This window comes from Niallia sp. FSL W8-1348, assembly GCF_038006745.1.
GTDB classification, from domain to species: Bacteria; Bacillota; Bacilli; order Bacillales; family Cytobacillaceae; genus Niallia; species Niallia alba.
In genome coordinates, this window is the sequence record NZ_JBBOVV010000001.1 from 2,861,543 (window position 1) to 2,976,885 (window position 115,343).

General features: G+C 34.9%; 108 protein-coding genes and 6 pseudogenes (2 of these 114 running past the window's edge). 71 read left to right on the forward strand and 43 right to left on the reverse strand.

The features are described from left to right. Window positions 1-684, forward strand: partial view of a carbohydrate ABC transporter permease gene (locus NST60_RS13655; RefSeq protein WP_205835847.1) — the 3' portion only. It extends 141 nt beyond the left edge of the window; only the last 684 of its 825 coding nucleotides appear in the window; its start codon lies off the left edge, out of view; its stop codon occupies window positions 682-684. Between the two features lie 445 nt (window positions 685-1,129). Here the strand turns inward: NST60_RS13655 and NST60_RS13660 are convergent, their stop codons facing one another. The 3 genes from NST60_RS13660 to NST60_RS13670 all read right to left on the reverse strand — a co-directional run bounded on the left by NST60_RS13660 (window position 1,130) and on the right by NST60_RS13670 (window position 2,841). Beyond that, window positions 1,130-1,714, reverse strand: coding sequence for a hypothetical protein (locus NST60_RS13660; protein ID WP_016203329.1), 585 nt, complete (start codon window positions 1,712-1,714; stop codon window positions 1,130-1,132). Window positions 1,715-1,826: 112 nt separating this feature from the next. Continuing rightward, entirely contained in the window at window positions 1,827-1,994 is a 168-nt protein-coding gene (locus tag NST60_RS13665) for a hypothetical protein (protein WP_169189352.1), read from the reverse strand. Between the two features lie 49 nt (window positions 1,995-2,043). Continuing rightward, the gene (locus tag NST60_RS13670) at window positions 2,044-2,841 is read right to left on the reverse strand and encodes a PAS domain-containing protein (protein WP_101729802.1); all 798 of its coding nucleotides are present in this window, start codon (window positions 2,839-2,841) and stop codon (window positions 2,044-2,046) included. Between the two features lie 144 nt (window positions 2,842-2,985). Between NST60_RS13670 and NST60_RS13675 the strand changes: the two genes are divergently transcribed. Next, the gene (locus NST60_RS13675) at window positions 2,986-3,894 is read left to right on the forward strand and encodes a glycoside hydrolase domain-containing protein (RefSeq protein WP_341098997.1); all 909 of its coding nucleotides are present in this window, start codon (window positions 2,986-2,988) and stop codon (window positions 3,892-3,894) included. Between the two features lie 78 nt (window positions 3,895-3,972). Beyond that, window positions 3,973-4,965, forward strand: coding sequence for a Gfo/Idh/MocA family protein (locus NST60_RS13680; RefSeq protein ID WP_341098999.1), 993 nt, complete (start codon window positions 3,973-3,975; stop codon window positions 4,963-4,965). An 870-nt stretch (window positions 4,966-5,835) separates the two neighbouring features. Here NST60_RS13680 and NST60_RS13685 read toward each other — a convergent pair. The 4 genes from NST60_RS13685 to NST60_RS13700 form a co-directional block, all read right to left on the reverse strand. Continuing rightward, window positions 5,836-7,728 (reverse strand): DHA2 family efflux MFS transporter permease subunit, encoded by a 1,893-nt coding sequence (locus NST60_RS13685; RefSeq protein WP_341099001.1) that lies wholly within the window; start codon window positions 7,726-7,728, stop codon window positions 5,836-5,838. Between the two features lie 9 nt (window positions 7,729-7,737). Further along, window positions 7,738-8,388: an HlyD family secretion protein gene (locus NST60_RS13690; protein WP_169189348.1), complete on the reverse strand. Its 651-nt coding sequence runs from the start codon at window positions 8,386-8,388 to the stop codon at window positions 7,738-7,740. Then, window positions 8,385-8,837, reverse strand: coding sequence for a MarR family winged helix-turn-helix transcriptional regulator (locus tag NST60_RS13695; protein WP_212118092.1), 453 nt, complete (start codon window positions 8,835-8,837; stop codon window positions 8,385-8,387). The genes NST60_RS13690 and NST60_RS13695 overlap by 4 nt, the downstream gene beginning before the upstream one ends. A gap of 172 nt (window positions 8,838-9,009) precedes the next feature. Then, a complete protein-coding gene (locus NST60_RS13700) occupies window positions 9,010-9,603 on the reverse strand; it encodes an HD-GYP domain-containing protein (RefSeq protein ID WP_341099002.1) in 594 nt (197 codons plus the stop codon). A gap of 603 nt (window positions 9,604-10,206) precedes the next feature. On the opposite strand from NST60_RS13700, the gene NST60_RS13705 reads away from it, so the two are divergent. The 8 genes from NST60_RS13705 to NST60_RS13740 all read left to right on the forward strand — a co-directional run bounded on the left by NST60_RS13705 (window position 10,207) and on the right by NST60_RS13740 (window position 16,112). Continuing rightward, the gene (locus NST60_RS13705) at window positions 10,207-10,773 is read left to right on the forward strand and encodes a CBO0543 family protein (protein ID WP_341099003.1); all 567 of its coding nucleotides are present in this window, start codon (window positions 10,207-10,209) and stop codon (window positions 10,771-10,773) included. Between the two features lie 57 nt (window positions 10,774-10,830). Further along, on the forward strand, window positions 10,831-11,046 hold the full coding sequence (locus NST60_RS13710; protein WP_224427924.1) for a hypothetical protein: 216 nt from the start codon (window positions 10,831-10,833) through the stop codon (window positions 11,044-11,046). Beyond that, window positions 10,985-11,293, forward strand: coding sequence for a CBO0543 family protein (locus NST60_RS13715; RefSeq protein WP_341099005.1), 309 nt, complete (start codon window positions 10,985-10,987; stop codon window positions 11,291-11,293). Before NST60_RS13710 ends, NST60_RS13715 begins: the two co-directional genes overlap by 62 nt. A 53-nt stretch (window positions 11,294-11,346) precedes the next feature. Then, window positions 11,347-11,667, forward strand: coding sequence for a YnfA family protein (locus NST60_RS13720; RefSeq protein ID WP_169189345.1), 321 nt, complete (start codon window positions 11,347-11,349; stop codon window positions 11,665-11,667). A gap of 259 nt (window positions 11,668-11,926) precedes the next feature. Then, window positions 11,927-12,142, forward strand: a complete 216-nt coding sequence (locus NST60_RS13725; RefSeq protein WP_016203316.1) for a heavy-metal-associated domain-containing protein — start codon at window positions 11,927-11,929, stop codon at window positions 12,140-12,142. Between the two features lie 11 nt (window positions 12,143-12,153). Next, window positions 12,154-14,049, forward strand: coding sequence for a heavy metal translocating P-type ATPase (locus NST60_RS13730; protein ID WP_169189344.1), 1,896 nt, complete (start codon window positions 12,154-12,156; stop codon window positions 14,047-14,049). Between the two features lie 43 nt (window positions 14,050-14,092). Next, on the forward strand, window positions 14,093-14,824 hold the full coding sequence (locus NST60_RS13735; RefSeq protein WP_224427921.1) for a Crp/Fnr family transcriptional regulator: 732 nt from the start codon (window positions 14,093-14,095) through the stop codon (window positions 14,822-14,824). A gap of 124 nt (window positions 14,825-14,948) precedes the next feature. Then, window positions 14,949-16,112, forward strand: coding sequence for a diguanylate cyclase (locus NST60_RS13740; RefSeq protein ID WP_341099009.1), 1,164 nt, complete (start codon window positions 14,949-14,951; stop codon window positions 16,110-16,112). 126 nt (window positions 16,113-16,238) lie between these two features. Here NST60_RS13740 and NST60_RS13745 read toward each other — a convergent pair whose 3' ends face one another. Continuing rightward, window positions 16,239-16,529 carry an AbrB/MazE/SpoVT family DNA-binding domain-containing protein gene (locus NST60_RS13745; RefSeq protein ID WP_016203311.1) on the reverse strand — a complete coding sequence of 97 codons (291 nt, stop codon included), beginning with the start codon at window positions 16,527-16,529 and terminating at the stop codon, window positions 16,239-16,241. A 191-nt stretch (window positions 16,530-16,720) separates the two neighbouring features. Between NST60_RS13745 and NST60_RS13750 the strand changes: the two genes are divergently transcribed. Together NST60_RS13750 and NST60_RS13755 are read left to right on the forward strand one after the other, a co-directional pair. Further along, window positions 16,721-17,563: an aldo/keto reductase gene (locus NST60_RS13750; protein ID WP_224427919.1), complete on the forward strand. Its 843-nt coding sequence runs from the start codon at window positions 16,721-16,723 to the stop codon at window positions 17,561-17,563. A gap of 345 nt (window positions 17,564-17,908) precedes the next feature. Then, entirely contained in the window at window positions 17,909-18,859 is a 951-nt protein-coding gene (locus NST60_RS13755) for a nuclease-related domain-containing protein (RefSeq protein WP_341099010.1), read from the forward strand. Between the two features lie 342 nt (window positions 18,860-19,201). Here the strand turns inward: NST60_RS13755 and NST60_RS13760 are convergent, their stop codons facing one another. After that, a complete protein-coding gene (locus tag NST60_RS13760) occupies window positions 19,202-20,272 on the reverse strand; it encodes a hypothetical protein (RefSeq protein ID WP_341099011.1) in 1,071 nt (356 codons plus the stop codon). A 216-nt stretch (window positions 20,273-20,488) separates the two neighbouring features. On the opposite strand from NST60_RS13760, the gene NST60_RS13765 reads away from it, so the two are divergent. The 4 genes from NST60_RS13765 (at window position 20,489) to NST60_RS13780 (ending at window position 25,525) form a co-directional block, all read left to right on the forward strand. Then, complete coding sequence (locus NST60_RS13765; RefSeq protein ID WP_341099012.1) at window positions 20,489-21,046, forward strand: thioredoxin family protein; 558 nt, start codon at window positions 20,489-20,491, stop codon at window positions 21,044-21,046. 283 nt (window positions 21,047-21,329) lie between these two features. Continuing rightward, window positions 21,330-23,087, forward strand: a complete 1,758-nt coding sequence (locus tag NST60_RS13770; RefSeq protein WP_169189340.1) for an ABC transporter ATP-binding protein — start codon at window positions 21,330-21,332, stop codon at window positions 23,085-23,087. Beyond that, window positions 23,080-24,930, forward strand: a complete 1,851-nt coding sequence (locus tag NST60_RS13775; RefSeq protein WP_407939844.1) for an ABC transporter ATP-binding protein — start codon at window positions 23,080-23,082, stop codon at window positions 24,928-24,930. The genes NST60_RS13770 and NST60_RS13775 overlap by 8 nt, the downstream gene beginning before the upstream one ends. A gap of 94 nt (window positions 24,931-25,024) precedes the next feature. Beyond that, window positions 25,025-25,525, forward strand: a complete 501-nt coding sequence (locus NST60_RS13780; protein ID WP_016203305.1) for a MarR family winged helix-turn-helix transcriptional regulator — start codon at window positions 25,025-25,027, stop codon at window positions 25,523-25,525. A gap of 496 nt (window positions 25,526-26,021) precedes the next feature. Here NST60_RS13780 and NST60_RS13785 read toward each other — a convergent pair whose 3' ends face one another. Next, window positions 26,022-26,399 carry a retropepsin-like aspartic protease gene (locus tag NST60_RS13785; RefSeq protein WP_212120821.1) on the reverse strand — a complete coding sequence of 126 codons (378 nt, stop codon included), beginning with the start codon at window positions 26,397-26,399 and terminating at the stop codon, window positions 26,022-26,024. Then, the gene (locus tag NST60_RS13790; protein WP_016203303.1) at window positions 26,396-26,644 is read right to left on the reverse strand and encodes a hypothetical protein; all 249 of its coding nucleotides are present in this window, start codon (window positions 26,642-26,644) and stop codon (window positions 26,396-26,398) included. The genes NST60_RS13785 and NST60_RS13790 overlap by 4 nt, the downstream gene beginning before the upstream one ends. A gap of 373 nt (window positions 26,645-27,017) precedes the next feature. Here NST60_RS13790 and NST60_RS13795 point away from each other — a divergent pair, with 373 nt between their 5' ends. Continuing rightward, window positions 27,018-27,206: a hypothetical protein gene (locus NST60_RS13795; RefSeq protein WP_101729787.1), complete on the forward strand. Its 189-nt coding sequence runs from the start codon at window positions 27,018-27,020 to the stop codon at window positions 27,204-27,206. A gap of 406 nt (window positions 27,207-27,612) precedes the next feature. On the opposite strand, the gene NST60_RS13800 is transcribed toward NST60_RS13795, so the two are convergent. From NST60_RS13800 to NST60_RS13825, 6 genes are all read right to left on the reverse strand, one after another. Next, window positions 27,613-28,440 carry a MerR family transcriptional regulator gene (locus tag NST60_RS13800; RefSeq protein WP_341099016.1) on the reverse strand — a complete coding sequence of 276 codons (828 nt, stop codon included), beginning with the start codon at window positions 28,438-28,440 and terminating at the stop codon, window positions 27,613-27,615. A gap of 20 nt (window positions 28,441-28,460) precedes the next feature. Next, on the reverse strand, window positions 28,461-29,624 hold the full coding sequence (locus NST60_RS13805) for an MFS transporter (protein WP_016203300.1): 1,164 nt from the start codon (window positions 29,622-29,624) through the stop codon (window positions 28,461-28,463). Between the two features lie 124 nt (window positions 29,625-29,748). Further along, complete coding sequence (locus tag NST60_RS13810; protein WP_016203299.1) at window positions 29,749-30,012, reverse strand: CBO0543 family protein; 264 nt, start codon at window positions 30,010-30,012, stop codon at window positions 29,749-29,751. Between the two features lie 33 nt (window positions 30,013-30,045). Beyond that, on the reverse strand, window positions 30,046-30,201 hold the full coding sequence (locus NST60_RS13815; RefSeq protein WP_236681243.1) for a hypothetical protein: 156 nt from the start codon (window positions 30,199-30,201) through the stop codon (window positions 30,046-30,048). Window positions 30,202-30,301: 100 nt separating this feature from the next. Further along, the gene (locus tag NST60_RS13820) at window positions 30,302-30,775 is read right to left on the reverse strand and encodes a hypothetical protein (protein WP_341099019.1); all 474 of its coding nucleotides are present in this window, start codon (window positions 30,773-30,775) and stop codon (window positions 30,302-30,304) included. A gap of 38 nt (window positions 30,776-30,813) precedes the next feature. Next, window positions 30,814-31,260, reverse strand: a complete 447-nt coding sequence (locus NST60_RS13825) for a hypothetical protein (protein WP_341099020.1) — start codon at window positions 31,258-31,260, stop codon at window positions 30,814-30,816. A gap of 163 nt (window positions 31,261-31,423) precedes the next feature. On the opposite strand from NST60_RS13825, the gene NST60_RS13830 reads away from it, so the two are divergent. Then, window positions 31,424-31,582 carry a hypothetical protein gene (locus tag NST60_RS13830; protein WP_341099024.1) on the forward strand — a complete coding sequence of 53 codons (159 nt, stop codon included), beginning with the start codon at window positions 31,424-31,426 and terminating at the stop codon, window positions 31,580-31,582. A gap of 206 nt (window positions 31,583-31,788) precedes the next feature. Here NST60_RS13830 and NST60_RS13835 read toward each other — a convergent pair whose 3' ends face one another. Together NST60_RS13835 and NST60_RS13840 are read right to left on the reverse strand one after the other, a co-directional pair. Next, entirely contained in the window at window positions 31,789-32,904 is a 1,116-nt protein-coding gene (locus NST60_RS13835; RefSeq protein ID WP_341099025.1) for a mechanosensitive ion channel family protein, read from the reverse strand. Between the two features lie 503 nt (window positions 32,905-33,407). Continuing rightward, complete coding sequence (locus NST60_RS13840) at window positions 33,408-34,199, reverse strand: hypothetical protein (RefSeq protein ID WP_169189335.1); 792 nt, start codon at window positions 34,197-34,199, stop codon at window positions 33,408-33,410. A 224-nt stretch (window positions 34,200-34,423) separates the two neighbouring features. On the opposite strand from NST60_RS13840, the gene NST60_RS13845 reads away from it, so the two are divergent. From NST60_RS13845 to NST60_RS13910, 14 genes are all read left to right on the forward strand, one after another. Next, a complete protein-coding gene (locus tag NST60_RS13845; protein WP_341099026.1) occupies window positions 34,424-35,170 on the forward strand; it encodes a YveK family protein in 747 nt (248 codons plus the stop codon). Then, a complete protein-coding gene (locus NST60_RS13850) occupies window positions 35,157-35,864 on the forward strand; it encodes a CpsD/CapB family tyrosine-protein kinase (protein ID WP_341099027.1) in 708 nt (235 codons plus the stop codon). The genes NST60_RS13845 and NST60_RS13850 overlap by 14 nt, the downstream gene beginning before the upstream one ends. Window positions 35,865-35,986: 122 nt before the next feature. Beyond that, a complete protein-coding gene (locus tag NST60_RS13855) occupies window positions 35,987-36,751 on the forward strand; it encodes a tyrosine-protein phosphatase (protein WP_341099029.1) in 765 nt (254 codons plus the stop codon). Between the two features lie 131 nt (window positions 36,752-36,882). Next, on the forward strand, window positions 36,883-37,557 hold the full coding sequence (locus tag NST60_RS13860) for a sugar transferase (RefSeq protein WP_341099031.1): 675 nt from the start codon (window positions 36,883-36,885) through the stop codon (window positions 37,555-37,557). A gap of 12 nt (window positions 37,558-37,569) precedes the next feature. After that, entirely contained in the window at window positions 37,570-38,511 is a 942-nt protein-coding gene (gene fcl, locus NST60_RS13865; protein ID WP_341099032.1) for a GDP-L-fucose synthase, read from the forward strand. A 20-nt stretch (window positions 38,512-38,531) separates the two neighbouring features. Further along, window positions 38,532-39,611 (forward strand): GDP-mannose 4,6-dehydratase, encoded by a 1,080-nt coding sequence (gmd, locus tag NST60_RS13870; RefSeq protein WP_341099034.1) that lies wholly within the window; start codon window positions 38,532-38,534, stop codon window positions 39,609-39,611. Window positions 39,612-40,231: 620 nt separating this feature from the next. Beyond that, entirely contained in the window at window positions 40,232-40,969 is a 738-nt protein-coding gene (locus tag NST60_RS13875; RefSeq protein WP_341099037.1) for a hypothetical protein, read from the forward strand. A 96-nt stretch (window positions 40,970-41,065) separates the two neighbouring features. After that, entirely contained in the window at window positions 41,066-42,337 is a 1,272-nt protein-coding gene (locus NST60_RS13880; RefSeq protein ID WP_341099039.1) for a lipopolysaccharide biosynthesis protein, read from the forward strand. After that, entirely contained in the window at window positions 42,334-43,527 is a 1,194-nt protein-coding gene (locus NST60_RS13885) for a polysaccharide pyruvyl transferase family protein (protein WP_341099041.1), read from the forward strand. The genes NST60_RS13880 and NST60_RS13885 overlap by 4 nt, the downstream gene beginning before the upstream one ends. 187 nt (window positions 43,528-43,714) lie before the next feature. Next, window positions 43,715-45,079, forward strand: a complete 1,365-nt coding sequence (locus tag NST60_RS13890) for a glycosyl hydrolase family 28-related protein (protein WP_341099856.1) — start codon at window positions 43,715-43,717, stop codon at window positions 45,077-45,079. Window positions 45,080-45,155: 76 nt separating this feature from the next. Then, complete coding sequence (locus NST60_RS13895; protein ID WP_341099044.1) at window positions 45,156-46,232, forward strand: glycosyltransferase family 4 protein; 1,077 nt, start codon at window positions 45,156-45,158, stop codon at window positions 46,230-46,232. Further along, window positions 46,222-46,797, forward strand: a complete 576-nt coding sequence (locus NST60_RS13900; RefSeq protein WP_341099046.1) for a WcaF family extracellular polysaccharide biosynthesis acetyltransferase — start codon at window positions 46,222-46,224, stop codon at window positions 46,795-46,797. The genes NST60_RS13895 and NST60_RS13900 overlap by 11 nt, the downstream gene beginning before the upstream one ends. A 15-nt stretch (window positions 46,798-46,812) precedes the next feature. After that, the gene (locus NST60_RS13905) at window positions 46,813-48,069 is read left to right on the forward strand and encodes a WcaI family glycosyltransferase (protein WP_341099047.1); all 1,257 of its coding nucleotides are present in this window, start codon (window positions 46,813-46,815) and stop codon (window positions 48,067-48,069) included. Window positions 48,070-48,073: 4 nt separating this feature from the next. Beyond that, the gene (locus NST60_RS13910) at window positions 48,074-49,462 is read left to right on the forward strand and encodes a sugar phosphate nucleotidyltransferase (RefSeq protein WP_341099048.1); all 1,389 of its coding nucleotides are present in this window, start codon (window positions 48,074-48,076) and stop codon (window positions 49,460-49,462) included. Between the two features lie 931 nt (window positions 49,463-50,393). Here NST60_RS13910 and NST60_RS13915 read toward each other — a convergent pair. Both NST60_RS13915 and NST60_RS13920 read right to left on the reverse strand, forming a co-directional pair. Beyond that, window positions 50,394-50,663 (reverse strand): helix-turn-helix domain-containing protein, encoded by a 270-nt coding sequence (locus NST60_RS13915; RefSeq protein WP_341099050.1) that lies wholly within the window; start codon window positions 50,661-50,663, stop codon window positions 50,394-50,396. Between the two features lie 150 nt (window positions 50,664-50,813). Continuing rightward, a complete protein-coding gene (locus tag NST60_RS13920; protein WP_016203276.1) occupies window positions 50,814-51,272 on the reverse strand; it encodes a competence protein ComK in 459 nt (152 codons plus the stop codon). Window positions 51,273-52,353: 1,081 nt separating this feature from the next. Between NST60_RS13920 and istA (NST60_RS13925) the strand changes: the two genes are divergently transcribed. Together istA (NST60_RS13925) and istB (NST60_RS13930) are read left to right on the forward strand one after the other, a co-directional pair. Then, window positions 52,354-53,853, forward strand: a complete 1,500-nt coding sequence (istA, locus tag NST60_RS13925) for an IS21 family transposase (RefSeq protein WP_012961019.1) — start codon at window positions 52,354-52,356, stop codon at window positions 53,851-53,853. Then, the gene (gene istB / locus NST60_RS13930; RefSeq protein ID WP_003320558.1) at window positions 53,850-54,569 is read left to right on the forward strand and encodes an IS21-like element helper ATPase IstB; all 720 of its coding nucleotides are present in this window, start codon (window positions 53,850-53,852) and stop codon (window positions 54,567-54,569) included. The genes istA (NST60_RS13925) and istB (NST60_RS13930) overlap by 4 nt, the downstream gene beginning before the upstream one ends. Before the next feature lie 49 nt (window positions 54,570-54,618). On the opposite strand, the gene NST60_RS13935 is transcribed toward istB (NST60_RS13930), so the two are convergent. After that, entirely contained in the window at window positions 54,619-54,963 is a 345-nt protein-coding gene (locus tag NST60_RS13935; protein WP_341099051.1) for a hypothetical protein, read from the reverse strand. Between the two features lie 258 nt (window positions 54,964-55,221). Here NST60_RS13935 and NST60_RS13940 point away from each other — a divergent pair, with 258 nt between their 5' ends. Together NST60_RS13940 and NST60_RS13945 are read left to right on the forward strand one after the other, a co-directional pair. After that, window positions 55,222-55,572, forward strand: a complete 351-nt coding sequence (locus NST60_RS13940; protein WP_341099857.1) for a DUF3139 domain-containing protein — start codon at window positions 55,222-55,224, stop codon at window positions 55,570-55,572. A gap of 527 nt (window positions 55,573-56,099) precedes the next feature. Next, a complete protein-coding gene (locus tag NST60_RS13945; RefSeq protein WP_341099052.1) occupies window positions 56,100-56,459 on the forward strand; it encodes a magnesium chelatase domain-containing protein in 360 nt (119 codons plus the stop codon). A gap of 121 nt (window positions 56,460-56,580) precedes the next feature. On the opposite strand, the gene NST60_RS13950 is transcribed toward NST60_RS13945, so the two are convergent. From NST60_RS13950 to NST60_RS13960, 3 genes are all read right to left on the reverse strand, one after another. After that, window positions 56,581-57,738 carry a peptidoglycan recognition protein family protein gene (locus tag NST60_RS13950; protein WP_341099053.1) on the reverse strand — a complete coding sequence of 386 codons (1,158 nt, stop codon included), beginning with the start codon at window positions 57,736-57,738 and terminating at the stop codon, window positions 56,581-56,583. A 376-nt stretch (window positions 57,739-58,114) separates the two neighbouring features. Next, the gene (locus NST60_RS13955; RefSeq protein WP_341099054.1) at window positions 58,115-59,230 is read right to left on the reverse strand and encodes an IS4 family transposase; all 1,116 of its coding nucleotides are present in this window, start codon (window positions 59,228-59,230) and stop codon (window positions 58,115-58,117) included. 179 nt (window positions 59,231-59,409) lie between these two features. Then, a complete protein-coding gene (locus tag NST60_RS13960; RefSeq protein ID WP_341099055.1) occupies window positions 59,410-60,489 on the reverse strand; it encodes a glycosyl hydrolase family 28-related protein in 1,080 nt (359 codons plus the stop codon). A 116-nt stretch (window positions 60,490-60,605) separates the two neighbouring features. Between NST60_RS13960 and NST60_RS13965 the strand changes: the two genes are divergently transcribed. After that, entirely contained in the window at window positions 60,606-61,871 is a 1,266-nt protein-coding gene (locus NST60_RS13965) for a hypothetical protein (RefSeq protein ID WP_341099057.1), read from the forward strand. Window positions 61,872-61,913: 42 nt separating this feature from the next. Here NST60_RS13965 and NST60_RS13970 read toward each other — a convergent pair whose 3' ends face one another. Together NST60_RS13970 and NST60_RS13975 are read right to left on the reverse strand one after the other, a co-directional pair. Further along, window positions 61,914-62,138, reverse strand: coding sequence for a hypothetical protein (locus tag NST60_RS13970; RefSeq protein WP_341099059.1), 225 nt, complete (start codon window positions 62,136-62,138; stop codon window positions 61,914-61,916). Window positions 62,139-63,069: 931 nt separating this feature from the next. Further along, window positions 63,070-63,651, reverse strand: coding sequence for a hypothetical protein (locus NST60_RS13975; RefSeq protein WP_341099061.1), 582 nt, complete (start codon window positions 63,649-63,651; stop codon window positions 63,070-63,072). Between the two features lie 176 nt (window positions 63,652-63,827). Between NST60_RS13975 and NST60_RS13980 the strand changes: the two genes are divergently transcribed. The 3 genes from NST60_RS13980 (at window position 63,828) to NST60_RS13990 (ending at window position 65,811) form a co-directional block, all read left to right on the forward strand. Beyond that, the gene (locus NST60_RS13980; protein WP_341099859.1) at window positions 63,828-64,943 is read left to right on the forward strand and encodes an IS4 family transposase; all 1,116 of its coding nucleotides are present in this window, start codon (window positions 63,828-63,830) and stop codon (window positions 64,941-64,943) included. A gap of 234 nt (window positions 64,944-65,177) precedes the next feature. Beyond that, on the forward strand, window positions 65,178-65,528 hold the full coding sequence (locus NST60_RS13985) for a DUF3139 domain-containing protein (RefSeq protein ID WP_328021174.1): 351 nt from the start codon (window positions 65,178-65,180) through the stop codon (window positions 65,526-65,528). 157 nt (window positions 65,529-65,685) lie between these two features. Beyond that, window positions 65,686-65,811: a hypothetical protein gene (locus NST60_RS13990; protein ID WP_328021090.1), complete on the forward strand. Its 126-nt coding sequence runs from the start codon at window positions 65,686-65,688 to the stop codon at window positions 65,809-65,811. A gap of 754 nt (window positions 65,812-66,565) precedes the next feature. Here NST60_RS13990 and NST60_RS13995 read toward each other — a convergent pair. The 4 genes from NST60_RS13995 to NST60_RS26805 all read right to left on the reverse strand — a co-directional run bounded on the left by NST60_RS13995 (window position 66,566) and on the right by NST60_RS26805 (window position 69,272). Continuing rightward, a complete protein-coding gene (locus NST60_RS13995) occupies window positions 66,566-66,892 on the reverse strand; it encodes a hypothetical protein (protein WP_169189520.1) in 327 nt (108 codons plus the stop codon). A 199-nt stretch (window positions 66,893-67,091) separates the two neighbouring features. Beyond that, complete coding sequence (locus NST60_RS14000; protein WP_016205485.1) at window positions 67,092-67,949, reverse strand: IS3 family transposase; 858 nt, start codon at window positions 67,947-67,949, stop codon at window positions 67,092-67,094. Beyond that, the gene (locus NST60_RS14005; protein WP_016205486.1) at window positions 67,949-68,257 is read right to left on the reverse strand and encodes a helix-turn-helix domain-containing protein; all 309 of its coding nucleotides are present in this window, start codon (window positions 68,255-68,257) and stop codon (window positions 67,949-67,951) included. Before NST60_RS14005 ends, NST60_RS14000 begins: the two co-directional genes overlap by 1 nt. Before the next feature lie 745 nt (window positions 68,258-69,002). Then, entirely contained in the window at window positions 69,003-69,272 is a 270-nt protein-coding gene (locus tag NST60_RS26805; protein WP_445304398.1) for a helix-turn-helix domain-containing protein, read from the reverse strand. A 152-nt stretch (window positions 69,273-69,424) separates the two neighbouring features. Here NST60_RS26805 and NST60_RS14010 point away from each other — a divergent pair, with 152 nt between their 5' ends. The 7 genes and pseudogenes from NST60_RS14010 to NST60_RS14040 all read left to right on the forward strand — a co-directional run bounded on the left by NST60_RS14010 (window position 69,425) and on the right by NST60_RS14040 (window position 73,893). After that, on the forward strand, window positions 69,425-69,571 hold the full coding sequence (locus tag NST60_RS14010) for a hypothetical protein (RefSeq protein ID WP_235252859.1): 147 nt from the start codon (window positions 69,425-69,427) through the stop codon (window positions 69,569-69,571). Between the two features lie 447 nt (window positions 69,572-70,018). Then, a pseudogene (istA, locus tag NST60_RS14015) lies at window positions 70,019-70,822 on the forward strand (IS21 family transposase); the annotation flags it as partial. 138 nt (window positions 70,823-70,960) lie between these two features. Continuing rightward, on the forward strand, window positions 70,961-72,199 hold the full coding sequence (istA, locus tag NST60_RS14020; protein WP_341099065.1) for an IS21 family transposase: 1,239 nt from the start codon (window positions 70,961-70,963) through the stop codon (window positions 72,197-72,199). Then, a complete protein-coding gene (locus NST60_RS14025) occupies window positions 72,169-72,522 on the forward strand; it encodes a hypothetical protein (RefSeq protein WP_341099066.1) in 354 nt (117 codons plus the stop codon). Before istA (NST60_RS14020) ends, NST60_RS14025 begins: the two co-directional genes overlap by 31 nt. Before the next feature lie 2 nt (window positions 72,523-72,524). Continuing rightward, on the forward strand, window positions 72,525-73,289 hold the full coding sequence (gene istB, locus NST60_RS14030) for an IS21-like element helper ATPase IstB (protein WP_025909801.1): 765 nt from the start codon (window positions 72,525-72,527) through the stop codon (window positions 73,287-73,289). 36 nt (window positions 73,290-73,325) lie between these two features. Continuing rightward, a pseudogene (locus tag NST60_RS14035) lies at window positions 73,326-73,589 on the forward strand (IS21 family transposase); the annotation flags it as partial. A 157-nt stretch (window positions 73,590-73,746) separates the two neighbouring features. Beyond that, a complete protein-coding gene (locus tag NST60_RS14040; protein WP_235252859.1) occupies window positions 73,747-73,893 on the forward strand; it encodes a hypothetical protein in 147 nt (48 codons plus the stop codon). Between the two features lie 105 nt (window positions 73,894-73,998). Here the strand turns inward: NST60_RS14040 and NST60_RS14045 are convergent. From NST60_RS14045 to NST60_RS14055, 3 genes and pseudogenes are all read right to left on the reverse strand, one after another. Next, window positions 73,999-74,169: pseudogene (locus NST60_RS14045) on the reverse strand (ATP-binding protein); the annotation flags it as partial. A gap of 361 nt (window positions 74,170-74,530) precedes the next feature. After that, window positions 74,531-74,800, reverse strand: a complete 270-nt coding sequence (locus NST60_RS14050) for a helix-turn-helix domain-containing protein (RefSeq protein WP_040343434.1) — start codon at window positions 74,798-74,800, stop codon at window positions 74,531-74,533. A gap of 150 nt (window positions 74,801-74,950) precedes the next feature. Then, window positions 74,951-75,409, reverse strand: a complete 459-nt coding sequence (locus NST60_RS14055) for a competence protein ComK (protein WP_016203276.1) — start codon at window positions 75,407-75,409, stop codon at window positions 74,951-74,953. 886 nt (window positions 75,410-76,295) lie between these two features. Here NST60_RS14055 and NST60_RS14060 point away from each other — a divergent pair. The 8 genes from NST60_RS14060 (at window position 76,296) to NST60_RS14095 (ending at window position 91,171) form a co-directional block, all read left to right on the forward strand. Further along, on the forward strand, window positions 76,296-77,192 hold the full coding sequence (locus tag NST60_RS14060; protein ID WP_169189325.1) for an HNH endonuclease: 897 nt from the start codon (window positions 76,296-76,298) through the stop codon (window positions 77,190-77,192). Between the two features lie 349 nt (window positions 77,193-77,541). Continuing rightward, complete coding sequence (grpE, locus tag NST60_RS14065) at window positions 77,542-78,447, forward strand: nucleotide exchange factor GrpE (protein ID WP_328021081.1); 906 nt, start codon at window positions 77,542-77,544, stop codon at window positions 78,445-78,447. Window positions 78,448-78,505: 58 nt separating this feature from the next. Then, complete coding sequence (locus NST60_RS14070) at window positions 78,506-80,167, forward strand: Hsp70 family protein (RefSeq protein ID WP_328021079.1); 1,662 nt, start codon at window positions 78,506-78,508, stop codon at window positions 80,165-80,167. 10 nt (window positions 80,168-80,177) lie between these two features. Then, the gene (locus tag NST60_RS14075; protein ID WP_341099069.1) at window positions 80,178-82,244 is read left to right on the forward strand and encodes an Hsp70 family protein; all 2,067 of its coding nucleotides are present in this window, start codon (window positions 80,178-80,180) and stop codon (window positions 82,242-82,244) included. Between the two features lie 10 nt (window positions 82,245-82,254). Next, a complete protein-coding gene (locus tag NST60_RS14080) occupies window positions 82,255-85,272 on the forward strand; it encodes a zinc ribbon domain-containing protein (protein WP_341099071.1) in 3,018 nt (1,005 codons plus the stop codon). 14 nt (window positions 85,273-85,286) lie between these two features. Next, window positions 85,287-86,504, forward strand: coding sequence for a TRAFAC clade GTPase domain-containing protein (locus NST60_RS14085; protein ID WP_328021074.1), 1,218 nt, complete (start codon window positions 85,287-85,289; stop codon window positions 86,502-86,504). Window positions 86,505-86,507: 3 nt separating this feature from the next. Then, a complete protein-coding gene (locus NST60_RS14090; protein ID WP_341099073.1) occupies window positions 86,508-89,027 on the forward strand; it encodes a GAP1-N2 domain-containing protein in 2,520 nt (839 codons plus the stop codon). A 92-nt stretch (window positions 89,028-89,119) separates the two neighbouring features. Further along, window positions 89,120-91,171 carry a TRAFAC clade GTPase domain-containing protein gene (locus NST60_RS14095; RefSeq protein ID WP_341099075.1) on the forward strand — a complete coding sequence of 684 codons (2,052 nt, stop codon included), beginning with the start codon at window positions 89,120-89,122 and terminating at the stop codon, window positions 91,169-91,171. A 486-nt stretch (window positions 91,172-91,657) separates the two neighbouring features. Here NST60_RS14095 and NST60_RS14100 read toward each other — a convergent pair whose 3' ends face one another. From NST60_RS14100 to NST60_RS14110, 3 genes are all read right to left on the reverse strand, one after another. Continuing rightward, window positions 91,658-92,416 carry a hypothetical protein gene (locus tag NST60_RS14100; protein WP_341099077.1) on the reverse strand — a complete coding sequence of 253 codons (759 nt, stop codon included), beginning with the start codon at window positions 92,414-92,416 and terminating at the stop codon, window positions 91,658-91,660. A gap of 889 nt (window positions 92,417-93,305) precedes the next feature. Next, window positions 93,306-94,313, reverse strand: coding sequence for an ADP-ribosylglycohydrolase family protein (locus NST60_RS14105; RefSeq protein ID WP_341099078.1), 1,008 nt, complete (start codon window positions 94,311-94,313; stop codon window positions 93,306-93,308). Continuing rightward, on the reverse strand, window positions 94,310-96,202 hold the full coding sequence (locus NST60_RS14110) for a beta-glucoside-specific PTS transporter subunit IIABC (RefSeq protein WP_341099862.1): 1,893 nt from the start codon (window positions 96,200-96,202) through the stop codon (window positions 94,310-94,312). Before NST60_RS14110 ends, NST60_RS14105 begins: the two co-directional genes overlap by 4 nt. A gap of 80 nt (window positions 96,203-96,282) precedes the next feature. Here NST60_RS14110 and NST60_RS26810 point away from each other — a divergent pair, with 80 nt between their 5' ends. Together NST60_RS26810 and NST60_RS14115 are read left to right on the forward strand one after the other, a co-directional pair. Then, entirely contained in the window at window positions 96,283-96,594 is a 312-nt protein-coding gene (locus NST60_RS26810; RefSeq protein WP_016205489.1) for a transposase, read from the forward strand. A gap of 11 nt (window positions 96,595-96,605) precedes the next feature. Then, on the forward strand, window positions 96,606-97,505 hold the full coding sequence (locus tag NST60_RS14115) for an IS3 family transposase (protein ID WP_040344397.1): 900 nt from the start codon (window positions 96,606-96,608) through the stop codon (window positions 97,503-97,505). Window positions 97,506-97,609: 104 nt separating this feature from the next. Here NST60_RS14115 and NST60_RS14120 read toward each other — a convergent pair whose 3' ends face one another. The 3 genes and pseudogenes from NST60_RS14120 to NST60_RS14130 form a co-directional block, all read right to left on the reverse strand. Further along, complete coding sequence (locus NST60_RS14120) at window positions 97,610-97,801, reverse strand: hypothetical protein (protein WP_341099080.1); 192 nt, start codon at window positions 97,799-97,801, stop codon at window positions 97,610-97,612. Window positions 97,802-97,903: 102 nt separating this feature from the next. Then, complete coding sequence (gene licT, locus NST60_RS14125) at window positions 97,904-98,734, reverse strand: BglG family transcription antiterminator LicT (RefSeq protein ID WP_328021094.1); 831 nt, start codon at window positions 98,732-98,734, stop codon at window positions 97,904-97,906. A gap of 672 nt (window positions 98,735-99,406) precedes the next feature. Continuing rightward, window positions 99,407-99,853 (reverse strand): annotated as a pseudogene (locus NST60_RS14130) (IS66 family transposase); the annotation flags it as partial. 133 nt (window positions 99,854-99,986) lie between these two features. On the opposite strand from NST60_RS14130, the pseudogene NST60_RS14135 reads away from it, so the two are divergent. The 7 genes and pseudogenes from NST60_RS14135 to NST60_RS14165 all read left to right on the forward strand — a co-directional run. Continuing rightward, window positions 99,987-100,200, forward strand: a pseudogene (locus tag NST60_RS14135) (transposase); the annotation flags it as partial. Window positions 100,201-100,425: 225 nt separating this feature from the next. Beyond that, complete coding sequence (locus NST60_RS14140) at window positions 100,426-101,160, forward strand: sensor histidine kinase (protein WP_169189318.1); 735 nt, start codon at window positions 100,426-100,428, stop codon at window positions 101,158-101,160. Further along, a complete protein-coding gene (locus NST60_RS14145) occupies window positions 101,157-101,861 on the forward strand; it encodes a response regulator transcription factor (RefSeq protein ID WP_341099081.1) in 705 nt (234 codons plus the stop codon). The genes NST60_RS14140 and NST60_RS14145 overlap by 4 nt, the downstream gene beginning before the upstream one ends. Next, window positions 101,854-103,107, forward strand: coding sequence for a hypothetical protein (locus tag NST60_RS14150; protein WP_169189316.1), 1,254 nt, complete (start codon window positions 101,854-101,856; stop codon window positions 103,105-103,107). Before NST60_RS14145 ends, NST60_RS14150 begins: the two co-directional genes overlap by 8 nt. Window positions 103,108-103,211: 104 nt before the next feature. Next, complete coding sequence (locus tag NST60_RS14155; protein WP_341099082.1) at window positions 103,212-104,129, forward strand: acetamidase/formamidase family protein; 918 nt, start codon at window positions 103,212-103,214, stop codon at window positions 104,127-104,129. Window positions 104,130-104,132: 3 nt separating this feature from the next. Next, window positions 104,133-105,509 (forward strand): APC family permease, encoded by a 1,377-nt coding sequence (locus NST60_RS14160; protein ID WP_169189314.1) that lies wholly within the window; start codon window positions 104,133-104,135, stop codon window positions 105,507-105,509. A gap of 190 nt (window positions 105,510-105,699) precedes the next feature. After that, a protein-coding gene (locus tag NST60_RS14165; RefSeq protein ID WP_212118362.1) for an IS1182 family transposase occupies window positions 105,700-107,053 on the forward strand; the annotation gives its coding sequence in 2 pieces (ribosomal slippage) (window positions 105,700-106,356 and window positions 106,358-107,053; 1,353 coding nt in all). Between the two features lie 172 nt (window positions 107,054-107,225). On the opposite strand, the gene NST60_RS14170 is transcribed toward NST60_RS14165, so the two are convergent. Continuing rightward, the gene (locus NST60_RS14170; protein ID WP_169189312.1) at window positions 107,226-107,870 is read right to left on the reverse strand and encodes a DUF6944 family repetitive protein; all 645 of its coding nucleotides are present in this window, start codon (window positions 107,868-107,870) and stop codon (window positions 107,226-107,228) included. Window positions 107,871-108,466: 596 nt separating this feature from the next. On the opposite strand from NST60_RS14170, the gene NST60_RS14175 reads away from it, so the two are divergent. Continuing rightward, window positions 108,467-110,002 carry a YifB family Mg chelatase-like AAA ATPase gene (locus NST60_RS14175; protein WP_341099084.1) on the forward strand — a complete coding sequence of 512 codons (1,536 nt, stop codon included), beginning with the start codon at window positions 108,467-108,469 and terminating at the stop codon, window positions 110,000-110,002. Further along, window positions 110,002-110,160 (forward strand): annotated as a pseudogene (locus NST60_RS14180) (transposase); the annotation flags it as partial. The gene NST60_RS14175 and the pseudogene NST60_RS14180, both read left to right, overlap by 1 nt. 118 nt (window positions 110,161-110,278) lie before the next feature. On the opposite strand, the gene NST60_RS14185 reads toward NST60_RS14180, so the two are convergent. Then, window positions 110,279-111,616: an ISLre2 family transposase gene (locus NST60_RS14185; RefSeq protein ID WP_169188335.1), complete on the reverse strand. Its 1,338-nt coding sequence runs from the start codon at window positions 111,614-111,616 to the stop codon at window positions 110,279-110,281. Window positions 111,617-111,768: 152 nt separating this feature from the next. On the opposite strand from NST60_RS14185, the gene NST60_RS14190 reads away from it, so the two are divergent. Then, window positions 111,769-112,197 (forward strand): transposase, encoded by a 429-nt coding sequence (locus NST60_RS14190; RefSeq protein ID WP_445304410.1) that lies wholly within the window; start codon window positions 111,769-111,771, stop codon window positions 112,195-112,197. Between the two features lie 580 nt (window positions 112,198-112,777). Here the strand turns inward: NST60_RS14190 and mntA are convergent. Continuing rightward, entirely contained in the window at window positions 112,778-113,188 is a 411-nt protein-coding gene (gene mntA / locus NST60_RS14195; protein WP_016205397.1) for a type VII toxin-antitoxin system MntA family adenylyltransferase antitoxin, read from the reverse strand. A gap of 327 nt (window positions 113,189-113,515) precedes the next feature. Between mntA and NST60_RS14200 the strand changes: the two genes are divergently transcribed. From NST60_RS14200 to NST60_RS14210, 3 genes are all read left to right on the forward strand, one after another. Next, window positions 113,516-114,604 carry a glycosyltransferase gene (locus NST60_RS14200; protein WP_341099087.1) on the forward strand — a complete coding sequence of 363 codons (1,089 nt, stop codon included), beginning with the start codon at window positions 113,516-113,518 and terminating at the stop codon, window positions 114,602-114,604. Between the two features lie 92 nt (window positions 114,605-114,696). Continuing rightward, window positions 114,697-115,158, forward strand: a complete 462-nt coding sequence (locus NST60_RS14205) for a helix-turn-helix domain-containing protein (protein ID WP_016205455.1) — start codon at window positions 114,697-114,699, stop codon at window positions 115,156-115,158. Between the two features lie 77 nt (window positions 115,159-115,235). Next, window positions 115,236-115,343, forward strand: a protein-coding gene (locus NST60_RS14210; RefSeq protein ID WP_341099089.1) for an IS3 family transposase (it continues 1,061 nt past the right edge of the window). Within the gene, window positions 115,236-115,343 belong to an annotated coding region that runs on past the window's edge; the region does not span the whole gene.

Here is a 115,343-nt window from a genome sequence, read left to right on the forward strand (position 1 = left end):
GAATTGCCGAAGAATTTTACTTTCAGCAATTACGTAACCGCATTTATCGATGGGCAAATGCTTACTGGTTTTAAAAATACGATTCTTATCTTTATCGCATCGATTATTGGAAAACTCCTTTTAGGAACAATGATAGCTTATGTTCTTGATCGCTTTAATTTCAAAATGAAGAAGGTTATTCTAGCACTATTCCTTCTTGCAACACTCATACCGGGTATTACAACACAGGTGGCAACTTTCCAAATCATTAATGGAATGGGTTTATTCAATACCATTTGGTCTGTGATTGTGCTTAACTTAGGAACAGATGTAATTGCCGTTTATATCTTCCTACAATATTTGAAAAACATTCCTGTTTCGCTAGACGAAGCAGCAATTTTGGAAGGAGCATCATATTTTACCATCTATCGTAAAATCATTCTTCCATTATTAAAAGCACCGATGATCACCATCCTAATCATCAGTGGCGTAGGAATTTACAACGATTTCTATAACCCGTTTCTTTATATGCCGTCACCAGACTTGAAGGTTATTTCAACTGCACTATTTGCCTTCAAAGGTCCATACGGCACAGATTGGCCAGTTATCCTAGCAGGTGTCATCATCGTTATCCTGCCAATTTTAATCGTGTTCCTGACATTACAGAAACACATTTATAATGGAGTATCTGGTTCGGTCAAATAAAACTAATTTTAAGAGTGCTGCTCCGTATTATTTATAAAAACAAGAAAATAGTTAATAAAAAAGAGGCTGGGACATAAGTATTCCAGCCAAGGATAATTCCGAACAATTATACGAAGATGCTAATGAATGTTCCGTATAATTGTTCGGGCTTTTATTTGTTTTTCAAAGGATGTTTCCATGAAGTTTGGTGCGATTCCCCGCAGCCGGAATACACTTCGCTTTCCATGGGGCTCGCGCTGAGCCGCTTCGGCCTGTGGCCTGCAGGGTCTCAGACTGTCTCGCTAATCCCATAGGAGTCTTCGTGTATTCCGGCTGCTCTGTTTTTCCAACTAATTATATTTCCTCTTGTAAAAAGTATGCGAAAGCAGCCGCTATTTACTAGCTATATTAGAAATTGTTCGTCTTTACAGAGTATCTATTTAGTTATGTCCCATCCTCTTTTGGTTTATTTCACCTTAGGCACAATATATTTTGTCAAAAAAATCGTCAGTGGCGGAGCAAAGAAGATGAATACTAGCAAATTAATACGAACGAGAAAACTAATTGCAATTAATGTTGCGAGAATGATAATGCTATTAAAGAAACGACGAATACATGTGTCAAATGCAAGGGCATAAATCCATTTTTTCTCCCCATTGCCCCTCGGAGGATCAGCAAGAAAATAGATGCAGTAAATATAATAAATCCATGCAAAAAAAGTGAAGAAAACAAGTGGGAATTGAAAAAAGCCAAGTACTGGGCTCACCACAATTAAAGAATAGTAAACCGAAATCAGACTAATAATGGTAAGAAAAAAGACAATAAAGGAAAGCGATTTATTATCTTTATGTTTCTGGTAAGCCTCCTCGAAGGCAATACGAATGCTATATTCTACCTCGTTATGAATGCTCTCCATGCTATGAATCAGACCAATGCCAGCAGGAACTAAGCCATACACTAGACCGCCACGAAAAAGATATATCCAAAAATAAAACCCAGCAGTCGTATACTGAGCGACTGTGTTGATGAAAAGTATAATCTTATTATTCAATATGTTCACCCTTTTTCATGTCTATATGATAGTTATACATGTAAACGGAAACATAATCAATAGAGATTTAGCGGAGAAAGGCGAAAGGATTTTATCCCTGTTCCCCATAGATTTAAAAATGAAAGGTATTCTTTTTCAACCGATTAACAATATATTTAGCTTGAACAATCATAAATAGAAAAAACAACGGGATAGCTATCCAAACAAGCTTGCGATGCCACTGCAAATTACGGTGCAAGAGAAAGGTAGAGAATAAATTCGTCAGCAGAAAATTAGTCATAAAAAATCACCCTTTTTTTCTTAGTGTGAGAAGAAAGGGTGATTATTATTCAAGCATCAGTAGCTGAAATAGCTTCAAGCGCATCCCGACATGTTGGGTAAACACGCATATTTAACTTCTTTCCATATGTATATTCAATCGTATCAATTGCCATGTTGACTTGCATACCGGTAATAATTAGTTCTGTGCCCATGAGCGCAAGGATATCTTTAATCCGGATAATTCCTTGTTGAACAGTTTCATCATATTTAAGCAGTCCTTGTAAATCGATTATAAAATAGTTTTCTTTTGTTCTAGCGGCATATTCCGCAATATTGGTGACCATCTGGCTAAAACGTTCTTCGGTTAAATTGCCGATAAGGGGAAGAACAGAGGCATTTTTTTGCACAGAAATAATTGGTGTCGATAAGTTATTAATTTCATCTATGTATTCCTTAATAAGCTGCTCGGATTCCTTTTGAACGGTAATATCTTTTTGAATGCCGACAAAGAATAACTTCTTTTCCTCACCAATATAGATAGGATAGAGCGACAGTTCATTCCAGAACATTTCTCCATTTTTTCGATAATTCTTTAATGTAACCACAATGGATTCTTTCTTCGCAATCGCATTTCGAAGGTGTTGAAGCTGGGGCTGATCTTTGGCTCCTTGTTGTAAAAAACGACAGTTCTTTCCTAAAATATCAACCGCTTGATAGTTGGTTAGTGTTTCAAAGCCTTTATTGACATAAATAATAGGATTATCTTCTAAGCTAGGGTCTGTAATGACAATCCCTGCACCGACACGGTCGATAGCTTCTTTGATAAATGTATCTCGGAAAATCTGTGAATAATCATATTGTCTCACTTTAGTCGCCCCTTTCTTCTTCCAGTATAACAGTTTCAAGGATTGGCGACATGGATGAGCAGGTAACATTTCTGTTACAAGCCAAAATTCAGCTGACCTTTTATTAGCTTTTTTTCTATATAAAAAGAAAAAGGAGTGATAAAGATGACACTAGGATTTGATTGTGCTACCAAATTAACAGAGAAAATGGCAAAGGATTTAAAAGGAGCAGGATTCCGCTATGCGGCACGATATTTAGGAGACAGCTGGAAGTCATTTGACAAGAAAGAGGCAGAGATTATCCAAAAGACAGGAATAAAACTAATTAGTATTTTTCAAAAAAGCGCTAATAAACTTTCTTATTTTACGGAAAAGCAGGGAATAGTGGATGGAAAGGATGCAGAAAAGTGGGCGAAGGCAGTCGGGCAACCTGAGGGAACGGCCATCTATTTTGCCGTTGATTATGATGTGGCAGGGAAGCAAATGCAGCTAATTCAAGCTTATTTTTCAGCAATAAAAAAACAGTTAAGGTCATATAAAGTAGGGATATATGGTTCCTATGCAGTGATGTACGCATTGCGGGATTATGCTGATTATTTTTGGCAAACTTATGCGTGGTCGCGCGGAGAAATCGCTCCCTTCATTCATATGTATCAACATGAAAATAATATTATCATAGAAGGCGTTAATATCGACCGAAATCGAATTATGCAAGAGCCTGGATATTGGGGAACAGAAGTGGTACAGACGAGTAAGTATACGGTACGACAAGAAACTGATGCATTCCTGACAGCGGCAGATGCCAAATCTGGTCAAAATAAAAGAGGAACCGTCAAACCAGGAACATATACGATTTTTAATACCTCACAAGGGATGATAAATGTTACAACGGTAGCAGGAAAGCCCGGATCTTGGATTAACCCACAAGAAGAAACGATCCATATTGTCTCAAGTGGCGAAACATTAACGAAAATCGCCAAAACATATGGTACCACTATTTCAGCAATCCAAGCAAAGAATCCACAGATAAAGAATATTAATCTTATTTATACTGGGCAAGTAATAAAAATTTGAATTGACTAGACATATTTATAAAAAATAAAGGGTTTTAAAAATAGAATAGCGAATAAGAAAGGGAGGTGAAAAATAAAAATGAAATTGATAGAAAATGAAGTTCGTTGGGGAATTATTGGCTGTGGAGATGTAACAGAGGTTAAGAGTGGACCAGGCTTTCAATTAGCAGAAAATTCAAAGCTAGTCGCAGTCATGCGAAGAAATGGAGAATTGGCAAAGGATTATGCCGAGCGTCATAATGTTCCAAAATGGTATGACAATGCGGAAGCCTTGATCAACGATCCAGAAGTAGACGCGGTTTACGTCGCTACTCCACCAGCTTTTCATAAAGAATACACAATCCTTGCCGCAAAAGCAGGCAAACCAGTGTATGTAGAAAAACCGATGGCAAGAAATTATCAAGAATGCCTAGAGATGATTGAAGCATGTAAACAAGCAGATGTCCCTTTATTTGTCGCTTATTATCGACGAGCACTTCCTCGTTTTCTTAAAATAAAAGAAATTATTGATAGTGGTGTATTAGGGGATATTCGATTTGTGCGAACGATTCAATATCAACCTGCCTTAAAGGACGATCAAGCATGGAGAGTGCAACCAGAACTTGCAGGCGGTGGTCTTTTCCTTGATCTAGCAAGCCATACATTGGATATCCTAGATTTTCTACTAGGTCCAATTAAAGAAGCGAAAGGATTCGCAACCAATCAAAATGGCAGCTATCAAGCAGAAGATATAGTGACCGGCAGTTATCTATTTGAGTCAGGTATTCACGGAACAGGCACATGGTGTTTCAGTGCCCATGACCACATCGATGAAAATGAAATCACTGGAAGCAAAGGCAAATTAACCTTCGCAACCTTTGGCAATGGTCCCATTACATTAACAACACCAGAGACAACGGAAGAGTGGGTAATCGAAAATCCCCGTCACATTCAGCAACATTTGATTCAGTTAATGGTGGATGAGTTAACTGGAAAAGGTACTAGTCCAAGCACTGGAATTAGTGGGGCAAGAACAAACTGGGTAATGGATCAGTTGATTAAGGGATATTATGGAGGAGAAGCATCTCGTTAGGAGGTGCTTCTTTTTTGTTTTGGGAGAGGAAGTTTGTTTAGTGCAGGAGAGCTATTTTATCTTAAAAGTTTTTTTAAATTCAGCTATGCCAATAAACAGCATCCAAATGCTCAATGGAATAAATACAATCACAAAAACTATCTCTGTAATCATATCTACACTAACTAAAATTAAAAGAAAGATGGTCACTATAGTTGCGTAATAGAATCTATTAATTTTCATCACCTTTTCTTAAGGAAATAGTTTACATTAAATATACAATATTATATAAAATGTGAAAATGGGATAAAGTATGAAATAGTTTAAGGGGAATCCGCGTTGAAAAAGGTGATCATTAGAGATGAAAGCCACTTTTAAGGTAATCCCGGAAGAAAGTGGCGTTCATCAAGGGAATGAAAGCCACTTTTAAGGCAATCCCGGAAGAAAGTGGGGTTCATCAAGAAAATGAAAACCAGATTCAAGGTAATCCCCGAAAAAGTGGTGTTCATTAAAGAAATGAAAGCCACTTTTAAGGTAATCCCGGAAGAAAGTGGCGTTCATCAAGGGAATGAAAGCCAGATTTAAGGTAACCTTCGAGGAAAGTCGCGTTCATCAAGGGAATGAAAGCCAGATTTAAGGCAACCCTCGAAAAAAGTGGCGTTCATAAAAGAAATGAACCCCACTTTTAAGCTAACCTCCGAAAAAAGTGGGGTTCATCAAGAAAATGAAAACCAGATTCAAGGCAATCCTTGAAAAAAGTGGCGTTCATAAAAGAAATGAACCCCACTTTTAAGGCAACCCTAAGTAAAAATGACCTTCATAAAATCTCAGTCCCCATACCTACGCCAAAAAATCCCGAAGCATCACGCAATGTCTCGGGATTTTTCAAATTTAATTCTCTTTCGAACCTGTATTAGCTCTTCGGATAAAGAACGATAGAACCAATGCAACACTAGCAATAATCGTTGCCACAATAAAGGCGTCGTTAATGCCGCTAATCGTAGATGCTTGTGCTGCTTTTCCATAGATAGTGGAAATAGCTAAGGTTTGGCCAGCTCCTGTTGGTAATCCAGTAAGGCCTGCTAAACCTTGACCCAGCTGTGCAAACTTCTCTGCGATATAGGGATTTGCTGAAGAGATAATATTGTTATAGTTATCTAAATGAAAGGCTGTGCGATTTGTCATGACTGTAATTAAAAAGGCGGTACCGATACTTCCTGCTACAGTTCTTGCTGTATTGGAGACAGCAGTACCGTGGCTTGTTAAGCTTAATGGAAGTTGATTCATTCCTTCTGTCATAACGGTCATCATAATAAAGGACATCCCGAACATCCGGAAAATATAGAGCATCATTAAATGGGAATAGGATGTTTGCATCGTTAATTGTGTGAATCCCCATGTAGTGAGCACCGTAATAATTAAACCGATAATTGCAAGCGGTCTGGCGCCAAAGCGGTCAAAGAGTTTTCCAGCAATCGGCGACATAATCCCCATGATAATCGCACCTGGTAACATTAATAATCCAGAATCTAGTGCTGTGAATCCGCGGATGTTTTGCAAGTAAATTGGTAAAAGCAGCATTGCTGCAAACATTGCCATATTTACAATCATGCTTATTAATGTTGTTAAAGTAAAGATACTATATTTGAATACACGCAAGTCGACCATAGGAGCATCGGTTGTAAGTTCTCTCCAGACGAACAGGCATAAGAAGATAACACCAATTATTAGAGAAAGAACGACAACTTTGCTGTCCCAGCCGTTATTCCCAGCTTCACTAAATCCGTAAAGCAAGGAGCCTAGACCGACTGTACAAGTAATAAAGCCGATTGTATCAAAGACTGGATTCGAAACTTTTGTTACATCTTTCATCCATGCAATTGCGATAATTAAATCGAGAATACCAATTGGAATTACAAGCTCGAATAACACTCTCCAAGAATAGTGACCAATTAACCAGCCTGATAACGTTGGACCGATGGCAGGGGCGAAAATCATTACAACACCCATGATCCCCATTGCTGTTCCGCGTTTTTCTGGCGGGAAAATAATTAAAAAGACGGTCATTAAAAGTGGCATTAATAAACCTGCACCTGCTGCTTGGATGATGCGTCCGATTAATAGCATCGAAAATCCAACAGAGGTAGCACAAACAACAGAACCAATCGTAAAAGCGGAAATCGCCGCAATAAGTAATTTCCTTGTGCCTAGTTTATTAATCAAAAATGGGGTGATTGGAATAAACACGCCATTTGTCAGCATATATCCAGTGGCTAGCCATTGGACCGTGCTTGTTGATACATTTAAATCATTCATAATATGTGGAATTGCCACATTTAATAAAGTCTGGTTAAGAATCGCAACAAACGCACCTAGCATTAAGGCGACAATTACTTTGCTGCGGTTTATTTCTTCGGTAGTTTCTAATGGTTTATAAGGAGCTTTTGTCTTGGATTCTTTAGCTTCAGCTAGGTGATCCTCTTCGTCCGCTATTGCTTTATTAGATTCCATAGCTTCGGCTACGCCATCTTCTATGTCAGGCTTCGCTTTATCAGCTTCCTCATTCATAGCCTCCGCGTGTTCTCCCATATCAACTTCCTTAGACGGTTTTACCGGTTCCACCATATCCGCTTTTTCAAGGGATGACGGAATGTCGTTTTCCCTCTTAGCATCTTCTTTTACGCTGTCTGGTTTAGCTACTGTCTTCTTTTTTCGTAAAAAAAGATTGATGATTAGTAGGAGAAGTAGGCTTCCTATAATATAGCTTGTGATGTAAGTGGTCATATCCATCACCTACTTATGAATTCTTACGGAAACGTTCATACCTGGGATTAGTTTTAGACCGCCGTAGTTATCAATAGAGATTGTTACGGGAATAACTTGTGTTTCTTTTGTATAGTTTCCTGAGCTGTTGTTGCTTGGCAGAAGGGAGAAGGTGCCTGCTGTTGCAAGTCCTAGACTGTCTATTTTCCCTGTTAATACGGTATCTGGGTAAGCATCGATATATAAATCTACTTCTTGGCCGACTTTTACTTTGTTGATGTCTGTTTCATCGACATTTGCAGTAACCCAAAGATTGTCTAAATCATAGCTTTTGGCAAGGGAAGTTCCTGCTGCGATAAAGGTATTTGGGACAGCGCTTGATTGCACAATCGTGCTGTTGTCAGGAACTGTAATAGGCATATCGGTTGTACCTGTTTCTGTTACAACTTCTACAGTACCAATCTTTTGATTTTTGTTAAAAGCGGTACCTGTTTCGCCTTTCCATTCTGTTAATTTTCCAGTTGCTGGTGAAGCGATGCTGATTTGTTGTCCCGCGATTTGGGCATTATCTGTTTTAATATAGGATACGGATTGATCGTAGAAGTAATAGCCGGCGAATCCTCCGCCAACTAAAACGATTAAAAGGATAATATTTAATAAGATCATGCGTTTATTATTCATTGTTGTTCCTCCTCGGTTTCCATTAAAATGGCTAATATTTTCCCATTTAGTTCTAGGATTTTGTTTATTTCTTCTTCTGGAAGCTGCATAACTTCTCTCACTTTGTTAGCTAGAATGGACGTGCCTGCGAAATATTGTTGCATGACTTGCTGTCCTTCTTCCGTTAGTTGGATATTGACAGATCGACGATTTTCTTCAGGAATGGTTCGTTCGATTAATTCGCGTTGGGATAGTCGATCGATAATACCGCTAACGGTGCTTTTAGTTAAAGATAATTTTGTAGCTAATTCTCCTATGCCGATGTTGGGCTGGAAATAAATCCTGTACAGTGTTTTAAGTTGTACTGCTGTTAGATCTAATTTTTTCGCATCAAGTTGAACTAAGTGGTTGTAGGCTTTGTTAATGCGAGCATAAGAGCGGATTAATTCATTGTTTAACGACCCGTTCATCTGAATAATTCTCCCTTCTATATGGTTTTTATAAAAACTGTTCGTATACGAACTATTGGATTGTCGCATATTTTTTGCTGGAAGTCAACGGTTTTAATAAGGAGAAGAAATGGATTATTGTTGGTAGTATTTCGAGGAGGATTACGGCTAGAAATACTACCATTGTCTGCTTTTACAATCCCTCCTTTTCTTTATGAAACTCCTCTGCAAATAAAGCTAGAAAAGCATCAACTACTAGTGGGTCAAATTGTTTTCCTTTATTGTCTTTAATTTCTTCAAGGATAGTTTCTAATTGGAGTTCTTTTCGATAGACTCGTTTGGAAGACATTGCGTCGAAACTATCTGCTACTGCCACAATGCGGGCGACTAATGGAATTTCTTCGCCTTTTAAACCTTTTGGATAGCCTTTTCCATCAAAGCGCTCGTGATGGTATAACACAATATCTAATATGCCACTGTTTTTATAATGTCTAACATGTTTAATGATTTCAAATCCCTTTGTCGTATGTGTTTTGATTAATTTATATTCCTGTTCTGTTAATTTTCCAGGCTTAGTCAAAATATGCTCTGGTATACCTATTTTCCCAATATCGTGAAGCAGTCCGCCGATATGAATGACCTCACATAAATAATGGGGTAAATTCATTTTTTCGGCGATCTTCATTGCGTATTTTGCCACATTTTTCGAATGGTGCATGGTATAGGAATCTCTAGAGTCGAGTGCGTTAGAAAGTACTTTTGTTAAAGCTAAATTATCTTCAAGCACCCTTTGGACTCGAGACATAAAAGCTACAGAAATGAACGTAATGAGAAGGTAGGTAAATAAATAGATAATAAAGGTACTGAAAGATGCGGATGGTTCGGGGAGAAAGAAGAATCTACAAGTAACCACCAAAAAAGTTAACAGGAAAATCACCCAAATAGGGCTACTGTAAAAGCCTATCCCCAAAAAAATAGTGCATAAAATGTATAAAACAAAATAGTTATCTTGATTTTCAAGAATAAAACGATTCAAAACGATACTAACAAATAAGAGAATAAAGAAATAATAACGGAAATAAGCAAAATTATTCCAAAATCGCCGATGCATAAAGACCCCCCATTACTACAATCGTAAGAAACTTCTTTTATCCCACTTCTTAACGGACAGTAAGACTTCCACCTCAAGCTTATGAAAATAGGTGGGAGATTAACTGTCCGTTAAGGTCACTAACCAGCAGTGGGGATGAAGCGGAAGCCCCACTACTGGAAGTTTCACTTTATTGAAAGCATTCCCTAATATTCCTATTTAATAAGCCAGAGGAAAGAGAAATATTTTCTAAATAAACGTTCATACTAACAATAAATGAATAATCTCTGGGGTGATCAGATGAATGAGCAACAGCGTTCTATGTTTGATAGATTAGTTTCCATTCAAGAGAAGTATACAAAAGAAGCACAAACGTATTGGAGTATGTATTCCAATTTGGATACATGGCAGTTTTGGGTGGCAGTACTGATGTTAGTTGTTCCACTGGTCGTCTTGTATTTTACGATTGACCGCAAACGTATTTTTATTATTGGATTCTTTGGATTTGCCGTGCATATGTTATTTTCCTATGTAGATGCAATAGGTATTCGCTTCGGTTTATGGGGATACCCATATCAGTTGCTACCGTTTTTGCCGAGCTTCTCACTGGATGGGTCCATTATTCCGGTAGCCATTATGCTAGTCTATCAGTGGACATTGAAGCATGGTAAAAACTTTTATCTTTATGCAACCATTTTAGCGGTCATCTTTGGCTTTGGTTTCAAACCGTTGTTAACAAGTCTCGGGTTATTTGAACCATATAAATGGGTTAATTATTTCTATATCTTTTTGATTTATTGGTTTCTATATGTTGGCGGATATTTAGTGACAAAATTATTTACTAAGTGGCAGGAAGGATACGAGTAATTTATCTATTTTGGGCAAGGATAAGAATGGACAATTAGTATAGATTGGAGTTATTAGATGCTCGTTCTTATCCTTATTGTAATCTTATTTAATGGGATTGCTTTTTTTATTCCTAAACGTTTGACGCCTATTGAAATGTTGACAACTACATTATTTGCAATGTTCCTTCAACTAATAACAGATACCTATCTTGATTTGAAATATGATTTATATGGATATTTTAGAAGATTGGGAGAGTTTCATTTATATTTTGGGAATTTATCCGACGATTAATGTCATTTTTTTGAATTATTTTCCGTATAAAGAAGGAATGAAAACAAAGATAATCTATGTCTTCATCTGGGGAGTCATTGCGATGGTGTATGAAACCATCTTTATATGGAGTGGTACTTTTTATTTGAATGGCTGGAAGCAAATTTATTCAGTTTTCACCTACCCTGTTCTTTATGTGATGCTAATGCTCTTTCATCAATTTTCGGTAAAGATGATAGAAAAAAGCACAAGAGATAGATGCAAATAGTCAGCCTAATATTGGTATAATGAATGAAAGACTAGATATTAGGGTGGTTCGTGATGACAATTCTTATTTTTATATTAGCTGGTTTAGCTGAAATTGGTGGAGGCTATCTCATCTGGCAATGGCTGCGAGAGGGAAAGTCTTATTATTGGGGGATTTTTGGAGGAATATTGCTCGTATCATATGGGATTATTGCGACCTTTCAATCGTTTATGTCATTTGGAAGAGTGTATGCTGCTTATGGCGGCATTTTTATCGTTCTGTCTGTTTTGTGGGGATGGGGAATAGATCGAAAAACACCAGATATTTATGACTGGATAGGTGCAGGGGTTTGTTTAGTGGGGGTAATGATTATGGTCTTCGCACCTCGTCACTAGATGATAGGAGAGCTATTTTTAGAAGTTTATTTTTGTATATCCACAGTTGAATCCTCATTCGCTAATGGGGGAATTTATAGGAGAGTTCGTATAAGTAATTCTCCTACTTTCATTGATAAATCCTCAGCGATTATTATTTCCTCTTTTAATAATGGGCAACAGCTTTTAGAAAAAGTTTTTTATAAAACTTGATGTATATCAAGTAAAAAAAACTCCTTTCTCTTTACAATAAAGGTGTAAAAAGAAGGAGGAAAAGAAAATGTCTAAAGCTGTTTTTCAATTAGAGCCACTTACATGTCCATCTTGTATTAAAAAATTGGAAGGGATTCTCCATAAAACAAGTGGAGTTGTTTCAGCAAAAGTATTATTTAGCTCCAGTAAAGTAAAAGTTGAATATGATTCCCATATTTTAGAGACTCAACAAATAAAAAATATCCTATGTAAAATAGGTTATTCTGTCTTAGCTGTAAAGTAGGTGGATAGAAGATGAACAAACATAAGAATCATTACATGATAATTTCAGGGACACTAATTTTAGTTGGGATGATAACGGGAATGCTGGGGAAGGAGACGGGAAAAGGTTACTTTCTAATAGTGGCTGCTGTCATTGCTAGTATACCAATTGCAAGGAAAGCTTTCCTTGCATTACGAATGAAGGCATTTAGTATTGAATTATTAGTAACCATTGCTGTCATTGCAGCCCTTTTTATAGGGGAATATGTAGAAGCATCTATTGTTGCTTTTCTGTTTCTATTTGGCGCTTTTCTGGAAGTTCGTACATTGGAAAAAACGCGATCAAGTCTAAAGTATTTAATAAATATGACCCCACAAAAGGCAACGGTAATAAGGGATAAAAGGCAAGTGGAAGTATCAGTAGAAGAAGTGATAAAAGGGGACCGAGTTATATTACGCTCTGGTGGGCAAGTTCCTGTGGATGGAAAAGTGATCACTGGAAAGGCATTGCTAAATGAAGCGGCAATTACCGGAGAGAGTATTCCTGTAACGAAAAAAACTGGAGATACCTTATATAGCGGTACGATGGTAGATAGCGGTTATCTGGAGATGCTTGCAGAAAAGGTTGGTGATGATACTACCTTTGCCAAAATTATTGAATTAGTAGAAGAAGCGCAAGAATCGAAAACAAAAACGGAGAAGTTTTTAGATAGATTTGCACAATTATATACACCGGGAGTGGTTTTGCTAGCAATTATCGTTTATGCCATTACAAGAAATCTTCATTTAGCCATTACTTTGTTAGTGATTGCCTGTCCTGGGGCATTGGTTATCGGAGCTCCTGTATCAAATGTGGCGGGAATTGGCAATGGAGCAAGAAATGGCGTTCTCGTCAAAGGTGGGGAAGTAATGGAAATACTTTCAAAAGTGGATATATTAGTGTTTGATAAAACGGGAACATTGACAAAAGGGAAGCCGGAAGTAACTGACATAAAAACCTTTGGAGAGATAAGCGAGAATGAAATTTTACGTTTGGCTGCAGAAGCAGAAAGCGGTTCTGAACATCATTTAGGAAAAGCGATAGTAAAAGAAGCATTCACAAGAAGATTAGTATGGAACCAAGTACCTAATACGATAGAGATTATAAAAGGAAAAGGAATTAGTGCTAAAGTAGAAGGTTTTACGGTCGTCATTGGCAATCGTTCGATGATGCTTGAATCTAGCATTGAAATGACAACAGGTGTTATCCAATATGCAGTAGCACGTGAAAACCTTGGAAATACTGCTATCTTTGTGGCTGTGAATGGAGGAATAAAGGCAGTAATTTCTGTTGCTGACCAAATAAGAGAAGATGCGGTTACTTCTTTACAAGAATTAAGAGCAGATGGGATTCGCAAAGTAGTCATGTTAACGGGTGATAATCAAGCAACAGCCAAAATAGTGGCAACTCAGCTTGGAATAGAAGAGTATCATGCGGAATTATTACCAGAAGATAAAGTAGAAATGATAAAAGCATTACAAAGGAAAGGACATATGGTAGCCATGGCTGGCGACGGTATTAACGATGCACCTGCTATTGGAACGGCAAATATCGGAGTGGCAATGGGAGAGGGAGGAACCGATGTTGCCATGGAAACGGCTGATATCGTATTAATGGCTGATCGATTGTCCCAACTATCCCATGCATATGCTTTATCAAAAGCAACGATTCGCAATATGAAAGCAAACACGTATTTTGCAGTTGGGGTAGCGTTTATTTTATTAATGGGTGTCCTGCTCGATTATGTTCATTTGGCTTCGGGGATGTTTATTCATGAAGCAAGTGTGCTAATTGTTATTTTACATGCGATGAGATTAGTGCGCTTTAATAAGACAAATAGAAAGGTCCCAATAGTAAGTAGCAAGGAAAGTCATGCTAAACATGCTTAAATTACTTGGTGAAATGGTAGAATAGGAGGAGGAGGGGTGCGGCATGCCGAGCAAGCAGCAATCTTGTGATCATACTTTTAAATGCAATCATTCAACAGAATCTATTCATTCTTGTGTATCATCGGTGCCTATTTTCAATCATTTAGAAAAAGAACAAATGGCAGAAATTATGGATATGGTGCAATCACTAATCTATAAAAAAGGAGAAATCCTTTATCATGCTGGTGATCCATCCGACTCTTTATCTATTGTCAATAAAGGAAAAATAAAAATTTACCGTTTATCAGAGTCTGGGAAAGAACAGCTTATTCGTATTTTGCATCCTGGTGACTTTACAGGCGAGTTAGCGTTATTTACAGAGACAATCCATGAAGCATACGCAGAAGCAATGCTGGAGACACATGTCTGTATCATCAAGCGTGCGGATTTACACACATTATTATTACGATATCCAACAATTTCTTTCAAAATTTTGGCAGAATTTGCTGCCCGTTTAGAACAATCAGAAAAGCAAACAACCAATCTCGCAACAGAAAAAGTGGAAAAACGAATCGCTCTTTATTTGATAGAGTGTTTAGGCGAAGGAAAAGATCTAAAGCAACCGCAAGAAATCAAGCTACCAATGACAAAAAAAGATTTAGCCTCCTATTTAGGAACCACACCTGAAACAATCAGCCGTAAATTATCCGATTTTGAAGAACAAGGATATATTGAACAAAAACCACAAAACAAAATGAAAATTTGGGGACATGCCCTTGCCGAATTAACTCGGTAAATGGCGTGTCCTTCTGTTTTCTAAAAAAACAGTTCTCCCCACGGAAAGCGAAGTTATGCAGGCTACGGGTAAATAGCCACAAACTTTACGAAAACAACCTTTTCTTAACATGAAATCGCAAGAGATGAGACAAAATACAGTTATTAACAATCCATTTTTTCAGCAAGAATTACAACAAGAAAATAGGGTGATGAAAATTAAATTAATGCTTAAGGCCTTTTTAGATAATATAACATTAATAATTACATTTATGTTTTTGGTACTGCAGCTAAAAGAATACCTTGTATTGCGTTATAAAAATATTCTCAAGTATATGTGGGCTTTACCCATTGTTGTTAGTCTACTAAGTATAGGTGTAATGTGGGAGCCACTGATATATGGGGAAGTACGCTTAGATTTACGAGGTGTTCCTATTTTCTATATTTCTTATTTATTGGGCTGGAAATATGGATTAATTTCCACTTTCTTACCAGCTCTATATCGTTATCATCTAGGTGGAACAAGTGTTTTACAAGGAATTTTCCAGGCCATCATCCTTCCATTTGCAATAGGAGCTTTTTTTCAGAATAGGAAATGCTATAATCCGCCATATTCCATTCTAAATATTAGGCATATGTTAAGAGCATTTAACTGTTATCAGGTTATAAGATTTTTCCTTATTCTTCAGACGACCAATGTATCGTTTATTACAGTCATTTGTCTGATATTATTTGAGATAGCTGCTGTTCTTTGCATTTTTTTTATGCAAAATGATGTAAGCAGAAAGCTATTATTTCGGAAAGAACTAGAATATCATTCAAGGCATGATAGCATGACCAACTTATATAATCTGCGTTTTTTTCGAACAAATGTTGAAAAATTAATGGGAAGTAATGTACCTGTTGTCATCGCCATGATGGATGTAGATTATTTTAAAAAATATAACGATACCCATGGTCATCCAGCAGGTGATGCAGTTCTGCGCACCATTGCCCAGCTATTAAATGACTCTATGAGAAAAGAAGATGTTTTTGCCCGATATGGTGGAGAGGAATTTATTATTTGTTTTACAAACATAACGAATATGCAAACAGCTGTAAACATTGCTGAGCGATTTCGCAAAAATGTGGAAGATTATCGATTTTTTGGAGAAGAAACCCAGCCAGATGGAAAAGTAACCGTTTCTGTTGGATTAGGGGGTCTATCTGATGGGAAATTATTAGATGAGTTAATTAAAGAAGCAGATCAAATGCTATATAAAGCAAAGAAAACAGGCAGAAATGTTGTAGAATGGAACAGTTCCTCTTAGGGTGGGGGACTACCATTCGTAATGGGGGAAATGGGCGTTGGTTGTCTATTTTCAAAAAGAAAAGACAATCCCATCTATCGAGTGAAAAATGATGGAATTGTCCTATAATAAATATTCGTATATCGTTTACTTGTGAGAATCATTTGCAAAGACCGACTCCAATTCTTTCATTAATAATTCTGCGCCTTCCTTGCTTAACACAAGCTTTCCGTTACCAAAACTGATGTTATCGGGTGAGACTTCCCCAGTAATCGCACATTCTTCAAACGCTTTATACTTCTGAAAGACGATTTTTTCCCCTTCGACAAAAATTTCCAAAGGATCCTTAATTTCAATTCCTAATGTTCTTCGCAATTCTCTTGGAATAACAATACGTCCTAATTCATCTACTTTTCGAACAATTCCTGTGCTTTTCATACTTTTTCCCTCCCCATACATTTTTTTAATATATATCCTATATTTTAACATACCGATTACGGAATGAAAGAAAAATATTTTGAAATAAAGGTAAATAGATGGAGCAAATCACTAGAATTTGTTACTAGATATCCTCTATACTTTGTAGATGAGGAAATCTTTTCCTAATTTAGAGAAGGAGGAAATCATTCATGTCTACAACGATTCCACAAATCACACTTAATGATGGTCTTGTTATTCCTGCAATTGGCCTTGGTACCTATAATTTACGAGGAGCGTCTGGCGTTCAGGCAATAACCTCAGCGATTGATACGGGCTATCGTTTACTAGATTCTGCTTTCAATTACGAAAACGAAGGAGCACTTGGAGAAGCTGTTCGCCGCAGCACAGTAAGCAGGGAACAGTTATTCATTACTTCCAAACTTCCAGGTCGACATCACCAGTACGACAAAGCACTCTACACCATCCAAGAATCACTTTACCGCACAAAGTTAGATTATTACGACTTATTTCTTATTCACTGGCCAAACCCCAAAACAGATTTATACGTAGAAGCATGGCAAGCATTAATTGACGCAAAAAAATGGGGTCTCATCCGCTCTATTGGCGTATGCAATTTCCTACCAGAGCATCTCGAACGCTTGAAAAAAGAAACTGGCGTACTGCCAAGTATTAACCAAGTAGAACTACACCCATTTTTTTCACAAAAAGAACAACTAGCCTACGACAAAGAAAACGGCATCGTAACCGAATCATGGAGCCCACTCGGCCGAGCAAACAATGTATTAGAAAACGAAACCATTCAACAAATAGCAGAAGCACACGGAAAATCAATATCCCAAGTCATCCTCAGATGGCACACCCAACTAGGAGCATTGCCAATTCCAAAATCAAGCTCCCCACAACGCCAACGAGAAAACATAGAAATATTCGATTTTACACTGACCGAAGAAGAAATGAACAAAATTTCTAGTCTCACTCGTGCAGATGGCCGGATTGCCGATCAAGATCCAGCTGTTTATGAGGAATTTTGAGTTAGATTGACTTAAGGAGTGGGGAATTGGGCGGTAGTTGGGGATATTCGCGGGAAAATGGTTATGTATTAGGGCGGAGTTTGGTGGGAATTAGCTAGAGCATGGGGGAAATCAGCCAAAGTATGGATATATCAGCCAAACTAGAGAGGAAATCAGCCAAAGTATGGATATATCAGCCAAACTAGGGAGGAAATCAGCCAAAGCATGGTTATATCAGCCAAACTAGGGAGGAAATCAGCCAAACTACAGATATATCAGCCAAACCCAATTCCTTCCCCCACAAAAAGGAATTCCAAGCAATAAAATAGAATAACTGAAATAGAAAAAGAGAAAGGAAGTGGTAATTTGTTTTTAAACGAAGTTTGCAAGAGTGATAGATTAAAATCTACAGAAATACTCATTAAAAGGTTAAAAGAAACGCATAAACTAAGACCGAATGTAATGAAAGACTTAAGGAAACTGCTTACTGGTTATAATGGCGAGAAAGAAATGAAGTATCAACAATTTTTACCAGAAAAGGATTGCCTCATTATCCATAATCTTCGCCTTTACGATGGAAAAAACCATTTTCAGATCGACTACCTCATCCTCACCCAACGATTCGCTCTTATTGTCGAATGCAAAAACTATTACGGAGAAGTGGAAATCGACTCCAACTTTAATCAAATGATTCGAACAGGAGATGAAAAGGTAGAAGGTTTTTCTAATCCAATTTCCCAAGCAAAAAGACACCAGCGTCAATTACTAACATACTTCAAACAACATAATCTCCCACCACTCCCCATCGAATTCATCGTAATTTTCAGCAATCCATCCACTATTATAAAAGGAGATCCATCCATTAAAGACGTAGTCATTCACAGCCACAGTTTTTCAGAAAAATGGGATAAGCTCGTCGCGAAATATAGAAGGGCTTCCATTGTTGATATCAAGTTGCTTCGCAAAGCAGCAAAAAACCTCTTGAAAAATAACACTCCAGAAACCGTTGATTTATTAAAAAAATACGGAGTTCAACCAAGCGACCTCATCACAGGTGTACAATGCCCATCTTGCGAAAAATTTGCAATGATACGCCAAAAACGCAAATGGTTCTGTCCTCACTGCAACACATATGACAAAGATGCGCATCACCAAACTGTGACCGATTACCTTTTATTAATAAAAGCCACTATTACAAATAAGGAATTCCGCAAATTTGCCAACGTTTCTTCACGTGAGACAGCTGCAAAGATGCTAGTAAGAATGAATTTGCCAAGTAAAGGAGAAAACAAAGGGAGAAAGTATCATAAACCGTAAGTAATTAAATAAATATTCGAATGGATGATGAGTAGAGAATGAAACTGTGCTCATTATCCACCGAATATTGACCGAAATGGAGGAGGAATCAGCCAAAGTAGAAATATATCAGCCAACCCCGGGCCGAAATCAGCCAAAGTAGAAATATATCAGCCAACCCCGGGCCGAAATCAGCCAAAGTAGAAATATATCAGCCAATCCCGAGCCGAAATCAGCCAAAGCAGGAATATATCAGCCAACCCCGGGCCAAAATCAGCCAAAGTAGAAATATATCAGCCAATCCCGAGTCAAAATCAGCCAACCCACAATTATATCAGCCAACCACCACCCAAAAATTCCACCTTACAACTTCTCCCCCAACAAAACCGCCATCAACCGCTTCTCCAACACAATATCAGTCGCATTTGGATTACTTTTCTCCAGCTTAGCCCCTTCTTCACAAAGTGCGGCTGCTTTATCCTGGTCTCCGTTCACATACAATTCATAAGCAGCGGCAATTCGTTTGTTGCTCATTTGCTTAATGGCTAAAAATCGTTTAATTTCTTTGTTCTGATAAATGGAACGAATTTCTTCCATATCGCCTTCTAGGACAGTCAATAAAAATAATCGCTCTTTTGCCACTTCTACTCGGAAAAGGGAGATAAGCGCGTCTTTTCTTGCCCACAGCATATCATTAATTCTTTTTGCCTCTTCAAAATCTAAGCGTTCCATTGCTAGAACTTGCTGTATGCATAATGTCCACTGCGAAAAATAGTCACTGCCATCATCGCCATCTGGTAGGTTAAATAATTCTTCTGGCAATTCTTGATACAAAACACCTTTAGAAGTTTGGGCATAGACATAGAATTGGGAGTAGAGTTGCCATTGTTTCTTTTCTTTACTCCAAGCCATTTTTAACGACATTCCATCGTTAAAGCCATAGGGGATAATATTGGTTACCCCGATAAAGAGCCCGATGAGAACGAAAAGAGTTACAGGCAGGGGAAAAGCATCGCTACTTACTATCCAAGCAATGCCACCAACTACTGCACTACTGAGAAAATTGATGATTACGCCACCGCATAAATACAGCTTAAATGGAAATTTTCCTTCCACATACGGTGGTGGTGCCATTAAACATTGACCTAACGTACCTGGCACATGCAGCTTTTTCCATTTCAAGCCATCCTTAGTTGCAACGATTGTCCAAGAAAAAACGCGAAATGAAACAAACGAATAGCCAGTTAATTTTCCAAAAATAAGATGTCCAGCTTCATGTAAAATAATATGTATTACATAAAATAAGATTAAACAAATGACGCCGATAAGGAAATTAGTGATACTCCATTCTTGTGATAAAATAGCAAGCGTAAGTGTAGCGCCAAACACTCCCCCAATCAAAGCCATACCGAGCGTAGAAAGAAATTTCTTCATGCCATAACTCCCATCTTTAAGTATATTCTTAAAATCATTGTAACAAAGCTCTATACAATCAACTATCAGAAAAAGAAATTTATTCCACTCTTAATGGTCAGTAAGACTTCCCCCTAATGGAAGTTTTACTTTATCCCCAATCCAATAAATAGAATGAAAAGCAGATAAATAGTAAAATAATAGAGAAGGCTTACAAAAAAAGGAGTGTGTACATAAATGAAAACGGAACAACAATATTTTGAAGAAGGTTCAACGATTCAAGTATATATGGAGAATATGAGTACATTAAAAGAGGAAAGTTATGAAGTATATGATAACTTCACCTTACCACAAGATGGATTTGTGGAGGAATTAAAGCAGCATAAATTGCACTTCTTAACAATTACAGAAGATTGGTGTGGTGATGCGATGGTGATTAATCCTGTTCTCCGCAAAGTAGTCGAAGCTGCTGGTCTACCAATGCATGTAGCATTACGAGATGCGGATACGGATTTAATTGATCGTCATTTGACAAACGGCGGCAGAGCAATTCCAATGGTGCTTATTTTGAATGAACAAGGGGAACTAATTGGTAAATGGGGACCACGTGCACCAGAAGTACAAGCAATGGTAACAGAGGGTCGCGCTAAGCTTCCAGCAAAAGAGGATCCAACATTTGATGAAAAGCAAAAAGAGTTTTATACCCAGTTACAAAAGAAGTATCGCACGGACCCAGCTATTTGGGCATATGTATACAATAGCTTTAAGAGTAGATTACAAGAGATCATTAAATAAGCTAATGACAGTCCCTAAATCAGGGGGCTGTTTATTTTTGCACCTCCTTCCAAACATGGTAAATGTTTTTGTTTGACAATGATCAATAAAATCATTAATATAATCGCATACGATATATCGGATACGATGTATCTTGTTCGATGTATTTTAATTTTCAGAAACTAAGCAACACATGGATCCTTTTATAGAATAAGAATCCATTAGTTCGAACACAATGAAAGCAACAGGTCAAACAAGAACTGCAACCGGTAGGATTTTTGGCTGCAGGAGGAGGAATGGATTCATGTTAAACATTTTTAAAAACTTTCAAAAAAAGGACTGGATGTTCATTTCATGTGCATTAGTCTTTATTATTTTACAAGTATGGCTTGATTTGAAGCTTCCGGATTATATGGCTGAAATAACTAGACTTGTACAGACAGAGGGAAGTGAGCTAAGTGACGTTTTAACACAAGGTGGATTTATGATCCTTTGTGCGGTGGGAAGTATGGTGGCTTCCATTATCACGGTTTTCTTTGCCGCAAAAGTTGCTGCTGGTTTTTCTAACCGTCTGCGTAAAAAAGTCTTTGATAAAACATTATCTTTTTCAATGGAAGAACTTTCTGGTTTTTCTACGGCTAGTTTAATTACTCGTTCTACAAATGACATTATACAAGTGCAAATGTTGATTATCTTAAGCTTGCAAATTGTCATCAAGGCTCCAATTATTGCGGTTTGGGGGATCTTGAAAATTACCGGAAAGAGTTGGGAATGGACCGCTGCTACTGGTGTGGCAATTGCAGTACTATTAGTGTTAATAGCTACGATTGTTATCGTTGCCCTTCCTAAATTTAAAATTATCCAGAAATTAACGGATAATCTTAATATGGTAACAAGAGAGCATTTAAGTGGGATTCGTGTTGCTCATGCTTATAATGCATCCAACTATCATGAAAATAAGTTTGAGAAAGCGAATAAGGAACTAACTGATACGAATTTATTCACTACAAGAATCATGGCTTTGATGATGCCAACCATTTCCCTCATTATGTCAGGAATGACGCTTGCCATCTATTGGATTGGTGCTGTGTTAATTAATAATGCAGCCATGCCAGATCGCTTGCCAATATTCTCGGATATGGTTGTCTTCTCTTCCTATGCAATGCAAATCATCATGGCCTTTATGATGGTTTCCATTACATTTGTGCTGCTTCCTCGTGCTGCAGTATCGATTAAGCGAATCAACGAAGTGCTAAATACAGATGTGAAAATAAAGAGTGGTACGAAAACGGCTGGAGATAAGATCGGAGAGATTGAATTCCGCCAAGTTAGCTTTAAGTATCCTGGTGCAAGTGATTATATTCTTCGAGATATCAGCTTTACTGCTTCCAAAGGAGAAACGGTAGCGATTATCGGTTCTACTGGTAGCGGAAAAAGTACCTTGCTGAACCTGATACCACGCTTTATGGAAGCAACGGACGGCGAGATTCTCGTTGATGGTCTTAATGTAAAAGATTACAAGCTAGAAGCATTACGAGATAAAATTGGTTATGTATCGCAAAAAGCAGTTATGTTCAGTGGTTCTGTTTCTTCCAATGTCACGCTTGGGGAAGAATCTAAGCAATCTGTAGAACAATCGAACATCCAACGAGCAGTTGAAATTGCTCAAGGGAAGGATTTTATTGAAAAAATGGATCAGCAATATGATGCAACGATCTCACAAGGTGGAACAAATCTTTCTGGTGGACAGAAACAGAGATTATCGATTGCGCGTGCTATTTATAAAAATCCGGAAATCTATTTATATGATGATTCCTTTTCCGCATTGGACTATAAAACAGACCGTGTTCTACGTTCCAAGCTAAAAGAGGAAATAAACGATGCCACTAACATTATAGTTGCACAGCGCATTGGAACCATTAAAGATGCTGACCGAATTCTTGTATTAGATAAAGGCGAAGTAGTTGGAATGGGAACACATGATGAGCTGATGACAACTTGTGAGGTATATCAAGAAATTGCCTTATCACAATTATCAAAGGAGGAACTCGAAATTGGGTAAAAAAACGGATGCAAAAGAAGCCAAAAATAAACGAAATCAACCCCAAACAGACGAGTTGGGTAAACAACCAGCCAAATCGATCCCTCCAGGTGCGAAAGGCATGAATTTTTCAAGTTTAAAGGAACTGGCTGTCTACTGTAAGGCCTATTTCCCCATCATTATCTTTGCATTAATCCTTGCCATGGCAGCGGCGATCTTTAGTATTATTGGTCCTGATCAGCTTAGCAAAATGACGGATTATATTACAGCAGGGTTGATGGGAGAAATTGATCTTGATGCTGTCTATGATGTAGCCATTCTTTTGGTTTTTCTATATGGTTTAGGATTTATTTTTAACTATGTGCAAGGCTATATTATGGCAACTGTGACACAAAGAATTTCTAAACAATTAAGAAGAGATATTTCAGTAAAAATCAATCGTTTGCCGTTAAGATATTTTGATAATACAACAACAGGTGATGTGCTTAGTCGGGTCACAAATGATGTCGATATGGTTGGACAGACGATGAACCAAAGTATTAGTAGCTTAATCACTGCTGTTACGATGTTCGTAGGTTCCTTAATCATGATGTTCTATACAAACTGGATTATGGCTATTTCAGCTATTCTATCCACCTTCATTGGGTTTGCGTTTATGTTTTTTATCATTTCGAAATCACAAAAGTACTTCGCTCAACAGCAACAAGAGCTTGGAAAACTAAATGGTCATATTGAGGAAATCTACTCTGGCCATAATGTAGTGAAAGCATATAATGGAGAGCAACAGGCGAAGGATGCCTTTTCTGCCATCAATACACGACTATATGAGAGTGCGTGGAAATCACAATTTATGTCAGGGCTGATGATGCCACTAATGATGTTTATTGGGAACTTCGGCTATGTAGTTGTCTGTATTGTCGGTGCAACGCTTGCAGTTAACGGCAATATTTCATTTGGTGTAATTGTTGCCTTTATGTTGTATATTCGCTTATTCACACAGCCACTTCAGCAAATTGCACAAGCAGCGACAAATCTACAGTCAACAGCGGCAGCAAGTGGACGTGTTTTTGAATTCTTATCAGAAGAAGAATTGGCAACTGAAGACGAGAAGAAAGAAAAACTTACGAATGTCAAAGGCGATGTAGAATTTAAGCATGTACGTTTTGGCTATAGCGAAGATAAAACGGTTATTCAAGATTTCTCTGTACGCGTAAATGCTGGACAGAAAGTCGCAATTGTAGGACCGACTGGAGCGGGAAAAACAACGTTAATTAATTTGCTTATGCGTTTTTATGAAATAAATGATGGCGAGATAACGATTGATGGTATCCCAACAAACGAAATGACAAGAGAGGCTTTACACGATCTTTTCTGTATGGTGCTCCAAGATACGTGGATATTTGAAGGTTCTATCCGCGACAATATCGTCTATTCAAGAGAAGGGGTATCCGATGAAGAAGTGGAAGCTGCCTGCCAAGCAGTTGGATTACATCACTTCATTCAAACATTACCGAACGGCTATGATACGATCTTGGATGACAAGACGAGCTTATCAGCAGGTCAAAAACAGCTTATCACCATCGCACGTGCTATGGTGAAAATGGCGCCATTACTTATTTTAGATGAAGCAACTAGCTCCGTAGATACGCGTACGGAATTACTGATTCAAACAGCGATGGATAAGCTGACGGAAGGAAAAACTTCCTTTGTCATTGCACATAGACTTTCAACGATCAAAAATGCTGACTTAATTCTCGTGATGAAAGAGGGCGATATTGTCGAAGCAGGAACACATCAGGAGTTAATGGAGAAGAATGGATTCTATGCAGAGCTTTATAATAGCCAGTTTGAAGAAGCATCGTAAAAATTTTTTCATAAATAAAAGAAAGACTCGCAGAAGGTTAGCGAGTTTTTCTTCAAAGTAAGGATCAATTGATTTTTACAGAAGGGGGTAAAAAATGTTAGATAGGGCCACGTACATTTGGGAATCGATCGACTTCTTGAATCGATTTATAATGAAGAGCCTGCAGAGGCATGCAGAAGGACATGGTGTGACTGCTCCCCAAGCCCGAGTAATGCTCGAAGTCTTTATTAATAAAAAAATTAGCGTAAAGCAGCTTACCCAAAATCTGCGTATGACGCAAAGTACTGTTTCAGATATCGTGGAACGACTAACAGAAAAAGGGTTGCTCATTAAGAAACCGAATCCGAAAGACAAGCGATCTGTTCAGATTATGTTAACAGAAAAAATGGTTAAGATAATCGAAGAAACAGCCCCAAAGCCAATCCAGCAAATAATGGGATCGGTATTAGAAAATTTACAACCAAGCGAGCAAGCAAAGGTAGAAGAAGGAATGAGGTTATTGGTAGCAGCTGTTGGGAAGAAGATGGAAGCAGATGGTATCGATGACTTAGAAGATTTCGAAGTGCTATTTTTGCCAAAGGAAAATAAGCAGTAAAAGAAAAAGTCGGGTCCGAGACCTGACTTTTTTTATGCCTGCTAAAAATCACCATTATACGAAGGATAGAAATAGTATAACCTGCTAATATAAGAACCAAATGCTTTTAGTAAAGATGAGCTAATCAGTCCGATGAAAATGCGGGAAAAAATAAATAGAGATAAGGTATTAATGTATAATCTCCTTTAATCTGCTATGCGTAATCATTCTTGCAGTATCTAAATATGGTCTATAGTTCCACTGTATTTCTAATAAAATGCCAATACGTATTACTTAAGAAATCAGATTTTATTCCTCTTTTATGTTCTCCATTTTTATTAAACCGTTCTGTACTCCAAATTAAGAATAAGACCTCTTTTGTTCTTGTGATTCCTAATTAGAGTAGCACTTAAAATTAAATTATTTTCACCTTCAAAAATGGAAGGGTAACCTAATTATCGTAAAATAAATTTGGCTAAATGAACCGATCTTTTGTCCGATTTTATCTGCAACTCTTCTATGGAATTCGTAATTCTAATTTCTCTAAATCAATGAGGAATTTTCCATTCATTAGGATATCAAGCCCTATGAGACCATTGATCTCCCAGTCATCTAAATTTCCAAAATCCAACTTCATTTCATGTATTTCATGTGTACCTATTTTTATAAAATTAACTAGTTTTCGAAAAGAATATTCTTCACCGCCAATACCGTATGCACTGACTAAAGGATCTCCATTTTCAAAGTAGATACCAAGGTCAAAGACAATATCGGATGAGATAAGAGTATGAGCTGCACCTGTATCAATAATAAGCTTATCTATTACTTTCGTTTTTCCTTTATAAGAAATCGTCATTTCCACTTCAAGTAAACAATTCACTAATTCTAACTTCATAATCTCATACCTCTTAAGCCACTTGGAGTTCTCAATTCAATAACAATTTTTTCAGAACCTGTATGATAAACAATGGTATTCCCTTTAGATTTAAGTAACTCTTTTGTAGCCAATTTAGAATCTTCAATAATATTAATCAATGCGACATCCGTTACAATTTTTTTATTATCTTCTATGTGAAACTCAAGGATGCTAAGTTTGACATACTGATTTGGATATAATTTGCGAACCTCACTCCATTCCATGTCTTTCGGCGCTCCTTTCCTTATTAGAGATCATATATATTATATCATTGTTCCGTCTTATTCTAGTGGTAGACATCACATGGGTGCCAATGAATGGCTGCCACCGCCGCAACATTGGCTGATAAAGCCATAACTTAGGCTGATAATCCCCTAACTTTGGTCCATTCAAGTAATCCATCGCCAAAAACCAAGTAAAACAAACAAGAGTTAACAAAAAGCTTCCACATCATACATTAAAAATATAAACCAATGCCAAAGAGCCATCCACATCATACAGCCCAATTCTTGCTTCTAATCAGGGAACCAATGCTCCACAAAAAAAGGCTAAGAATCCTGACCCCAGTGGTCCAAAGACAAGCGATCTGTTCAGATTATGTTAACAGAAAAAATGGTTAAGATAATCGAAGAAACAGCCCCAAAGCCAATCCAGCAAATAATGGGATCGGTATTAGAAAATTTACAACCAAGCGAGCAAGCAAAGGTGGAAGAAGGGATAAGGTTATTGGTAGCAACTTTTGAAAAAAATGGAATCGGATGGTATCGAGGACTTAGAAGATTTTGAAGTGCTATTTTTGCCAAAGGAAAATAAGCAGTAAAAGAAAAAGTCGGGTCCGAGACCTAACTTTTTTATGGTGAGATGTTTTAAATTTATTGTTTTCTTGCTCGGATTAGTGCCCGAGTGCCATTAAATTAAGGGCTGATGGTTAATGATCAAGTTCTTTCTTCATAATCTTATTAAGTACGAAAACGATGAAAGATTTAATAACCGATTTAATATTAGAGTTCATAACAAATTCTTTTAAAAGGTAAATATCTTGGGTAAACTGTAAATGAGTTATAATTGATTCCTCTAACTTGTTTTTCGTCGCTGATAAACATTGTTGCCAAAAGGGAATTAATTTGACTCTTTTCTTTTTGCACAATTATACGGACTTAATCCTAGCACTTACCCCATCCTATTTTCACCTTCAGTCAGCCTCAGCAACCCGCACGCTAAATTCGCTAATATACTCCTCATTCTTATGATAAAGTCCTATCGAGAATGTTTCATAAATGTCGCTTTTCACCGTCAATTTTTGCTCCTCGATGTAGGTAATTAACTTTTGCAATGTCTGAAAGTATTCTTTGAACGTATTTGATTTTACTTTGATGCTTACATATTTCCCCTTAGGGATAATCGCTCGCTCCGCTTCGCTGGAAAGACTGGAAATCTGTTTTCGCAATGGGGCGGGTGTATAAAGGTAACTATAAGAAATATTTTCTACTTTTTCATAGTGTCCGAAAGGAATAATCGAGCCATACCCATTGTTGCGGAATTCTTCTTTTGTGGCTTTCTTTAGGTTGCTATAGGAAGGATTTAGGATTGTCGCCGGCCCAATATTTTTTACTTTTGTTTGAATAATGGGCTGCTCTTCTTTTTCCATCACAATAATTTCTCCAAACGGATATTCCTGTCTTTGCAATTCCTCTCGGATCTCTCTAATGGATTGTTGCGTCTCTAGTAAAGAAGCTATTTTTTCGGTTATCAAGTCTTCTTGTTTTTTCAAAAAAGCGACGAAATCCAAGTTATCGGTCTCTTGAATTTCTTTAATTTGACTAAGCGGAGTGCCGATAGAAATCAGTGATTTTATGATATCTAGGCGATATAATTGGGAATCTCGATAGTAGCGATATTTGGTTTTCGGATCGACATAAGCTGGCTTAAATAAGCCAATCTTATCATAATGGCGAAGTGCTTTAATGGTAATATTGGCTACTTTCGATACTTCCCCAATGGAGTAAAGCTTCTCTTCCATTTTATTCAACTCCATCCAAACTAATTATTAGCTAATGACCGCTGTTTCCAAACAAGTGTCAAGGCAATTCCAATTGCTAAAAAGACAGAGGCGAAGTAGAAAGGATAATTTAAATCGATATCGAATAATATCCCCCCGATAATCGGACCGAATACATTGCCGATGCTTGTGAACATCGAATTCATCCCGCCGACAAAGCCTTGTTCGTTTCCAGCAATTTTTGAAAGATACGTAGTAACGGCAGGTCTCATTAAATCAAACCCTACGAAAACAATAATCGTAACAAACAGAATCAGAAAATAAGCGTGCACTACTGTTAAAATTAATACGAGAACCGTCGAAAAGATAAGACTGTAGCGAATTAAAAGAATTTCGCCCATCCACTTTGTAAGCTTTTCAAATAAAGCTACTTGTGCAATAACACCAACGGTTGCCCCACCTGTTATGATAATCGCAATATCCTTCGGCGTAAATCCAAATTTATGATCAACAAATAATGAGAATAATGATTCAAACGAAGATAAACCAAACGATGAAATAAAGATAATTAGAAAAGAAATAAAATACATCGGTGCAAAAATCCGCTGCCAGCCGACCTTTTCTTCTTTCGTTGATTTTTCCTCGGACCGCTGCTCTGGTTCTTTTAAAGCAAAGAAAGAGAGGATAGCAGCAACAAAACCTAAAATACCGGCAAAATAAAAAGGCATACGAGTCCCGATTTCCGCTAAAAATCCACCAATCCCAGGACCAATAATAAATCCAGTGGAAATAGCAGCAGACATATAGCCAAGTGCCTTAGGTCTAGCATCCAATGTAGTAATGTCGGCAATAAAGGCAGTAACAGCAGGCATAATAAACGCCGCACTAATCCCGCCAAGCATCCGCGAGATAAACAGAACACTGACTGTTTTTCCAACCCCGAATAATATTTCAGATGCCCCAAATATAAACAACCCGATTACAATCATTCGCTTTCTTCCATACTGGTCTGCCCAGCGTCCAGCAATAGGAGAGACAATCAGCTGGGCAATCGCGAAAGCCGCCACCATATAACCAACAACAGCACCGGAAAGATTTAACTCATTCATAATCGAAGGAGTAACAGGAATAACAAGACCAATGCCCAGAAAGGCAATGAATAGATTGATAAGTAAGATAGATAAAGTAATATTTTGTTTCAACATAATTTGCCATCTCCTTGAGTAGTTAGCTACAAATATTAAGTGTAATCTCTCCTGTTAGGGGAGAGTCAACTAGAGATGGTTATTTTCGCTAAAAGAGTCATAAATACAAAATAATTCTTTTTCCCTAACTCTGTTTAATAAATTTTACTGCGATCTTATGAAACACCATTAGAATAATATAAAGAATGGGATAAACGATCACAGAATAATACTGTTTCCAACCGTTTAAATAAAATGTTCCAGTCCAAATGAAAAGCGTTTCATAGCCCATTGCTAATATGCTCCAACCCAAAATGTAGATAGCATGTTTATATATATTTTTCCCATAAGGATAGTAATTTAAAAATACTACGTTAATGGCTGGATATATACCAAAAGCATAGATCAAAGTAGACCAATTAACACCCTTATCGAAATATCTTTATAGGTGATATTTTAAGCCTAAATAAACATCTGTTATAAGTTGTAAATACATGGCAAACAATGTTGTAGCCAATAGAACCATTGGACTGATACGTTTAGGAATTAAATAAGCAATTAGGTTGAAAATGATAACTGTGACGAAAAGAAATAACATCCTTTTTACTCCGATCTATAGTGTCTTTTACCTGTTTATCCTTTCCTAAAATCATAAAAAGCACCCCATTATTTTGAGCGCTTTCATAATAGTATACAATCTATGATATAGAATCACTCTTAATCGCTTTTCGTATGAACCAATAGTGCCAGCGCATAAAGAGGCAGGCATACATATAAAATAAAGTAGTATACCAAAAGTTCCAGCCCTTATAATGTATATATCCAACAAAAACAGCTAAGGTCTCGTATGCTACTGAAAAAGCGACCCAAAAAACAAAATAGAGAATAAATTTGTTTCTTTCTCTAGGCATAAAATTCATATATAAAATGCCAAAAAAAGCTGGCAATGATATTTGGATGATTAAATCGATTAATAAATCGCCATCTGCTATTATTAAGTCATATAAATCCAGAATTTCGCCAAAAAAAATATCTGCAATTAGTGTCTGTACTGTTACGACGAACCAAGTAATATAGATCTCTTGCTTTGTTAATCTTTTGGGCATAAGTAAAAAAATAACTCCAATTACTAAGTAAGATACTAGCAAAAAGACTATTAACATCTTGTTCATATTGTCACCTTTTAGATTGGATTTTTATATCCTTTAAGCTACTTAACAAACCATTGATAATATTTTAATAAAATGTAAAGAAGAATAGGATCTGCTATTGCAGAATGCCAAAACTCCCACCAACCATAATTAAAATAACCCCATGGTTCAGGTAACAATGCTAAAGCTTCATAAAGAAGCATAAAGATTACCCATAATAATATGTAAATTATTTTTCTTTTTACAGAAGTATCAAAAGGATACCAATTTAAAAATACGATATTAACCGGCGGTACTAAAACCGTAATAGGAAGAACAGCCGCAATATCAATACTCTTTGAAAAATAATAGTAACCTTCATACTTCAAATCCACATACTGATCAACAACGACCTGAAAAGCAACTGTAAACATCCAGATATGAGCCACTTGCTTCTTATTAAGCAATTTATTTACTTTAAAACTTACCAGGTTAAATACGAAAATTGCTATTAATAGTCCAATCATAAAATTTCCTTTTTCTTTCATAATGCGCAGTATTGTTTTGAATTATTCTTTAGAAATAAACTAATTTTCGTTAACGTTTAAAATGCCTGTAACATTCTCCAATTCGAATTCTCTTATGCTGGAATTTATATTGTCCTTAAAGATAAACGGAAAAAAGTATTAAATGGGTTTCTCAGAAAAAACAACAAAGCACAGTGGTGGATTAGCTAGAATTAATGGAGTGATTAATGAAAGCAGAGGAGAAATTAGCGGAAAAAACATGAAAATGAGCAAAACAATAAATATATCAGCCAAAACAACAAAGAAATCAGCCAAACAATAAATATATCAGCCAAAACAGCAAAGAAATCAGCCAAACAATAGAAATATCAGCCAAAGCAGCAAAGAAATCAGCCAAACAATAGAAATATCAGCCAAAGCAGCAAAGAAATCAGCCAACCTATAAATATATCAGCCAAACTAAATAAAGAGAAGGCGCAGTTTCACAACCGCGCCTTCTCTTTTTCACCTTTAATGCACCTAATAAACTCACTCACCAGCCAGCAATTTCTTCCCGTCCTCTTTCTCCGGCAAATAAATCTGCTGACTAGGTAACGCTATTTCAATACCATGTTTCTCTAAGATACTAAGTATTTGTAGATTTGTTTCTTCTTTAACGACTAAGTATTCCGCCCAGATAGTTGTCTTAGTGAAGAAGTAGACAAAGATTCCTAGCGAATAATCGCGGAAATCGGTAAAACGAACCATAATTGTATCTGGATGTACACCTGGGTGTTTACGCAACATTTCATCTATTTCTTTTAAAGCAGTTTTCAGCTTTTCATTTGGCGTTCGATAGGATATAGCTAGTTCATAGTCAATGCGTCGCTTCGACATTTTTGACCAGTTTGTAATCGCCTCATTCGAAAGCTTCGAGTTTGGAACCGTTACAATGGTGTCGGAAAAAGTTCGAACTTGCGTACTGCGGAAGGAAATATCCTCAACCGTTCCTTCTACAGAAGGAGTTTGAATCCAGTCCCCTTTAGAAAAAGGCTTTTCCGTAATAATCACGACACCGCCAAAGAAGTTAGCAACAGTGTCCTGTGCAGCTAAGGAAAAGGCAAGACCCGCAACCCCGAGACCAGCAACAAAGGCACCAATTTGAATATCCCAAGTATCCAAAATGCTGACAACCGTAAAGATAACGACAAGCATACGAAAAACTCTTCCTAAGAATGGAATCAGCATACTATCAGAATCTAACTTTGTTCGAGAAATCATTCGTTCAAACGGATTCGATTGATCAGAAAAATAATTAAAAATTCCCCAGCCAATTAAACCGATAATAAACGACTTATAGATTTGTTGCACAAAGTGGAAGGTTGTAATCGGAAATGGTAAATAAGTCAAAGCCAAATATGTTCCAATAATGACCCAGAACCAGCGCAATGGCTTTTCATACGCCAGCAATATTTTGGAAACAGTATCTACCGGTAATTTCTTCACCATCGCTAACACTAATTTATAAATATACATCGTAAATAGCTTTCGAAATCCTAAGAATACAAGAAAGATTAATAAGGCGATACCTAAATCAATCCAGTTAAACCGCTCAAAAGCAGCTATAAATCGCTCCCATTGTGACCATACTTGTAAATTACCCATTTAAAAATTCACCTCGCCCATCATTATAGCATAGGAAGCCATGGGCTCTAGCCTATCTACTAAAGAGTAAATAAAATGTAATATAACGAGGAAGTTTTAATCATAGAAAAAATTTTAGTGTGATGGAAAACTGCCTAATGTTAGAGGAACAATGATAAATAACATATACCAAAAATAAGAATGAACAAAAACTAAACACATTAATTATATTTCCTCCGTATAAATACTCTTATTCAAACATAGAGATAAACGGTATGTTTATAGAGTTAACCATATATGATTGTTAATAAAAAAGGTGATACTAAAATTAACCACCTGTCTTCCTTATTACAAATTGAAAAAACTTCCTATATATAATAGAAGAAACTAGGTAACGCTTACATTTTAAATGAAACAAAAAGCGTTATTTACAAATATTCAGAAAATATGATAACATAATCGTACGTTATATAGAACAGATAAAAAGAAAAAAGCGAGAACTCCTCGCTTAGTTAAATAAGTTTTTATTCAGAAATAAGCTTTTTCGCTAAATAGTTGCTCCAAAGTTCAAAACCTTGCTCATTCGCTTTTGACTTATCTCCTTCAGTATTGTAATAATCTTGAACTTTAGGATCTTTGCTATCAGGCCAGGCTTCCCAGTGATTCCAGTAAGGAATATCTTTTGATTCAGCATACTTCTGTAAATCTCTCACTTGCATAGGATAAAGAGCTGCATTGTACAGTTGGTGTGCAGGCATCATAATGAATGTAACATTTGGAAGCTCATCTTTTGTTTCCTTAATCACCTGATTAAGATTCATTAATGTGGTAGAAATATCAACTACGCCATTATCATTCAATAGGAATGGCTCTAGGATAACCATATCTGGTTTCTTAGAGATAAGAGATTCATATTCGTTATCATTTACATAATCGGATGAAGTTTCATCATAAGTTATGCTTTCAACTGTTACATATTTATCGTATTTACTAGCTAATGCTTCCTGTAATGGTGTAACTAATCCAAGCTCTTGATCACCGATTGCATCAGAGCCAACCAACAAAATATGAAAGGATTGTTTATCTGTTAATTTTTCCTCCAATACTTGCTGGGCACCATCTGGCCATGATTTGGCAAAGCTCATATAGTAATCGAGACTAAAGTACTGCTCTTTGTTTTCTACTTCCGTATTTGCACCTTCAGTAGGATGAATAGTAGATAGAGGACTTTCTGAGCGAATATTCCAGTGAATATTCCCAATTACGAGAATGACCACAAGAATGATGGATAGGATGGATAGAATAGTAGCTTTCATTGAAACCTCCCAAAAGTAAGTATAATCGGTTATTAATCTACCATAATCGTACAATAGATAGGAAAGTTATCCCTATTTTAAAAAATATATATCAAATATGTAAATTAATTGGTATAGTAAAACACGTAAAAACAATTCACTTAAAATTATGACAAGAAATGACAATATATGCAACGATATATGATATAATATTTTTGGTTTTTATATTTTTTTAGGAGGAAGTCATGGAAGAAACGATCAGTTTGAAAGAATTATTCGACACAATCAAGAAACGATTGACACTTATTATATCGATTACTCTCATTGCAATGATTGTAAGTGGAATAGTAAGTTATTTCATTATTACACCGGAGTATAAATCTTCGACGCAAATTCTTGTAAACCAGGCAAAAGCTGACTCATCCGCTGCGTTAAATACAGGGGAAGTACAGGCAAACGTACAATTAATAAGCACCTATAGTGTTATTTTAAAAAGTGCAGCTATCTTAAATATTGTAAAAGAAGAATTAAATTTAGATATGAGTGTGTCAACATTGAACAGTAAAATTACAGTGGAAAGTGCACAAGGTTCACAGGTAATGACTGTTTCTGTTACAGACTCTGACCCAACAGTTGCGCTGCAAATTGCCAATAAAACAGCTGAAGTTTTCGAAAAAGAAATTAAGAATATTATGACTATTGATAACGTGAAAGTATTACCATTGGCAGAAGATCAAGAGAATCAAGCACCAATCAGTCCGAATCCACCATTGAATATCGCCATTGCTGCAGTAGTAGGATTGATGATAGGTGTTGGATTAGCGTTCTTACTAGAATACTTGGATAATACAGTGAAAAATGAGCAAGATATCGAGAAATTACTAGAGTTGCCAGTATTAGGCGCAATTACAACTATTGATGAGAATGTAGAAGCGAAAATGAGAGGGACTCAAAAAGGAAGAGGTAGGGGGGATTTACTTGGCAGCAAGTAAGAGAGTAAAAAAAGGCGGCTTAGCTTTAAATCGAAGAAAATTAATTGCAAAGTATGATCCGAAATCTCCTATTTCAGAGCAATATAGAAATATTCGGACAAATATTCTTTATTCTAGTATTGATGAAGAAATACGTTCTATCTTAGTGACATCTTCTGGACCAGGAGAAGGAAAGTCAACAACAGCAGCTAACTTGGCAATTGTTTTTGCGCAACAAGGAAAAACAGTGTTATTGGTAGATGCCGATTTGCGAAAACCAACTGTTCATTATACGTTTAATTTAAATAACACAGCTGGATTAACATCTATCTTAACGAACCAAATGGAGTTAATGGAAGCTGTTCATCAGTATGATGAGAAAAATTTATATGTACTTCCAAGTGGCCCAGTACCTCCGAATCCTTCTGAACTTTTAGGATCTAGAGCAATGAATCATTTCTTAGATAAGGCGTTAGAAGAATTTGATATTGTCTTGTTCGATACTCCCCCAGTTCTAGCTGTAACAGATGCTCAAGTATTGGCAAATCTTTGTCATGGAAGTATTTTAGTAGTTAGCAGCGGCAAAACAGATAAAGAAGCTGTCGTAAAGACAAAAGAGCAACTTGCTTCTTCTACTGGGAAAATATTGGGTGTCGTATTAAATAACAAAAAAGCGGACAAAAAAGGCAATTATTATTACTATGGTACAAATTAACAATCTAATAGACGGGATTCGACATTCTTCGCTATTTACGAATGAGTAGTTCGATGGTACTATTTTATATTGTTTAGGAAAATAATAAAAAATTAGGAAAAAAATAGAGAGGTGTAGCAAAAGTGATTGATATCCACAGTCATATATTACCTGGTATTGATGATGGGGCACAGACAATAGAAGATAGCATAAAGATGGCAAAAGCGGCTGTGAATGAAGGTATTACAACGATTATTGCTACACCTCATCATAAGAATAATCAGTTTAATAATCTGAAATCTTCTATTCTTACAAAAGTAAATGATCTAAACACCGTATTAAAACAAGAAAATATTCCTCTTACCGTACTTCCAGGCCAGGAAGTACGAATTTATGGAGAAGTGATAGAAGACTATTATAAGGAAGAGATTCTAACACTTAACCATACAAAATACCTTTTCATTGAGTTTCCTTCTTCCTCTGTGCCGCGATATGCAGAAAGATTGTTGTATGAGCTGCAAACAGAGGGAATTATTCCAATAATTGTTCATCCAGAGAGAAATAAAGAGTTGCAGGAGAAGCCGGATATTCTTTATCAGTTTGTAAAAAATGGTGCGTTAACACAAGTGACAGCTTCTAGTGTAGCTGGTTATTTTGGGAAGAATGTGAAAAAGTTTTCAGAGCAATTGATCGAGTATAATCTTACTCATTTTATTGCTTCAGATGCCCATAACATTCATAATCGCGGTTTTAAAATGGTCGAATCTCTAGATATTATAGAAGAGAATTTTGGCGTGGATTATATTTATCTTTTTAAAGAGAATGCAGAATTGCTATTGGAAGATGGTAATGTAATGAAGGAAATTCCTGAACGGATACAAAGAAAGAAGTTTTTAGGAATTTTCTAATTTAGTAACTTACTAGATAACTAACGGTAGAATGTAATTATCAATATATTTTATCGTTAGTTATCTGAAGGATACATATAAATAGAAGATAAGTAGACTGAAAAAATTAAGGGAAGATAGGTGGTTTGGTGATGTCTGAGTTTTATAAGGATCAATCTCTGTATTTGGAAAAGAAAAAGAATGTATCTGTAAATACAGCTCGTAGTTATCTTGTAATGAAGAGAGCGATAGACATCATTGGTTCATTTTGTGGATTGGTTGTGCTAAGCCTGCTTTTTGTAATCATTGCGCTATTGATCAAATTAGAGGATCCAAAAGGGAAGGTTTTCTTTAAGCAACTGAGGGTTGGGAAAGATGGGAAAGAGTTTTATATGTATAAGTTTCGTTCGATGGCTTCGGATGCAGAAGAGAGATTAAAGGAATTATTGGCTCTGAATGAGGTTTCTGGGGCGATGTTTAAGATGAAGGATGATCCAAGGGTTACGAAGATCGGGAAGTTTATTCGGAAGACCAGTGTGGATGAATTGCCACAGTTGTTTAATGTGCTTAGAGGGGATATGAGTTTGGTTGGGCCAAGACCGCCGCTTCCTAGGGAGGTTGCGGAGTATTCAGCTCATGACAAACAACGTTTGTTAGTAACTCCTGGTTGTACAGGACTTTGGCAGGTTAGTGGTCGAAGTAATGTGGGATTTGAGGAAATGGTTGAACTGGATTTACAGTATATAAAAGATAGATCTTTATTATTTGATACTAAAATCATATTGAAAACAATCTTAGTATTGTTTGGATCAAAAAATGCATTTTAAGGGGAATTTAAAATGAATAAAAATTCGAAAATTTATGTTGCTGGTCACAGAGGTTTAGTTGGTTCAGCTATTTTTAGAAAGCTACAATCGGAAGGGTACACAAATCTAGTATATAGAACAAGTAAAGAATTAGATTTAAGAAATCCTATAGAAGTAAATACATTTTTTGAGGAAGAAAAAATTGATTATGTTTTTCTTGCCGCAGCTAAAGTTGGTGGAATTGTTGCTAATAATGAATATCCTGCTGATTTTATCCGCGATAATTTAATGATACAAACAAATGTGATTGATGCGTCATATAGAACAAATGTAAAAAAATTATTATTTTTAGGAAGTACTTGTATATACCCGAAGCTGGCACCTCAACCGCTTAAGGAAGAGTATCTATTAACTGGGGAATTAGAACCTACTAATGAACCGTATGCAATAGCAAAAATTGCTGGTATTAAAATGTGTGAATCATATAACAGACAGTATGGTACTAAATATATCTCAGCAATGCCTACAAACCTATATGGGGAAAATGATAACTTTGATTTACATTCTTCTCATGTGTTACCAGCTTTAATAAGAAAGTTTCATGAAGCAAAAGTTAATAATAGTGAGTATGTAGAAGTATGGGGAACTGGTACACCGAAACGAGAATTCCTCTATTCAGATGACTTAGCAGATGCATGTGTATTTTTAATGAATAATTATGAAGGAAATGAAATTGTAAACGTCGGTGTAGGGGTGGATATCCCGATTAAGGAATTGGCAAACTTAGTTAAAAAGGTAATCGGATTTAAAGGAGAATTAAAATTCGATACATCGAAACCAGATGGAACACCTAGAAAATTAGTAGACGTAACAAAAATTAATTCTTTAGGTTGGAAAGCAAATACTTCCTTAGAAGAAGGATTAAACAAAGCATATAACTGGTTCTTGGAAAATGAAATGGAAGTAACTAAATAATATATTTTTGGAGGATTACGATGAAAAAGGCATTAATTACTGGAGTAACTGGACAAGATGGTTCATATTTAGCTGAGTTCTTATTAGAAAAGGGATATGAAGTACATGGAATTATTAGACGCAGCTCTTCTTACAATCAAGAGCGCTTAGAAGATCTTTTAACAGAAGAAGAAGCTAAAGCTTTATTAAATAATTCTAATTTCCACCTTCATTATGGAGATGTAACAGATGCTTTAAACATTACTCGTATTATTGGAGAAATTAAACCAGATGAGATTTATAATTTAGCTGCACAGTCTCATGTTCGAGTTTCTTTTGATATGCCAGGTTATACTTTGGATGTTGATGCAAAAGGTACACTAAATATATTAGAAGCAGTGCGTATTTTAGGTTTAACTGAAAAAACTCGTGTTTATCAAGCTTCTACTTCCGAACTTTATGGTAAGGTACAAGAAGTTCCTCAAAAGGAGACTACACCTTTTTATCCACGCTCTCCTTATGGAGTTGCAAAAATTTATGGTTTTTGGATTACGAAAAACTATCGTGAGTCTTATAATATGTTTGCTGTAAACGGTATTTTATTTAATCATGAATCTGAGCGTCGTGGTGAGACTTTTGTAACTAGAAAAATAAGCTTAGCAGCAGCTCGTATTGCTCAAGAAAAGCAAAAGAAGTTAACTCTTGGAAACTTAGATTCATTAAGGGATTGGGGTTATGCAAAGGATTACGTTGAATGTATGTGGTTGATTCTACAGCATGACAAGCCGGAAGATTTTGTTATTGCAACTGGTGAGATGCATACCGTTCGTGAGTTTGTTGAGTTGGCCTTTAAACATGTGAGTATTGAAATTGAATGGACTGGACAAGGAGTACAGGAAAAAGGTATTAATAAATCCACTGGAGAAGTGGTTGTAGAGATAGATCCGAAATTTTTCCGTCCTGCAGAAGTTGATCAATTATTGGGTGATCCGACAAAATCCAAAAAATTACTAGGATGGAATCCTACTAAAACATCATTTGAAGAATTAGTTAAAATTATGGTCCAAGCTGATATGAGAAAAGTTCAAAGTGAAGATAAAATCAAAAAGATGTTTGATTAAAGTGAAGTTCATATAATAGAGTAATAAAGCTTCTATTTATATTATAACTTTAGACGGTCAATGTAGTAATATTTTATGTTAGCGGTGATTCTTTGAATAGATTAATAAAGATGTTGATAATTTTATTTTGTGTTTTCGCATCTATACCCTTTCTTCCTGAAAGCATTCTATATGTTTTAAATCGAGTTCCAGTATATGCATATTATAATAGTATTCAAATAAATGTACCAATTAGTTTCAGATATATAAAAGATGTAATATTAATTTTATTAATCCTCTTAGTCTCTATCGATTTGTTAATGATAAAAAGAAAAAAAATAGCTTATCAGTTCTTGATAATTAGTATGGTTATTATCATATATGGAGCTTTATCGTTAGCTATAGAGGGGAATTTTAATACGTTTCAATTAGTTTCTGGCATAAGACCTATATTATTATTATTTACAACATTAATGTGATTTTTTTACTTTACAGAAAATTTGTATTTAATAATAAAAAAATTACTAATCATTATATTATATTTAAACTTGATTCTATGTATTTTATTTTATGAAATACAATTAAGTGTGTCTGGTTTCGTACTCCCATTTTCATTGAGATTAATCGGAACATTTGGTGGAGTGGGTAGTCTTGGTTATTTTGCTGTTAATATGTCATTACTTTTATTTATAGATCGTTTTTATACCGATAAACAAAAATCGAAATATTATAGTATACACCAGTTAACAGCATTTTTTGTTGCTAGTTTTTCTGGGACTAGGATCGCAATTATATGTTGTCTACTATTAATCCTATTGTCCCTTTTTAAATTATTAATTAGAAAAGAAAGAAAAAAAGGATTACTAAGTATCTTAACATTATATATCATGGGTTGCTTTTTTATTCTTTCAATTAATGTTATCTCGGCATTATCAGATCGTGGTAATATGCTTTTATACCAATTTCAAAATGGGAGATTCTCGTTTATATATGATCTTATAATGAATGGAAGTATAAAACAATTGTTAATTGGAAATGGGTTAGGATACGGTACAAATACTGCCTTAATATTTGAACAAGAACTGGGATTAGAAACAGAGAGTATTCTAATGGATGGTACATTTAATGCAATAATTTCACAGTTTGGTTTTATCTTTTTGATTATATATGTATTTATTCTAATATTTCTATTGATTTGGATTGTAGAGAAAACCAAAATAGAAAAATTAGATCTCATAATATTTTCTTTTGTTCATATATTAATATCTTTTGCTACAAATATATTTGAACAGTATAGTTTTTTAATTATTCATATTTTAATTTTATTCTTTTTAATAAAAAGAAATTTTATTATAAAAAATAAATATGAAATCTCCTAAAATAAACTCCATTATGAGTTGAATCAGCTTATTTTGGAGCTATTTGTATTAACTCTATATTAGTAAATTATTTTTTGAAGAATAGGATTGTTTGATTTGAAAAAGAAGATTATGAATATATTTAAAAAATATGGTTTAGTTGAACAATCACTTATCTCATTATTAAATTTCTTAATAGTGTTTATGTTTGGGAAAAATTTACCAACAAGTGATTTTGCAAATTTTATTATAATACACTCTGCATTAACATTTGTTTTTTTAATAGCTTCAGGTATTTGGGCAAGTCCAGTTTTAGTTTTTTTGCCTACAAAGTATAGTCAGCATAAAAATGCCTACTTTGAAATACTGTTTATTCTAAATCTTATTACTTCTATTATATTTGCTATTATAGCAGTAGTATTTGTTAATATATTCATTGTTAGGCTGGAGTTAGTAACAAGCATTTTCAGTATCTTAACAGTTGTGAGTTGGGGACAATATGAACTATTAAGAAAAAACTTTTACGCAGACAATAAATTAAAAAGTCTAATGAATTCAAGTATTATACTAGTTGTATTCTTTTTTTTAGGTAATCTACTTTTCAAGAATTCACTTACGATAGATTTGTCTTTTGCTGTATTATTTTTAAGCTACTTTATTGCAATTGTATACATTATTATCCGTACACAACCATTTACGGAAACAATCAAGAATCTTATACTCTTTGATTTTAAACAGATAGTAAGAGTCCATTGGGATTTTTCAAAGTGGACGATTTTAAGCAGTTTATATTACTGGATTTCTACTTCAGGGTATTTTATTCTATTATCGTTTTTTTTAGAGGATTTGCAATTGGGTGCAATGAGATCTATTTTAAATATTTTAGGTTTGGTTTCAGTTTTTTTAGTGTTTTTTGAAAATATGTATACTCCAAAAGCATCTAATATCTATTATAATTCTAATGGAGTCAAACTTAATAATTATATTAATGGCTTAAAGAGGAAGTTTTTGATTCCATATATAGGTATTGTTTTTATGGCAATAATTATGAGTTATTTATTATTTGGTGTTTTTTTCAATGATGCATACATGGAGTATAAATATTTGATTATCATTTTTGGATTATATCAACTTGCTTTAGGATTAAACAGACCCCCCATTTTAGGAATTAGGGTAATTAATAAAACGAGATATATTTCTTTAGGGAATTTGATAGCTGCAGTCTTAACAATATTGTTGGGTTTAACACTGATGTCAATTTTTAGGAATGTGTTTGTGGCTTCGATTAGTATGTTTATTTCTGTGCTTATAAGTAGTTTTTACTTAATAATAGTATATAAAAGATTGATTTTAATAGATATAAAGGAAAGAGGGGAATTAGGAAAATGAATTTTTTATTAATAAATGCTTACTCGACAAAAAATAGAGGAGATGCTGGGATAGTTGTGGCAATGATTTATTTAATTCGAGAGGTTTATCCTGATGCTAAAATTAAAGTAATGTCATCATATTGGGAAGAAAACAAGGAATTTTATAATAGATATAAGGTAGAATCTGTACCAGCAATTTGGACATTAAATCCTAATTATTCTACTATAGGTAGATATTTATCCGGGATTAAAAAATTTTTTAAATCATTACTTTTTCCAAATAAAATTGAAGAGTATAAAAATGCTGATGTTGTAATAAGCGTAGGTGGCGGTTATTTATATTCCTCAAGAAAAGGTCCATTGGGTGTTGGATTAATAAATGCACTTTTTCATATATGGTTAGGAAAAAGAATGAAAAAGAAAACATTAGCCTTTCCACAAAGTGTAGGACCAATTAATTATTTTTTTGATAAAATTGTAACTAGGTTAGTTTTAAAAGAAGTTGATAGTTTTATTAGTAGGGAATCAATTACAACTGAGTTGCTAAAAAAAATGAATATAAAATCAAATCTTAAACAAATACCAGATATTGGCTTTACTCTACCGAAAAAGGTTTTAAAATCAAGAGATGTTTCTTTTGATAAAGGAAGTGTCAAAGTCGGATTAACTTTACTTGACTGGAGGTTTGCTAAAAAAAATTCAACAAGTGAAGATATAGATTTGTATTTATCTAAAGTAGCTTATGCCTGTGAAAAGATATATTCTCAGATACCAAACGTTCACTTTTACATATTTCCTCAAGTGACTGTTGGAGAAGGGGATTCAGATATGACTGTATCAAAAAGATTAGAAGATATCTTAGGTTCAAAAAGTACAGTTATTAATTTAGATTTAATAGAAAATTGTCCTGAATACTTGGTAGATATTTATGGGAGAATGGATATGTTCATAGGAAGTAGAATGCATTCTACTATATTCGCATTAGCTGGTGGTACGCCGACAATAGCACTTGCATATCAATATAAAACAATGGGGACTTTTAAAGAAATAGGTCTTGACAATTATGTTTTAAATGTTGAAGACTTTGATCAAGAGGATTTGAGTGTGATGATGAGTAAAATAATTACGAACGGATATCCTTTAGATGATGTTGAAAAAAATATTTTACACATAAAAAGAAATCTTATAAATGAAATAAATTCTATTTAATATATTTTATAATCAATTTTGTTATGTTAATAAGTATGACTGTTTGTATAGGCTAACTCGAATATTGTTGTAAATGTCATTCATAAAAAGTATCTAAAACTATTAATTGAATACTAAAAAGGAGTGATAAACAATAAATATTAAAATTTTAATAAAAGGAGTAGTCTTATTAGGTATTATATTTATAATAGCATTTAGTTATAAAGTATTAAAATCGAAGTACTTTACTACTGCAAATTCATATGAAAGTACATATAATGTAAAGACATATGGGGCTACAGGAAATGGACAATCAGATGATACAGAAGAAATACAATCTGCTATTGATTCTATTGATAATGAAAAGGGAGGTACTCTTTATTTTCCAAAAGGGACTTACAGAGTTACTTCAAGTTTAAAAATAATAAATAAAAGTAAAATGAGGCTTATTGGTGAGGGGAATTCTAGTATTATAATGGCTAAAGCAGAAGGTAAGAAGAAAATTAACTTTTCTTTAATTACTTTGAATAATACTGGAAGTTCTAAACTTGTTGTAGATAGTTTATTGTTTCAGATGTTTAATACAGATGAAAAAAAAGCTAGTGCAATATCCACAGAAGGTACTATTACTGATATTGCGATCAGAAATTCTTGGTTTACTCAGACTAATATTGCTTTGAAGGGTGATTTTGTTACTTTAAGTTTTATAGCTAATACTGTAGAACTTTGCAAAAGTGGAGGGATAATTGCAAAAGGTAGTGATTTTAGAAAAATTATTATCTCTAGTAACCATTTTTTTGCAAATAACAATTCTCACATTAACTTAGAGAATAGTTCTGAAAAGAACAATTTTAGTAATATAACTATTTCAAATAACCAGTTTGATCAAGGCCTATCCTCCCAATACGTGAAAGGTTATAAATCAATAGGGAATGCAATAGAACTATCTAATGTCTCTTTATTTACTATTCAAAATAATAACTTTAATGGTTTAACACCTAAAAGAGATAATAATAATGAAGAATATCAGAATGGTCATGCTGTAAAGTGTTTTGATTGTAGTAAATTTCTTATAGATAATAACACGTATTCATTTTATTCTCAGTCAGCAATCAATATTGAAAATAGTAATAATTTTAAAATAGGTGGTTTAATATCTAATATTCGCTCTAATGGAGTGGATATTAAGAATAGCCAAACGTTTAAATTGGATTTTATAGAAGATTCAGCAAAAATAGGTGGTAAAATATCGAATAGTAATAATTTTGACATAAAAGGTTCGTACACTAATAACCTTGAATTTGGATTATTAATTGAAAATAGTTCTTATGGTAAAATTCAAGCATCGTTAATGGATAATAATTTATTAAATGATAGTACAAAAAGTGAGATTTATTTTTCGGGAAAATCAAATAATAATATATTAGATGGTGCAAATATTAGTAATTCAACGTTAAACAATGCACATAGTATAATATTTGAAGTATCTACCTTTAATAATATAATTGGTAGTAATACTATATTTGAAAAAGAGAATTTTATAAATAAAGGTAATAATAATATAATCAATTAAAAATTATTACTTTAAAAATAAAAATTGATTGTTGAGTAAAAATGGTGGCAAAATAAAGAAACTAAGGTGAAGGATTATGAAAAAAATATGTTTAATTGGACAATTTCCTCCTCCAATTCATGGATTGTCAAAAGCTTTAGATACAATTATCAAGTCAGATTACCTTAACAGAAAATATAAAATGAATATTGTAGATATAAAGTCAAATAAATTAGTACTTAAGCATAGACAACAAATAAAGAACTCCCAGGCAGATATATATTATATAACAATCTCTCAATCAAAGTTAGGTAATTTAAGAGATATGTTTCTATTAAAAAGTATATTAAAGAAAAAGAAAAAAGTGATAGTACATTATCATGGGGGATACTATAAAGATTTATATAAATCATTTAATAAATTCCAAAAAAGACTAAATAGAAAAATATTGGGCCAGATAGACGTTATGATAGCTTTAAGTGAAAGTTTAAAGTATTTATTTAATGATGTTATTGATTTGAAAAGGATTAGAGTTTGTGAAAATTTCGTGGAGGATACAAGTTTAATAAGCGAAAAAGAATTTGAAAAGAAGGTTCAAAATATAAATAATAGCATGGAAAAATTGGAAGTGATTTATCTCAGCAATTTCATTGAAAGTAAAGGATATAAGGATGTTCTTAATGCAATTGTTGAATTAAAAAAATATAATGTACTATTCCATTTTGCTGGAGCATTTTTCTCGAAAGAAGACGAAGAAGAGTTTTTTAAATTTATTGATGATAATGATTTAAGAAATTATATTTCTTATCATGGAGTTGTAAAGTCAGAAGAAAAGAGAAAACTACTGTTTCAAAGTGATATATTTATACTGCCAACCTATTATCCTAAAGAGGGACAACCAATTTCAATTATTGAAGCTATGGGAAATGGCCTTTCTATTATTACGACAAAACATGCGGGTATACCTGATATAGTAAGTGAAAAAAATGGAATTTTGGTTACTCCTAAGTCTCCATCTGAAATTGTAGAAGCTATAAAAAGATTATCCGATAGAGAAATTTTGATTAAGATCGCTAAAGAAAACAGATTAAAATCATTAAAGAAGTTTAAAGAAGAACATTATATTAAGAGATTAGACGAAATATTTGAAGAGGTTATACAAGATGAAAATTGAATTGAAGGAATATAATCAAAGTTGGTATTCAAGAGGTAGATCAAATTTGATAGTGATACTGTGGTGGTTAATTCAAGGAACTTTGTTTAGATTTTCTCTTCATAATATGTATGGCTGGCGAAATTTTTTATTAAGACTATTTGGTGCAAAAATAGATAAAAGCGTTCAAGTAAGATCTTCTGCAAAATTTACTTACCCTTGGAAGGTAGAAATTGGCGCATATTCTTGGATTGGTGATGATGTTAAATTATACAGCCTAGATAATATAATAATTGGTTCCAATTGTGTAATTTCACAGGAGTCTTATTTATGTACAGGTACGCATGATACGACAGATCCTTATTTTGGTTTAATTACAAAACCAATTATTATTAAAGATGGTGTCTGGGTTGCGAGTGATGTATTCATTTATCCAGGGGTTACGATAAATGAGCTAGCAGTGGTAGCTGCAAGAAGTACAGTTGTAAATGACATTTCATCTAAGGGGATTTATGGAGGAACTCCGGCGAAATTTTTAAAAAAAAGGATTATAAATAGAAATACTATTCATAATAAAAATATATAATAAGCTAGGTGTAAAATGAAAATATTATTATACAGTACAAATTATTATCCCGAAATGACAGGTATAGCTAAATATAATACTGAATTAGCAGAATGGTTAGTTGCTAACGGACATAAAGTAGATGTCTATACTGCTATGCCTTCATATCCTGAATGGGAAGTTTATGAAGAATACAAGGGGAAAAAATATATTAAAGAAATTATAAATGGTGTAAATGTATATAGATCACATTTATATGTGCCAAATAAAAAAAATATTTCAGGTATAAAAAGAATACTAATGCAGGTTACTTTTAGCTTTAATTCTTTAAGATTTTGGATACCAACGTTTCTAAGAAAAAAAGAACATGACTTAGTTATTGCACTTTGCCCTCCTTTAATGCCGCTAATTAATGCTGTTATTTATAAAAAAATCAAAAAAACACCAATTTTATTACATGTTCAAGATTTAGAGTTTGATGCAGCAATTAGGTTAGGAATTATAAAGCAGAAATTTCTATCCCAAATACTAAATAACGTAGAAAAATTTTTTCTTAATAGGGTTAATGTCATATCGTCAATAACTAATTCAATGATTGATCGAATTAAAGAAAAAAAAATTAAAACTACCAACTTTATACTATTCCCTAATTGGTCTAATATCAGTTTTATAACACCATTACCAAAAATAAATAAGTTTAGAGATTCATTCACAAAAAATAATGATGATATAATTATCATGTATTCTGGAAATATGGGTAATAAACAAGGTTTAGAAATAGTTATAGATGTTGCTAAGAAATTCAAAAGTAAAGATATAAATCATGTTAAATTTATTTTTGTTGGAGATGGTGTATCGAAAGAGGGGTTGATTGAGATGAAGAACCTAGATAATCTTGATAACGTCTTATTTTTTCCAATACAGCCATTGGAATTGTTACCAGAATTACTAGCATCTGCAGATATTCATTTAGTTATTCAAAAGAAAGAGGCGGCAGATTTAGTAATGCCATCTAAGTTAACAAATATTCTTTCTGCAGGCCGAACAGCTATTGCTACTGCAGAACCAGGGACAGCTTTATATGATGTGATTAACAGTTCGGATTCTGGAGTGGTTATCGAACCTGAAAACCCTGATATATTACATGATACTCTATTAGATTTAATAGCTAGGGATAATTTATATAATTTTGAACAAAATGCTAGAAAATATGCTGAAGAATACTTAGATAAGGAAATGATCTTGAAAAGATTTGAGAAAAATATCAGGAAATTTTTAAATAAAGGAGAATAATTAAATGAAGCTAATCTTGTTATCAGGTGGATCAGGTAAAAGACTATGGCCATTATCTAATGACACACGTTCTAAGCAATTCCTTAAAGTATTAGAAGGAGATAATGAGTCTAAGGAATCAATGGTTCAACGAGTCTGGAGACAGCTTAAAACTGTTAATCTTGCTAATTCCTCAATTGTAGCTACTTCAAAATTACAACAAGAAATGATTTATAGTCAGGTTGGAATGGATACCCCTTTAGTTATAGAACCAGAAAGAAGGGATACTTTTCCAGCTATCGCCTTAGCCGCTTCATATTTATATACAGAAGAGCAAGTACACAAAGATGAGATTATTGTAGTATTACCAGTTGATCCTTTTGTTGATATTGAATTTTTTAATAAGATTAAAGAGATAGAAAAAATACTAAATAAACAGAATGCAGATATTGCTTTACTTGGAGTAAAACCTACTTATCCTTCTTCTAAGTACGGATATATAGTGCCTAAGAGAGATAAAAACTATGAAGAGTATGTTGAGGTAGATTACTTTATTGAAAAACCGAGTGAAACAAAAGCCAATTCGTTAATTAAAGAGAATGCATTATGGAATTGTGGTGTGTTTGGATTTAGATTAGGTTATATAATTGATATTCTAAAGGACAGTGGATTTACTACCGACTACAATAATTTATATAGTAATTATTCAACTCTTCCTAAAATTAGTTTTGATTATGAAGTATTGGAAAAGGCAAAAAAAGTAATAACTTTACCTTATGACGGATTTTGGAAAGATTTAGGTACTTGGAATACCCTAACAGAAGAAATGGTAACTAATCAAATAGGAAAGGGTCTTATATCTGAAGATTCCGATAACACGCACTTGGTTAATGAATTAGATATACCTATTACAGTAGTAGGGCTGAACAATATTGTAGTTGCTGCAAGTCCTGATGGAATCTTGGTTAGTGATAAGGAATCTAGTCCAAAGATTAAAGAATTGATTAACGGTATAAATCAAAGACCTATGTATGAAGAACGATTATGGGGATGGTCTCGAGTCTTAGATTATGCATCGTATGATAATGGACAAGAAATGGTTACGAAAAGAATTTGTATAAATGAAGGGAAAAATTCAAGTTATCATTATCACTCTCTAAGAGATGAAGTTTGGACCATTGTAAGAGGGGAAGGTGAATTGGCAATAGATGATACAATTACTAGAGTAAAAGCAGGCGATACTATACACCTCCCAGCTGGAAAAAAACACGGTATAAAAGCACTTACTGAATTAGAATTTATTGAAATTCAGACGGGTGTGGGCATTAGCGATCAAGACTTTACAAGACTTTATTTTAAATGGAGTGATGTAATAAAGCATTTCCATAAAACAAAATCTAAAGTTTTTATATAAAGGGCTTTAAGAATAGATGTTATAAAATATTATTGTTTTTCTTTTAACACTAATTTTTACCTTTATTGGAATATAGATTACCTTGATATGTGTTATAAGATACAAAAAGTAATTATAATTGTAGAATATTCTATTTGCTTAATATATTTTTTAGAAAATCTATTCGTGATAAGTTAAAAAATCTAATGTAAAAAAATCAAAGTGCAGAACTTTGCAACTGAAAAATGCAGAGTCCTGCATTCTATTTATTGAGCATAAAAAAGATTTACAGTCACCTAGTTCCTGTCCTGTCAAACATCAATAATCTGAACTCACCAGTTGAAATCTATTGATTTTATTGTTTACAAAGAGGATATAATTATGTTTAGTAGAGTTAAATCCAGCAAAATAAACTCATGGTCACAGTGACGACCCGAAATTTGTCGAAGATTGATAGGGAATTAGATTGTGTGAATGATAAACATAAATAGCAATGATTATTGCAGATGAAATGAGCCACTTATGCGGAGTTTTGAGCCAGTCATTGCGGAGGAAAAGAGCCGCCCTTTGCGGAATGGAGAGCCATTAACTCTTAATTCTAGGTCACAGTTACGCCTCGAATAATCTTGTTTCACAGGAATGTTTCACGAGAGGTTTTGTGTGTGAATGCGGTTGGAATTTTTCAATGAAGAAGTATGGTAGTTTTGTTAAGCAGTTCAGTTTTAAGGTGGAAAATCGCAAATGAAGTAAGCTTGGTCACTTCTATCCTAGAAGCTTAATAGAATTGTACGTCAGATGCTCATATTTAATTTATCAAAAAAGTTAGCAAATTGTAAACTTCTGGGGACAATTGTACTGTCCCCAGAAGAAAAAGTCATATTTCCTTTTCTAATAACTTCATATTTATTATAGAACTTAGTTGATTAGAAAATGAGGGAGTTAGTGTTCTACGTTATTCCTCTTCCAATATCAACAATTCCACTTCTTCCATCACTTCTTTAAAAAACGTGGTTGCATCAATGTGTAGGGCGTTACAAATAGCATGGAATAAACCTGCGCTTGGGTGTGATTTGCCAAGCTCAATATTGTTTATATGGTTGACACTTACCCCTGAATCTTCTGCAAGTTGCTGAATACTTACATTTCTTATGTTTCTTTTATTTCGGATCATTCTTCCGAATATTGATTTATAGATTTGGGTTTTATATAGCTCGTTGGACAATGTTATCCCTCTTTTTTCCTCATTATCTAAAGAGGAAAAAGGAATGAACATAAACGATAATGTGTATTTTTCTATATTTTTACAAATTTCAAAAGAAAATTTTATTAGGAGTGTTTGAAGTTTAAATTACTTCTTTCCTTATCACTGTAATTACTCATTAAGTGCTTTTTGGCATAACCAGGTTCGATACATTTGTTTCTCCAAGATATGCAGGGATTCGTACATTTTTATTTCAATGCCATTTTTAAATTGGATAATAGAACGATAGGTGCCTTTTGTTGGTTTAATTTCTTCGACATGTTGGAAGAATATCCAACAGCAATGGGGTTGATTTGGAGAAGAAGTTGGAAAAGCATAGATGTTTTTAAGTGGATTAATTGGAATCGGAATTTTTTTATGAATGCCTGTTAAATAAGTCATTGAAATTCGCCGGCCATTATATTCTGCTCCTCCTTCTTTTGCTGCCAATTTAATTAATTCTAATGGAGTTTGTTTTACATAGAGTTCTCGCTGCCCCTCTAGTACGATTGTTTGATAGTCTAGCTGAAAAGCTGGTTTTAGTGCGTTTGTTTCTTCATTAACTTTGTACGTAGTAAGGATTTCTTTCATTTTAGCTGCTCCTTTTTAAGTGGATTGTTTAATTAATGGTGTGGTGTGTGGAGGAATGTTGTATTAACTTAATTGTGGGTTGGAAAGAGTCCATATTTCATTCCATGAATAGAGGGTGAGAAAATATGTGAGATGATGAGCAAATTATTATAAATGAAATGTATCGGAAAAGTTGTGGTACTACCTTTCTTTCAAGTTAACTATTATTATCCTCCTTTTTTACTATTATCTATAAAAAATCTAAAATGAAAACCAACTATAATATGTGTTTATAGAATTTTCTATAAACTCATGGTCACAGTGACGACCCGAAATTTGTCGAAGATTGATAGAGAATTAGACTGAGTGAATGATAAACTGAAATAGTTGAGTATTGCGAATAGACTGAGCCGGCAGTGCGGAGTTTTGAGCCACTATTTGCGGACATCTGAGCCAGTAAGTGCGGGGAAAAAGCCACTTTTTTGGTCACTTTTTCATGTCTACTAATAGGGGCTCGCTGCACTGTGACCTAGAATTTAACACATCAACCTTTCAATAAAGCTAAAAAGGGATAGATACACATTCACTAAGTAAGAAATGTACCTATCCCTTTTTCTATTTACATACAAAACTATCAATATTATAATACTAGTATCGCTAGAGAGATAAATTGGTTACTCAGTATACCCAATACCTAGTAATCCTTACAAAGTGTTGGCGCACCTTGTAAGACTACTACGATATTTTATTTATACTTCTTGATTCTCACTAGACTACTGTCAAATGCTTGTTTAAATTCTAGAACACGCTTACTTAATTTATGTTTGCTAACATCATTATAATTTAGCGTTTACAATAAATTTACTACTATCAATAATATAGGTCGGAGAAACATAAGTTTGATTATTATCCCCTAAACCAAATTTGTATTTTGCACCAAAATAATATGTGTTTATGGCAAACTAAATATGTAGGGAATGGCAGTTAATTTGTGTAGGGCCCGGAGGGCCCTACACAAATTAAAAAAACCACTTGTCAACTTCTCATAATAACTTTAAACTCCTCGTTGGACCAACAACGTTTAACAGGAGGCTATTAGGAGATGTTAGCAGTGGCACAAATTGATTATATCAGACATGAAGTGAATCAAAAAGGTGGAACTTATTCCAGTGTGGCAAGAAAGATGGAACTGGATCCTCGTACAGTTTCTAAGTACGCGAATCAAGAAGAGTTTCCAGTAAAAAAACCACAGAAAAGAAGCTCTAGAGTGATGGATCCAGTGAAGCCTATTTTAGATAAGTGGATTCGAGAAGACTTAAAAAAGAAAAAGAAGAATCATAGAACTGCCAAAAGAATGTACGAGCAGTTAGTTAAGTTTCATAGCTTCGAAGGTTCTGCACGTACAGTTCGTGACTATGTTTCAAGAAGGAAGAAAGAGCTAAAAGAATATATAGAAGGAGCTTCATTACCTCTTGAATCCATACCAGGAACAGCACAAGTTGATTTTGGTACAGCACCCTTCTTATATGAATCAGAGATAATAGACCTACCGTATTTAGTGATGTCATTTCCGTACAGTAATTCATTCCTGTTTCAGGTATTTCCTTCGGAAAACACTGAGTGTTTACTAGAGGGCCTACAACGTATGTTTCACTATATGGGTGGTGTGCCGACAACGATACGATTCGATAACTTATCCCCCGCCGTGAAAAAGATAAAAGGTAAGGGTGAACGTGAACTCACTGATACATTTGAACGTTTTGTCTTACACTATGGGTTCAGTTACGAATTTTGTAATCCTGGGAAGGGGAATGAAAAAGGACACGTTGAAGCAATGGTGAAATATGTTCGAAATAACTTCTTCTTACCCGAGTGCACCATAGTGGATCTCGACCAATTTAATGAAACACTTTGGCAATGCGCAGAGGAAGACCGAAATCGTCCACACTACTTAAAAGAAACGCTTCAATCAGAGTTATATAAGGAAGACAAAAAGGAATGGCTTATCCTTCCTGAGAAGAAGTTTGAATGTGTGCGTTATCAGGAAGTGAAGGCAGATAAATACGGGATTATAAACATCGATAACAAGGAATATTCAACGTCGCCTAGATTTGCCAAGCAGCGCATAAATATTTGTGTAACCTATAACTCTATTATTGTATTGAACGAAGAACGTCAGGTTATTGTAAAGCATTCTCGTTTATATGGAGTAAAAAGAAGGTCGATGAACTGGCAACCATATTTACACTTACTATCAAAACGTCCAAAGGCAATTAAATATTCTAGTTTATATGACCAATTTCCTCTTGAATGGTCCAACTTTTTAAGAGATTGTACAGAAGAAGAGCAGAAAGAAGTTTTACGTCTTTTAGCTACGCTCTTAAAAAATGATGATTTTACTTTATTGAATGAGGCATTAGAGTTAGCTTCTTCACATGGTCATCCTAGTGCGGATCAAATCAAGCATTGTTTCTATTCTCTACTAAATCAAGGTACATCTTATGAGGCGATTACTCCTCGTCTTAATGTTCCAACAGTACCTAGCGCAACTCGTGGGCTTTCTCATTACGATGCTTTTTTTCAAGGGGGTACGAGTGAATGAACGAGCAAATACAAGCCTACGCAAAGCGACTAAAGTTAAGTTGGATTAGAGAGAATTTTAATCAAATAGAAGCAGAAACAAATGAAGAGTACCTATTAAAGCTTTTTGAAAAGGAAGTCCAAAATCGGGAAGAAAGAAAAGTTAATTTATTACTAAGTCAAGCTCAGCTACCGAAGACAGGTTCTACGCCTTTCCAATGGGAACATATACAAATTCCACAAGGAATTGAACGTACAGCTGTCATTAATGGTGACTTTATTAAGGAGAGGGAAAACCTTATTTTATACGGTGGTGTCGGTACAGGAAAGACTTATTTGGCAACATTACTATCCTTAAATGCCATACATAGATTTGGCAGCCAGGTAAAGTTCTATACAGTGGCAGGCTTGGTTAATAAACTAATTGAAGCAAACCAGAAAAACACTCTACCAAAGCTGATGAAACAAATCGAAAAGCTAGACCTTTTAATACTTGATGAGCTCGGCTATATTCCGTTAAACAAAGAAGGAGCAGAGCTTTTATTTCAAGTGATTTCTATGTGTTATGAAAACCGAAGTATAGTGATTACAACCAATCTTCAATTCGGTCAATGGAATCATGTTTTTGGCGACCCGATTCTAACAGAAGCTGTCATTGACCGCCTGATTCACCATTCTCATTTACTTGTTTTTAAAGGAGATAGTTTTCGTTATAAAGAGTCTTTATTGCATCAATAATTTGAAGTGACAAGTGGCATGCATATTTAATTGCCATTTGGTACATTTTTTAATTGCCAAATACATATGACTGAAATACGAATTTTGAGCAATAATTCACATCAATTTTATGTGTTGCAGAAGTTATAGAATAGCTTTTTACTTTATTTAAGTTATTTTTAGCCCAAGTTCCTGCCAAAAAACGATTTCCTGATGAGGTGTTTGGTCTATAAACACCAACAGTATTATTATTGAACCGGTCAACAAAGTTACTAATTGAACTTACTTGAGTAACATCAGACCATTTTACAACATCATAGACTTTATAATCTGGCCCTACAATACCAACATGTCCAACATAATATGTATCCCATCCTGAAAACATTTTTGTCCCAATTATATCACCTACTTGCACAGTTGTGCTTGTACCTGGATACTTAGGAGCTCCACTACCTGTATTACTATCAGCAAAAGTAATAAAATCATCCGCATAAGAAGAGAATGGAAAAAGTAATATAATTATAAAAGCAAAAAAGAATCCTAGAAATATTTTTTTTATTAATAACCTCCTATTATATTATTATAGTATCTTTAATATAAATATTATTATATAATTAGAATAACATAAAATCCCATTAATTGGAATATATCAGGAGGTTATTTTTTGAAAAATGTGAAAAAAACAACTATTTTCACTGTATTAATTTCTTTTATTGTAATTCTCTTAGTCTCTCTATATTTTTTCAACAGTTTCTCAAACAAAAAAAATCAGGTTAGACTCTCTCTAGAAGATCATTTATATGAAAATATGGATTATTCCAAGGATGATATTAAAAGCATTGATATTAATAACGCTATGTTCGGTTTTCATGCAGTTGTAATTTTCAATGATGAAAGTGATATAGCATATACATACATGTATAGTCCTGAAAATAAGACCGTTTATCAACATTCTGTAAATAAAATTAATGGAGATGATGCTTCTGATACCGAGCTTAAACATTTAGAAGAGGAACCAAAATAAATAACTCTTGGTCACTGTGACGCCCCAAAATTTGTCGAAGATTGATAGAGAATTAGATTGTGTGAATGTGACGAACTGAAATAGCAACTGAATGTTGTGAGGATGGTTGGTTGTTGCGCTTTTTTCCGTTTAGGAAAGGAGGAGATGATCATAGAAACATTTCTTGAATTTCTTCATGTATGGTGCACAGTGACGCCTCGAATAATCTTGTTTCACAGGAAAGTTTCACGGACGTTTTTTTGTGATGGTTATAGATATTGTTAAAGAAGAAGTACAGCAAATGTATTGTTTTCTTCTTTCTTTTTATTTTCATTTTGGCAGGAAATTTGATTATTTTGTAGAATATTGGAGTGGTAGATTATATCTTTCCCTCTGTTAGTTGTTTAGTTGTTCTTGTACTAAAAAGAATTCCTTCTATTTTAACCTCGATTGATTTATCTTCCTATTTTAATCTTTCTTGAATTGTTTCTTTCCCGGTTAATTTTCATTCATCGTACTATAAAAATAAATAGTTTGGAGGGAGTTGTATGACTTCAAAAGTTTCAAGTATTGGTTTGAAAGGTTTGGAGGGCTATTGTGTTCAGGTGGAGGTGCGGATATCGCAGGACACGGAGTCTATGGTGATTGTTGGGTTGCCTGATGCTTCTGTTAAGGAGTCTCGAGAGAGGGTGTTGGCGTCGATTGCTCATTTTGATTTGGATGTGACGGATAAGAAGGTAGTTGTGAATCTATCTCCGCCTGATCAAAAGAAAAATGGTTCACTGTTTGATCTAGCTATCGCAATTGCTGCTTTGAAGGAACTGGGGGAGGTGAAGCGTGAGATTTCAATAGATACAGCATTTATTGGGGCGTTATCCCTTGATGGTTCGGTACTAAAGATTGGTTAGTTAGTGCTACTACCAATACAATTGTTCTAATAAGTGTAAATTTGTCCATAACATAATCCTCCTAAAAATTTAATAAATAAAAAATCCCCAACTTAATAAACAGAAGGGGAGTGATAACATATTATTTGGTTACAATTTTAGCTCCGGTAGAAGTTGCTCCATAGATATTCACTTTACCAAAGTCACCGGATTTAATTGTATATACGTTAGCTTGAGGCGTACCAAGAATTTCATATTCTAACCCACCGAACTTTTTAGGGTTGAGAAATCCTTTTTCATTTCCCTTAGTTGGAGCTTTGTCTAAAGGATATACTCTCCATGAATCAGAAGTTTTAGGGAGTTGAATATATTTCTTCTTAGGTGTCTCTTTTTTAGTTTCAGTTTTCTTAGTCGTAGTAGTAGATGCCTTTGTTGTTTCACCTTCAACTTTTACATACTCAGAAGCAGCAGTTATGTAATAAACTGTCCCTTTAGAATTCTTAATTTTATACATGTAAGTACCATCAACTTTAACCTTATCTACAATAGTAGGGAAGCCAACACCATAAGCTACAGTACCAACTTTATACTTCTTATCCCAAGATGCTTTAGAGTAGAAATTCAAGCCTTCTGAGCCCTTATAAATACTTTCTACTCGTTTACCAACATAAGACTCGTCAGTAGCTTTAGAAGGTTTAGTAACAATCTCTGATTTTACTTCTTCTTTAACAGGTTCTACAACTTTCACTTCTTCACCATTTAATTTACTTTTCACATCATTCTTGAACTTAGTGTATTTTGACGAATCAGACACCCATGGAGCAGGGCAGTTTTTACCTGTAATATCATAATGTCTATACACATCTTTTAATGGATCAAGATTGTATTGTTTACAAAGTGAAGCAACGATATCTACAGAACGCTTTACTGTTTCACTATGAATTGTTCCATCTTTCTCTACACACATTTCAATTCCGATAGTATTCAGGTTAGCGTTACCACCTACATAATAACTAGCTGTAGCTTTCAATTTTGTTATTTTAGTAGATTTTTCATTCGCATGATAAGCTACTTCATTTAAAGGTACGATTAAGGTTGCTGAGTCACTATCAATAAAGATATGAGCTCCAGCATACCTAGAACCTCCTCCATCAGTGCCGTCAAAGAAAGATTGGTGGGCTGTATCTGAAGCTCCTGGGTTAGCAGTCCAATGCATTACGATACCTTTAACACCTAAAAGTTTAAGTCCTGGACGAGAGTATTTATTCTTTTGTACAAAGTCCTCATTCCAAATCGCCATATAAAATTCCTCCTAAATTTAATTTACACACAAAAAAGAGCCTCTGATTTCAGAGACTCTCATGGATTTGTAATATTTTATTGTATAATATTAATAGAAATCCTCTCAGTTATTAAACTGAATTTGTCCGATAACTATAACTCCTATTAATATTATAAAAAGACCTAATATAATAAGCCTATCTCTCACTAAATAATCCCCCAAGTTTTTATTTAATTATATTTCATCACTAGTGTTGCATAAATAGTGTCATAATTTTCAGTTTACTCACCTTCCCTGTTTAGAGGCAAAAAAGTAAATACCCAATCAAAGGTGGCCCCATCCATTTGGAAATTTATTTACAATTAGACTTTTGCAACGACGACAATTTGCATATTTAAGGGATGGCTTTTCCTTCAATCTTTCGAAGCCAAACATTCGCTGGTTTCCACAATGCAGCCCTTAGATAACGGCTAATCTGTAAGGTTTTTCGCTTGCTTCTGGTCTCGATTTGCACGAGAACATGTAGGCAAAAAACAATTAGTGCGATAAATACTTGATTTTGAATCGCCCATTCGCTTTGACCGTAGAACTTTTTGATGCTGAGATGTTGTTTGATCCATTTAAAAAACAGCTCAATTGCCCACCGTGATTTATACATTTCTGAAATTTCTTCGGCGCTTAAATCAAAACGATTTGTAATTAAAGGAAGTTCATTTCCTTTTGAGTCAATCACTTTTAGAAGCCGAAAGTAATTTTCAGCACGGTTTTGAGTCGTACCTATCAACACCATTTGGTCTGATAAAACAGCTGTATCCTTGGGTAGCTTAAAATCGTAAACGTTCCGTATGACTGCATTTTTGCGTAGCCGTGAAAGAAAGAAGTAGCCATCATCAGTCATGCGATCAAAGCGCTCGTAGTCTAGATAACCACGGTCAAACACATACATGCATTCCTTGTCATCCACCATGATTTCAAGCTGACCACGGTCATGTTCTTTTGCCGTTGTCATAACGGCCTTTTCAGGATAGGATATACCCTTTTCCATAAACACAAGGCGCAAATGTAACTTTACACCTGCTTTTGTTTTGCGGAATTTAGCCCATTTATGATTGGTCAAATTAAGTGGCAATGTGCTTGAATCAATGATTTTTAACGGCATCACGAGTTTCGTGTAATGCGTTTTGGCATGAATTTGTGACACTAAATCAAGGAAAAGCCTTTGAAATAGATCAGGGTTTATGCCGTTTAACCGCCGTGACAACTGAGAAATACTAATAGAATCAAGGTCTATCCCTTTTTGAAGCTGGTCATCGAAAAGACAATCACCCAGCGCATGCAGACTTTCAATTTCTTGTAGCTGCGCAAAAAGTAGTAATTTTAGAAATGACTCTGTCGTTAATTTTTTCGTATAGTAATCTAATTTCATCGTTTTCACGTTTTCTTCAAATAATTGAAGATTTATAGGTGAAAACCATTGTCCAAATGAAGTTTTTCGTGTAATCTTGTCCATGTGATGGTCCTTTTTTAGTGGATTTGGACGGGTTACCACCTGACTAATCCATTATAAAGGACTTTTTCTTTGCACAAAATAATAAAATGGAACATTTTGAGTATTTTTAATAGTGAATTTAAATTAATGCAACACTAGTGATATTTCATAATTCAATAGATTGGTAGCTTTTACGAAGATTATTCATTAAGAAAGTTATTTTGCTCATGATTTACTGTTTTGCTAATTCTTTTATTATTAAAGGTTGAATTGGTTACATAAGCATGTCCCCCAACAGGTAAATCTGTATTATAAATAGCAAGGTCACTATAATCGGCGCTAGATTCATTAAATAGTGAATTTTTAATAGTGACTACGCCATTAGATAATACTGCTATATCAGCAGTAGGACTACCTTTGTATTTAACTCCACCATTGTTTTCAAATACACTTCCTATAACCCATACTTCTGCATAGTCCTCTACATGAACCGCCTGCCCAATAATATTTGTGAATTTAGAGTTTTTGATTGTGATATTTTTAGCTTTTTTAGCAACTCCTACTCCAAAACCAGCCCATTCTGATTTACTTATATTATTATCAAAAATACAATTTTCAATTATCCAGTTATCGCTCGGGGTGTTTATTTCTATACCATCATATAATATATTGTGAAATTTACTATCAAGGATTCTTACATTATTACTTGCCTCATTGTTTGATAAAATCCCATAACCACTTTCAGTAAATTCTGCTTGTTTAATAATCAGTCCAGAGGTTTTATTAAACATCTGGATAGCTTGGAGAACACAGCGGAATTTAGTTTGATGAATTGAAATATTATCTCCTAGTATATTGATACCTATATTAGATATTATCGATAAATTTTGAACAGTTTGATTACCACTCAATGAAAAAATCTCCTGATCTTCACCATCTTGACGCGTTATTGTTGTGTTTTCTGAATTTGCACCGTACAAGGATACGTTTTTTGGTACATTTATTTTTTTACTCACTATATATGTACCATTATCAAAATAAACTGTGCCACCGCCTAATTTATTAGCTGTTGAAATTGCTTCAGATATCGCTTGTGTATCATCTTTTTTACCGTCCCCATATGCACCATGATCCTTTGCATTTATTGCTCCCGGAGGAGGGGCGGCTATTTCAAACGGTAGTTCATAATTAGGATCATTTCTACTTTGAAAATAAATGACCGCAGCAATAATAAATAATATTAAAATGGAAAGAAACAAAAAAGTCTTTTTGCTTAGCACATATATTCACCACCTTCTTAATTACCTATTATATTACTATTTTACAAATATTCGCTATTGCGAATAAGAAATAAATGATATAATACATTATAATTAAAAATTAGGAGTTGTATTTATTGATTATAGGCACTAAACTTGGAAAATCATGGGTTGTTTATTTGTTTCTAACATACATACTCATTTATTCCATAGGCACAAAAGTAATTGAGATAGGTCTAGGTAAAATCGGATTTGCGGCAATACCATATGTAAGAGCACTTATTGTTGCTTCTACTTTATTTGGAATTTTCATGTTCATGTTAATTAAATTTATCAATAGAAATTTTGAAATTCCTAAGAAGGATCTAATAATTGTCTCATTAATTTTGTATTATATAATTTTAACCGCTTGTATTGGTCTTTATTTAGGGAATTCGTTACTGTACATTCTCTCTGATATGGCATATGTAATACTAGGCTTGATGATATACATCGTCACAAGAATAGGTAAAGTATATATTGAGATTAATATGAATACTTTGAATAAAATCATGTTAATAACTGGATTATGTTTACTAATAGTTAAATTTATGGGAGTAAACTCTTTATTAGTATCTATATTTTTTATTCATGCTGCTTTACTAACATATGCAGTTTTTATATTTAGTTTTAAATCTATACTTATTAATATTATACCTTTACTTGTTCTTTTACCTTCTTTAAATAGAACAGCTTTTTTAACTTTAATAATATTAATTGGATTCACTACCTTTTTAATGTTACTTAAAGGAAAGGTTAAGCAAGCTTTTATAATTATTTTTATAACATCATTTGTTATTTTATTTGCCTCAATTGGATTTTCATATGTCATAAATAATTTGGTGCAAATTTCACAGTGGGAATTCATGTCAACGCCACTCGGACGAAGAATATACAATACTTTAATAGTATTTGCCGATAATTCTGTTTCAAAAGATATAAGTATTCAACAAAGGTTGTTTGAAGTTAAAGCTGTATTAGATTCATTAGGGAACAACCCTTTGAAATGGATTTTTGGTGTTGGTTTAGGCGGTACACTAGATATGTCCACTTCACTTGATACTTCTGTTCAATCCGCAGCTCTACTTGGAGAAGCAGATGTGCATAATGTACATATCCTACCTGCAGCAACGGTGTTCAGATTTGGATTGGTCGGCTTACTGGTTGTAACGGCAATATTCTTTAACATTATAAAAACTCTATTTAAGACCAAAGATCCAACTGCCTTTGTTTTTGCGTTTGCAGGATTCGCAATAATTATTTTCAGTTTATCAGCATCAAGTTTTATGATTACAGAGCCAATACTTTGGTTATCCCTTGCGGTTATTAAGAACACAATGTATCGAAACACAGCTCCTTTATAGAGCTGTGTTTTTATTTGAGTTTTCATAGAAAAAAAGTTTTGATTATCTACCGTCAAAGACATAACCTGAAATAAATTGAAGTCTTCGATTTGAAACAGTAGGAGTGATTGCCGATGCGTTCGCACCTGTTAAAACCACTTTAACTACGTGCTTCCCATAACCACGATTGTAATAATCGTTTGTTCGTAATGGAAATACATCTAACGAATAAACGTAATTTCCTGTATTGTACAAATCTAAACCTGTGTAAATTTTTTGTCCATCCAAATAAACATCGATAGTTCCTGCAGCGGTTCTACTACCAAGTAGTAATTGACACCCAGTACCCTCAAACTCGTATACTAATGAATCTCCTACTATATCAGTGTGTTTGGTAAATGGTTGTTGATAAATCCATGCTTCATCGTTCCAAGTGTCTAGAACTCATGGTCACAGTGACGACCCGAAATATGTCGAAGATTGATAGAGAATTAGACTGAGTGAATGATAAACTGAAATAGTTGAGTATTGCGAATAGACTGAGCCGGCAGTGCGGAGTTTTGAGCCACTATTTGCGGACATCTGAGCCAGTAAGTGCGGGGAAAAAGCCACTTTTTTGGTCACTTTTTCATGTCTACTAATAGGGGCTCGCTGCACTGTGACCTAGAATTTAACACATCAACCTTTCAAAACTCATGGTCACAGTGACGCCCCGAAGTTTGTCGAAGATTGATAGAGAATTAGATTGAGTGAATGATAAACTGAAATAGTTGAGTATTGCGAATAGACTGAGCCGGCAGTGCGGAGTTTTGAGCCACTATTTGCGGACATCTGAGCCAGTAAGTGCGGGGAAAAAGCCACTTTTTTGGTCACTTTTTCATGTCTACTAATAGGGGCTCGCTGCACTGTGACCTAGAATTTAACACATCAACCTTTCAATAAAGCTAAAAAGGGATAGATACACATTCACTAAGTAAGAAATGTACCTATCCCTTTTTCTATTTACATACAAAACTATCAATATTATAATACTAGTATCGCTAGAGTGATAAATTGGTTACTCAGTATACCCAATACCTAGTAATCCTTACAAAGTGTTGGCACACCTTGTAAGACTACTACGATATTTTATTTATACTTCTTGATTCTCACTAGACTACTGTCAAATGCTTGTTTAAATTCTAGAACACGCTTACTTAATTTATGTTTGATAACATCATTATAATTTAGCGTTTACAATAAATTTACTACTATCAATAATATAGGTCGGAGAAACATAAGTTTGATTATTATCCCCTAAACCAAATTTGTATTTTGCACCAAAATAATATGACTGAAATACGAATTTTGAGCAATAATTCACATCAATTTTATGTGTTGCAGAAGTTATAGAATAGCTTTTTACTTTATTTAAGTTATTTTTAGCCCAAGTTCCTGCCAAAAAACGATTTCCTGATGAGGTGTTTGGTCTATAAACACCAACAGTATTATTATTGAACCGGTCAACAAAGTTACTAATTGAACTTACTTGAGTAACATCAGACCATTTTACAACATCATAGACTTTATAATCTGGCCCTACAATACCAACATGTCCAACATAATATGTATCCCATCCTGAAAACATTTTTGTCCCAATTATATCACCTACTTGCACAGTTGTGCTTGTACCTGGATACTTAGGAGCTCCACTACCTGTATTACTATCAGCAAAAGTACTAAAATCATCCGCATAAGAAGAGAATGGAAAAAGTAATATAATTATAAAAGCAAAAAAGAATCCTAGAAATATTTTTTTCATTAATAACCTCCTATTATATTATTATAGTATCTTTAATCACTAGTGTTGCGTTAATTTAATTTAACTATTAAAAATACTTGAAATGTTCAATTTTATCATTTTATGCAAAGAAAAAGTCCTTTATAATGGATAAGTTAGGTGGTAACCCGTCCAAATCCACTAAAAAGGACTATCGCATGGACAAGATTACACGAAAAACTTCATTTGGACAATGGTTTTCACCAATAAATCTTCAATTATTTGAAGAAAACGTGAAAACGTTGAAATTAGATTTCTATACGAAAAAACTAACGACAGAGTCATTTCTAAAATTATTACTTTTTGCGCAGCTAGAAGAAGTCGAAAGTCTGCATGCGCTGAGCGATTGTCTTTTCGATGATCAACTGCAAAAGGGCATTGATCTTGATTCTATCAGTATTTCCCAACTCTCACGCCGTTTAAATGGCATGAATCCAGACTTATTCCAAAAGCTTTTCCTTGATTTAGTTTCACAAATTCATGCCAAAACGCACAACACGAAACTTGTGATGCCATTAAAAATCATTGATTCAAGCACATTGCCTCTCAATTTGACTAATCATAAATGGGCAAAATTCCGCAAAACAAAAGCGGGTGTTAAATTGCACTTACGCCTTGTGTTTATGGAAAAAGGTATATCCTATCCCGAAAAGGCCATTATGACAACGGCCAAAGAACATGACCGCGGTCAGCTTGAAGTAATGGTTGATGACAAGGAATGTATGTATGTGTTTGACCGTGGTTACTTAGACTACGAACGCTTTGATCGGATGACAGATGACGGCTACTTTTTCCTTTCTAGGCTGCGAAAAAACGCAGTCATACGGGAGGTTTACGATTTTAAACTACCCGAGAATACATCTGTTTTGTCGGATCAAATGGTGTTGATTGGTACGACGCAAAACCGTGCCGAAAATTACTTTCGTCTTCTAAAAGTGATTGATTCAAAAGGAAATGAGCTTCCTTTAATTACAAATCGTTTTGATTTAAGCGCCGAAGAAATTTCAGAAATGTATAAATCACGGTGGGCAATTGAGCTGTTTTTTAAATGGATCAAACAACATCTCAGCATCAAAAAGTTCTACGGTCAAAGCGAATGGGCAATTCAGAATCAAGTGTTTATCGCACTTATTGTTTTTTGCCTGCATGTTCTCGCACAAATCGAGACAAAAAGTAAACGAAAAACCCTACAAATTAGCCGATATTTACGGGCAGCTTTGTGGAAACCAGCACATATTTGGCTTCGAAAGATTGAAGGAAAAACCATTCCTTAATAAACAAATTGTCGTCGTCTCTTAAGTCTAATTGTAAAAAATTTCCAAATGGATGGATCCACCTTTAGTTGGGTATTTACTTTTTTGGCTCTTAACAGGGGGACATATTTAAACTGAATATTCTAACAACATTTATGCAACACTAGTGATCTTTAATATAAATACTATTATATAATTAGAATTACATAAAATCCCATTAATTGGAATATATCAGGAGGTTATTTTTTGAAAAATATGAAAAAAACAACTATTTTCACTGTATTAATTTCTTTTATTGTAATTCTCTTAGTCTCTCTATATTTTTTCAACAGTTTCTCAAACAAAAAAAATCAGGTTAGACTCTCTCTAGAAGATCATTTATATGAAAATATGGATTATTCCAAGGATGATATTAAAAGCATTGATATTAATAACGCTATGTTCGGTTTTCATGCAGTTGTAATTTTCAATGATGAAAGTGATATAGCATATACATACATGTATAGACCTGAAAATAAGACCGTTTATCAACATTCTGTAAATAAAATTAATGGAGATGATGCTTCTGATACCGAGCTTAAACATTTAGAAGAGGAACCAAAATAAATAATTTTAAACCCTTGGTCACAGTGACGGCTCGAAATTTGTCGAAGATTGATAGAGAGTTAGATTGTGTGAATGTGATAAACTGAAATAGCAACTGAATATTGTGAGGGTGGTTGGTTGTTGTGCTTCTTTCCGTTTAGGAAAGGAGGTGATAATCATGGAAACATTTCTTGAATTTCTTCGTGAAGTTCTGAAGGGGATTGTGCGTGAGATAAGCGCCTATTTCTTTCGGAAGAACAAAACTTATGGTCACAGTGACGCCCCAAAATTTGTCGAAGATTGATAGAAAATTAGATTGTGTGAGTGATAAACTGAAATAGTTGAGTATTGCGAACAGACTGAGCTGGCAGTGCGTATATTGCAGAAGAAAAGAGCCACTTTTTTTGAAGTACAGCAAGTGTATTGTTTTCTTCTTTCTTTTTATTTTCATTTTGGCAGGAAATTTGATTATTTTGTAGAATATTGGAGTGGTAGATTGTCTCTTCCTTTCCTCTGTTAGTTGTTCTTGTTCTAAAAAGATTTCCTTCTATATTAACCTCGATTGATTTATCTTCCTATTTTATTCTTTCTCGAATTGTTTCTTTCCCAGTGTGTTTTGATTCATCGTACTATAAAAATAAATAGTTTGGAGGGTTTTGTATGACCGTAAAGGTTTGAACTCATGGTCACAGTGACGACCCGAAATTTGTCGAAGATTGATAGGGAATTAGATTGTGTGAATGATAAACTTAAATAGCGATGATTATTGCAGATGAAATGAGCCACTTATGAGGAGTTTTGAGCCAGTCATTGCGGAGAAAAGAGCCGCCCTTTGCGGAAATTGCGAGCCATCACTTTAGGTCACGGTGCACCGAGATCTAAAAAGTAGACAATATAAATTCGGTTTAGTTTAATAAATCTAATTAGGTTAAGCAATAGAGCACTTTCTTAGTAAGGTCAGAAATGTACTCATTGGTGACAATTCATCACCCCTTTTATCTTCATAATTAGATTGAAAATCCCTTCCCTTGGCTCTTTTAGGTAGGGGATTTTTATGATTAAAATGGATTAATTCTTAGACGACATTCCAATTCGTATATTTCTCTATTTAATTTTCCAAGCTCATCTTTCAGTTCTATGTTTTCTTTTAATAATCTCTCTATTTGTTCCTTTTCATTTATGCCCTTTTCAAAAGCAGTCCCTTCCCACCTATAGTATTCTAGGAAATTATAAACGTCATCTTCGCCTACAAAGTATTGGCCGGTAGCTTCTTTTGAACCTTTAAGTATTCCCTCATCTAGCCATTGTCTTACCTTTTCTTTACTGCATTTTATTCCACATGAATGCATTAATGAAGTAGCTTCTTGCTCTGTTAAAATAGTCAATGTATCAATCCTCCGATATCTTAACTGTTCAAGTAATTTCCAATGTATGTAATGTCCTTTTCTTGTTGTTCTCTTATCATCTTGGCGAAGTGTCTCAGAACCCTGGGAGCCTGTCAAGGAAGGCACTTGACAAGCTCCCAGAATTCTGAGGTGTGGTCTGTAAGATGACAAGGAGAAAATATAGCCTGTGGCTCTCTGTTTAACTAGCCGCGACATATTGATTAGGTGTCTTATAGTTCAACGTACTTTGAATTCGTTTATGATTATAGTAATAGACAAAGTCATTAATAACCTTTATAGCTTCAATTTGATTATGAGCCACCTTTAGTTCTTCTAGGCATTCCGTCTTTAGATAGGAGAAGAAGCTTTCAATACAGGCATTATCAAAAGGATTGGCCTTTCTAGACATACTTGGCGTAAGTTGGTTTTTTGCCACTAATTGATGCCACTTGGTTGAACGATAGGTAAAACCTTGATCAGAATGAAGGATTAGTTTCTTGTTTTTATTTTTTCTCTTTTTCAATGCGTCTAGTAAGGAGGCCTTTACTAAATTAACGTCATGGATTTCAGCTATCGAATGCCCTAATACTCTATTATTGTGTAAATCTAGGATTGTAGACAAATATAGTTTTCCATTTCCATAGGAAATTTCGGTTACGTCAGTGACCCATTTCTCATTTATTCGTTTGGTAGAAAAGTCTCTTTGTAATATATTTTCATATATAAATCCTGCTGAGGCGACTTTATGCTGTTTAGTTCCTTTTTTCCATTTACGCGCCTTGCTTTTCAAACCTAACTCTTGCATTAGTCGGCGTACAACTTTCTCACTTGCGGGAATGTTATACTGGTTATTTAAAACAGCACGTATTTTTCTATAACCATACCTACTTTTATGTTCCTCGTAAATCAATTGAATATACTCCTTTAACTGTCTTTCTTTCTTTGATTCTCTTTTCTTTTTTTCTTTCTTTTTTTCATATTTATAGTAGCCGGCTCTTGAGATTTGTAGTTTTGCACAAATCTTCCCTATTGGATATTTCTTTTTTAGTTCGTCCACTACCTTGAATTTATACTTTTTCCCTCCTCGTTCAGAATTGCTAGATACTTTTTTAAAATTTCATTCTCCATTTCTAGTTCCTGTATTAATTGATCTTTATCCATTTGAGGTTGCTTTCTTCTTTTACGTTTCAATCCTACTTCACCATATGTTTTATATCTATTAATCCACACATAGATATAATCTGGGTCTGGAATTCCATAGTCAGAAGCAATAATTAATACGCTTTCTCCTGCCATTGCTCTTTCTACTGCCTCTAACTTCAACTCTGGTGAATACTTGTTATTTTTTCGTTTACTTGTAGACATGTATTATCGGCTCCTTTTACTATCTGTATGGTCACTTTTTCCCGAATTTATACATGTCTACTAATAGGGGCTCACTGCACGGTGACGCCCCGTTTCGTTCGCAATTTATGTGCTGATTGCATTCATAACTATAACATTTTTTTCCATTTGACATCCCACATTATTTCTGAAGTTGATTCTCCATTGATTTTGCCAGTTCATTTGGCTCTACTATTCTACTACATCAGCCAATAAAGTAATGTTTACAGCGACTGAAAATTAATTCCACTCACTTTTGCTGTTTCTGTTAAATCTACTAAAATACCATCTGCAATAGCATCTTCTCTTCTCATAGATATGATATTATCTAAAAAATATTTTCTAATTCAATTTTTCAGCCTTTCCATTAATTCTAGGTCACAGTTACGCCTCGAATAATCTTGTTTCACAGGAATGTTTCACGAGAGGTTTTGTGTGTGAATGCGGTTGGAATTTTTCAATGAAGAAGTATGATAGTTTTGTTAAGCAGTTCAGTTTTAAGGTGGAAAATCGCAAATGAAGTAAGCTTGGTCACTTCTATCCTAGAAGCTTAATAGAATTGTACGTCAGATGCTCATATTTAATTTATCAAAAAAGTTAGCAAATTGTAAACTTCTAGGGACAATTGTACTGTCCCTAGAAGAAAAAGTCATAATTCCTTTCCTAATAACTTCATATTTATTATAGAACTTAGTTAATTAGAAAATGAGGGAGTTAGTGTTCTACGTTATTTCTTTTCTAATATTATCAATTCCACTTCTTCCATCACTTCTTTAAAAAACGTGGTTGCATCAATGTGTAGGGCGTTACAAATAGCATGGAATAAACCTGCGCTTGGGTGCGATTTGCCGAGTTCGATATTGTTTATATGGTTGACACTTACCCCTGAATCTTCTGCAAGTTGCTGAATGCTTACATTTCTTATGTTTCTTTTATTTCGGATTTTTCTTCCGAATATTGATTTATAGATTTGGGTTTTATATAGCTCGTTGGACAATGGGAATTATTGGTCACAGTGACGGCCCGAAATTTGTCGAAGATTGATAGAGAGTTAGATTGTGTGAATGTGATAAACTGAAATAGCAACTGAATATTGTGAGGGTGGTTGGTTGTTGTGCTTCTTTCCGTTTAGGAAAGGAGGTGATAATCATGGAAACATTTCTTGAATTTCTTCGTGAAGTTCTGAAGGGGATTGTGCGTGAGATAAGCGCCTATTTCTTTCGGAAGAACATATTAGAAAACAAGAAAACCACCCTACGCCGTCGCAAGCAAAAGGGTGGTTCTCAACCAAAATAATATTTAATTGACAACCACACCCTGACGGTAGAGGTTGCAGAGAGAAGTGTTCGCGCACTTCTCTTTTTCATTATATACGTTTATTATATAGCTTATAACAATTGTTTTCAACTATGTGTCATGCTAAAGATTGAGTCAAGTTTTTGTGGGAGTTTTTTTAGCTCCCTTTTTTATGTAAGCGTCAAATAGACCCCACCTATGTTTTAGATGGGTAAGCGACAAATACTCCACACCTTCTAATAATTGCCGTGTTTTGTGATAATCACATTAACATCAATTGTTAGGAGGTTTTTTATGTCAGTAGATGAACGTAAACAAATTGTAACCGCTAGAATAAAATAGACAGTTTTCGCTAGAATCCCGTGAACACTTTCGCCAAACATATAGACAATCTAGTAAACTAGAATTATTCGTTTACTGGAGGTTAAAGACTTGGAGGGAAAGTTAGTGTTATATATTGAGATTCATCAACTATTTAAGCGTAAATTAAAGATTGCTCAAATTGCTAAACATTTAAAAATTAATCGGGGGACTGTCTATAAGTATTTAGGAATGTCTTTTGAAGAAGCACAGGAGTATTTAGGAAACCCACTTCAAAAGCCTAAAAAACTAGATCCCTATCGGGATTGGATTGTAGCTTGGTTAGAGGAGTACCCTCATTTAAGTGCTGCACAAATTCAAGATTGGCTATTAGAACGTCATCCCAATTTAGAGATTGGAGAAAGCACGGTACGTTCTTATGTAAAAGAAATTCGCGAAATATATCAGATTGAGAAAAAAGCCATTGTTAGACATTACGAGGCTGTACCTGAACAGCCGATGGCTAAGCAGCTACAAGTGGACTGGGGTGAAACAAAGCAGAAAACGATAAAGAAAAAAGAAGTTAAATTGTATTTCATCGCTTTTGTCTTGGCACATTCACGTTATAAATATATGGAGTGGCTAGACCGACCTTTTACAATAAAGGATGCCATTCGCTGTCACGAAAATGCATTTCGCTTTTTTGGTGGTTATACAGAGGAAATTGTTTATGATCAAGACCATTTACTTTCCGTTAGTGAAAATGCAGGAGATTTAATTTTAACGTCAGAATTTCAAGCATATATAAAAGAACGTAAGTTTCGCGTACACTTATGTCGAAAAGCCGATCCTGAGTCAAAAGGGATGATAGAAAACGTGGTGAAATACATAAAAGGTAATTTCGCAGATAGTCGCGTCTTTAAAGACATTGAGAGTTGGAATGTAAGTGCATTTGTGACTGCTAGAATAAAGTGTACAGTTTTTGCTTGATAAGATGAAACGCTTATTTACCCAAATATACCAGCAAAAAATATCAACCTATCACTGTAAAATAATCATAGTTCATACTTACAGTGGAGGTTAGCGAAGGTGGATAAGTGGGAAATGTACATGGAGATAAAGCAATTATTAAAGCAAGGATTTAGTCAGACAAAGATAGCTGAAAAGTTAGGGGTTTCTCGAACAACTGTTTACAGGCACTTAAAGAGATCTCCTTCGGAGATGGCGAAATGGGTTGATTCTCTTCAGTATAAAAAGAAAAAATTAGATCCATATAAAGAACTGATTTTATCTTGGTTGAGGATGCATCCGGATATGTCAGCAGCACAAGTTTATGATTGGCTTTTAGAGAAATATAAAGATCTAACTGTTGGAGAAAGTACAGTAAGAACATATGTAAAAGCATTAAGAGAAGAATACAAAATAAATAAGGAAACATCTCCTCGAATGTATGAGGCAATTCCTGATCCTCCAATGGGAGAACAAATGCAAGTAGATTTTGGTCATACGAGACAAAAAACTGTTGATAATAAGGAAGCCAAACTCAACTTTATAGCTTTTGTCTTATCACATTCTAGACAAAAGTATAAAGAGTGGTTGGATAGACCATTTACAACACGGGATGTTATACAAGCCCATGAGAACGCGTTTAAATGGTATGGAGGAATGACCAATGAGATCGTTTATGACCAAGATAGTTTAATTGTTGTTAGCGAAAATGGTGGAGATCTAATTTTAACTAAAGAATTTCAGCAGTATAGAGAATCCAGAGGAATAAACCTTCGGGTTTGTAGAAAAGCTGACCCTGAGAGTAAGGGAAGAATAGAAAATGTAGTTGGATTTATCAAACAAAACTATGCAAAACATAGAGTGTTTCATAACATCGACTCTTGGAATGAGCAAGGATGGGAATGGCTGAACAGAACGGGTAACTATAAAATACACAATACAACAAAAAAGAGACCATTCGAAGTGTTCCTCCTGGAAAAGCAACACTTAAAACCAGTCTCCCAAAATATAGATATTCAAAATAACTATGAGATAAGTATAGCAAGATGTGTTCATAAGGACAATACTATTCGTTACCAATCTAATCGGTACTCTCTTCCACTTGGAACTTATAACAAATATGAAAAAGTATGTATCAAGGAAACGGAGACTAAAGAATTAGTTATTTATATACCTGATACTGGCGAAATTATTGCAAAACATTCAATTCCCGAAGGGAAAGGGCTGTTAATAAAAGATAAAAAACATAGTAGGGATCGTACAAAGGTGTTGGAGCATTCATTAATACAGTGGCTGAGAGATTTGAAGATAAAGAACTAGCCTTTAAATATTTAGAGAAGGTTAGGGAAAAAAATCCTCGTTACATTAAAGACCAGTTGCAAATCATCTTGCGCGAAACAAAAGGTATCGATAACGAAGTACTGACTAAAGCGTTAGCAGAGTGTTTAAAAAGGAAATTATACAGTGCAACTGATTTTGGCGATATCATTGCATATGTGAAACGTCAGCGCCAGGTACATGAAACAGTTATTGATAAAAAGAAAGAAGTTAAGACTTTGAACAGGCTATCAGAATGGGTTTTAGAAACAGAAGCATACAAAAGAAAAGTAGATACTTACACGGTTTTAATGGAGGTTGAATAGCGATGAGCCAAATCCAACAATTACAAGACATAATGAAAGGGTTAAGACTCGTTGAAACTGCCAAGCATCTCCCCCATTTGATCAGAGAAGCTGAGCAAAAAGACCTTTCATTTACTCAATTCCTGTTAGATGTCACTTCTTATGAGCAAACTCGAAGAGAAGAAAAGCAACTAAACAACCGATTAAAGTGGGCAACTTTTCCTTTCAGCAAAACACTTGAGGAGTTTAATTTAAAAGAACAAAAGTCTTTAAGCAACAAACAACTAAATAGATTAAAAGATTTAACTTGGATAGAACAGCTGTACAATTTGATTTTATTAGGGCCACCAGGTGTAGGTAAAACTCACCTGGCCGTAGGCCTAGGAATAGAGGCTATTAACCAAGGGTATAAAGCGATATTCACATCAATGGGAGATTTAATTCATAACCTGAAAACAGAAGAAATCACACGAAAGTCAAAAGCAAGAATGAAAAGAATTAGAGAGGCTGATTTAGTCATAATAGATGACTTAATGTTTATGGCAATGGATCAACAAGAAGCTAATATGTTCTTTCATTTAATTAATGACTTGTATAATCAGTCTTCCATTATCTTGACCTCTAATAAGGCACCAAAAGAATGGGGAGAATTATTGGGTGATCAAGCTATAACAACAGCAATTCTAGATAGGATTCTTCACCGAGTAGAAATCATTCATTTAAATGAAGATAGTTATCGTATGAAGCATCGTTCTACCATATTTGGGGAACAAAGTGTTTCAAAATAACGAGCAAAAATTGTTTCATTCTACTTGACGGTCACAGCATTACAATGGTTAGATCGTACAGGTAATAAGAATGTACATAATACAACGAAAAAGAGACCAGTTGAAGTGTTTCTCGTCGAAAAGCAACACTTACAGCTAGTCTCCCCTATACTTTCATTAGAAAGTAACCATACAGTAATTATACCAAGGAACATAAATAAGGACAATACGATTCGCTTCAAGTCAAATCGTTATTCAGTTCCTGTTGGAACTTATGGGTCGCAACCAGACAATCAAGTGTACCTCAAAATAAAACAAGATACGTTGATGAACTCTTGGTCACAGTGACGGCCCGAAATTTGTCGAAGATTGATAGAGAGTTAGATTGTGTGAATGTGATAAACTGAAATAGCAACTGAATATTGTGAGGGTGGTTGGTTGTTGTGCTTCTTTCCGTTTAGGAAAGGAGGTGATAATCATGGAAACATTTCTTGAATTTCTTCGTGAAGTTCTGAAGGGGATTGTGCGTGAGATAAGCGCCTATTTCTTTCGGAAGAACATATTAGAAAACAAGAAAACCACCCTACGCCGTCGCAAGCAAAAGGGTGGTTCTCAACCAAAATAATATTTAATTGACAACCACACCCTGACGGTAGAGGTTGCAGTGTATTTGGCAATTAAAAAATGTACCAAATGGCAATTAAATATGCATGCCACTTGTCACTTCAAATTATTGATGCAATAAAGACTCTTTATAACGAAAACTATCTCCTTTAAAAACAAGTAAATGAGAATGGTGAATCAGGCGGTCAATGACAGCTTCTGTTAGAATCGGGTCGCCAAAAACATGATTCCATTGACCGAATTGAAGATTGGTTGTAATCACTATACTTCGGTTTTCATTAATTCTAGGTCACAGTTACGCCTCGAATAATCTTGTTTCACAGGAATGTTTCACGAGAGGTTTTGTGTGTGAATGCGGTTGGAATTTTTCAATGAAGAAGTATGATAGTTTTGTTAAGCAGTTCAGTTTTAAGGTGGAAAATCGCAAATGAAGTAAGCTTGGTCACTTCTATCCTAGAAGCTTAATAGAATTGTACGTTAGATGCTCATATTTAATTTATCAAAAAAGTTAGCAAATTGTAAACTTCTGGGGACAATTGTACTGTCCCCAGAAGAAAAAGTCATATTTCCTTTTCTAATAACTTCATATTTATTATAGAACTTAGTTGATTAGAAAATGAGGGAGTTAGTGTTCTACGTTATTCCTCTTCCAATATCAACAATTCCACTTCTTCCATCACTTCTTTAAAAAACGTGGTTGCATCAATGTGTAGGGCGTTACAAATAGCATGGAATAAACCTGCGCTTGGGTGTGATTTGCCAAGCTCAATATTGTTTATATGGTTGACACTTACCCCTGAATCTTCTGCAAGTTGCTGAATACTTACATTTCTTATGTTTCTTTTATTTCGGATCTTTCTTCCGAATATTGATTTATAGATTTGGGTTTTATATAGCTCGTTGGACAATGTTATCCCTCTTTTTTCCTCATTATCTAAAGAGGAAAAAGGAATGAACATAAACGATAATGTGTATTTTTCTATATTTTTACAAATTTCAAAAGAAAATTTTATTAGGAGTGTTTGAAGTTTAAATTACTTCTTTCCTTATCACTGTAATTACTCATTAAGTGCTTTTTGGCATAACCAGGTTCGATACATTTGTTTCTCCAAGATATGCAGGGATTCGTACATTTTTATTTCAATGCCATTTTTAAATTGGATAATAGAACGATAGGTGCCTTTTGTTGGTTTAATTTCTTCGACATGTTGGAAGAATATCCAACAGCAATGGGGTTGATTTGGAGAAGAAGTTGGAAAAGCATAGATGTTTTTAAGTGGATTAATTGGAATCGGAATTTTTTTATGAATGCCTGTTAAATAAGTCATTGAAATTCGCCGGCCATTATATTCTGCTCCTCCTTCTTTTGCTGCCAATTTAATTAATTCTAATGGAGTTTGTTTTACATAGAGTTCTCGCTGCCCCTCTAGTACGATTGTTTGATAGTCTAGCTGAAAAGCTGGTTTTAGTGCGTTTGTTTCTTCATTAACTTTGTACGTAGTAAGGATTTCTTTCATTTTAGCTGCTCCTTTTTAAGTGGATTGTTTAATTAATGGTGTGGTGTGTGGAGGAATGTTGTATTAACTTAATTGTGGGTTGGAAAGAGTCCATATTTCATTCCATGAATAGAGGGTGGGAAAATATGTGAGATGATGAGCAAATTATTATAAATGAAATGTATCGGAAAAGTTGTGGTACTACCTTTCTTTCAAGTTAACTATTATTATCATCCTTTTTTACTATTATCTATAAAAAATCTAAAATGAAAACCAACTATAATATGTGTTTATAGAATTTTCTATTATTTTGGGAATTTATTTGAGTATTGCGGACAGTTTGATGTTTGAGTGTATTGTAGAATTGGCAAATTCTCATTTAAAAGATTGGCTAAAAAAGAACAATCATGATGACAATTTACATCTCAGACTTAGAAATAAGCATTCTTTTCCATCTATATTTGCTATTTATCATGACAAAACAGAATAATTCTAGGTCACAGTTACTCCTCGAATAATCCTGTTTCACAGGAATATTTCACGGGAGGTTTAAGAGTTTGGTATCAGAGTATAAAAAGACAAAAAATACAATTTGTTTCTCTGAAAAAAAGAATGAACATAAACGATGATGTGTATTTTTACATGTTAATATTGGGAATGTTTGAAGTTTAAATCACTTATTTCCTATCATTGTAATCTACTCATTAAGCCCTTTTTTGCATAATCTGGTTCGATACATTGGTTTATTGCTACCCTCATCTAAAATCTAGATGGGATATTTTGCGTGGGAATTAAAAACTAGTTTCTATTATACTAATTTATGTAAATTAAATAGTAGAAATTAGTATTAAATAGAAAAAAATTCAAGTATAATAGGTATATTAATTTAGGTAAGGAGAACTAATTTATGGTGGTTTTTCGTTCTGTTGGTAAGGCGATTGGCACGGTTGGTGGAGGATTGCTGGGAGGCTCAGCTAAACTGATAGGGAAGACAGTTGGTACTAGATATCAAGGTACTGGTAAGTGGATAGAAGAAGTAGGAGATGGTATACAAAAAGCGTCTTATCGTGCTCTGGATAATGCAGGGGAATTTCTTGATGGTGCGGTAAAAGGTACATATGGTCTTATAAAAGATGATGACTATTATAAACAGGCGGGTTTGTCTCATATGAAAGATTCTGCTGATAGAACAATAAAGGGAATCGGTTCCGCTGTCACTTATACAGCAGCAAATGCAGGGCAAGCAATTAGAGGTTTTTCACAAGGGGATAAGGAGCAAGTGATTAATGGATTAAAAAATATCGGGAAGGTTGTCGCTGTATCAAGCCTTGCGATTGGTGTGTTAGATGTAATAGATGGGGCAGATGATGTAAATGCAGAAGAGTTACATACGAGAAATGATGGACTAAGTGGAAATATTCATCCAGATACTGGAGTTCCTTTTGCAGAGAAATATATAGATTTGCCAAACGGTCAAGTAGTTGAAGGTACTTTTCCTGTCTTTGATTCAGCATTTCACGTTGAATTAGCGGAGGAATTATATTTAGAAAGTGATGATGTTCAATTTGCTGTTGCCAATGAAAACTTGTATCAAGCTATACAGGCTGATCCTTCCTTAGCAAAGGAAATTGGATTATCTCAAACCGATATACACAGCTTAGCGAACGGGGAAACACCAGATAATTTTGTATGGCATCATAATGAAGAGCCAGGAGTCATTCAATTAGTAGATAAAGAGACTCATGAACAAACAGGGCATACAGGTGGAAGAGCTATTTGGGGTGGAGGAAGTGAGTATCGCTAAAATTATAAGTAGGATAGGATGAGCATCAATATGGTTACTAAGTGATTCAGAATGGCTATAAAAATTTTATTTTTAGCAAGTGAGATAGTAAACAGATTTTTATTAGACTTAGTTATAGTCTCATACAGCCTGAACACTTGAATTCTATTATATCTGTTGTTAACTTTTGATGGCTGACATGTGAATAATATAATGGCGTTTTTATGATTCACTTCTATGTACTCACTTTCAATAGTGTATTAATTAAGTATCGTAAAAATAAAGAAAACAGAGACCGATGCAGTCTTGTTTTGTAGAATTTTGTTGAGTTTATTTTAGGTTTCAATATGACAAAAAACGAGGTGAAAAGATGTTTAAAAAAAACAATGAGAAAAACGGAAATACAAATAATAAATTAGAAGATTATGTAAATATAGAAAGCGAAGATATTACTAGTAAAACATCCATAACAGAACAAGTATTTGATATCGAAAAAGTGGATGAGTCTTTTAAAGAAGAAAATAACATAAGTGATAGTTCGAATAGTATGAGTGAACCTGATTTTCTCAATAAAGCACATCATAATGATTTATTTATAGAAGATGTCATGAATCAAAATGATGAACACCTTTCAATCGATTCACAAATAATATCGAATGAAAATAATGAAAAGGATACTAAAAATCCGAATGCGATTGAGATGGAGACCGAAAGCGCTGGAGATTCTATTACAGCAGATATCTTGGGGAAAGTAGAAGGTATTGGTAGTTTACTAGAAAGTCAATATCATTCCTTAGATAAGAAATTAAATCAATTGTCTTATGAATTTGAACAAAAATTAAAACATGATGAACATAAAGAAAAAATAATTGATAAATTACATAATGAATTACAAGGATATAAAGATAATCTAATTCATGAGAGATTAATGCCGGTGATTATGGATTTAATATTGACGATAGATAGATCAATGAAATTAAAAAAATCCCTTGATTCTGGTGAAGAATATACTAAACACTTGAAGGCCATTGATGGAACCATAATGGATATAGAGGATATTTTATATACTCAGGGTGTAGAATCCTATGAATCTGAGGATAGTCAATTTCAAAAAATGGAGCAGAAAATTGTTCGAACTATTAAAACAAATGATTTATCGAAGGATAAGCAAATTGCAGAAGTATTAGGAAAAGGATACAAATGGGACGAAAGAATTATACGTAAAGAACAAGTTTCAGTATATGTTTATGAAGAAAAACAAGAAGATTTTAATTAATTCTTACAGTTTATAATAAACCATTTATATTATTGGAATCAGGAGAGGAAGAAGAAAAATGGCAAATTCAGCTACGAAGGTGTATGGAATAGACTTAGGGACTACATATTCTTGTATTGCTTATATGGATGAGCACAATAAACCTGTAGTTCTAACAAACTCGAATGGATATAGGACAACCCCTTCCGTTGTTTTCTTTGAAGATGAAGATGAGGCAACAAATATTGTTGTTGGTGACGCTGCGAAAGAAAGTGGCAAGTTATATCCAAATGATGTTGTTTCTTTTGTTAAGCGCCAAATGGGAACAGATTATGAGTTTTGGAATAAAAGTGAAAAATATCGTGCAGAAGAAATATCAGCTCTTATCTTGCGAAAGTTAGTGAAGGATGCAGAAGATAAGGTCGGAGAAGAAGTAAAAGATGCAGTAATCACTGTGCCAGCGTATTTTGGAATAAACGAAAGGGAAGCGACTAAAAAAGCTGGTGAAATTGCTGGATTAAATGTGATTGACATTATTAATGAACCAACAGCTGCTGCAATTGCTTATGGAGTATCACGGGATACATCCAAAAAGGTACTTGTCTATGACTTAGGTGGGGGTACATTTGATGTAACTTTAATTGATATTTCTCCAGAAGCGATTGAAGTTATCGTAACAGGTGGTGACCACAATTTAGGTGGGAAAAACTGGGATGATGCAATTATCAATTATCTAGTGGAGCAATATCATGAACAAACTGGTAATAATGACGATATTCTGGATGATGCTGAAACGGCAAAAGAATTAGAAGTCGGAGCAGAGAATGCAAAGAAAACACTTAGTGAACGAAAAAAAGCACCAATTTCATTTGTTCATGGAGCTGATCGTGTACGCGTGGAGTTAACAAGAGAAAAATTTGATAATCTAACGGAAGTATTGTTAGATCGTACAGTAGAGTTAACGAAATTAATGTTAGAAGAGGCGAAGAAGAAAGGAGAAGGAAAAGATCAATTTGATGAGATTATTCTCGTTGGAGGGTCGACCAGAATGCCTCAAATTGAAGCCCGCATTATTCAAGAATTCGGAAAACAACCGGTGAAATTTGATCCAGATGAAGCAGTTGCAAAAGGTGCAACCATATATGGAACAGAAAAATCCATTCGTGATTGGGTCCAAGCAAAACGTCTCGAGATTAGCACAGTTGAGGAAATTACAGAAGAGCAAGAAAAGGAAATTAAGGAAAAAGCACAGGAATTTTTCCGTTTATCGCCAAGTGAAGTGGAGAAAATTACTGAAACGGTCATTATTAACGTGACGAGTAAAAGCTTTGGAATTGTATCTATGGTTTCAACAGATGGAGAAAGAAGAGAAAAAATTGTCAATCTGGTAACAAAAAATGATACATTGCCTAAAATCATTACATCACGTTTTGGAACAGTCGAAGAAAATCAAGATGATGTGCTGTTACAAGTGTATGAAAATGAATTTTCTGATGAGATTATTGAAATTGAAGATGGAGTAAAGTTAGGTGAATCTATATTAACATTAATAAAAGGGTTGCCTGAAGACGCGCCATTAGATATTACTTTCATATTGAATGAAAATGGGCGATTAGATATTAAAGGTGTGGATGTAACAAGCGGTAATGAAGTTACTGCTACATTTGAAACTACTTCTGTAATTAGTGAAGAGCAAATGGTAGAAGCTACAGAAAAATCTAAATCATTATCGATATCTTAAGGAGAAATCTATGTCAACTAATTGTATTGGTATTGATTTAGGGACTACCTACTCGGTAGTGGCTATTGTGGATGAAACTGGTTCTACGAAAGTTTTGAAAAACTCGGAAGGGAAAACAACAACCCCTTCTGTCATATATTTCGGAGAAGAAAAACCAATAATTGGAGAAGAAGCTAAAAGTGAACAAGCTTTTGGCTCTTCAGAAATTGCTTCATTTTTTAAACGTGTAATGGGTGATTCTAATTTCCAGTATGAATTCGGTGATAAAGTATATGACACCATTGATTTATCGAGTATGATTTTAAAAAAATTAAAACAAGATGCGGAAAAAGAAATCAATGCAGAAGTAAAGGATGCTGTCATTACCGTTCCAGCTTATTTTAATAATATGCAAAGGGAAGCAACGATAAAAGCTGGAAAATTAGCAGGATTGAACGTACTAAGGATTATTAATGAACCAACAGCTGCTGCTATTGCCTATGGATTACATAGCATAAATAGAAAGAAAAATATTATGGTGTATGATTTAGGTGGCGGCACGTTTGATGTGACTATTGCAGAAATAGATAATCAAGAGATTACGGTTCTTGCGACGAATGGAGATCATTCTTTAGGGGGAAAGGATTGGGATGATCGACTAGCTAGTTATGTCTGTGAACGATTTTATGAGAAACAACATTTGGACCCACTAGAAGATGCAGGTGCACTAAACGAAATATTAGTTTCTTGTGAAAAAGCAAAAAAGAATTTAACTGATTTAAAAAAAGTTAATCTTTCCATTTTTTTTGAAGGTAAAAAAGATACCTATGAGATTACCCGATCTTTATTTGAAGAATTAACCCTGGATTTGATAGAGAGAACATGGAATTTGGCAGATTTAGCATTAGCTGAAGGGAATTTGAGCTGGTTAGATATTCACGATGTTATTCTTGTTGGTGGTTCTACAAAAATGCCAATGATTAGTGCCTATATACAAAGTAAAATTGGGAAACTCCCATTAAAAGGGGTAAATGTTGATGAAGTGGTTGCCTATGGGGCAGCAATTCAGGCAAAAATGGAAATCGATAAAATCCAGAATAAGTATCAAGTAAGTAGTTCCTATAAAAAAGTACAAGACATTATGAGTCATAGTCTAGGGATGGTTTCGGTTAGCGAAGATGGATCAGCTTATACAAATAGTATTATTATTCGTCGAAATTTACCAATACCAATAATACAACAACGTCCTTTTCAACTGCATACTTCTGATAAAAGAGAAAATCAATTAGAAGTATATGTGACTCAAGGGGAAAGTAATAATCCATTAGAGAATGAAATTCTAGGTAAATATGTTATCTCTGGCATTAAACACAATCCAAAAGGCATTAGCAATATAAATGTTTCTTATTCCTATGATGCGAATGGGATAGTTGCTGTTACAGCAATTCAAGATAATCATGAAAGCATGCTTTCTATTAAGAAAGAACCATTGCCAGAAGATCTTTCTTGGATGGGAGGACCTGTTATTCAGGAAAATATACCAGTCGAATTATCAGTTGTAATAGCATTAGATTTATCGGGAAGCATGAGTGGAAGTCCACTTCGTGAAGCGAAAAAGGCTGCAAGCAATTTTATTGATCAATTTGATTTAGCTTTCACCAATCTTGGAATTGTCGGATTTGCTGACTCTGTACAAATAATTCAAGATCTAACGAATGAAGAAAGTCTACTAAAGAACGCTATCAGTAATATTAAAATCGGTCCACTAGGATACTCCAATAGTGCAGAACCATTTCTGTTAACGTTAGAAATGCTTAACAGCAGAACAGATAGGGAGAACCTTTTTGTGATTGTTTTAACAGATGGTATGTGGGGGAACACGGACATTGCTATTAGGAATGCAGAAATATGTAAACGAGCTAATATAGAAATAATCGCAATTGGATTTGGAGATGCCGATCAAAAATTCTTATCACGACTTGCGACAACAGATGAAAATGCTTTGTTTATGAATGAAACACAGCTAATCAGTTCCTTTTCGAAGATTGCACGTGAAATTAAGGAAAAGTCGAATAGATTAATGTTTAATAAGAAATGAGGTGTGATTTATGGAGGAAAGACCCAATTTTTATCTATTGTTGGAATTGTCCTATGATCCACCGGAAACAAGTGAAAAAGTCATTAGTCAAACAATCAAAGATAAAAAGCTGGAGTGGGGAAAGAAAGTAAATCATCCCCAAAATGGACCGAAATTCAGAGAGTATATAAGACTTATTCCCAGCATAGAACAAGTGATGCTTGATAGTGAATCTCGTATAGAAGAAGCAAAAGAAGCATTAGAAAAGAAGAAAGCAGAGCAAATAAAGCAAGAAAAAGAAAAAAATAAGATTTTAAATGGATACATAAATATATTATCAGCTAAGGGGTATGTCACTCCTTTGGAAATAAAACGCATGGAACAAGATACGAAACTTCCTCAAACTGAGATTATGAAGAAAATGGTAGTGCCTCTTCAAGAGGGAAAACAAGTTTCCCAAGTGAAAGAAAAGGATAGCTTACAACCAGAAAAGATGAAGATAATTAGTCAGCTATTAACGGAATTGGCAGTTGTCCCAAAGGTCGGGTCTGTTCCAACTCTTTATGATGTATTAGAACAACCAGAAAAAGCGGATAGAGGCATTTTATATACTATTAGCCAAGAGCAATATAGAAAATATCAAAATAAGGGCAAAGGCTCGAACGAAACAGAGAATAAAAAGCAAGTATATTCACAAGCCAAAACTCTTTTTGAGACAGAAGAACTTTATCAAAAATACAACGAAGCTTTAAAAAAAGCGCGCTTTGAAATGATTGTCCCTTATATAGATATTGCTGCTGCTGATAGAGTCATAGACTATTCTGTTTATAAGCAGTTGTTGAAAGAAGCCGGGAAAGAAGGCTTACTACAAAAAGATGCAAAGCAGAGAATTGCTCACTATTGTCAGCAAAAGAATATTCTTTTAATTACTAGCAATGTTGCTAATACGGAAGAATTGGAACTTATTCAATGTGGCAGTTGTGGAAGTATTAATAAAGAGGATACTAACCACTGTTATCACTGTGGTTCTCCCATGCATACGAGTTGTTACGCTTGTCATTCACCCATTCATGTTGGGGATACTCATTGTACAAAATGTGGTGTGATGAAAGAAGGTAAATATCTACATGATCGTTTCCTTAAAGACGGTAATCTAGCATTAAAGATGTATGATTTAATCACCGCAGAAAATTTATTGTTAAGAGCGCAATATTACTTTAATGGTAAAGACGTAGAAAATGCTCTACAAAAATTAGCTAATAGAAAGAATGAAATGGATAGTCAACTTTCTAGAGTAGAGGCAGAAGTGAAAAAGAGAAGATACTATAGTGCGAACAAGGAATGGAAATTATTAGAAAATTATAGATGGACTAATCAAGCACAAATTAAAGTTCTTCGAAATGAAATTACAAATAGATTATCTATGACAGAGGCTTATTTGAAACAGGCAAGTCAAAGAACAGATGTAAAAGAGTCGATTCATTATTATTTAGAAGCCATAAATTGCAGTACAGATTGTCAAGAAGCTTTGAGCAAATTAAATAACTATCCACCTGATCCGCCAACTCGATTGGAAGCTAATTTATCCGAGGAAGAGATTGTTCTTACTTGGGTAAAATCCAACTCAGAAGGTAATTTGGCATATCAAATTATCCGAAAAGAAAATTCCCCTATTGAAAATAGGGATGACGGAGAAGTTATTGGTGAAATAATTGGAAATAAATTCATTGACAATAAATCATTATCTGGAAAAATCTATTATTATTCGGTGGTAACGAAAAGATTTGGAGCACTATCGTCGATGGCAACAGCAATAGGACCAATCATGAGAATGCCGGAAGTGGAGCAATTGAAGGCATATCCGGAGAACGGTGGAATTGTTTTAACGTGGAAAAACCTTGTCAAAACACAAGTGGAAGTGTGGAAAAAAGAAGGGAGTATTCCAACTGGTCGTGGTGATGGAATAAAGCTCAATGGTGTAAAAGGAAGTGGCGTTATTGACAATGATATTGAGAGCGATAAGCAATATGGCTATTTAGTAATTTGTCAACATAAGGACGGAAATGGTCGCTTCTTATTATCTAAAGGGAAGTCCATCTTAACGATGGGAGTGGAATTGAATCCAATAACCACTTACATATCTAATATTGCTGGTAATAAGATAGAGCTTAATTGTCTAGACCAAATAAAAAGCAAGGAAGAAATCTTTTATTATGTTGCGGATCGTCCTTTTGAAGCTTTCAAATTTGGAGAAGTTCGTTCATATAGTCAATTATCAAATAAACTTGCACATTTTTCCTATAAACAAGCTAACACAGACGGCAAATGTGTGGTGAATATAGTGCCATCTCGGGTCAATTATATTTTACCGATTTTAAAAAGCGGAAATTTAGCTATTGTATGTAAGGCGATAGCTGTAAAAGAGATTGTGGATGTTTCTCAATTAAGCGGCAAAAAAGATGCAAATGGAAGTTTCTTTTTACAATGGTCTTGGCCAAAGGATATTGAGGAAGTGCTTGTTGTATATAGCGAGCAGGATTTTCCTAAGACTCCCATGGAATCAGGTGCCGTTCAACGTAGTTGCTCGAAGACAGCATATGATGCATTTAATGGATACAAAATGGATAATATTAATAGTTTTAAAGAACTATACTTCACTATTTATGTGGGAGAAGAAGTCAATGGAGAAAAGCTTTATTCACAAGGTGTTCATTTTTATCATACAAATGAAAAGCCGCATGAAATCATGTATTCCATTGATAGGAAAGGGATGTTTAAGAAAAAAGTAGTACTTTCTATTCAATGCTCTGATGTAGGAGTGAAATCTCCTGCTTTAGTTGTTGTTAAGCAGTCAGGGCGTCAGCCTTTGTCAAGAAATGATGGTGTAGAAGTGTTAACAATCGATGAGGGAACAGATTTAAGCTCATTACAATTGGATATTTCAGATCATCAAGAGCAAAATACATTTTTTAAATTGTTTTATCAGCATGAAAAAGATATTACAAGATTTGTTTTAGATCCAATTGGAGATTTAACGATAGGAAAATAGAAAGGAAGAAAGTTATGGCACCATTTAAGAAATCTTATATTTGCCCATATTGTTTTCACGAACATAAAATGCAGGAAGTTCAGTTTAGATGTTCGGATGAAAGATGTATGGAGGAGGATTTAGTTTATTCCCAGTATTGGGAGTATAACATTAACCTAATAATGCCTACAGTCACAGAAGCAACTGTGGAGAAAAATAGTATGTCTTGGTTAAAACCAACGATGCCATCCTCTGTAAATTGTAAGACTTGTAATAAGGAAACAATGATTCGAATATGTCCTTCATGTCGCTCTACATTACCAAGTACAATAAGTGACTATGAAGATTATATTATTGCAATCATTGGAGCAAAACAATCAGGAAAAAGTCACTATATTGCTGTTTTAATAGATGAAATAATTAATAATATAGGAAATGCCTATAATTGCTATTTAAAGCCAGAAAATGAAGAAACCATTCAACGCTACAACCGCCAGTTTAAGAATCCATTATTTCAAAATAAAACAACATTGGATGTTACTCAATCAGCAAGAGTGAATGGTGATGTGAAAAAACCCTTATTATTTACACTCTCTTTTTCTAATGGTGGAATGTTTGGTACAAAGGTAATCACCCTTGCTTTCTTTGATGCGGCAGGTGAGGACTTAAAAGAAGAAAAAAATATGAGTAAACATACTCGTTATATTAGTAATTCTGCTGGTATCATCTGTTTACTGGATCCACTTCAGCTACCTTCCGTAAGAGACCAAATCGGGGAACAAGGCGTACAAGTCAATTTACCTCATTTGGATCTAGATAATGATGTAAATGATATTTTGATTAGAACGACTAATATGATTCGTAATACCTTGGGCATAAAAATGAAAAAGAAAATCAATATTCCGATTGCCATAAGCTTCTCTAAAATAGATGGAATCCTGCCTCTTATAGATCCTAGTAGTAAATTAAAGATGAAGAGTCGTCATTTAGAACAAAAGGCGTTTAATGTATTGGATTTTCAAAGTGTTAATAATGAGATGAAATCCCTTGTCCAAGGATGGACGAAAGGGAATATGACTGCTTTGTTAGACCATAATTACAAAGAGTATGGATTTTTTGGTATATCCGCCTTGGGAAGCGACCCAGGACTAGATAGAAAAATTACCAATATCGAACCATATCGTGTGGAAGATCCATTTCTATGGCTTTTATGGAAAAATAAAATTATTAAGGGAATGGATAAAAGGAGGTAAACGATGAAATTCCTTCAACATTATTATACGTCTTCAAAAGTTGGACAAGGAGAGGGTTCAGGTTTTCAAACATATTCACTCTCAGAAGGTCTAACAGAATTAGAAAATCAAGAAATAGAAAGAAATTCTATTTATATTAGACCATCACATTTGATTGCTGATCCATCCGAACAGGAATTAGAAATGTTCCCAAAAGCATTTTCCTTTTATTCTTTATCAAGTGGAAGATATGGCATTTCTTTAGCACAATATCAAGGTACGGACTATTCCGGAAGAACAGGGAATTTTTTTACTCATACTTTAGTATGTGAAAAGGACAATCTTTATTTCCATCCAATCCAGCTTTATAAAAATAATCATTTGAGAAATAGTTTATCTGTGGAAGAAGATGAAGTAATTGGAAGGCCAGAGCCTTTACCAGAATTAAATCTAGTGGCTCAAACTTCTTTCATCACAAAGGAAAGCATTGAGAAATTCCTTCAAGAAAATAATAGGCTGTCTATTTTGGCTCAAATGGTAAAGGCTGTCTTTCTTTATAAAAAAAATGGTAGACGTATTCTCATTTTAGATGAACAAGAAAACATACCTTTATGGTTGGCTAGTATTTCCATGGCATTCCCAACAAAATTTGCAAAGGAAATTACTTTTACGACCTATACTTATGATCCAATGAAAAGTCAATATCTTCTTAATGCAACCTTACCAAATGGGACAAATTATCAAGGTAATGAAACAATGATTGGGCAACAATTTTATGTGTTTGATCTATTTTATCAAGAGATACCTAGAATTGAAGAAGAGATATCGTATCCGTCTTTTGTTATGCAATTTTTCCATTCTGATTGGTCTGGCTTAAATCATTTTTTTGAGTTTATTGAGAATACGAAATTAGAAGTGATTGATGATCATTTAGATAATGCAACATTACTTTATTCCTTCATGCATTCCGGAAAAATTAGTTCATTCCAATTAAAACAGGCACTTCAGTTTGCCCATTTGAATTGTCGAGATTCTTATAAAAAAGAAATCGTTAAAATGATTCAGAAACACTATCCAAAAGGTGCAGAGGAATTGCAGGTACTTATTCTTGAACAAGATATTGAAATTGCAGAAAGTTTATCCAATCTTCTATTCGAAGTCGGTAATAAAACAAAAGAAGCTGAAACATTTGCATATGCATATGCCTTTTTTGTTTCCTCTTTTAATCAATTAATAATCGACGCAAGAGACACTATGGCTTTGGAAAAAGCATTCGCCTATTATCAAAAAATGAAAAATTTAACTCTCGAAGTAAAAAGTTTTTCGGAAATTATTACAGAGAAACATTATTTAGAAGAAATGTATCAAGTAGCGAAAGCAGAACCTCAAAAAGAAAAACTGAATGTATATCTCAAATTTATTCTAGAAGAGATGGACACTTTAGGTAGTTATGTTGATAATTTACAATCACAATACATGTTTGTAGTGCAATTGATTGATTTAGCTCTTCCACATTACCAAAACATAGATAATGTGGAACTACTTTTGAAAAAATATCCCAAATACTTAGGGTATGCTTTGGTTGTTCTATACTTAAAAGTACCAAATTATAGGGGGGATCTTGAGCCTGTTCTTTTTAATAGTATAAAAAAGGGAGATTTACCAGCCGAATTAGTTTTAAAGTGGAAGGATGGGCGGAAATTACTTGATAGCCTTTTTAAATCGCTGTTAGAAGAAACTTTTGAACCAGTGACTGCACTTGTTCCATTGAATGAAAAGTTGTTTTGTGAGGAGAAGCCGACAATTGAACAGGTGAAGCTTGTGATTCATCGTTTGTTAGAAATAAAAAATACTTCCTCATGGATGAATCAAGTAGAAACGCTATTCTCTTCTGGATACTTGGTGAATTTTTCTAGTTTATCGTTGGTTCCTTTATTTGATCATGCAGAAAAACAACTTCCATTAAATGAGAATTTTATAAGATACTCCAGTCTAGTAGCAAATATAGAGAAAATAAAAAAATCTAAAATCCCCTTGTCTAAATTATATGAATTTGGTGAGAGTATCAAAAAAACAGGAGGATTTTCTAAACAAACATTACTCAAAGTGGCTGATCTATTAGAGACGACCACAGATGTTCAGTATAAGCAATACTTAAAATGGATTATCCCCGTCTTAATTAAAGGAAATAGTTTCTATATCATTACTGAATATTTGGCTTCCTCTAAACGAATATCAAGCCTATGGTCTGTGCTGGAACAAATAGAACAAACACTAAATAAAGACGAAAAAATAGATTTATTAACTAAATTTATACTAGCATACTTAGAAAAGTATGAAGAACAAGATGATAAATTAAGAAAAACATTAGTTGAATATTTTAAATCGAATAAAGCCCTATGGAGAAAAATGTCAGAGAATGCAATAGAGAGTATAGAAAGTCAACCAAAAATAAAAAATCTTTGGGTAGAAATAGAATCGGAAGTAATGGGAAATAACTCGTTGTTAAAGAAACTATTTACTCCATTTGGAAGAAGAAAATAATGAATGGTTACTCCTTTAGAAAGGTTTCAGCGTGCTTGGAGATATTTTTAAAAGAGTAACTTTTCCAATGAATGAAAAGGAGAGATGGTGGATTGACAAAAAGTTTTCATTTATCCCTAAGAATCCTAAACATCATCATTTTAGTATCAACCTTAGTAATATTTCAATTTAAAATTGATCATACAAATATCTACACAATTTTTACTTTAGTGATTCCGTCGATATTAGTGACGTATTCGGAAGTGAACCAAAAACAATATCCTAAGATAACGGCCTTATCTTTCGTATTTATATTAATAGCGTATATGTATTTTCCCATTAATGTTATCGATATAATTTCCTATAATTATTGGCCATTTATTCTCATTGGATCACTATTCTTCTTTTTAAGACCAAGAACGGAATATATGGCTGCTTATTTATATCTTTATATGGGATGTTATTTATATTTGTTCTTCTCTACTGGGTGGGAAGCAAATGGAAATCCTATTTTGTTATTTCGAGATTTTTATTTCTCTGAGGAATGGTTTATTTTTTATAGCCAATATAAATTACTTATGTTGATCGGAGCTTTTGGGCTTCATCTACTAATTGCTATAATTAGAAAAGAGTATATTCCAAACAATATTTTTAATTTTATTGCTTCCGTGATAACCTGGCCAATAGCATTTATTGGAATAGCTATAGTAGGTTATCTTTATGGGGTTTATTTAACTGTATATACCTATATAAATATTTTCAGAAAAAATGTAAAACCATACAAAGGGATGAGAAATGACGCAGAACAACCTGCAATAGAGAAATATATATTTTGGAAAGCATTTAAAGATGCAAATATTGTTATGAAAACTGCATTCCATGAAAATAAGGAAAATTGGAAGAGAGTAAAAACTAATTTATTCAGACATAAAAGAGTTTATGGCAGTGTCATTACAGTTTTTATTAAAGTAAGCTCTTATGCTAGTATACTTACTCTAGTATTGGTTGGGCAATCCTTGCTAATAATAATTTCTCTAGTCTATTTTGCAACTATTTCCTTATATAGTTTACCAGTTATTTTATTCTGGAAAATTTGTTATTACACAGACAAATTCTTTAGAAAATGGAATCATGTAAAGACAGTTTGTCCTAGTTGTTATGAATCTAGTGAATTACCTGTTTATCATTGTAGTAATTGCCATTCCAAACATACAGATTTAGTCCCAGGAAAGTATGGAATATTAAAAAGAACCTGTCAATGTGGTCAACGATTACCAGCCACTTACTTTAATGGTAGAAAAGATCTTCATGCATCTTGTCCATCTTGTTGTAACAGAGACATGAGTCATGAAAGTACCCCAATTACTATTCCGATTATTGGTGGGAGTAACTCAGGGAAAACGAGTTTTCTACTGGCAGCAGTTGGTCAATTAGCAGAGTATTCGAAGTCTTTAGGGGTAAAGGTTCGATATCCTAATAAATCCCTAGAGTCAAAAGTGGATTCCTATTATAGTAATTTATCTGCAGGAATACGCCCTGAGAAAACGAATAATCGTCAAAAGTCAGCAGAGTGTGTAGGTTTAAAACACCCTAAATGGCATACGGAAAAAATGATATATTTATATGATCCAGCAGGAGAAACATTTGAGAATAGTTCTGATTTTAAGAAGCAAAAGTATTTAAGTTATTATGATGCAAGTATACTTATTCTTGATCCATTCTCTTCTCCTAGTATTCGTGAAAAAATGAATCTTACTAAAACATGGAATAGTGTAGATTTTGAGGATATCTTCGATCTGTTTTTACTAGAATTACAAGAAAGCTATGGGGTAAAAGCTCATGAAAAAATTAAAAAGCCAATAGCAATCCTAATAAATAAAATGGATCAAAAGTTGAATTTTCAAATCGGTGAAGAAACAATGAAGCAAATATCGGTGGCAAGCGATACAGAGTCTGTAGAAGAGATAACGCATCAGCAGTGTATCGATTTATTATCTAGCATGGGGCTTAATAACTTTCTAAGAAAAGTAGACAGTAAGTTTTCGAATTATCGTTTCTTTGCTTCAAGCTCCATTTCTGATCAAAATAATAGTTCTGGAAAGCTACTAACCTGGTTACTGACTGAGAAAAATAAAAGTTGGAAGAAAATAGAAAAATCTCTTTGAGATAAATGAGGTGAATGAATGACTATTATTAGGAAGCATTATATACACATGATTAGTGTATTAATTACAATCCTCTTGTTTTTCCTCTCTATGAGCTTATTCAAGGAATCGATAAAATCTGCTTACGCTTGGTTATGGAAATACTATGTATTCCTCTTTTGAGATAGGATGGAATTAGGGTGACAATTAGGGTCTCAGGCACCATAAAATAAAAAGAAAAAGTTTATCTGAGAAGGACAATGGTAAAGGAACCACTGTCTTTTTTCATTACCTAATTTTGATGTCTGTCTTTTTAGCAATTTTTCTTAAAAGTATATTTCTTCCGTATTCGATAGTTTTCCAAACAAATCTTAATGCCAAAAGGATGTTTTATTCTGCCTAGAAAAATTTGCTACATCCGTTAATTCTATATTTACAAATTGATGCATTTATCAAAATGCTCTTCCAACAAAATCTCTTAATATATATGTGAATTTAACTATAAACTTATTTATTGAAATATCCATCAATTTCTTTTTGAAGAATTTCTATAGCTATTAATTTAAAATTTAAAGCTTTTTTGAGAATTTCTATTTGTTGAATAGAATTTAATTTATCAAATCTCTTAACATATTTAAAGAAGTCCTGTAGGAATTTACGTTTTTCCTCAGTTAGTCTTCCAGTATTTCCTTTTGGTAGTTTAGCTCTGTCATATAAAAAAGATTTAACAGTGGCGTCTAATTTAAGCTTGCTAATCCAATTTAATGTTTTTTCAGTAGTGTGTTCATTTATTAAATTTGTAGGCACCAGACTATTGTATTCGTAGTCTGAAAAATCAGAATTAGAAAAACCTGTATTTTTAGATACGGAGGATATATTTACTCCCAACCCCTTTATTAATTGAAGCACAATTTGTTTGTTCTTCTTTGTCATGTCTCCTTTGCTATGCATCCGACGGAGAATTTTATAGTATTGTTTTAACGATCCTGTATATTCTTCTATAATGCATTTAACACTTAAATCCTCTTTAGTATTTCTGAGATAATAGAACACATCATATCTCCCCACTAATATATATTCATCTTTGTTAGGTACTTTTTCAACTGGTAAAAGAACATCGAATGTAGTTAAGAGCCTATGTGTAATGTCAGTCCTTTTTATAAAAACCCCAGTAATTTTTGGAACAAAGAGTGGTTTAATACTTTTGAGGGGCAAAGAATATATAATATTTATTTCCTCAGGTAAGGGCGGAAAATTCATAGCCATATACACACCTCCAAATAGTAAAGTATATGTGCTTGCTAGAATGTCCAATTACATGAGATTGAAATTGAATTCTGGTCACAGGGACACCCAAAATAATCTTGTTTCACTGGAGGTTTTGTGTGTGAATGCCGTTGAAATTGTGAAAGAAGAAGTAAGGTAGTTATGTTAAGTAGTTCAGTTTTAATGTAGAAAATCGCAAATTAAACCCAAAATAACAAAGGCAATCGCATTGTTTTAACATTATATTCGCTCACAAAAACGCAAGGGTAGTATATATAACCTTGCGTTTTTCTTTAAGTCGATTTACTTACAACATAAAAGGTTTGGATAACAACAAAAATGATAAATAATGTTAAGGCAAAAAAAGTAATTGCTTGCCATTTGTTTTTAAGCATATATTGCTCAATCCCCGTTAAAAACATCGATAGTGCAAGCAGAATTTGTATAACGGCTGTATAGAACAAATTTACAGTGTTTGATGTAAAAGTTAAAATTACGATAATTAGCAGTGGGATCACCAATATGAATTCGAGGTCACAGGGACGCCCCGAAATATGTCGAAGATTGATAGAGAATTAGATTGTGTGAATGATAAACTTAAATAGCAACTGGATATTGGTGGTTGGTTGTTGCGCTTTTTTCCGTTAAGGAAAGGAGCTGGTAATCATAGAACATTTCTTGAATTCCTTCGTGAAGTTTAGAAGATGATTACAGCCGCGTAATTTTACCACTCTTGCCCATTCTTTTTACAAGGTAAGCGTCAATCAACTAGGCTCCACCTATTAATTTAGATGGAGCCTAGTTTAGTTGGCAAGCAAAAATCTTTACCACTTGCCAACTGTTCGTGTAGGATAATTTTAGTAATCCGCCGAAAACCTAAGAGCCTTTCTTAAATGTAATATGGAGAGAACGGAAGTGCTTTCTCAGCGAGTTTATCAAAATCTAAGGAATTGATTTCTTCAATTAGTGATACATCACTTTCATCAAAAATTGGAGTCATCCCTCCACAAATGCTTGCTGAAATCGCACCGATTGTATCTGTGTCCGCTCCTAAACTTGCACTTATTTTTGCGGCTTTCATCGGGTCTCCATTAGCAAGCTGTACAACAGCCAAGACAGCAGGAATGGTTTCAATCGTTTCTACACCAGTTCCTAATTCGTTGACAATTCGTATGACAGCTTCTTCTTCATGACAGTTATCAACAATATCACGGACATATTGAATGCGGAAAGATAAGGATGGACTCGGAAACTCAGCCCCAATCCCTTTTGAGTCTTCGGCAACTTTTATAGCAAGTTCCCACATTTCGTTTAGATCCTTCCCTCCAGCAGCAACATAACTAATGCAGGCTGCTACTACACAAGCGCCAGATACAGCTATGCTCGAGTTATGTGTTGGTAAACAAATGTCATACACATTTTTCATTAACTCATCTAATTGGTTGTATTCGGATATAAGTCCGATTGGTGAAATCTTCATTGCGGCGCCATTGGTTGTATTGCCATATCCAGTTTTGTTAATAGGAACGCCATTATTAATTGCTTGGATAGCTCTAAGTGTTGATGGGCCGGAAACTAATTTAGAATCTTTTGCATTAGAAATCCACTCTGTCAAATGCTTAATATAATCCATCGCATTTAATTTCCCTTGGTTTTTTACAATCGACTCTAAAATCATAATTGTATTGATTGTATCATCCGTAATAGAGCCGGCAGGCAAAGTTCTTGGAATTAATTGATTTTCCAAAGAAGGAAGCAATGTTTGAATGCCATTTGGAAAGTTTCTTTTTATTTGGCTATATGTCCAAAATTCTGTTGGCATTCCATATGCATCGCCAATCGCTCCACCTATCAATATTCCTTTTATTCTTTTCAACAATTCATTATTTGCTGTCATGCAAAACTACCCCCATCCTTCGTCGAACTGTCTCCGCTGATACCTTCCGTTTCATTTTCCTGTATTAATTGGATTGACATTAATTCGTCTTGATAATTTATCAAACCATTTTTCGTTACTAAAATATTTTTGTTATTATCTAAATTTGTAATGACTACTGGTGTCTCTGTGCTAAAGTTTTCGTTTTTAATTGCTTCTAAATCAAATTCCACAATCACCTCGCCTTGCTTTACTAATTCTCCCTGTTTTTTTATTTTTTTGAAATGCTTTCCATCTAGTCTTACCGTATCCTTTCCTACGTGTATAAGCATTTCTACTCCATCCGTACTTGTGATCCCTACAGCATGGCCAGTTGGGAAAAGTGTTGTAATCATTCCATCAAAAGGTGCAATAATTTGGTTGCCTTCTGGGTAAAACAAGATACCTTTTCCTAATAATTCATTTGCAAAAGCTGAATCTGTCGCATTTTTTAATTCCGTAACATTCCCACGCAACGGAGAATAGATGACCTTTGCTTTTGAGTCAGGGCTTTTCTGTTGGGGTGAACAATCTTCGTTTTCAACAGCTTCATCAAAGATAAAGTAAGTCAATAAAAAGGAAACAACAATGGAAATAAGTACACCAATTATGGAAATGATTAGGCCTGTATATTCCCCATTAGGGTTTAAGAAGGAAACAAAGCCAAATATGCCAACAACTCCTCCATACATATCTGCGCCAAATACGGAGATAAAAGTCCCACCAATGGCACCACCGAGCATGGAAAATACAAAACGTTTTTTTATGGGAAGCGTTACACCATAAATTGCTGGTTCAATAATACAAAAGAGAGCTGAGATAAACGCTGGAACAGCAATTTCTTTTTGGACTTTTGATTTTGATTTTAAATAGACAGCTGCTACAACTGCTGCTTGCGCAAAGGATGCAGTAAACAGTGTAGGCAAAATGTAGTCTGAACCATGACTGCCTAAATTCTGCAATCCTAAAGTAATTAACGGCCAATGCAGGCCTAATATAACTAATGGCTGATAAATAAGTGCCACAATAAAAGATGTAAAAATAGTGGAAACTCCGTAAAGGGAGGAAACGCTATTTGAAATCAGTTCACTTAACATATTTGTAATTGGACCAATAACTAAGAGTGAAATTGGAATCGTAATTAATATGGTTAAAAAAGGTACAAGCGTAAAAGCCATGACTGCTGGAATTTTCTTCTTCAAATATTGATTAATTTTAGAAGCAAAATACACGATAAAAATGATTGGAATAACGGTTGAGCCATATCCCATCACTGGGAACAGGATGGGAATGCCAAAAAACGTTTGGAAAACAGGCGTAGCAGCAATTGTTCCTTCAAATAATGTCATAACCGCATCGCCGCTTGCCAGATTTTCTACCATGCCAGGGAAAATAATAGTGGCACCAATAATAATTCCAATAGCTGGATCGAGTTTAAATGCCCTTGCACTTGTGTATCCAAGAATTACAGGGAAGAAGTTAAAGATAGCCTGACCCATTGCATTAAGAATAATATAAGCACCATCTGTTTCCTGTATGAGTCCTGCAAATGTTAAGATCATAAGCACGCCTTGAATTAATCCGCTAGCGAGTAATACACCTAAAATCGGTGTGATAACTTTTGTGATAATTTCAATGATGGAATTCAGTGCACCTTTTTTTTCACTTTCCATTGTTTTTCTAGTTCCGATTTTATCCAAAATGACACTATAAACATCACCAACATGGGTGCCGATTACAACTTGATACTGCCCACCAGCTTTCTGAGCTGTTGCAATCTCTTTGTTTCCTTTTAAATTCGCTTCGTTTACGAGACTGTAATCATTTAAAGTAAAACGCAATCTTGTCATACAATGTGTTAAGCCAATAATATCTCATAAGCCCCAAAATGAACTTGGACAATAAGAGTAATATTTATTATACTGCTTAATGTACCAAGGAGGCTGACATCATGAAACGAATAAAACATTCTAAAGAATTTAAATTACAAGTCATCAAGGAAGCCCAAGACACAGGGAAGAATACCCTTGTAGCTCGCCGGTATGATCTGAATCCCAATATGGTTAGTCGCTGGGTTCGTGAATACAAAGATGGTAAATTTGGTGAAGTAGATGTGGCTGTGCTGCCAGATATAGACTCCAAAGAATTATCCAAAGAAAATGAAAAACTTAAAATGTTATTAGGTGAAAAAGACCTTGAAATAGCGATCCTGAGGGATCTTATAAAAAAGAAAAACCCTCACTTGCTGAAAAGCATGAAGTAGCTAACAAATGGATTCAAAAAGGCTACTCGATTTCAAAGGTGCTTAAAATCATAGGTATTCCTCGATCCACATACTATTATCAAAAGAATTATCGTGTTGAGGAGAAAAAAGTAAGTGAGGGACGTCCAGCACCAGGTTATTCGATCCAAGAGGACGGTCAAAAGATATCAGACGAACAGATTAAAGAATTTCTACTAGAAGAGATTGCCGGTGATTGCTATAACTATGGTTATCGCAAACTCACTAAGGTCTTAAGGCGAAAATACAAACTTAAAATTAACAAGAAAAAAGTATACCGGATTTGTAAAGAATTGGGCATCTTACGCCCACAGCGCCAAAAGAAAGTCTCATACCCTAGGAAACTAGCAAGAAATCGCATTATTACAAGATCTAATCAGCTATGGGAAGCTGACATTAAATATGGCTTTATCGAAGGTGAGGATCGCTTTTTCTTTGTCATGTCCATCATCGATGTTTATGACAGGGGCATCATTACCTATCATATGGGATTAAGCTGCACTGGAGATGATGTCAAACAGACACTGAAAAGGGCATTATTAAAACGCCAACAATATGATGAATTGGAAAAACCTGTAATCCGAACAGACAATGGACCGCAGTTTATTTCCCATACTTTTGAAAAGTTTTGTGAAGATTCCAAAATTGAGCACGAAAGAATTCCACCAAGAACACCAAATATGAATGCTCATATTGAGTCTTTCCATCGCATTTTTGAGGACGATTGCCTATCCAGATGGCAGTTTGAAACCTACACAGAAGCATATCAAGAAGTCATGAATTTTATGGAGTTCTACAACGAGAGACGTATGCATTCTAGTATACTAGATTTGTCACCAAAGGAATTCTATCAAAAACAAGATTCATTGGTGATCAAGGAGGTTCGGGTGTAATGGATGTATTCATTCAAAGCATCAGCTTGATTTGGAGTGGCGGGCATGATAGCCTCGTTCGGCGATGCCAATGTTGTAAAACAGCTGGCTTCTTGGCAGGAGAATCATGCCCGCAGAGGCTCCATGTCAAGCAACATGGCCTTTTTGAAGAATAATGAAAGAAATCTATAAAATAAAAAACTGAGGAAATGAAAGAATAAGAGAGTTATTGTCCAAAATTCGGGGGTTAATCCGATATTATCCTTCCCGCCAACATTTCCGATGATAAAATGTGAAAGTTCATCATATTTCCCCATCTAAAGACCTCCTAAACTTTATTTTTTATATAATAAAAAGGCAATACTTAATAAGCTTAAAAAATCACTTATTAAGTATTGCCTGATTTAACAGTTACAATCTTAATTTAGTATTCTATTGATATGAAGAATTAAATAAAATTTTTCTTCTTCATGGACTTTAATCTTTAATCGCTGCTCTAAATAAATAACGATTTTATCAACACAAGCATATATTTCTGGGAACTTTCGCACAACTTCTTCAAATAGGTTAAGATTGTTTGAAGTATTATGTTCATTTGCAAAAACCCTTCGCAAGAAAAATTTAAGATGAGATACAAAACGAGCATAATTTAGAGAATCTTCATTAAGCACCACTTTAAATTGATAGCGAATTATAGTTATAATTTCGTGAATAATTTCTGTACTTAAAATTGTCTGCTTCATCCCTATTCCATTTTGTTGGGCGTTAACGAAATGAAGTGTAATAAAAGCTGCTTCATCCTCAGATAGCATCACATTTTCATAGTAATGGATAATTTTTAGTGATTCGAAAGCGGCTTCATATTCTTTTTTGTAAAACTGTTTAATTTCCCATAATAAAGCATTCTTAACAGCTATATCATTTTTGTTTCTTTCCAATGCATAAGTAATATGATCTGCTAAGCCTATATAGACACTGTCATCAAATTTCACATTCAATTTTTTCTCGGCAGCTTCTATGATTCTATTTGTCAGCTCTAAATGATTAATAGGGATTTCATCCAATAATTTCAAAAAACTATTCATTGTTTGTGCAGACTGCAGGACGAATAATTTCTCAATCATAGATTCTTCTATTTGATCACCAATCTTTTTATTAAAAGCAACTCCTCTACCAATAATAATATGTTCCAAGCTTCGAGAGTTCTCAGCAAGCACAACATTATTATTATAAACCTTCTTAAGTTTCAAAATGAATTCACTTCCTTTCATTAAACTACAGAAAAAAAACAAGACCAAATAATACAGACACATTTAATACAACAATGTGACCACATTAACTTGATCTTGCCTGTGAGATACAGTTACAATTCAAAGATTAATTAGAATTATTTAATTACTAATTTGAATTCTAAACATAAAACGCTTACTTGTCAATATAATAATCAATTCGCTGCACAGTACCGCCTCGGAATTTGTTGAAGATTGAAACTCATGGTCACAGTGACGCCCCGAAATATGTCGAAGATTGATAGAGAATTAGACTGAGTGAATGATAAACTGAAATAGTTGAGTATTGCGAATAGACTGAGCCGGCAGTGCGGAGTTTTGAGCCACTATTTGCGGACATCTGAGCCAGTAAGTGCGGGGAAAAAGCCACTTTTTTGGTCACTTTTTCATGTCTACTAATAGGGGCTCGCTGCACTGTGACCTAGAATTTAACACATCAACCTTTCAATAAAGCTAAAAAGGGATAGATACACATTCACTAAGTAAGAAATGTACCTATCCCTTTTTCTATTAACTCATGGTCACAGTGACTCCCCGAAATTTGTCGAAGATTGATAGAGAGTTAGATTGTAAGCGTCAAATAGGCCCCACCTATTAATTAGATGGGACCTAAGTTATTATTTAGATAACTTTTTAAAAGATACAAGAAACTGGTAAAGTTGTTGACCAAGGAAGCATTCGGTCTAAGGCATTCATATCTGTCAAATTCATATTGGGAAGCTGCTCAAATAGATAGCGAAGATAGTAATATGGATTTAATCCATTTGCGATTGCTGTCTCCACCATACTGTATATGATGGCACTGGCTCTAGCACCTTGCGGTGTATTACTGAACAGCCATGCCTTTCTTCCGATCACTACTGACTTGATCGACCGTTCACTTCGATTATTATCGATTTCTAATCGACCATCCTCCAAAAAGGCTATTAGTTTATCCCATTGATTGAGGCAGTATGTCACCGCCTTGCCCATTCCACTTTTAGGGAGTACTTTTTGTTCTTGTATTTTTAGCCATGACAAAAAAGCGTCTAGTACTGGTTTGCTTTGTTTAAGACGTTGTTCAAAACGTTCCTTCGGGTCTAATTCTTTTACTTTTCTCGTAAGCGTCAAATAGACCCCACCTATGTTTTAGATGGGGCCTGGGTTATTATTTAGTTAAGTTTTTTAAATGAAATACAAGACACTGGTAGTGTCGTTGACCAACTACTTCCTTGAATTCTACGAATATAGTCAACAACAAAAGACAGAGGAGTTCAGAGAGAAATATAAAAAAAGAGCTTGTCAGGAGTGGAAGAACGGTGAGATGAAAAATTTTCACGGGCTAGATCGTGCCAGGGGGTACGGTCTAAAAAGCATGTCCATACAGGCAAAACTTACTGCCTTAGCAGTAAATCTAAAGAGGATAGCAGCTATCCTATCCTCTCAAAAGGCTGGTTCAATTTCTAAAAGAACTGAAAAACACTATGTTTTTCCCAATTTATTGGCATATCTAGATATTTCAGCCCTTTTATTCAAATCTAGTTTCTAAAAAAATGGACTTTTTCAGTGGTCTCGGACCGTCCCTCTGCTTCCGTTCCATTGAACGGCCAACCTGATTCCGTTGCTCATTTTGACAAAAAAAGTTATGCTTAACGGAAAAAGGATTGTTTGCTATGGTTATTTTTTTTGGTATTTTGATAGTAAGTCTATTAATTCCGATTATTGCTTTGGTCTTGCTGAGTATTATGAAACTACTTAATCAGGAGTTTGATTATTTACATATGGAGAATAAACAAATTCAATTAGAAAAGCAGCTGCAGCAAATGGAGTATGAACAGCTCAGTCAAAAGATTCGTCCGCATTTTTTGTTTAATAGTTTAAATGCGATGATGTCCCTTGCTCGTTTGAAGCGAAATGATGATCTCATAACAGCTATGGAGCAATTTTCTTTATTTCTAAAGTATCAGCATGCAAATCAGACAGCGCTTGTCTTATTTGAAAGGGAATTATTCCATACAAACAATTACTTATCGATTCAGCAGCTTCGTTTTGGAAAAAAGCTTACGATCACGTATGAGCTAGATGAACGAGCCTATCAAACCCAGCTGCCGTCTTATACGTTACAAACGCTTGTTGAGAATGCCTTTAAGCATGGCTTGGAGAAAAAACGTGGCGAAAAGCATTTGATGATTGCCTTAAAGCGACATGGTGATTGGGTGAGATTAACAGTTTCTGATAATGGGGATAGAGCGATTGAGCAAAAAAGTGGGCATGGAACAGGGTTGGAAAATATTAAAAAACGGTTGGAATTATTATTTGAAATGTACACAGATGTTTCATTAAAACGTAAAGATAACGCAACAGAGGCAACAGTCATTTGGCCATATACGCCGGAGGGTGAAAGATGAATATATTAATAGTAGATGATGAACCATTGGAACTGGAACAACTCTCCTTTCTAGTAGCAAAGAAATTTCCAGATTGGAATATCTATACGTCAGAAGATGCGAGTGAAGCAAAGCTCCTGCTAAGAGAGACAAACTTCTCCCTTGCATTAGTGGATATTCAATTACCAGGTGAATCAGGTTTGAAGTTTTGTGAATTTTTGCAATCTAATAATAATCAAATAGAAGTGGTCCTTATTACCGCACATCAGGACTTTCAATATGCTAAACAAGCAATTAAGCTACATGTGATGGATTACTTAGTGAAACCAGTTATTGAGAAAGAATTCTACGATATGCTTGCTGACTTTATGGATAAACACGCATGGATTGATACCAAGTCGACGCTCGTTAATAGCGTGCTTCAGATTATTCGCGAACATTATCAAGAAAAACTACAGCTTGCAGATGTAGCGAGTCAAGTATATGTTTCTCCAACATACCTTAGTAAAAAATTCGCGGAAGAAACGGGGGAAAAGTTTACAGGGTATATAACAAGATTTCGCATAAAAAAAGCAAAACAATTGATGCAGGAAAACCTACATTGGTCCTTATTTGAAGTAGCCCAAAGAGTTGGATTTTCCAGCCAGCATCACTTTAGTAATTCCTTTAAGAAAGTGGAAGGAATCACCCCTAGTCAATTAAAGGAGAAGCTCCATGATTGATTGGTATATTCTCTTATTTATCGGTTTTTTTGTCCTTATCCTTTTTATTGAAAAAATTGGTGCACATCGCAGTATCCATGAATACATGGTAACAAGTCGTGAACTTGGGTTAAGTGCAGGGACGTATGGAATCTCGCTACAATTTATCTCAGGCGTGACCGTTGCTGTCCCTATATTGTCCATGCAAGCTTTTCAGTTAACGACATTTCCCATCCTGATCATCTGTACATATGGTTTGTACCTATTATTGAACAACATCATGACCAAAGAAAAAGTGAAGCAGGTTACAGACGCGAAAGGTAATTCCCATCTGTGGTTCTTTGCTTTTTCCAGCATGGCAAGTCTATTTGTGCAATTTACGATTCTTGCTTATTTTTTATTGGATGTATTATCCGTTGGAGGAATTGCCATTTTTATCAGCTTTTGCTTCGTATTTTTTGGCTTAGGTGGAAGCTATGGTGTTAGGAAGATAGGCTCAACCATCTTTTATGCAATCTTCCTTGTCGGAGTTATTGTTACATTATTTTTATATTTAGGGGAAGGGGTTCAGACTATATACACTAAATATCAGGGAGAGATGTTTAGTGGCAACATTGCTGATGTGATTTTTGCCAGTATGACGTTTGTTTTGGTTGTATTTGGACAAGCTTGCACAAACCTAACTTTTTGGCAAACAGCAAGTGCTGTGAAGTCCAATCACCGAGTCACCGTATTACGTCTTTCTACTTTTATTTGGTTCGCATTTATGCTTTCGATTTTTTCCTTTAGCTTCTTTCTGTTTGTCCAAAATCAAGCAGTGGAGCAAATGAATCAAGTGATCATTCATATCATCATTTTTATCGTACTAGGAGCATTAGCAATTGGAATCGGGACATCCCTATTTTCACTAATTAGTGTCTTTTTAAAGATAAAGAGTAGGGACAGAACTAATCATTATGCGTACAGATTACTAAGGCATGGATACTTAATAGGGGTTATTGCTTGTAGTGTGTTAGGTCTATTAGCGATCTTCTTGTCGGAGAGTATGTCTGCATGGCTTCCGTTTTTCCTAGGTTTTTTTGGAGCGGCAGGTTGTCCTTTTATAATCGGACGAACATTTCGGGCAAAGAATGTTACCCTGATTATGGTAGTTATGACATTAGTGAGCATTGGATTGACTATATGGATGGAAGAGATTTGGTTAGTCGCTCCAATCGCAGCATTGATTTGCTGTTTTGTATTATTTATTTTGGAAAAATATAAATAATCTGAAAATAAGCCAGTTTTGTGCAAAAAGACTTCAAAATTTTGCAAACATTCTCCGGGTAAACAAGCTAGAATAGGTAGTAACATTTCTAGGAGGGGATAAGCATGGCGAACCATTTATCAAAGGAATCGTATATTTATGCAATGGATAAAGCAAACAAGCCGGCAATGACACTGCAGTCAGGATCACAAGTGGTCATTGATACATATGATTGTTTCCAAGATCAGATTACTTCCAATGACACAACATTTCAGGCAATTGACTGGGATCAAATTAATCCGGCAACTGGACCAATCTTCGTGGAAGGAGCGCAGCCAGGAGATATTCTGAAAGTGAAGATTGATAACATTGAGCTTGGAGAAAGAGGGGTTATGGTAGTTGGTCCTGGCCTTGGCGTGATGGGGGATGAAATCAAAAACTTCACGGCGAAGATCATTCCAATTCAAGATAACAAGGCGATTTTTAATGACAAACTAGCATTGCCATTAAATCCAATGATTGGTGTAATTGGTGTTGCTCCGGAAAAGGAAGCAGTCAATAACGGAACACCAGGAGCGCACGGTGGAAACATGGACACAAAACTAATCACAACTGGCGCGACACTTTACTTTCCAGTTTTTCAAGAGGGAGCCTTATTTGCATTAGGCGATTTACACGCTGCAATGGGAGACGGGGAAATTGGTGTATCTGGTATTGAAATTCCTGCAAAGGTGACGGTAACGCTTGAGGTGATTATAGGGCATAGCTTGAACTTCCCTGTTCTTGAAAATGAAGAGGGCGTAGCTTCTTTAGTTTCCATGAAATCATTGGATGACGCCGCAAATCAGGCTGTAAAAGAAATGATTCATCTATTAAGACCACATACTGACCTATCGCTCGAAGAATTCACTATGTTAATGAGTGCAGCTGGAGATTCGCAAATTAGTCAGATTGTCGATCCATTGAAAACAGCACGCTTCTTCGTTCCAAGAGCTATTTTGGAAGCATACAACATCGAACTTTTCCAAGAAGGAGCGAATTAAACGATGGCAGTTCCAGAGAAATCAACTTCAAACAATGCCCAAGTGTCTTCCACTGGCTATAAGCAAGAGCTTAAACGCTCTTTAACGTTTTGGGATTTACTGATATATGGTTTAGTTTTCATGGTACCAATCGCACCATTTGGTATTTATGGATCGGTTGCTCAAGGATCCAATGGGATGGTTGCCTTAGCGTACTTAATAGGGATGGTTGGGATGATTTTCACAGCATTAAGCTATGCAAGAATGTCTGAGGCATTTCCAATCGCAGGCTCTGTTTATTCTTATGCACAACGTGGGATCAATGAGTCTGTTGGTTTTATTGCAGGCTGGTTAATCTTACTCGATTATATTTTTGTACCAGCGCTTTTATATTTAGTTAGTGCAGCGGCATTACATGATATAGTTCCAGAAATTCCGCTTTTAGTATGGCTTGTTATTTTCATCGGAATTAACACGGTAGTTAACGTAGTAGGTATTGAATTTACAGCAAAAGCGAACAAAATTATTGTTGTATTGGAGCTTATTGTTTTAGCTGTATTTGTGGTAACAGGTATTGTTGCCATTGTACAAGGGGTGAATGGAGCTGAATTCACATTTAAACCATTGTATGATGCGGATAACTTCAGCATGAGCGTGGTCATGGGAGCTGTGTCGATTGCGGTATTAAGCTTCTTAGGCTTTGACGCGATTTCAACATTAGCGGAGGAGTCCAAAGGTGGTAGCAAAGCAGTTGGTCGAGCAATTATCTTCTCCTTACTTGTAGTTGGCTTATTATTTATTATTCAAACATGGGTAGCAGCACTAATCTGGCCAGATTATACGACATTTGAAAATGCAGATGTTGCCTTCTATCAAATTGCGGAAATAGCTGGTGGTACTTGGTTGAAATGGACAACAATCTTAGCTACAGCCCTAGCTTGGGGAATAGCTGACGCACTCGTTGCACAAGCAGCCATTTCACGAATTCTTTACAGTATGGCTCGTGACCGTAAGCTACCAAAGTTTTTATCAAAAATTCACCCGAAATTCAAAACACCATATGCAAGTACATTAGTAGTAGCAGTAATCTCTTTAATCGTAACAGCATTCTTTTCATCCAAAATTAACTCCTTAGCTTCCGTTGTTAACTTTGGCGCGTTATCAGCATTCTTATTCTTACATGCATCGGTTGTCATTTACTTTATTAAAAAACAAAAAAGTAAAGATTATGTTAGACATCTCGTGTTACCACTAATCGGATTTGCCGTTATTGGCTACGTATGGATTAACCTAGACCCATTGTCTAAGAAATTAGGATTTATTTGGTTGGCAATCGGGATTGTTTATTTGATTTTGTTGAAAGTTTTTAAGAAGGATACTTCTTTGGATTTGGAGGAGTAGAGGTAATAGGTATGGTGCCAGGCACCATAAAAAGACAAATTGTACATTCTGTCTTTCTCAGAAGGACAAAGGGAAAGGAATCCAGGCTGTCGAGAAAGTCTCGACAGCCTTTAATTTTTTATATTTACTTTATCTATTCACCGCGGTAATTTGATATAATATAATTATCAAATATAGGTTGGTGATTTCGATGTTACATACCCGTTCTCATACTCAAAACGAAGTAGAATTTGTTCTTTTAGATGAGCTTGTTCCAGCTAATCATCTCTTACGAAAAATTGATAAACACATTGATTTTTCTTTTATCCTCGATAAAGTCCGTCCTTATTACTCCGAAGACAATGGTCGTCCATCTTTAGATCCCTTGATTTTATTTAAAATGATGTTTATCGGTTATTTATATGGCATCCGTTCCGAAAGACAATTAGAGCGGGAAATTCAAGTAAATCTCGCTTATCGTTGGTTCCTTGGTTTAAAAATTACCGATCCTGTTCCTCATCATTCTACGATTAGTTGGAATCGGTGTAATCGATTTAAAGATACCACTGTCTTTCAGGACATTTTCGACGAGATTGTTCTTTTAGCGATGAATCATAAAATGGTTGGAGGGAGAGTTTTATTTACTGATTCTACTCATTTGAAAGCGAATGCCAATAAACATAAATTCACCAGAGAAACGGTGAAAGTGGAAACACGTGAATACGTGGAAGAATTAGATAAAGCGATTGAGGAGGATCGGACTGCCCACGGAAAAAAGCCTCTAAAGAAAAAGGAGGCAGTGGAGGAAACAAAGGAAATTCGGGTCAGTACAACGGATCCTGATTGTGGCTTTATGTCCCGTGATAATAAAACAAGAGATGTTCTGTTATTTAGATCACCGTACGACGGATATGAAGTTTAACATCATTACGGATGCCTTTGTTACCCCAGGGAATGTCCATGATTCTGTTCCTTATTTAGACCGACTTGATCGTCAAATCGATCGTTTCCAATTTCAAGTGGAAGCTGTTGCTTTAGATTCTGGTTATTTAACAAACCCTATTTGTAAAGGGATAGAAGAACGAAATATTTTTGGAGTAATCGCACATAGAAGATATAGTCCAGTAAAAGGACTCTTTCCCAAATGGAAATTCACTTACGATAAAGAAGCCGATTGTTACACTTGTCCAAACGGAGAAATACTGCCTTATCGCACAACAACTCGCGAAGGATATCGAGAATATAAATCAAATCCCAAACGATGTAAAGATTGCCCATTGCTTTCCCAATGTACTCGTTCTAAAAATCATACAAAAGTAGTTACTCGTCATGTTTGGGAAGAAAACAAGGAAAAAATTCGGTTAAATCGTCTTTCTAAATCAGGGAAGGCCCTTTATAAATTTAGAAAAGAAAAAGTAGAGCGAAGCTTCGCAGATTCAAAAGAACTGCATGGGCTTCGCTACTGCCGGTTACGTGGAAAACAGAAGGCTGCCGAACAAGTATTAATGACAGCTACCTGTCAAAACATAAAGAAGATTGCCATGCATCTATCCAGAATGGGATAGGGGCATGAGAGTCTTTTTTTTTAAAACTTCTATAAAAGAACCTACCATTCCATTTTTGATAATCCTATAAAAATAAAAAAGTGTAGAGAAAATAATACTTTCTCTACACTCTGAATCATTTAATTGATTTCTTTTCCTTTTTTTGTTTATTAACCTTGAACTTTGAAATTCGCTAATAATATTTATTCCTTTCTTCCCAAGCATGCTTGAGATTTTCTTGCTCATAAAAGGAAGAGGCATCTTCTACACTCTTATTTTGGTTAACATGGTTATTTTCTGCTAATTCCTCATCGGTTTGGCCAATTGCATTTAATACCGTTCCTACTGCTTGTATCCAGCTTCCACTAATTACTAAAAATAATCCTTTATCTTTATTGTTAAAGAGGATATGCTTCCCGCCGATTGCTTGGAAGGAGTTACCGACTGCCTGTGTGGTATTACCTAAGATATTTAATGTTTGTTCCGGTCCTGAGTTATCCAGCACCTCATCGACAGCTTCGACAAGTGCGCCGAATGCCTGAAGCCAATTCCCTTTAATGATTAATTTACTTTCTAAATCCTCCTCCAATAAAATATACGAACTGGCCACAACGGTATTTCCAATTGCTTGGATTTGTGTGCCAATCTTTTCAAATGTGACCGTTTCTTGTTGATCTGCCTGGACGGCATTTCCGAAAGCTTGTAAAATATTCCCTACTAAATCCAAGTTTTTAACTTCATCTTCACTAAGTATTTTCCAAGCACTATTTCCTAAAGCAGCAAGGACTGTTCCGATCACTTGCACCCATACAGAAGCAATTTCAACGCGATTCTTCACAATACCACGCTCGCATTTTCTTATTGATGTTTTTATAGGGTATTCAACTATGTGGTGCCTGGTACCTCAAAACTTATGGTCACAGTGACGCCCCAAAATTTGTCGAAGATTGATAGAGAATTAGATTGTGTGAATGTGATGAACTGAATTAGCAACTGAATGTTGTGAGGATGGTTGGTTGTTGCGCTTTTTTCCGTTTAGGAAAGGAGGAGATGATCATAGAAACATTTCTTGAATTTCTTCATGTATGGTGCACAGTGACGCCTCGAATAATCTTGTTTCACAGGAAAGCTTCACGGACGTTTTATTTGTGATGGTTATAGATATTGTTAAAGAAGAAGTACAGCAAATGTATTGTTGTCTTCTTTCTTTTTATTTTCATTTTGGCAGGAAATTTGATTATTTTGTAGAATATTGGAGTGGTAGATTATATCTTTCCCTCTGTTAGTTGTTCAGTTGTTCTTGTACTAATAAGAATTCCTTCTATTTTAACCTCGATTGATTTATCTTCCTATTTTAATCTTTCTTGAATTGTTTCTTTCTCGGTTAATTTTCATTCATCGTACTATAAAAATAAATAGTTTGGAGGGAGTTGTATGACTTCAAAAGTTTCAAGTATTGGTTTGAAAGGTTTGGAGGGCTACCGTGTGCAGGTGGAGGTGCGGATATCGCAGGACACGGAGTCTATGGTGATTGTTGGGTTGCCTGATGCTTCTGTTAAGGAGTCTCGAGAGAGGGTGTTGGCGTCGATTGCTCATTTTGATTTGGATGTGACGGATAAGAAGGTAGTTGTGAATCTATCTCCGCCTGATCAAAAGAAAAATGGTTCGCTATTTGATCTGGCTATCGCAATTGCTGCTTTGAAGGAACTGGGGGAGGTGAAGCGTGAAATTCCCACAGATACGGCGTTCATTGGGGCGTTATCCCTTGATGGTTCGGTTGCGAGTGGGGAAGGGATACTACCTGCTGTTATTGCGGCAAGGCAACTTGGGATCAAACGAGTGTATTTACCTTATGATTCGGTGCTGCCACTTCATATGCTACAGGATATTGAATGTATAGTTGTGTCTCATATCGAGGAAGTCGTTCAGCATTTGGAAGGGCAAGAAAGCATGCTGTCTCAACCTTCTTTTTCTTCAGAGAATCATCTAACTCCAGATGTTGACACTCATCAAAAGGATTTCTGTCATGTGATTGGACATGAGAAAGCAAAAAGAGCATTAGAAATTGCTGCAGCTGGTGAGCATAATTTGCTAATGAATGGTCCTCCTGGTTGTGGAAAGAGCTTGTTAGCTGAATCCTTTCCCTCCATCCTACCTTCATTAACAAATCAAGCACAACTCGAAGTGATGAGTTTGTATCAGCTTGCTCGTGAAAAGCGTATCCATAATCAATTTGTTCCTTTCAGGCATCCACACCATTCTGCTTCTGCTGTCGCCATTATTGGTGGTGGGTCGAACCCGCGACCAGGTGAAATATCGATGGCTCACCATGGAATCCTTTTTCTCGATGAAATTGCAGAATTCTCCAAAAAAACGCTTGATATGCTCCGTCAACCACTTGAAACTGGTGAAGTAACCATTAGCCGAGCGCATTCTACTGTGACGTATCCAGCTTCTTTTATCCTAATAGGTGCTATGAACCCTTGTCCATGTGGATACCTCGGTTCTCTTCATCATTATTGCACCTGTTCCCAAAAGCAAATTCAAGCCTACCGAAATCGGTTGTCAGGTCCTATCTATGACCGAATGGACATCCTTTTATCCTTACAGTCAGTAAATGTTAACCGGCCCTCCACGACGCAAGAATCCTCTAACGATATTCGTAAAAGAGTGGAAAAAGCGCGTGTGCGCCAGTATGAACGGTATCAACAAGAGGTATCCAATGCGAAGGTTCCGTTTGAAATTTTGGTGGAAACGAGTGCCTTGACAACAGAACAGAAAAAGACGCTCACCCAAATATCTTCTAAGCAAAACTGGAGCAATCGTGTTCAGATTAAAATTATCAGACTTGCAAGGACCATTTCTGATTTAGCGGGAGAGGAAAGAATAGCTGACCAGGCCATTTGGGAAGCGATGACCTTAAGACGCTGGGGACAGAATAAGCAAATGACGATTGCGAGGGAGAAATAATGCCCTATAAGAAAAGAGTGTATCTACCAGAGCGATTTTATCATATTGTTTCCAGGGGAAATCGACGTGACCCTTTGTTTCGGAATGCCAGCGATTTTCAAGCATTTCTTCATATCCTAACACAACTCTACGAAAAGTACCCCTTTGAAATCGCCTCTGATTGAGTCAAGTTTTTGTGGGAGTTTTTTTAGCTCCCTTTTTTATAAAGTAAAACCTCTAAGTTTGTATCCGCTTTCCAATTGGTTTTGTTCTTCCAACTGTTGATTCTCTCATTTTTTAAAAACCTTTTAATCCCTGTAAGGCAAAGTGAACGGGTTTTCCAATCGCTTGATTTAAGTATGGCATGTTCTGACGCACGGTTTCTGTTACTAATTTTGTGGGTATTTTTCTTTTCGCTCGATGCTCTTTCTTTGATTTTTCCGTGGCTTTTTCCCATTTCCCATATATCGTTTGGATGGATAGGTCATCCTTCAATCCAATCCACAAGCGCGCCATGCTCATGACCCCTTTTTTGCTCCATGCTCTTCCATTCTTTAATCGTTTGGCTAATTGATTCATCATCGCCTCTGCACTTCCCATTGGACGATACGCTGTCGTGTCCACACCTTTTTCCTGTAACCAACTACGGTAATCTTTTATGGTTTCCTGATGATGCGTTAAAAAGGCAAGGAAATGCTCTAGTTTTTCTTCTTTTTCTGGTGTATCCATTGTTCCTACTGCGCTATTCAACTCTAGAAGTAATGTTTCTACCTGGTAGTTTCTTAACGCTCTTTTCATGTAGCGGTATCGAGGATGGCTCTTCATTAGTTGCTTCATCGAACGAGCGACATGAAAACGGTCCATGGTGAAAAAGGCGCGTTCCCGAAAATACTCCCGACATGCCGTTATCCAGCCTGCTCCATCACCATTAATAATAAGCAAGGTTTGGGTAGGATCATACGCATAATGATTCTGTAAGAACGTTTCAAAGGCTTCCCAAAAGGGTTCTTTTCCTTCATAAAGAAAATGCCTTTTATTTCGGAGCCTGATTCGCTTTCCGTTTTCTTTCCATCCCTCGTGTACAGCGGCGAATTTCAACTCCCATCCACGCTTTTTCTTTTCTTGACTCTTCACATATAATCCATCTACTTCGACAAACAATACCTTTTGAAAAGGGCGTTTTTCCTTAGCGGGAAGTACGCTTGTTTGAAGAAGATGTTGCCGTAATGCTTCGTGGCTCATCGCCGAATAGCCTAAAAATTGTTCGAACGTTTCCACCGCCTTTCGATAGGAGGAGCCATTCGTCGCTAGTTCTAACCCCCATTCTTCTAGTAGCGGACTAAATCCCTTATTCCCCTGAAACTGTAAATAGTGATCTAATAGACAAATATATTTTTTAGTCACACGATCAAAATAATAATTACGCTTCAGCTCCACAGCTCCAAACGCTGTATCTAATCGTATTTCTCGTTTATCACGTAAAGCAAATCTTCTTTTGTCTCGTTGCTTGGCAATCTCTTGATCCCAATTTTCTAACGTTTGAATAAGGATTTCTTGAAACGTCATTTGTAGTGTTCGAAATAAAGTTTTTTCCAATTCTTTTAATGATGGCATTTTTATGTTACATTGATTCATGAGAGCCTCTCCTTTTCGTAGTTTTCTAGTCAAACTCTACTTTACAAAAGGAAGCTCTCTTTTTTAATACTTAATTTTTTCCAGCTACCGCGCTTTCGCTTGGTGGCCTTTTTGTCTAGTTGGGGGACGAGTCCCCCAACTAGACAAAAAGGATATTTATTCTCCCACAAACATTTTACTCATACATCGCCTCTTATTGCCTCATGAATAATCATTTCCATTTCCAATTGCGTTCTAGTGAAGTACCCATCTCAAAGCTAATGGCACTAATCAATAAACGTTATGCCAATTACTATAACACCAAATACCGTTTAACAGGCCATGTCTTTGAAAAACGATTTTATGACAAAAGGATTGACGACAAAGAAGGTATGTTAGAAGTTAGCCGTTATATACATCTTAACCCAGTTGAGGCGAGAATGGTTAAGCTGGCAGAATACTATCCTTGGAGTAGCTATCAATATTATAAGAAGGATTCGACAGTACCTTGTTTTATGAATGTGAATTTTTTACTAGATTATTATGAAGGGACACCGACACAGAAACGGGAAAAGTATTGTAGTAGCGTAATCTTTCAATAATCTAGATTCGTTGTGAATACCACCACCATATTAAGTGTCAGCACCACAAAAAGACAAAAATCATAAATAGTCCATCTAAGAAATACATGTTGAGGAAGAAACTAATAGTCAATATTTGCTAGTAAATACATACAGCAGTTTTTATGCGCCTTTTGATGCTTGAAGGGAATTGGAGGGGGCAAGCTGATGTAACTGCATGGTGTGCTTTTTTTTGTTGTCGATTCCGTACAAAATTAAAAGAGGACCAAATTCTCGCTGCACAGTGACGCCCTGAAAAATCTTGTTTCACAGAGATGTTTCACTTTGACTTGTCGATTGATATTCATATGGAACTGAATATCAATCGACAGAGAGGTGATAGTCGGACCGTATTCGCTGTTTTCCATTTAGACATTTTGTAAGGTTTAGATGGTAGAGGGGAAAGTGCGAATTTCTCCTCATCCTCAGGTGTGGTCACTGTGACCACGAATTGATACTATCCTGTTTTGTAAAGTCCGTTAAGTTTGCAGGATTGTCTTCGTACACTTCATAAATACGCTTAACACAACGTTCAATTGTCGTCGTTTTATTTAAAATAACATCATTCATTGCCGAATACACTCCCTCTTTCTTTGATCGCACTAATAATTGTAGCACGTTGCTCACTTAACGTAGCATACATGCTATAAGCACGCATTTTTTGGCATGTAAATTCGTTCTCGTCATGTATATAAATCGGATTGCCTTGCTCAAAAATCTGCATTGTAAATACTGTATCGATTTGTTTAATGTCGACTAAATCGACTTCCCGACCGGCAATTGCAGCAAGCTCAGAAGCAAGCATAAAACGTTCATAAGATGATAGCTTCTTGTCACTGAAATAAGCAAGATCGATATCACTTTCATCATGTGTCGTGCCTTTAGCGAATGAACCAAATAGAATGACGAAGGCTGGGTTTGTGTCTAGAATGATTTTATCAACTAACTTCTTTTGTAATTCTTCTTTTAGCATGCTTATCACCGTCCTTTCTCATATTATAAAGCTTATAAGGAAAAACCGCACATATAGGGACATGGGGTCAAGAATTAGTGTCAGGCACCGCAAAAAGACAATTATCTTTCTCAAGAAGACAAAAGTAATTCTATTTGCAATTTGCACTAAAGAGAAATAAAATACAGCCTGGTATCTTTATATTTACTTGATTAGTGGTTGTTTTGTGTTTGGCAGAACACACCAATCTTATATCGTTGGCATTACAACAGGACAAATGATAGTTCCTTGCAGGGATAAAAGGAATGTAAAATAGTTCCTATCAATTCGTTTAGGTGGGGGTATCCTATGGTTAATAGAAATAGGAGGAATTTCAAGAAAACCATTGCTTATTATATATCGGACTATGGATATGGGCATGCGGTGCGTTCTGTTGCAATTATTAGAGAACTTTTGGAGAAAGAGCCTTCTTTGTATATCATTATTTGTCATTCATTTGCTATTCCTTTCTTGAAGAATTCTCTTCCTTTCAAACAAGTTTCTATTAGAGAAGTATCAACTGATATTGGTTATTTTCTTAAGAAGCAAAGTTTGGAGCCAGATAAGGTAAAATTGAAAGAGAGTTTTGATATATTTTTTAAAGACTGGAAAAGCAAGATGGAGAAGGAAGAGGATTTTCTTATAAGTAACAAAGTAGATATAGTTATCTCTGATATTTCCCCATTACCGTTTGAAGCAGCTACGAAAGCAGGGATTCCTTCTGTTGGAATTTCTAATTTTACTTGGTATAGTGCCTATGAACTCCTTTTGGATAAGGAAAGGTTAGAGAGATTGAAACAAGCATATGAAAGGATGACTTCCTTTTTCTTATTAGCAGGCAATAATGAACGAAATTGGCTAGGGGATAAGAGGGATTTTTCCTTTTTTTCTAGAAAGATTGAAGATGAGAAGGTAGAAGAGATTCTTGATAAGGTAAATCCTTCTAGGAAAAAGACTGTTATTTTCTTTGGCCTAGGAATGAAGATAAATCATATTAATGTAAGTTCGTTGCCAATCTGGGATAGTAAGGATTGTGTATTTATTGTCTCATCGAATGTAAGAATGGAAGGAGATAATGTTTTCTCCATTCCTGCTGATGAGACTGAGTCACAGCATTATATTGCAGCAAGCGACCTTGTCATTACGAAGGCCGGGTGGGGAACGGTAAGTGAAGCGGTAATTTATGATGTGCCTTTACTCATGTTAAACAGAGATGGAATGAAAGAGGATCAGAATACAATCGCATTTGTTTTAAAGCATGCATTAGGAGAGGTCATGGAGTGGAATGAATTCTTAGATTTTCGATATGAGCGAGGAAAGCGTGAACGGAAGACAAGTAATGGATTTAGGAACCAAGTGGATGTGATCGTGGACGAATTATTGTTGTTTCTATTTTAGTGTTGAGTTAGATAGAGGGAAAGGTGATATGCTCCCCTTTAGGTAGACAGATTAAAAAATAAAAATCTGGTTACTTGTAGGGGAGTATTTTTATGTCTAGAAAATCTTATTCTGTAGAAGAGAAATATCAAATAGTGAAAGCTTTAGGGGAAGTAAATTCGTCACTCCAAGTTTCATCGATTTATAAGGTGCACTTTTCTACCGTTTTGGAATGGAAATATAAATTTGATACATTCGGTTTAGAAGGACTAAAAGAGACTTCTTCCTGGAAAAAGTATTCTAAAGAACTAAAGTTATCCGCTATTCAAGATTATGCCTCTGGAAATTACTCGATTCGTGAAATTACGAGAATGTATGAAATATCCGATCCATCTGTCCTTAGAGGGTGGATTAAGAAGTATAATAGTCATAGTGAAATAAAAGATACGTCACAAGGAAGGACGAGCTCTATGACTAAGGGAAGAAAAACGACTTGGGAAGAACGAATACAAATTGTGCTAGATTGTTTAGGGAACAAAAAAGACTATCAAGAAGCAGCTAATACTCTAGACTAACCTAAATTAATGAGACAATATAAAACACCTTCGAAATGGTACAATTAAACAAAGTACTAAATTCGGAGGTGTTTTGCATGGGCAAAAACGTATATTCAAATGAGGTTAAGTGGGCAGTTGTTAGAGATAAGATGAGCGGTCAGTTTACGAATCAAGAAATCATGCAGAAACATGGGATTAAAAAT

Excerpts from the sequence above, each read along its gene's own strand:
- NST60_RS13730 (WP_169189344.1), top strand. The coding sequence starts at position 12,154 with ATGAACAAACATAAGAATCATTACATGATAATTTCAGGGACACTAATT.
- NST60_RS14140 (WP_169189318.1), top strand. The coding sequence starts at position 100,426 with ATGGTTATTTTTTTTGGTATTTTGATAGTAAGTCTATTAATTCCGATT.
- NST60_RS13840 (WP_169189335.1), bottom strand. The coding sequence starts at position 34,199 with ATGAAAGCTACTATTCTATCCATCCTATCCATCATTCTTGTGGTCATT.
- NST60_RS13975 (WP_341099061.1), bottom strand. The coding sequence starts at position 63,651 with ATGAAAAAAATATTTCTAGGATTCTTTTTTGCTTTTATAATTATATTA.
- NST60_RS13725 (WP_016203316.1), top strand. The coding sequence starts at position 11,927 with ATGTCTAAAGCTGTTTTTCAATTAGAGCCACTTACATGTCCATCTTGT.
- NST60_RS13770 (WP_169189340.1), top strand. The coding sequence starts at position 21,330 with ATGTTAAACATTTTTAAAAACTTTCAAAAAAAGGACTGGATGTTCATT.
- NST60_RS14040 (WP_235252859.1), top strand. The coding sequence starts at position 73,747 with ATGGAAACATTTCTTGAATTTCTTCGTGAAGTTCTGAAGGGGATTGTG.
- NST60_RS14055 (WP_016203276.1), bottom strand. The coding sequence starts at position 75,409 with ATGAAAGAAATCCTTACTACGTACAAAGTTAATGAAGAAACAAACGCA.
- NST60_RS14105 (WP_341099078.1), bottom strand. The coding sequence starts at position 94,313 with ATGACAGCAAATAATGAATTGTTGAAAAGAATAAAAGGAATATTGATA.
- NST60_RS14100 (WP_341099077.1), bottom strand. The coding sequence starts at position 92,416 with ATGGCTATGAATTTTCCGCCCTTACCTGAGGAAATAAATATTATATAT.
- NST60_RS13860 (WP_341099031.1), top strand. The coding sequence starts at position 36,883 with ATGTCTGAGTTTTATAAGGATCAATCTCTGTATTTGGAAAAGAAAAAG.
- istB (WP_003320558.1), top strand. The coding sequence starts at position 53,850 with ATGAACGAGCAAATACAAGCCTACGCAAAGCGACTAAAGTTAAGTTGG.
- NST60_RS13740 (WP_341099009.1), top strand. The coding sequence starts at position 14,949 with ATGAGACAAAATACAGTTATTAACAATCCATTTTTTCAGCAAGAATTA.
- grpE (WP_328021081.1), top strand. The coding sequence starts at position 77,542 with ATGTTTAAAAAAAACAATGAGAAAAACGGAAATACAAATAATAAATTA.
- NST60_RS13720 (WP_169189345.1), top strand. The coding sequence starts at position 11,347 with ATGACAATTCTTATTTTTATATTAGCTGGTTTAGCTGAAATTGGTGGA.
- NST60_RS13985 (WP_328021174.1), top strand. The coding sequence starts at position 65,178 with ATGAAAAAAACAACTATTTTCACTGTATTAATTTCTTTTATTGTAATT.
- NST60_RS13765 (WP_341099012.1), top strand. The coding sequence starts at position 20,489 with ATGAAAACGGAACAACAATATTTTGAAGAAGGTTCAACGATTCAAGTA.
- NST60_RS13830 (WP_341099024.1), top strand. The coding sequence starts at position 31,424 with ATGGGTTTCTCAGAAAAAACAACAAAGCACAGTGGTGGATTAGCTAGA.
- NST60_RS13945 (WP_341099052.1), top strand. The coding sequence starts at position 56,100 with ATGACTTCAAAAGTTTCAAGTATTGGTTTGAAAGGTTTGGAGGGCTAT.
- NST60_RS14005 (WP_016205486.1), bottom strand. The coding sequence starts at position 68,257 with ATGTCTACAAGTAAACGAAAAAATAACAAGTATTCACCAGAGTTGAAG.
- NST60_RS13990 (WP_328021090.1), top strand. The coding sequence starts at position 65,686 with ATGGAAACATTTCTTGAATTTCTTCGTGAAGTTCTGAAGGGGATTGTG.
- NST60_RS13910 (WP_341099048.1), top strand. The coding sequence starts at position 48,074 with ATGAAGCTAATCTTGTTATCAGGTGGATCAGGTAAAAGACTATGGCCA.
- NST60_RS13690 (WP_169189348.1), bottom strand. The coding sequence starts at position 8,388 with ATGAATAATAAACGCATGATCTTATTAAATATTATCCTTTTAATCGTT.
- NST60_RS14155 (WP_341099082.1), top strand. The coding sequence starts at position 103,212 with ATGGCGAACCATTTATCAAAGGAATCGTATATTTATGCAATGGATAAA.
- NST60_RS13795 (WP_101729787.1), top strand. The coding sequence starts at position 27,018 with ATGTTAACAGAAAAAATGGTTAAGATAATCGAAGAAACAGCCCCAAAG.
- NST60_RS13950 (WP_341099053.1), bottom strand. The coding sequence starts at position 57,738 with ATGGCGATTTGGAATGAGGACTTTGTACAAAAGAATAAATACTCTCGT.
- NST60_RS13845 (WP_341099026.1), top strand. The coding sequence starts at position 34,424 with ATGGAAGAAACGATCAGTTTGAAAGAATTATTCGACACAATCAAGAAA.
- NST60_RS13920 (WP_016203276.1), bottom strand. The coding sequence starts at position 51,272 with ATGAAAGAAATCCTTACTACGTACAAAGTTAATGAAGAAACAAACGCA.
- NST60_RS14080 (WP_341099071.1), top strand. The coding sequence starts at position 82,255 with ATGGAGGAAAGACCCAATTTTTATCTATTGTTGGAATTGTCCTATGAT.
- NST60_RS13710 (WP_224427924.1), top strand. The coding sequence starts at position 10,831 with ATGCTCGTTCTTATCCTTATTGTAATCTTATTTAATGGGATTGCTTTT.
- NST60_RS13800 (WP_341099016.1), bottom strand. The coding sequence starts at position 28,440 with ATGGAAGAGAAGCTTTACTCCATTGGGGAAGTATCGAAAGTAGCCAAT.
- NST60_RS13695 (WP_212118092.1), bottom strand. The coding sequence starts at position 8,837 with ATGAACGGGTCGTTAAACAATGAATTAATCCGCTCTTATGCTCGCATT.
- NST60_RS14205 (WP_016205455.1), top strand. The coding sequence starts at position 114,697 with ATGTCTAGAAAATCTTATTCTGTAGAAGAGAAATATCAAATAGTGAAA.
- NST60_RS14060 (WP_169189325.1), top strand. The coding sequence starts at position 76,296 with ATGGTGGTTTTTCGTTCTGTTGGTAAGGCGATTGGCACGGTTGGTGGA.
- NST60_RS13900 (WP_341099046.1), top strand. The coding sequence starts at position 46,222 with ATGAAAATTGAATTGAAGGAATATAATCAAAGTTGGTATTCAAGAGGT.
- NST60_RS13780 (WP_016203305.1), top strand. The coding sequence starts at position 25,025 with ATGTTAGATAGGGCCACGTACATTTGGGAATCGATCGACTTCTTGAAT.
- NST60_RS13885 (WP_341099041.1), top strand. The coding sequence starts at position 42,334 with ATGAATTTTTTATTAATAAATGCTTACTCGACAAAAAATAGAGGAGAT.
- NST60_RS13835 (WP_341099025.1), bottom strand. The coding sequence starts at position 32,904 with ATGGGTAATTTACAAGTATGGTCACAATGGGAGCGATTTATAGCTGCT.
- NST60_RS13750 (WP_224427919.1), top strand. The coding sequence starts at position 16,721 with ATGTCTACAACGATTCCACAAATCACACTTAATGATGGTCTTGTTATT.
- fcl (WP_341099032.1), top strand. The coding sequence starts at position 37,570 with ATGAATAAAAATTCGAAAATTTATGTTGCTGGTCACAGAGGTTTAGTT.
- NST60_RS13805 (WP_016203300.1), bottom strand. The coding sequence starts at position 29,624 with ATGTTGAAACAAAATATTACTTTATCTATCTTACTTATCAATCTATTC.
- NST60_RS13760 (WP_341099011.1), bottom strand. The coding sequence starts at position 20,272 with ATGAAGAAATTTCTTTCTACGCTCGGTATGGCTTTGATTGGGGGAGTG.
- NST60_RS13905 (WP_341099047.1), top strand. The coding sequence starts at position 46,813 with ATGAAAATATTATTATACAGTACAAATTATTATCCCGAAATGACAGGT.
- NST60_RS13675 (WP_341098997.1), top strand. The coding sequence starts at position 2,986 with ATGACACTAGGATTTGATTGTGCTACCAAATTAACAGAGAAAATGGCA.
- NST60_RS13735 (WP_224427921.1), top strand. The coding sequence starts at position 14,093 with ATGCCGAGCAAGCAGCAATCTTGTGATCATACTTTTAAATGCAATCAT.
- NST60_RS14200 (WP_341099087.1), top strand. The coding sequence starts at position 113,516 with ATGGTTAATAGAAATAGGAGGAATTTCAAGAAAACCATTGCTTATTAT.
- NST60_RS14010 (WP_235252859.1), top strand. The coding sequence starts at position 69,425 with ATGGAAACATTTCTTGAATTTCTTCGTGAAGTTCTGAAGGGGATTGTG.
- NST60_RS13955 (WP_341099054.1), bottom strand. The coding sequence starts at position 59,230 with ATGGACAAGATTACACGAAAAACTTCATTTGGACAATGGTTTTCACCT.
- gmd (WP_341099034.1), top strand. The coding sequence starts at position 38,532 with ATGAAAAAGGCATTAATTACTGGAGTAACTGGACAAGATGGTTCATAT.
- NST60_RS13815 (WP_236681243.1), bottom strand. The coding sequence starts at position 30,201 with ATGTTATTTCTTTTCGTCACAGTTATCATTTTCAACCTAATTGCTTAT.
- istA (WP_012961019.1), top strand. The coding sequence starts at position 52,354 with ATGTTAGCAGTGGCACAAATTGATTATATCAGACATGAAGTGAATCAA.
- NST60_RS14150 (WP_169189316.1), top strand. The coding sequence starts at position 101,854 with ATGATTGATTGGTATATTCTCTTATTTATCGGTTTTTTTGTCCTTATC.
- NST60_RS14070 (WP_328021079.1), top strand. The coding sequence starts at position 78,506 with ATGGCAAATTCAGCTACGAAGGTGTATGGAATAGACTTAGGGACTACA.
- NST60_RS13715 (WP_341099005.1), top strand. The coding sequence starts at position 10,985 with ATGGATATTTTAGAAGATTGGGAGAGTTTCATTTATATTTTGGGAATT.
- NST60_RS13895 (WP_341099044.1), top strand. The coding sequence starts at position 45,156 with ATGAAAAAAATATGTTTAATTGGACAATTTCCTCCTCCAATTCATGGA.
- NST60_RS13685 (WP_341099001.1), bottom strand. The coding sequence starts at position 7,728 with ATGACCACTTACATCACAAGCTATATTATAGGAAGCCTACTTCTCCTA.
- NST60_RS14175 (WP_341099084.1), top strand. The coding sequence starts at position 108,467 with ATGACTTCAAAAGTTTCAAGTATTGGTTTGAAAGGTTTGGAGGGCTAC.
- istB (WP_025909801.1), top strand. The coding sequence starts at position 72,525 with ATGAGCCAAATCCAACAATTACAAGACATAATGAAAGGGTTAAGACTC.
- mntA (WP_016205397.1), bottom strand. The coding sequence starts at position 113,188 with ATGCTAAAAGAAGAATTACAAAAGAAGTTAGTTGATAAAATCATTCTA.
- NST60_RS14120 (WP_341099080.1), bottom strand. The coding sequence starts at position 97,801 with ATGGGGAAATATGATGAACTTTCACATTTTATCATCGGAAATGTTGGC.
- NST60_RS13820 (WP_341099019.1), bottom strand. The coding sequence starts at position 30,775 with ATGAACAAGATGTTAATAGTCTTTTTGCTAGTATCTTACTTAGTAATT.
- NST60_RS13680 (WP_341098999.1), top strand. The coding sequence starts at position 3,973 with ATGAAATTGATAGAAAATGAAGTTCGTTGGGGAATTATTGGCTGTGGA.
- NST60_RS13785 (WP_212120821.1), bottom strand. The coding sequence starts at position 26,399 with ATGAAGTTAGAATTAGTGAATTGTTTACTTGAAGTGGAAATGACGATT.
- NST60_RS13665 (WP_169189352.1), bottom strand. The coding sequence starts at position 1,994 with ATGACTAATTTTCTGCTGACGAATTTATTCTCTACCTTTCTCTTGCAC.
- NST60_RS26810 (WP_016205489.1), top strand. The coding sequence starts at position 96,283 with ATGAAACGAATAAAACATTCTAAAGAATTTAAATTACAAGTCATCAAG.
- NST60_RS14145 (WP_341099081.1), top strand. The coding sequence starts at position 101,157 with ATGAATATATTAATAGTAGATGATGAACCATTGGAACTGGAACAACTC.
- NST60_RS13825 (WP_341099020.1), bottom strand. The coding sequence starts at position 31,260 with ATGATTGGACTATTAATAGCAATTTTCGTATTTAACCTGGTAAGTTTT.
- NST60_RS14085 (WP_328021074.1), top strand. The coding sequence starts at position 85,287 with ATGGCACCATTTAAGAAATCTTATATTTGCCCATATTGTTTTCACGAA.
- NST60_RS14090 (WP_341099073.1), top strand. The coding sequence starts at position 86,508 with ATGAAATTCCTTCAACATTATTATACGTCTTCAAAAGTTGGACAAGGA.
- NST60_RS14075 (WP_341099069.1), top strand. The coding sequence starts at position 80,178 with ATGTCAACTAATTGTATTGGTATTGATTTAGGGACTACCTACTCGGTA.
- NST60_RS13745 (WP_016203311.1), bottom strand. The coding sequence starts at position 16,529 with ATGAAAAGCACAGGAATTGTTCGAAAAGTAGATGAATTAGGACGTATT.
- NST60_RS13980 (WP_341099859.1), top strand. The coding sequence starts at position 63,828 with ATGGACAAGATTACACGAAAAACTTCATTTGGACAATGGTTTTCACCA.
- NST60_RS14185 (WP_169188335.1), bottom strand. The coding sequence starts at position 111,616 with ATGAATCAATGTAACATAAAAATGCCATCATTAAAAGAATTGGAAAAA.
- NST60_RS13705 (WP_341099003.1), top strand. The coding sequence starts at position 10,207 with ATGAATGAGCAACAGCGTTCTATGTTTGATAGATTAGTTTCCATTCAA.
- NST60_RS14160 (WP_169189314.1), top strand. The coding sequence starts at position 104,133 with ATGGCAGTTCCAGAGAAATCAACTTCAAACAATGCCCAAGTGTCTTCC.
- NST60_RS13790 (WP_016203303.1), bottom strand. The coding sequence starts at position 26,644 with ATGGAATGGAGTGAGGTTCGCAAATTATATCCAAATCAGTATGTCAAA.